The organism is Pseudomonas sp. McL0111 (genome assembly GCF_052567255.1).
On the sequence record NZ_CP199585.1, the window covers coordinates 4,633,069 to 4,748,411 of the forward strand.

General features: G+C 58.5%; 97 protein-coding genes, 1 tRNA gene and 2 pseudogenes (2 of these 100 only partly in view). 24 read left to right on the plus strand and 76 right to left on the minus strand.

The features are described from left to right. From ACTWLJ_RS21145 to argH, 11 genes are all read right to left on the minus strand, one after another. On the minus strand, nucleotides 1-144 hold the beginning of the coding sequence (locus ACTWLJ_RS21145; protein WP_401207951.1) for an acyl-CoA dehydrogenase family protein. Its footprint begins 1,008 nt before the window's first position; 144 of the gene's 1,152 nt are visible here — the first part of the coding sequence; its start codon is at nucleotides 142-144; its stop codon lies off the left edge, out of view. Nucleotides 145-147: 3 nt separating this feature from the next. Then, nucleotides 148-1,254 (minus strand): enoyl-CoA hydratase/isomerase family protein, encoded by a 1,107-nt coding sequence (locus ACTWLJ_RS21150; RefSeq protein WP_445178300.1) that lies wholly within the window; start codon nucleotides 1,252-1,254, stop codon nucleotides 148-150. A 223-nt stretch (nucleotides 1,255-1,477) separates the two neighbouring features. Further along, nucleotides 1,478-2,167 (minus strand): HPP family protein, encoded by a 690-nt coding sequence (locus tag ACTWLJ_RS21155; RefSeq protein ID WP_445178301.1) that lies wholly within the window; start codon nucleotides 2,165-2,167, stop codon nucleotides 1,478-1,480. A gap of 166 nt (nucleotides 2,168-2,333) precedes the next feature. Continuing rightward, a complete protein-coding gene (locus ACTWLJ_RS21160; protein WP_445178302.1) occupies nucleotides 2,334-3,512 on the minus strand; it encodes an MFS transporter in 1,179 nt (392 codons plus the stop codon). 161 nt (nucleotides 3,513-3,673) lie between these two features. Further along, nucleotides 3,674-5,029, minus strand: a complete 1,356-nt coding sequence (locus ACTWLJ_RS21165; protein WP_445178303.1) for an MmgE/PrpD family protein — start codon at nucleotides 5,027-5,029, stop codon at nucleotides 3,674-3,676. Further along, entirely contained in the window at nucleotides 5,026-5,913 is an 888-nt protein-coding gene (locus tag ACTWLJ_RS21170; protein WP_445178304.1) for a polysaccharide deacetylase family protein, read from the minus strand. The genes ACTWLJ_RS21165 and ACTWLJ_RS21170 overlap by 4 nt, the downstream gene beginning before the upstream one ends. Next, nucleotides 5,906-6,754, minus strand: coding sequence for a polysaccharide deacetylase family protein (locus tag ACTWLJ_RS21175; RefSeq protein WP_445178305.1), 849 nt, complete (start codon nucleotides 6,752-6,754; stop codon nucleotides 5,906-5,908). Before ACTWLJ_RS21175 ends, ACTWLJ_RS21170 begins: the two co-directional genes overlap by 8 nt. Before the next feature lie 146 nt (nucleotides 6,755-6,900). Continuing rightward, on the minus strand, nucleotides 6,901-7,725 hold the full coding sequence (locus ACTWLJ_RS21180) for an ABC transporter substrate-binding protein (protein WP_445178306.1): 825 nt from the start codon (nucleotides 7,723-7,725) through the stop codon (nucleotides 6,901-6,903). Between the two features lie 38 nt (nucleotides 7,726-7,763). Then, nucleotides 7,764-8,528 (minus strand): amino acid ABC transporter ATP-binding protein, encoded by a 765-nt coding sequence (locus ACTWLJ_RS21185; RefSeq protein ID WP_401207974.1) that lies wholly within the window; start codon nucleotides 8,526-8,528, stop codon nucleotides 7,764-7,766. 20 nt (nucleotides 8,529-8,548) lie between these two features. Beyond that, the gene (locus tag ACTWLJ_RS21190; protein WP_401207977.1) at nucleotides 8,549-9,427 is read right to left on the minus strand and encodes an amino acid ABC transporter permease; all 879 of its coding nucleotides are present in this window, start codon (nucleotides 9,425-9,427) and stop codon (nucleotides 8,549-8,551) included. A 144-nt stretch (nucleotides 9,428-9,571) separates the two neighbouring features. Then, on the minus strand, nucleotides 9,572-10,999 hold the full coding sequence (argH, locus tag ACTWLJ_RS21195) for an argininosuccinate lyase (RefSeq protein ID WP_445178307.1): 1,428 nt from the start codon (nucleotides 10,997-10,999) through the stop codon (nucleotides 9,572-9,574). Between the two features lie 297 nt (nucleotides 11,000-11,296). Between argH and ACTWLJ_RS21200 the strand changes: the two genes are divergently transcribed. Further along, the gene (locus ACTWLJ_RS21200; protein ID WP_445178308.1) at nucleotides 11,297-12,262 is read left to right on the plus strand and encodes a LysR family transcriptional regulator; all 966 of its coding nucleotides are present in this window, start codon (nucleotides 11,297-11,299) and stop codon (nucleotides 12,260-12,262) included. An 84-nt stretch (nucleotides 12,263-12,346) separates the two neighbouring features. On the opposite strand, the gene ACTWLJ_RS21205 is transcribed toward ACTWLJ_RS21200, so the two are convergent. From ACTWLJ_RS21205 to arnB, 9 genes are read right to left on the minus strand one after another with little or no spacing between them, the layout of a single operon-like run. Continuing rightward, entirely contained in the window at nucleotides 12,347-13,945 is a 1,599-nt protein-coding gene (locus ACTWLJ_RS21205; protein ID WP_445178309.1) for an ArnT family glycosyltransferase, read from the minus strand. Next, nucleotides 13,942-15,321, minus strand: a complete 1,380-nt coding sequence (locus tag ACTWLJ_RS21210; RefSeq protein ID WP_445178310.1) for a UDP-glucose dehydrogenase family protein — start codon at nucleotides 15,319-15,321, stop codon at nucleotides 13,942-13,944. Before ACTWLJ_RS21210 ends, ACTWLJ_RS21205 begins: the two co-directional genes overlap by 4 nt. Beyond that, a complete protein-coding gene (gene arnF / locus ACTWLJ_RS21215; RefSeq protein WP_401207989.1) occupies nucleotides 15,318-15,731 on the minus strand; it encodes a 4-amino-4-deoxy-L-arabinose-phosphoundecaprenol flippase subunit ArnF in 414 nt (137 codons plus the stop codon). Before arnF ends, ACTWLJ_RS21210 begins: the two co-directional genes overlap by 4 nt. Next, a complete protein-coding gene (gene arnE / locus ACTWLJ_RS21220) occupies nucleotides 15,728-16,072 on the minus strand; it encodes a 4-amino-4-deoxy-L-arabinose-phosphoundecaprenol flippase subunit ArnE (RefSeq protein WP_401207991.1) in 345 nt (114 codons plus the stop codon). The genes arnF and arnE overlap by 4 nt, the downstream gene beginning before the upstream one ends. Then, nucleotides 16,069-17,718, minus strand: coding sequence for a lipid IV(A) 4-amino-4-deoxy-L-arabinosyltransferase (gene arnT / locus ACTWLJ_RS21225; protein ID WP_445178311.1), 1,650 nt, complete (start codon nucleotides 17,716-17,718; stop codon nucleotides 16,069-16,071). Before arnT (ACTWLJ_RS21225) ends, arnE begins: the two co-directional genes overlap by 4 nt. Further along, complete coding sequence (gene arnD, locus ACTWLJ_RS21230; RefSeq protein ID WP_445178312.1) at nucleotides 17,715-18,599, minus strand: 4-deoxy-4-formamido-L-arabinose-phosphoundecaprenol deformylase; 885 nt, start codon at nucleotides 18,597-18,599, stop codon at nucleotides 17,715-17,717. The genes arnT (ACTWLJ_RS21225) and arnD overlap by 4 nt, the downstream gene beginning before the upstream one ends. Then, nucleotides 18,599-20,590, minus strand: a complete 1,992-nt coding sequence (arnA, locus tag ACTWLJ_RS21235) for a bifunctional UDP-4-amino-4-deoxy-L-arabinose formyltransferase/UDP-glucuronic acid oxidase ArnA (RefSeq protein WP_445178313.1) — start codon at nucleotides 20,588-20,590, stop codon at nucleotides 18,599-18,601. The genes arnD and arnA overlap by 1 nt, the downstream gene beginning before the upstream one ends. After that, on the minus strand, nucleotides 20,587-21,612 hold the full coding sequence (gene arnC, locus ACTWLJ_RS21240; RefSeq protein WP_445178314.1) for an undecaprenyl-phosphate 4-deoxy-4-formamido-L-arabinose transferase: 1,026 nt from the start codon (nucleotides 21,610-21,612) through the stop codon (nucleotides 20,587-20,589). The genes arnA and arnC overlap by 4 nt, the downstream gene beginning before the upstream one ends. Next, complete coding sequence (gene arnB, locus ACTWLJ_RS21245) at nucleotides 21,609-22,757, minus strand: UDP-4-amino-4-deoxy-L-arabinose aminotransferase (protein WP_445178315.1); 1,149 nt, start codon at nucleotides 22,755-22,757, stop codon at nucleotides 21,609-21,611. The genes arnC and arnB overlap by 4 nt, the downstream gene beginning before the upstream one ends. Before the next feature lie 430 nt (nucleotides 22,758-23,187). Here arnB and ACTWLJ_RS21250 point away from each other — a divergent pair, with 430 nt between their 5' ends. Continuing rightward, nucleotides 23,188-24,078, plus strand: coding sequence for a site-specific integrase (locus ACTWLJ_RS21250; protein WP_401208611.1), 891 nt, complete (start codon nucleotides 23,188-23,190; stop codon nucleotides 24,076-24,078). Here ACTWLJ_RS21250 and ACTWLJ_RS21255 read toward each other — a convergent pair whose 3' ends face one another. From ACTWLJ_RS21255 to ACTWLJ_RS21280, 6 genes are all read right to left on the minus strand, one after another. Beyond that, nucleotides 24,079-25,137 carry an ABC transporter ATP-binding protein gene (locus tag ACTWLJ_RS21255; RefSeq protein ID WP_445178316.1) on the minus strand — a complete coding sequence of 353 codons (1,059 nt, stop codon included), beginning with the start codon at nucleotides 25,135-25,137 and terminating at the stop codon, nucleotides 24,079-24,081. Further along, a complete protein-coding gene (locus ACTWLJ_RS21260) occupies nucleotides 25,134-26,729 on the minus strand; it encodes an ABC transporter permease (RefSeq protein ID WP_445181394.1) in 1,596 nt (531 codons plus the stop codon). Before ACTWLJ_RS21260 ends, ACTWLJ_RS21255 begins: the two co-directional genes overlap by 4 nt. 3 nt (nucleotides 26,730-26,732) lie before the next feature. Continuing rightward, nucleotides 26,733-27,746, minus strand: a complete 1,014-nt coding sequence (locus ACTWLJ_RS21265) for an iron ABC transporter substrate-binding protein (RefSeq protein WP_445178317.1) — start codon at nucleotides 27,744-27,746, stop codon at nucleotides 26,733-26,735. 202 nt (nucleotides 27,747-27,948) lie between these two features. Further along, nucleotides 27,949-29,496, minus strand: a complete 1,548-nt coding sequence (locus ACTWLJ_RS21270; protein ID WP_445178318.1) for an ArnT family glycosyltransferase — start codon at nucleotides 29,494-29,496, stop codon at nucleotides 27,949-27,951. Next, entirely contained in the window at nucleotides 29,493-31,214 is a 1,722-nt protein-coding gene (gene arnT, locus ACTWLJ_RS21275; protein WP_445178319.1) for a lipid IV(A) 4-amino-4-deoxy-L-arabinosyltransferase, read from the minus strand. The genes ACTWLJ_RS21270 and arnT (ACTWLJ_RS21275) overlap by 4 nt, the downstream gene beginning before the upstream one ends. Nucleotides 31,215-31,502: 288 nt before the next feature. Further along, a complete protein-coding gene (locus ACTWLJ_RS21280; protein ID WP_445178320.1) occupies nucleotides 31,503-32,108 on the minus strand; it encodes a histidine phosphatase family protein in 606 nt (201 codons plus the stop codon). 390 nt (nucleotides 32,109-32,498) lie between these two features. Between ACTWLJ_RS21280 and ACTWLJ_RS21285 the strand changes: the two genes are divergently transcribed. Then, nucleotides 32,499-33,812, plus strand: a complete 1,314-nt coding sequence (locus tag ACTWLJ_RS21285; protein ID WP_445178321.1) for a sensor histidine kinase — start codon at nucleotides 32,499-32,501, stop codon at nucleotides 33,810-33,812. Here the strand turns inward: ACTWLJ_RS21285 and ACTWLJ_RS21290 are convergent. The 5 genes from ACTWLJ_RS21290 to ACTWLJ_RS21310 form a co-directional block, all read right to left on the minus strand. Continuing rightward, complete coding sequence (locus ACTWLJ_RS21290; protein WP_445178322.1) at nucleotides 33,770-34,321, minus strand: PqiC family protein; 552 nt, start codon at nucleotides 34,319-34,321, stop codon at nucleotides 33,770-33,772. The two genes, ACTWLJ_RS21285 and ACTWLJ_RS21290, sit on opposite strands and share 43 nt — an antisense overlap. A 17-nt stretch (nucleotides 34,322-34,338) precedes the next feature. Beyond that, nucleotides 34,339-35,994, minus strand: a complete 1,656-nt coding sequence (locus tag ACTWLJ_RS21295; RefSeq protein ID WP_445178323.1) for a PqiB family protein — start codon at nucleotides 35,992-35,994, stop codon at nucleotides 34,339-34,341. A gap of 184 nt (nucleotides 35,995-36,178) precedes the next feature. Beyond that, nucleotides 36,179-37,480, minus strand: a complete 1,302-nt coding sequence (locus ACTWLJ_RS21300; protein ID WP_445178324.1) for an NAD(P)/FAD-dependent oxidoreductase — start codon at nucleotides 37,478-37,480, stop codon at nucleotides 36,179-36,181. Continuing rightward, nucleotides 37,477-38,565 carry a polyamine ABC transporter substrate-binding protein gene (locus ACTWLJ_RS21305; RefSeq protein WP_401208028.1) on the minus strand — a complete coding sequence of 363 codons (1,089 nt, stop codon included), beginning with the start codon at nucleotides 38,563-38,565 and terminating at the stop codon, nucleotides 37,477-37,479. Before ACTWLJ_RS21305 ends, ACTWLJ_RS21300 begins: the two co-directional genes overlap by 4 nt. A 155-nt stretch (nucleotides 38,566-38,720) precedes the next feature. Beyond that, entirely contained in the window at nucleotides 38,721-40,079 is a 1,359-nt protein-coding gene (locus ACTWLJ_RS21310) for a glutamine synthetase family protein (protein WP_445178325.1), read from the minus strand. A 162-nt stretch (nucleotides 40,080-40,241) separates the two neighbouring features. Here ACTWLJ_RS21310 and ACTWLJ_RS21315 point away from each other — a divergent pair, with 162 nt between their 5' ends. The 6 genes and pseudogenes from ACTWLJ_RS21315 (at nucleotide 40,242) to ACTWLJ_RS21340 (ending at nucleotide 47,747) form a co-directional block, all read left to right on the plus strand. Further along, complete coding sequence (locus tag ACTWLJ_RS21315) at nucleotides 40,242-41,147, plus strand: helix-turn-helix domain-containing protein (RefSeq protein WP_445178326.1); 906 nt, start codon at nucleotides 40,242-40,244, stop codon at nucleotides 41,145-41,147. A 270-nt stretch (nucleotides 41,148-41,417) separates the two neighbouring features. Next, nucleotides 41,418-42,617 carry an alpha-xenorhabdolysin family binary toxin subunit A gene (locus ACTWLJ_RS21320; RefSeq protein ID WP_445178327.1) on the plus strand — a complete coding sequence of 400 codons (1,200 nt, stop codon included), beginning with the start codon at nucleotides 41,418-41,420 and terminating at the stop codon, nucleotides 42,615-42,617. A gap of 28 nt (nucleotides 42,618-42,645) precedes the next feature. Further along, nucleotides 42,646-43,689 (plus strand): alpha-xenorhabdolysin family binary toxin subunit B, encoded by a 1,044-nt coding sequence (locus ACTWLJ_RS21325; protein WP_445178328.1) that lies wholly within the window; start codon nucleotides 42,646-42,648, stop codon nucleotides 43,687-43,689. Nucleotides 43,690-43,821: 132 nt separating this feature from the next. Next, nucleotides 43,822-44,330 (plus strand): annotated as a pseudogene (locus ACTWLJ_RS21330) (sigma-70 family RNA polymerase sigma factor). Then, nucleotides 44,330-45,277: a FecR domain-containing protein gene (locus tag ACTWLJ_RS21335; protein WP_445178329.1), complete on the plus strand. Its 948-nt coding sequence runs from the start codon at nucleotides 44,330-44,332 to the stop codon at nucleotides 45,275-45,277. The pseudogene ACTWLJ_RS21330 and the gene ACTWLJ_RS21335 overlap by 1 nt, the downstream one beginning before the upstream one ends. A gap of 67 nt (nucleotides 45,278-45,344) precedes the next feature. Then, entirely contained in the window at nucleotides 45,345-47,747 is a 2,403-nt protein-coding gene (locus ACTWLJ_RS21340; RefSeq protein WP_445178330.1) for a TonB-dependent siderophore receptor, read from the plus strand. Nucleotides 47,748-47,763: 16 nt separating this feature from the next. On the opposite strand, the gene ACTWLJ_RS21345 is transcribed toward ACTWLJ_RS21340, so the two are convergent. Next, nucleotides 47,764-48,909 carry an MFS transporter gene (locus ACTWLJ_RS21345; protein WP_445181395.1) on the minus strand — a complete coding sequence of 382 codons (1,146 nt, stop codon included), beginning with the start codon at nucleotides 48,907-48,909 and terminating at the stop codon, nucleotides 47,764-47,766. A 250-nt stretch (nucleotides 48,910-49,159) separates the two neighbouring features. Between ACTWLJ_RS21345 and ACTWLJ_RS21350 the strand changes: the two genes are divergently transcribed. Together ACTWLJ_RS21350 and ACTWLJ_RS21355 are read left to right on the plus strand one after the other, a co-directional pair. Continuing rightward, a complete protein-coding gene (locus ACTWLJ_RS21350) occupies nucleotides 49,160-50,023 on the plus strand; it encodes a helix-turn-helix transcriptional regulator (RefSeq protein WP_445178331.1) in 864 nt (287 codons plus the stop codon). Between the two features lie 122 nt (nucleotides 50,024-50,145). Further along, nucleotides 50,146-50,655 carry a cupin domain-containing protein gene (locus tag ACTWLJ_RS21355; protein ID WP_445178332.1) on the plus strand — a complete coding sequence of 170 codons (510 nt, stop codon included), beginning with the start codon at nucleotides 50,146-50,148 and terminating at the stop codon, nucleotides 50,653-50,655. A gap of 181 nt (nucleotides 50,656-50,836) precedes the next feature. Here the strand turns inward: ACTWLJ_RS21355 and ACTWLJ_RS21360 are convergent, their stop codons facing one another. The 7 genes from ACTWLJ_RS21360 to ACTWLJ_RS21390 all read right to left on the minus strand — a co-directional run bounded on the left by ACTWLJ_RS21360 (nucleotide 50,837) and on the right by ACTWLJ_RS21390 (nucleotide 58,867). Beyond that, nucleotides 50,837-53,128 (minus strand): hypothetical protein, encoded by a 2,292-nt coding sequence (locus ACTWLJ_RS21360; protein WP_445178333.1) that lies wholly within the window; start codon nucleotides 53,126-53,128, stop codon nucleotides 50,837-50,839. 55 nt (nucleotides 53,129-53,183) lie between these two features. Next, nucleotides 53,184-53,258, minus strand: a tRNA-Lys gene (locus tag ACTWLJ_RS21365). 89 nt (nucleotides 53,259-53,347) lie between these two features. Next, nucleotides 53,348-54,694 (minus strand): glutamine synthetase family protein, encoded by a 1,347-nt coding sequence (locus ACTWLJ_RS21370; protein ID WP_445178334.1) that lies wholly within the window; start codon nucleotides 54,692-54,694, stop codon nucleotides 53,348-53,350. 22 nt (nucleotides 54,695-54,716) lie between these two features. Next, nucleotides 54,717-55,274, minus strand: a complete 558-nt coding sequence (locus tag ACTWLJ_RS21375) for a helix-turn-helix domain-containing protein (RefSeq protein WP_445178335.1) — start codon at nucleotides 55,272-55,274, stop codon at nucleotides 54,717-54,719. 25 nt (nucleotides 55,275-55,299) lie between these two features. Further along, complete coding sequence (locus ACTWLJ_RS21380) at nucleotides 55,300-56,589, minus strand: NAD(P)/FAD-dependent oxidoreductase (protein ID WP_445178336.1); 1,290 nt, start codon at nucleotides 56,587-56,589, stop codon at nucleotides 55,300-55,302. Between the two features lie 113 nt (nucleotides 56,590-56,702). Beyond that, complete coding sequence (locus tag ACTWLJ_RS21385; RefSeq protein ID WP_445178337.1) at nucleotides 56,703-57,821, minus strand: aryl-sulfate sulfotransferase; 1,119 nt, start codon at nucleotides 57,819-57,821, stop codon at nucleotides 56,703-56,705. Between the two features lie 65 nt (nucleotides 57,822-57,886). Beyond that, nucleotides 57,887-58,867, minus strand: coding sequence for an ABC transporter substrate-binding protein (locus ACTWLJ_RS21390; protein WP_445178338.1), 981 nt, complete (start codon nucleotides 58,865-58,867; stop codon nucleotides 57,887-57,889). A gap of 122 nt (nucleotides 58,868-58,989) precedes the next feature. Here ACTWLJ_RS21390 and ACTWLJ_RS21395 point away from each other — a divergent pair, with 122 nt between their 5' ends. The 3 genes from ACTWLJ_RS21395 to ACTWLJ_RS21405 all read left to right on the plus strand — a co-directional run bounded on the left by ACTWLJ_RS21395 (nucleotide 58,990) and on the right by ACTWLJ_RS21405 (nucleotide 61,071). Continuing rightward, complete coding sequence (locus tag ACTWLJ_RS21395; RefSeq protein ID WP_445178339.1) at nucleotides 58,990-60,036, plus strand: GlxA family transcriptional regulator; 1,047 nt, start codon at nucleotides 58,990-58,992, stop codon at nucleotides 60,034-60,036. 98 nt (nucleotides 60,037-60,134) lie between these two features. Beyond that, nucleotides 60,135-60,590 (plus strand): glycine zipper 2TM domain-containing protein, encoded by a 456-nt coding sequence (locus ACTWLJ_RS21400; protein ID WP_445178340.1) that lies wholly within the window; start codon nucleotides 60,135-60,137, stop codon nucleotides 60,588-60,590. Nucleotides 60,591-60,732: 142 nt separating this feature from the next. After that, entirely contained in the window at nucleotides 60,733-61,071 is a 339-nt protein-coding gene (locus ACTWLJ_RS21405) for a hypothetical protein (RefSeq protein WP_401208106.1), read from the plus strand. 239 nt (nucleotides 61,072-61,310) lie between these two features. Here the strand turns inward: ACTWLJ_RS21405 and ACTWLJ_RS21410 are convergent, their stop codons facing one another. After that, a complete protein-coding gene (locus ACTWLJ_RS21410; RefSeq protein ID WP_401208109.1) occupies nucleotides 61,311-61,901 on the minus strand; it encodes a malonic semialdehyde reductase in 591 nt (196 codons plus the stop codon). Nucleotides 61,902-62,034: 133 nt separating this feature from the next. Continuing rightward, nucleotides 62,035-63,030, minus strand: a complete 996-nt coding sequence (locus ACTWLJ_RS21415; protein ID WP_445178341.1) for a LysR family transcriptional regulator — start codon at nucleotides 63,028-63,030, stop codon at nucleotides 62,035-62,037. 144 nt (nucleotides 63,031-63,174) lie between these two features. Between ACTWLJ_RS21415 and ACTWLJ_RS21420 the strand changes: the two genes are divergently transcribed. The 6 genes from ACTWLJ_RS21420 (at nucleotide 63,175) to ACTWLJ_RS21445 (ending at nucleotide 69,498) form a co-directional block, all read left to right on the plus strand. Further along, complete coding sequence (locus ACTWLJ_RS21420; RefSeq protein ID WP_445178342.1) at nucleotides 63,175-64,302, plus strand: FAD-dependent monooxygenase; 1,128 nt, start codon at nucleotides 63,175-63,177, stop codon at nucleotides 64,300-64,302. A gap of 69 nt (nucleotides 64,303-64,371) precedes the next feature. Continuing rightward, nucleotides 64,372-65,001, plus strand: a complete 630-nt coding sequence (locus ACTWLJ_RS21425; RefSeq protein ID WP_401208118.1) for a nuclear transport factor 2 family protein — start codon at nucleotides 64,372-64,374, stop codon at nucleotides 64,999-65,001. A 117-nt stretch (nucleotides 65,002-65,118) separates the two neighbouring features. Further along, complete coding sequence (locus ACTWLJ_RS21430; protein WP_445178343.1) at nucleotides 65,119-66,465, plus strand: MFS transporter; 1,347 nt, start codon at nucleotides 65,119-65,121, stop codon at nucleotides 66,463-66,465. A 57-nt stretch (nucleotides 66,466-66,522) separates the two neighbouring features. Beyond that, nucleotides 66,523-67,461 carry a fumarylacetoacetate hydrolase family protein gene (locus ACTWLJ_RS21435; RefSeq protein WP_445178344.1) on the plus strand — a complete coding sequence of 313 codons (939 nt, stop codon included), beginning with the start codon at nucleotides 66,523-66,525 and terminating at the stop codon, nucleotides 67,459-67,461. A gap of 23 nt (nucleotides 67,462-67,484) precedes the next feature. Next, nucleotides 67,485-68,450, plus strand: coding sequence for an MBL fold metallo-hydrolase (locus tag ACTWLJ_RS21440; protein WP_445178345.1), 966 nt, complete (start codon nucleotides 67,485-67,487; stop codon nucleotides 68,448-68,450). A 124-nt stretch (nucleotides 68,451-68,574) separates the two neighbouring features. After that, complete coding sequence (locus ACTWLJ_RS21445) at nucleotides 68,575-69,498, plus strand: LysR family transcriptional regulator (protein ID WP_401208129.1); 924 nt, start codon at nucleotides 68,575-68,577, stop codon at nucleotides 69,496-69,498. Between the two features lie 58 nt (nucleotides 69,499-69,556). On the opposite strand, the gene ACTWLJ_RS21450 is transcribed toward ACTWLJ_RS21445, so the two are convergent. The 6 genes from ACTWLJ_RS21450 to ACTWLJ_RS21475 form a co-directional block, all read right to left on the minus strand. Then, on the minus strand, nucleotides 69,557-70,861 hold the full coding sequence (locus ACTWLJ_RS21450) for a carbohydrate porin (protein ID WP_427632118.1): 1,305 nt from the start codon (nucleotides 70,859-70,861) through the stop codon (nucleotides 69,557-69,559). 293 nt (nucleotides 70,862-71,154) lie between these two features. Continuing rightward, nucleotides 71,155-71,787 carry a TetR/AcrR family transcriptional regulator gene (locus ACTWLJ_RS21455; RefSeq protein WP_401208134.1) on the minus strand — a complete coding sequence of 211 codons (633 nt, stop codon included), beginning with the start codon at nucleotides 71,785-71,787 and terminating at the stop codon, nucleotides 71,155-71,157. A 216-nt stretch (nucleotides 71,788-72,003) separates the two neighbouring features. Continuing rightward, complete coding sequence (locus ACTWLJ_RS21460) at nucleotides 72,004-72,939, minus strand: 3-keto-5-aminohexanoate cleavage protein (protein ID WP_401208137.1); 936 nt, start codon at nucleotides 72,937-72,939, stop codon at nucleotides 72,004-72,006. A gap of 39 nt (nucleotides 72,940-72,978) precedes the next feature. Beyond that, complete coding sequence (locus tag ACTWLJ_RS21465) at nucleotides 72,979-73,908, minus strand: VOC family protein (protein ID WP_401208140.1); 930 nt, start codon at nucleotides 73,906-73,908, stop codon at nucleotides 72,979-72,981. Nucleotides 73,909-73,947: 39 nt separating this feature from the next. Next, nucleotides 73,948-74,457 carry a flavin reductase family protein gene (locus tag ACTWLJ_RS21470; protein ID WP_445178346.1) on the minus strand — a complete coding sequence of 170 codons (510 nt, stop codon included), beginning with the start codon at nucleotides 74,455-74,457 and terminating at the stop codon, nucleotides 73,948-73,950. 34 nt (nucleotides 74,458-74,491) lie between these two features. Next, nucleotides 74,492-75,721 (minus strand): acyl-CoA dehydrogenase family protein, encoded by a 1,230-nt coding sequence (locus ACTWLJ_RS21475; RefSeq protein ID WP_427632124.1) that lies wholly within the window; start codon nucleotides 75,719-75,721, stop codon nucleotides 74,492-74,494. Nucleotides 75,722-75,943: 222 nt separating this feature from the next. On the opposite strand from ACTWLJ_RS21475, the gene ACTWLJ_RS21480 reads away from it, so the two are divergent. Next, complete coding sequence (locus ACTWLJ_RS21480; protein WP_445178347.1) at nucleotides 75,944-77,716, plus strand: acyl-CoA dehydrogenase C-terminal domain-containing protein; 1,773 nt, start codon at nucleotides 75,944-75,946, stop codon at nucleotides 77,714-77,716. Nucleotides 77,717-77,771: 55 nt separating this feature from the next. Here ACTWLJ_RS21480 and ACTWLJ_RS21485 read toward each other — a convergent pair whose 3' ends face one another. Continuing rightward, on the minus strand, nucleotides 77,772-78,212 hold the full coding sequence (locus tag ACTWLJ_RS21485; RefSeq protein WP_424485926.1) for a MarR family winged helix-turn-helix transcriptional regulator: 441 nt from the start codon (nucleotides 78,210-78,212) through the stop codon (nucleotides 77,772-77,774). A 63-nt stretch (nucleotides 78,213-78,275) separates the two neighbouring features. Next, nucleotides 78,276-78,881 (minus strand): TetR/AcrR family transcriptional regulator, encoded by a 606-nt coding sequence (locus ACTWLJ_RS21490; protein ID WP_401208154.1) that lies wholly within the window; start codon nucleotides 78,879-78,881, stop codon nucleotides 78,276-78,278. Between the two features lie 116 nt (nucleotides 78,882-78,997). On the opposite strand from ACTWLJ_RS21490, the gene ACTWLJ_RS21495 reads away from it, so the two are divergent. Next, a complete protein-coding gene (locus ACTWLJ_RS21495; protein ID WP_445178348.1) occupies nucleotides 78,998-81,259 on the plus strand; it encodes a CocE/NonD family hydrolase in 2,262 nt (753 codons plus the stop codon). Nucleotides 81,260-81,330: 71 nt separating this feature from the next. Here ACTWLJ_RS21495 and ACTWLJ_RS21500 read toward each other — a convergent pair whose 3' ends face one another. Then, nucleotides 81,331-81,975: a TetR/AcrR family transcriptional regulator gene (locus ACTWLJ_RS21500; RefSeq protein WP_445178349.1), complete on the minus strand. Its 645-nt coding sequence runs from the start codon at nucleotides 81,973-81,975 to the stop codon at nucleotides 81,331-81,333. Between the two features lie 164 nt (nucleotides 81,976-82,139). Here ACTWLJ_RS21500 and ACTWLJ_RS21505 point away from each other — a divergent pair, with 164 nt between their 5' ends. Together ACTWLJ_RS21505 and ACTWLJ_RS21510 are read left to right on the plus strand one after the other, a co-directional pair. Further along, the gene (locus ACTWLJ_RS21505) at nucleotides 82,140-84,494 is read left to right on the plus strand and encodes a CocE/NonD family hydrolase (RefSeq protein WP_445178350.1); all 2,355 of its coding nucleotides are present in this window, start codon (nucleotides 82,140-82,142) and stop codon (nucleotides 84,492-84,494) included. Between the two features lie 24 nt (nucleotides 84,495-84,518). After that, nucleotides 84,519-85,073, plus strand: coding sequence for a nuclear transport factor 2 family protein (locus ACTWLJ_RS21510; protein ID WP_427632136.1), 555 nt, complete (start codon nucleotides 84,519-84,521; stop codon nucleotides 85,071-85,073). A 57-nt stretch (nucleotides 85,074-85,130) separates the two neighbouring features. Here ACTWLJ_RS21510 and ACTWLJ_RS21515 read toward each other — a convergent pair whose 3' ends face one another. The 26 genes and pseudogenes from ACTWLJ_RS21515 to mdeB all read right to left on the minus strand — a co-directional run. Then, a complete protein-coding gene (locus tag ACTWLJ_RS21515; protein WP_445178351.1) occupies nucleotides 85,131-86,105 on the minus strand; it encodes a LysR substrate-binding domain-containing protein in 975 nt (324 codons plus the stop codon). After that, nucleotides 86,098-87,078 (minus strand): LysR family transcriptional regulator, encoded by a 981-nt coding sequence (locus tag ACTWLJ_RS21520; protein ID WP_445178352.1) that lies wholly within the window; start codon nucleotides 87,076-87,078, stop codon nucleotides 86,098-86,100. Before ACTWLJ_RS21520 ends, ACTWLJ_RS21515 begins: the two co-directional genes overlap by 8 nt. A 215-nt stretch (nucleotides 87,079-87,293) precedes the next feature. Then, nucleotides 87,294-88,037 (minus strand): SDR family NAD(P)-dependent oxidoreductase, encoded by a 744-nt coding sequence (locus tag ACTWLJ_RS21525; protein WP_445178353.1) that lies wholly within the window; start codon nucleotides 88,035-88,037, stop codon nucleotides 87,294-87,296. A gap of 75 nt (nucleotides 88,038-88,112) precedes the next feature. After that, a complete protein-coding gene (locus ACTWLJ_RS21530; protein WP_445178354.1) occupies nucleotides 88,113-88,988 on the minus strand; it encodes an SMP-30/gluconolactonase/LRE family protein in 876 nt (291 codons plus the stop codon). Between the two features lie 75 nt (nucleotides 88,989-89,063). Then, nucleotides 89,064-89,555 carry a VOC family protein gene (locus ACTWLJ_RS21535; protein WP_017337778.1) on the minus strand — a complete coding sequence of 164 codons (492 nt, stop codon included), beginning with the start codon at nucleotides 89,553-89,555 and terminating at the stop codon, nucleotides 89,064-89,066. A gap of 19 nt (nucleotides 89,556-89,574) precedes the next feature. Then, nucleotides 89,575-89,931, minus strand: a complete 357-nt coding sequence (locus ACTWLJ_RS21540) for a DUF4286 family protein (RefSeq protein ID WP_017337777.1) — start codon at nucleotides 89,929-89,931, stop codon at nucleotides 89,575-89,577. Nucleotides 89,932-90,054: 123 nt separating this feature from the next. After that, on the minus strand, nucleotides 90,055-90,579 hold the full coding sequence (locus ACTWLJ_RS21545; protein WP_424488168.1) for a nuclear transport factor 2 family protein: 525 nt from the start codon (nucleotides 90,577-90,579) through the stop codon (nucleotides 90,055-90,057). A gap of 45 nt (nucleotides 90,580-90,624) precedes the next feature. Next, on the minus strand, nucleotides 90,625-91,098 hold the full coding sequence (locus ACTWLJ_RS21550) for a VOC family protein (RefSeq protein ID WP_401208181.1): 474 nt from the start codon (nucleotides 91,096-91,098) through the stop codon (nucleotides 90,625-90,627). Between the two features lie 44 nt (nucleotides 91,099-91,142). Continuing rightward, nucleotides 91,143-93,630: pseudogene (locus tag ACTWLJ_RS21555) on the minus strand (efflux RND transporter permease subunit). A gap of 50 nt (nucleotides 93,631-93,680) precedes the next feature. Then, nucleotides 93,681-94,793 (minus strand): WD40/YVTN/BNR-like repeat-containing protein, encoded by a 1,113-nt coding sequence (locus ACTWLJ_RS21560; protein WP_427632147.1) that lies wholly within the window; start codon nucleotides 94,791-94,793, stop codon nucleotides 93,681-93,683. A gap of 44 nt (nucleotides 94,794-94,837) precedes the next feature. Continuing rightward, complete coding sequence (locus tag ACTWLJ_RS21565) at nucleotides 94,838-96,205, minus strand: DUF1329 domain-containing protein (RefSeq protein WP_401208190.1); 1,368 nt, start codon at nucleotides 96,203-96,205, stop codon at nucleotides 94,838-94,840. Between the two features lie 12 nt (nucleotides 96,206-96,217). Next, the gene (locus ACTWLJ_RS21570) at nucleotides 96,218-97,861 is read right to left on the minus strand and encodes a DUF1302 domain-containing protein (protein WP_401208193.1); all 1,644 of its coding nucleotides are present in this window, start codon (nucleotides 97,859-97,861) and stop codon (nucleotides 96,218-96,220) included. Between the two features lie 625 nt (nucleotides 97,862-98,486). After that, nucleotides 98,487-99,374: a LysR family transcriptional regulator gene (locus ACTWLJ_RS21575; RefSeq protein ID WP_445178355.1), complete on the minus strand. Its 888-nt coding sequence runs from the start codon at nucleotides 99,372-99,374 to the stop codon at nucleotides 98,487-98,489. Nucleotides 99,375-99,390: 16 nt separating this feature from the next. Next, nucleotides 99,391-100,005 carry a glutathione S-transferase family protein gene (locus ACTWLJ_RS21580; protein ID WP_445178356.1) on the minus strand — a complete coding sequence of 205 codons (615 nt, stop codon included), beginning with the start codon at nucleotides 100,003-100,005 and terminating at the stop codon, nucleotides 99,391-99,393. A gap of 41 nt (nucleotides 100,006-100,046) precedes the next feature. Continuing rightward, a complete protein-coding gene (locus tag ACTWLJ_RS21585) occupies nucleotides 100,047-100,979 on the minus strand; it encodes a fumarylacetoacetate hydrolase family protein (protein ID WP_445178357.1) in 933 nt (310 codons plus the stop codon). Further along, on the minus strand, nucleotides 100,976-101,947 hold the full coding sequence (locus ACTWLJ_RS21590; RefSeq protein ID WP_427632153.1) for a flavin reductase: 972 nt from the start codon (nucleotides 101,945-101,947) through the stop codon (nucleotides 100,976-100,978). The genes ACTWLJ_RS21585 and ACTWLJ_RS21590 overlap by 4 nt, the downstream gene beginning before the upstream one ends. A gap of 73 nt (nucleotides 101,948-102,020) precedes the next feature. Beyond that, on the minus strand, nucleotides 102,021-103,040 hold the full coding sequence (locus ACTWLJ_RS21595; protein WP_134421489.1) for a VOC family protein: 1,020 nt from the start codon (nucleotides 103,038-103,040) through the stop codon (nucleotides 102,021-102,023). Between the two features lie 21 nt (nucleotides 103,041-103,061). Next, nucleotides 103,062-103,598: a carboxymuconolactone decarboxylase family protein gene (locus ACTWLJ_RS21600; RefSeq protein WP_445178358.1), complete on the minus strand. Its 537-nt coding sequence runs from the start codon at nucleotides 103,596-103,598 to the stop codon at nucleotides 103,062-103,064. Between the two features lie 73 nt (nucleotides 103,599-103,671). Then, nucleotides 103,672-105,192, minus strand: a complete 1,521-nt coding sequence (locus ACTWLJ_RS21605; protein ID WP_445178359.1) for a 4-hydroxyphenylacetate 3-hydroxylase family protein — start codon at nucleotides 105,190-105,192, stop codon at nucleotides 103,672-103,674. Between the two features lie 162 nt (nucleotides 105,193-105,354). Then, on the minus strand, nucleotides 105,355-106,209 hold the full coding sequence (locus ACTWLJ_RS21610) for an HpcH/HpaI aldolase/citrate lyase family protein (protein WP_445178360.1): 855 nt from the start codon (nucleotides 106,207-106,209) through the stop codon (nucleotides 105,355-105,357). Then, nucleotides 106,209-107,402 (minus strand): CaiB/BaiF CoA transferase family protein, encoded by a 1,194-nt coding sequence (locus ACTWLJ_RS21615; protein ID WP_445178361.1) that lies wholly within the window; start codon nucleotides 107,400-107,402, stop codon nucleotides 106,209-106,211. Before ACTWLJ_RS21615 ends, ACTWLJ_RS21610 begins: the two co-directional genes overlap by 1 nt. Nucleotides 107,403-107,412: 10 nt before the next feature. Continuing rightward, complete coding sequence (locus tag ACTWLJ_RS21620; protein ID WP_033037529.1) at nucleotides 107,413-108,573, minus strand: acyl-CoA dehydrogenase family protein; 1,161 nt, start codon at nucleotides 108,571-108,573, stop codon at nucleotides 107,413-107,415. A 97-nt stretch (nucleotides 108,574-108,670) separates the two neighbouring features. Beyond that, nucleotides 108,671-109,528 carry an FAS1-like dehydratase domain-containing protein gene (locus ACTWLJ_RS21625; RefSeq protein WP_445178362.1) on the minus strand — a complete coding sequence of 286 codons (858 nt, stop codon included), beginning with the start codon at nucleotides 109,526-109,528 and terminating at the stop codon, nucleotides 108,671-108,673. A 14-nt stretch (nucleotides 109,529-109,542) separates the two neighbouring features. Further along, entirely contained in the window at nucleotides 109,543-111,309 is a 1,767-nt protein-coding gene (gene lpdA, locus ACTWLJ_RS21630) for a dihydrolipoyl dehydrogenase (RefSeq protein WP_445178363.1), read from the minus strand. Nucleotides 111,310-111,319: 10 nt separating this feature from the next. After that, nucleotides 111,320-112,606: a dihydrolipoyllysine-residue acetyltransferase gene (locus tag ACTWLJ_RS21635; RefSeq protein ID WP_445178364.1), complete on the minus strand. Its 1,287-nt coding sequence runs from the start codon at nucleotides 112,604-112,606 to the stop codon at nucleotides 111,320-111,322. Between the two features lie 85 nt (nucleotides 112,607-112,691). Continuing rightward, nucleotides 112,692-115,343, minus strand: partial view of an alpha-ketoglutarate dehydrogenase gene (mdeB, locus tag ACTWLJ_RS21640; protein ID WP_445178365.1) — the 3' portion only. The gene runs 39 nt beyond the window's last position; 2,652 of the gene's 2,691 nt are visible here — the last part of the coding sequence; its start codon lies off the right edge, out of view; the stop codon is at nucleotides 112,692-112,694.

Genomic DNA, 115,343 nt, shown 5'->3' on the forward strand with positions numbered 1-115,343 from the left:
CTCGCCCATTTTTGCCACCAGACCATCATCGATCCAGCCAGCCTTTTCCCAAGCTTGCGCGTGAGGCGCGATTTCGCCACGGGCAAAGTCCCGGGCCATGTCGCGAATCATGATTTGTTCTTCAGTCAATTCGAGATCGTGCATGGCTCAGCTCCCGCTCTCATCGATACCGGCAAAGAAACTCGCTACGTGCGCCGCGTCCAGCGCAGCGAGGGTCGGCGGGTTCCAGCGTGGCGTCTTGTCTTTGTCGATCAGCAAGGCTCGCACGCCTTCGATCAGGTCGCCGCGCTCGAAACACTGGCGATCCAGATGCAGTTCGAGGGCGAAACATTGTTCGAGGCTCAGGTGCCGGCCGCGACGCAGCATCTCCAGAGTCACCGCTATCGCCAGTGGCGAACGGCTCTCCAGCAGATCAGCGGTGGTGGTTGCCCACTCGTGTGTATCGGCGACGGTCACTGCGCGCAGTTGCTCGACGATACTCGGTACATCCGGCAGGGCGAAGAAGTGGTCGATGGCCGGACGCAAGGTTTCCAACGGCGCGTCAGGCAGGGTTTGCACCGCGTGTCTGGCCAGCAGGTTTTGCAAGTCCTTGAGCGGCATGTCGTGCCACTCCAGGTGATCGAGTTGTTGATCGAGGCTGGCCAGTTTGCTGCTGTCCAGATACCAGTCGGCGAGGCCGCAATACAGCGCATCGGCGGCACGGATCTGCACACCGCTGACGCCCAGATAAATTCCCAGTTCGCCGGGAATACGTGGCAGGAAGTAGCTGCCGCCGACATCCGGGAAATACCCGATCGCCACTTCCGGCATCGCCAGACGGCTCTTCTCGGTGACCACGCGCAGATCGGCGCCTTGCACCAGACCCATGCCGCCGCCGAGGACAAAACCGTCCATCAAGGCCAGCACCGGTTTGCGGTAATGGTGGATCGTCAGGTCGAGGGCGTATTCCTCGACAAAGAAATCTTCGTGCAGCGTGTCGCCGCTTTTGAAGCTGTCGTACAGCGAACGAATATCGCCGCCGGCGCAGAAGGCTTTTTCACCGGCACCGCGCAGGACAATTGCACGCACGTTGCTGTCACTGGCCCAGGCATCGAGCTGCTGCTGCAACTGGCGAACCATGTCGAGGGTGATGGCGTTGAGGCCGGCGGGGCGGTTGAGGGTCAGGTGACCGATGTGATTGCGAACCTCGGCCAGCACTTCGTTTTGCATGGCATCCATGGACGGCGTCCGCGGGGATGAAACCTGAGCAGTCATCACTAACTCCCTGCTTTTATTGTCTTTATTCGAGAAGCTCGCGCGCGAGCGTTACCGGATCGTAACAGTGCAAATTTGCCGTGTACAACCGGGATATCTGCAGGTGCTGTCTGCGTTTTTACCTTAGCTAAAAATCAAAAGATCGCAGCGTGCCGCAGCTCCAACAGGAACACCGTGTTCATGTAGGAGCTGCGGCACGCTGCGATCTTTTGATCTTCCAGGCTTAGCGGGAAAACACTTCGCCAATGCTGCGCCGCTTGGCGTGCAGTTCGCTGGCGTGGATCAACTGTTCAAGGTCTTCCGGGGTGACGTCGATGAACGCTTCCATGTCGGCCAGCGCCAGTTTCAAATCCTCGGCGGTGATTGCCTGGCTGTCGACGATAGCGCTCACGGGTGCAGGCTCAGCCGGGCGTTTCGGGTAGCGAATGCGTGTCAGGTTGTTGTAGGCGAGGGCGCTTATCAGCATGCACGCGGCGGCGAGCATTATCGGTTCGAGGGCTTTCCAGCCCATTGCGACGGTCGCCGGATCCGCCAGTACCAGCGTCAGCGCCAAGGCTCCGGCCGGCGGATGCAGGCAACGCAGCCAGCACATCAGAATCAACGCCATGCCCGCCGCGAGACAGGCGCTACCCAAGGTTCGGCCGAGTACGTGAGCTACCAGCAGCGAGACGATGCCGGCAGTCAGATACCCGCCGATGATCGACCATGGCTGGGCGAGCGCACCAGAGGAAACGGCGAATAGCAGCACCGCCGAGGCACCCAACGGGCCGATCAAGTGATAGGCGACTTCCACCCCGAACACCTGACTGCAGACCCAGACGCTGAACAGTGTCCCCAGCGCCATGCCAATAGCCGCGCGGCTCCATTCCGAGGGACGAGTATTGATAGCGGCAGGCAACCAGCGAGCGAGCATGTGAATCTGAACCTCACGACAAAATCCGGGCAAAAAAAAGGACTTGTCCGTTTCGGAAAGCCCTCGAAGTGTTCCAACTATTGGGGGAGGAACGTGCGCAGTGTGCCGTTCAAACTCGATGCTGACAAATTCATATTAATGCAGGTTGAGTGCAATATTTTTGAGGTTAAAGGTTTTTCTGCATTGCCACGCGCCGACCGCTCATGAAACACAGGAATCCACCCATCGCGGTCAACGCGCTCAAGGCATAAAACATGGTGGGTGCCGGGGTGTGCATCAACAGGAATCCGCAAATCACCGGGCTCAATGCGCCGCCCAGCGCCGCCAGGTTCTGAGCGCCGTAGTAGCTGCCGCGCAGTTCTTCCGGGGCCAGGGTGTCGACGAAGAGAAATTCTGATGGATAGATGATCATCTCGCCCAAAGTGAAGATGAACATCGCCACGCACCAACTGAGCAGACTGTCGGCAATGCTGAAACCGATCAGGCCGAGGATGAACAAACTCGTGCCCCCGGCGATCCAGAAACGCAACTTCTCACGGTTGAGAAAACGCCCGATCTGGTATTGCAGGAGGATCACGCTGATCGCATTGCAGGCGAGCAGGGCGGCCATGGTTTGCAGCGCTCGTTTCGAGTCTTCGACCACCAGCAGGTATTGCGACAGATACAACGTGAAGCGCCCGTGCACCACGGTGCTGAGCAGGCAGCCGCCGGTGAACATGATCAGCGTGCGGTCGTTTTTCAGGGTGATCAGGGTTTTCAGGAAACTCTGCGGCTGGCCAATGGCGGCGACCGGGCCATCTTTCGGGATGCCGATCATCAGGAAAATGCTGCCGGCGGCGATGGCCGCCGCGATCAGGAACGGTGCAATCGGATAGACCCCGGCAATCACCACGCCGAGCATCGGGCCGGTGGCGTAACCGATATTGGTCAGGGTGTAGCGCAGGGAAAAGGCCTTGGCCCGCTGGCTGATTGGCAGGTTCTCGCTGAGGATCGCCTTGGAGCCGATCAGGAACAGCGCTGAAGCGGTTTCGGTGATCACCAGTGTTGCGGTGGTCAGGTACAGATTTTGGGCGAATGTGAGCAACACAAAGCCGATGGCGCTGGAAAGCATGGCGAGGATCAGCAGCCGGCGCTTTTCCAGACGATCGATGATGTAACCGCCGTACAGCGCGAGCAGGGTGGCGATGAACACCGCAATGCCCAGCAGCAGGCCGACGTCCTGTTGATTGAGCCCCAGTTTCTGGCTGAGGAACAAAGTCAGCAGCGGGCTGGTGATGGCGCGGCTGACGACGATGGTCAGCGAGACGATCATCAGGCGGCGGATAACGAGCGAGTAAGTGGCCACGGTGGTGCGAATGTCCTTATTTCAGTTGTTCTTGTGTTCGGCTATAGATTGCGCCGCCTTCATCGCTGGCAGGCCAGCTCCCACAGGGGTCGTCGGTACGACCGAAAAACCTGTGGGAGCTGGCCTGCCAGCGATGAAGGCCCGCACCAGCAACATATTCATCAAGTCAGACACCGATCCAGATCACCCACCGAATCCAGAGTCTCCAGCCGCCACAAATGCTCCAGCAGCGCCTCAGCCTTTTCCCGCGACAACACCCGCAACGCCAGGCTGAAAAACTTCGTCTCCAGCGCTACATCACTCAGCGGATTCCCCGGTGCGCCCAAGGGCACCTCGACGCACATACTCGCCTTGCGCCCATCCACCGTGCGCAGATGCACCCACGGCTCGCCATCCTCGGACAGTTGCGGGTCGACTTCAAGGCGAATGCGCGTCAGCCATTGGCCGATACGTGGATCAAGCCGTGCCGCTTCATCGTAGGCCTCAAGCCCGCAATGCCCATGCACCAATCTTGCGGCAAGTGCGTAGGGCAAGCTCATTTGCGCAGCCGCCAGACTGTCGATATCGCGACCGCCACACATGTCTTGCAGGAATCCGCACAAGCTCACTGCAACGTCCTCGACTTGCCCGGCATCCACCTGCAATTGCTGCAGCAACAGCCCCAACGCATCAATCGCCGAATGCGTCCCTCGGCAAGCCGCGTAAGGCTTGATCGAGCAGCGTGCGAGTTTCCACACCACGCCCAGATCAGCATCCAATGCTTGCGGCCGTGCTGTGGCCGACGCGAGGGTCTTGAGAAAACCGCCCCACACGTCATCAAACAGTTTCGCTGGCCCGCTGATACCTTCCCGGGCAAACCGCGCCGCGAGCAATCCACCCTCGGCGGCCCGGCCGCTGTGCAGTTTTTTACTTTGCGAACCGTCATGAATGAACGCCCACAGGCCACCGCTGAAACTGCCGGCGATGCCCAGTGCCGATACGGTTTGCGGTGCATCCAGACCGAAGATCCGCGCACAGGCTGCCGCTGCGCCAAACACGCCGCAAGTGGCGGTCGAGTGCCAGCCCGCGCCGTTATGCGCCGAGTAGCCGCCGCATGCCTCCAGCACTCGACGGCCGACTTCGTAGCCGATCACCAGGGCAGTTAGCAGTTCACGACCGCTGACCGGTTTGTCGACCATCGCGACCGCCGCCATCAGCGCCGGCAACACCACTGCGCCGGAGTGATCGCAACCGCCGGTATCGTCCAGCTCCAGCGCATGGGCCGCGATGCCATTGAGCAAAGCCGCCTGCCCGGCGCCGACGCGATTTGAAGTGCCCCAGACCAGCGCGGTGCCCGGTTCGCCCACCAAAACACGCCGCGCCTGAATGGCCACCGCGCTATCAGCACCGGCCAATGCCGCGCCGAAGGTATCGAGAATGTGCCGTTTGGCCTGTTCAACCAACGCTGGCGGCAATTGTTCGAACCGCGTCTCGACGCAGAACCCGGCCAGACGCTGCATCCGCCCCTGATCGGTCATACCGGATAATCCCGATAATGCCGCTCGTACACCGATGCCGGATGATCCGTGCCAACCTGTTTCCCCGATTGCGCCCACCACTGCGCCACTTCGGCACCCGTGGCGATCCAGACGTCGTCATGCTGTTGAATGCCTTGCAGCAATTCACGCAAAACACCGATTCGCCCCGGTGTGGCGATGACTTCCGGGTGCAGGCGCAGCACGTAGCACAAGCCGAAACGATGGAACCCGGCGAAGTCCATTTGCAGATTGCCCAGGGTGTGGCTGTATGAGGCGATTCGCGATTGTGCGGGCGGTACGGCAGGGCTGAGGTTGAAGGCGAAGTACGGCTCGTCCTCCAGTTCATAGTGCAGCGGCAGTTCGATTACCTCAGGCGCGGTCGGATGGGCGAACGGCAAGTCATCGCCGCGCCATGACGATGACCATTGCAGGCCTTGATCGCGCAGTGCCTCGATAAACCCCGGCGCGCCATTGCCGGCAGGAATGCGAAAACCGCTCGGGCGCTGACCGGTCAATGCGTGCAGCGCTGCGCAACCTTTGCCGATGTCGGCGCTTTGCGCGGCCAGATCCAGTTGGTCGTAATCCTGATGACGATATCCGGCGCAGGCAATTTCATGCCCGCCAGCCTGAATCGCGGCGATGTGCTGCGGGTTTTCCTCGGCAACGATACCGGGGACGAACCAACTGCTGCGCACGCCGAGTTCTGCGAACAAACCGAGCAGCCGCTCGACGCCGCGTTGCGTGCCATAGCGCCACACCGACAAGGATTTATCGCGCCCGGCAACTTCCGGAGCCTGAGTGAGAATGCCGTGGACGTCGTTGTAATCGACCGTCAGCACCACCGCGCAGCGCTTGCCGCTGGGCCAGAGAGAGGAATCAGCCATGGTGATGCTCCTTCAGCCACCAGTGGGCGACATCGCGGCAGGTGGCAAACCACACGTCATCGCGCTGACGCATGTGTTCGAACAGTTGCTCCAGCAACAGGATGCGCCCCGGTTTTCCGGTGATTTTCGGGTGGAACAGAGTAGTCAGGCACAGGCCTTCGTCCATCGCGCCGTCGTATTCGCGTTTCCAGTTATCGAGGGTCAAGTCGTAGCTGGCAGTGCGGTCGAGGCCGGACGGGAAATTCGGTGCGCGGGTATAGGCGAGGGAGGCGTAATCGTCCATTTCCCAACGACCGGGAATCTCCACCAGCGGTGTGCTGTGGCCGGGAACACTGACCAGATACGGACGATCATCGCCGCGCATGCTGCTGGAATAAATGACGCCGTTGTCGGCAAGCATCGCCGGAGTCTCCGCGCGCCAATCACCGGACGGGGTGCGAAAACCTTCAGCGCGGATGTGCAGGTGTTGCCAGAAAATCGCTTTGGATTTCTCCATCACGGCTTGCTGCTGTTCCAGGGTCAGGGCGTAGAAAGATTCGTGCTTGTAACCGTGATAGGCCACTTCATGGCCACGCTCGACGATTGCCTGGCACTGCTTCGGCCAGTTTTCCACGACCCACGCCGGGACGAAGAAAGTGGTGGGGATGTTGAATGCATCTAGCAGGTCGAGGATTCGCGGCAAGGCACGGTATGGACCGTAACCGCCGAAACCGAAGTATTCGGGCTTGTGCCAGATCGAGCCGTTGAGCATCGCATCGCCGGTCGGGCCGTCGAGGTCGAAGGCCAGGGCGAGGCAGGCTTTGTGCTGGTCGGGCCAGACAGGCTTGGTGGAGTCGAGCATCAGTTGCTCCATTCATTCGAATGCGGTTCCTGTGGGAGCGTGGCTTGCCCGCGATGAGGCCGGCACGTCCAGCATTGATATCGCCTGACACGCCGCCATCGCGGGCAAGCCACGCTCCCACAGGTTTCAAGTGTTCAGCTCTTGCGTTACTTGCCGGCGTTGATCGTCACTTCCTTGATCGCGCCCAACTCCAGATCCCATTTCTTCAGAATCGCGCCATAGCTGCCGTCATCAACCATGCTTTGCAGCGCAACCTTCACCGCTTCGCTCAGCTCAGGCTTTTTCTTGCTGACGCCGAGACCGCTGAACTGCACCGAGATCGGCTGGCCGACAGTCTTGTACATGTCCTTTTCCTGGGTCTTCAGATACGACAGGGTTTCGCTGCCCTGCATCGCCGCATCGATACGGCTCTGACGCAGTTGCGCACGGGCGTCTGCCGAGCCTTCGGTGCCGATCACGTTGATCGCAGGCTTGCCCGCCGCTTCACAATTGGCTTTGCTCCACGCCGCAATTTCGGTCGGGAACGTGGTGCGGCGGCTGGTGCCGACTTTCTTGCCGCACAGATCGATGATCTCGTTGGTCGTGGCATTTTTCTGCAAGGTGTAGAACTGTGGGCCACTGGTGAAGTAGTCAACGAAGGTCACGCTGGCCTGACGCTCGGCGGTGTCGGTCATGCCCGACAGCACCAGATCCACGCGGTCGGTGGTCAGGGCGTTGATCATTTGCTCGAAGCCGGTTTCCTGCCATTTGATCTTCACGCCCAGACGTTCGGCGAGGGCGTTGCCGAGGTCGTAATCCAGACCGGTCAGGGTGTTGGTGGCCGGGTCCTTGAAATCCATCGGCGGATAATTCGGCATGATCGCGACGACGATTTCACCTTTGGCCTTGATGCTGGCCGGCAATTCGGCGGCGAAGCTCACGCTGGAAGCCATCAGGCCTGCAAGTACTGCTGGAATTACGAAGTTCTTCATGGTCGTTCTCTTATGAGTGTTTTGGCGTCAACCGACGCTTAGGTTCGAACGGCAGAAATGAAGCTTTGGGTGCGCGGGTTTTGTGGACTTATTAGAATTTCTTCGGGGCTTCCAGCCTCCACGATCTGGCCGCCGTCCATGAACACCATGCGGTTGGAAACCTCACGGGCGAAGCCCAGTTCATGGGTGACAACGATCATGGTCATGCCGGTCTGCGCCAGATCGCGCATCACCGACAGCACCTCACCGACCAGTTCCGGGTCGAGTGCCGAAGTGGGTTCATCGAACAGCATCAGCTTGGGTCGCATCGCCAGGGCGCGGGCGATAGCCACCCGTTGCTGCTGCCCGCCGGACAGTTCAATCGGATAGCTGTTGCACTTGTCGGCGAGGCCGACGCGGGCGAGTAATTCCAGCGCTTCTTCGTGCGCCTCTTTGGGCGAACGCTTGAGTACCTGGCACGGGCCTTCGATGATGTTTTGCAGCACGGTCATGTGCGGGAACAGATTGAAACGCTGGAACACCATGCCGGTGGCCAGACGCTGACGAGCGATCTGCGCTTCGTTGAGTTCGTGCAGCTTGTGCCCGACGATGCGATAGCCGACCAGTTCGCCGTCGACCCAGAGGCCGCCCTTGTCGATCTTTTCCAACTGATTGACGCAACGCAGCAGGGTACTTTTACCCGAGCCGGACGGACCGATGATGCACAGCACTTCGCCTTGTTCGACCTCGATATTGATGTCCTTGAGGGCGTGGTACTGGTCGTAGTATTTGTTCAGGGCGACAGCCTTGACGATGTTTCTCATGTTCGATTCTCCTGCGCGGCTTACGAGCGCTTGCCGGCGCCGCGAGCGAAACGACGCTCCAGACGGCTTTGACCAAAGGACAGGACAGTGACGGTGGCCAGGTACCAGATACCGGCGACGATCAGCAGCTCCATGACTCGGGCGTTGGCGTAATAAATGTTCTGGGCGTTGTAGAGCAGTTCCGAGTACTGGATCACGCTCGCCAGCGAGGTCATTTTGACCATGCCGATGAATTCGTTGCCGACCGGCGGAATGATGATGCGCATGGCCTGCGGCAGGATGATCCGGCGCAGCGCTTGCAGGCGCGGCATGCCAATCGACTTGGCCGCTTCGTACTGGCCGGTGTCCACCGACAACAGGCCGGCGCGCACCACTTCGGCGGTGTACGCACCCTGATTGATGCTCAGGCCGAGCAGGGCAGCGACGAACGGGGTCATCAGGCTCACGGTGTCTAGTTCAAACACCCCGGGAATGCCGATGGTGGGAAAAATCAGCGCCAGGTTGAACCACAACAGCAGTTGCAGAATCAGTGGCGTGCCGCGAAACAGCCAGGTGTAGGTCAGTGCGACGTAGCGCAGGATCGGGTTGGCCGACATGCGCATGATCGCCGTGATCACTCCGAACACCACCCCGAGCGCCATCGCCAGCACCGCCATGATGATGGTGTTGAACAGGCCCCACATGATTGCCTGAGAGGTGAGGAACTGGCCGATGTACGACCATTCGATCTTGCCTTCGGCAAAGGCCCGCACCAGACCGAAAATGGCGATCACGATGATTGTGGCGAAGAAAATCCGCCCGTAATAACGCCGGGGAACGTGTTGGTACTGGGTGATATCGAACTGGTTTTCCGCCAGTTTACGCTCCGCCTGGAGTCGTTCTGCCTGGGTCTGGCTCATGGTGTTTCTCCGTACGCTGTTCTTGCAAATCCAACTAGACCTGTCTATAGGAAAGAGCCTGCTCGCGATTGCGGTCGCCATTCAGACATCAACGTTGGCTGACCTGGCGCTATCGCGAGCAGGCTCACTCCTACAAAGGAAACCTCAGAGGCGGAAGCCTTGATAGTTTTCGGTCCACTGTTGCTGGGCGGCGAGGGCGGTTTTCAGCCGGCCGATCTGCTCACGCACTTGTTGTGGCGCGGTGCCGCCCCAGCCGCTACGGGCAGCGATGGCGGCTTCGAGGGTCAGGCTGTCACGCACATCGGCGGTCAGGCGCGGGTCGATCTCGGCCAGCAGCGCCGGCGAGGCATCCCATAATTCGATGCCGTGTTTCTCGCAGGCCTGCACCAGTGCGCCGGTGATTTCGTGGGCTTCCTTGAACGGTACGCCGCGCATCGCCAGCCAGTCGGCAACCTCGGTGGCGAGGGTGAAGCCCAACGGTGCCTGGCGCCGCAGTTCTTCAACGTTGACGGTCATGGTTGCAACCATTCCGGCCATGGCCGGCAGGACCAACAGCAAGGTGTCGACGCTGTCGAGCACGCCGTGCTTGTCTTCGCTCAAGTCGCGGTTGTACGACAGCGGCAGTGATTTGAGCGTCGACAGCAGGCCGGTCAGGTTGCCGATCAGACGGCCAGCCTTGCCACGGGCGAGTTCGGCGATGTCGGGGTTTTTCTTCTGCGGCATGATCGAGCTGCCAGTGGCGTAGGCGTCATCCAGATCGACCCAGCGGAACTGACGTGACGACCACAGGCAAAACTCTTCGGCCAGACGCGAGATGTTGATCCCGAGCATGCTGGCGATAAACAGGAATTCGGCAACGTGGTCGCGGCTCGCCACGGCGTCGATGGAGTTCTCGCAAACCCCGACGTAACCCATTTCCTTGGCCGATTGCTGCGGTTGGCGAGCAATCGCAGAACCAGCCATGGCCGCTGCGCCCAGCGGTGAAAGCGAAGTGCGCGCGTCCCAATCCACTAGCCGTTGCACGTCACGCAGCATCGATTGCGCGTGGGCCAGCAAATGGTGGGCGAAGACGATCGGCTGCGCCTGCTGCAAGTGGGTGAAACCCGGGCAGATGCTTTGCACATGCTGCTCGGCCTGTTCCACCAGCGCCTGTTGCAGGGCCAGGACTTGCACCGCGAGGGTACGCACATGATCACGCAGAAACAGGCGCAGGTCGTTGGCGGTCTGATCATTGCGCGAACGGCCAGCGCGCAGCTTGCCGCCCAAGGCGCCGAGACGCTCGGTCAGCAGGCGCTCGATGAAGGTGTGAACGTCTTCGTCATCGAGCGTCGGGGCAATGCGCCCGGCGCTGAAATCGGCACCGATGGTGTCCAGCGCTTCGAGCATGGTGCGGGTTTCCTGCGCATCCAGCAGGCCGGCACGTTGCAGTTCTCCTGCGTGAGCCTTGGAGCCGGCGAGGTCGTACGGGGTCAGGCGGAAATAGCGCTCGGGGCAACGGGACAGAGCCGCCAGGGCTACGGAAGGGCCGCTCTTGAAACGGGCGCCCCAGAGACGGTCGGTGGTTTGCGACATTTGTTGTTTTCCTCGTCGGTAACGCGAACTGAAATCGATGTGCATGGCCCTGGAAACCGGCTGAACAATCAGCGGACGGATTCAAGCCAAAGCAGTTTTCAAAAGGGCAGTTGCAAAAGGGCGAGAGCTGATCGAAGTGTCAGCTTTTAATGTTTCGAGATCAGCGAGTTGGCACTGATGTTCGGGATATTTTGGCGGTTGCCAAGCCTGGTTTTCTGTGGTCATTATTATTAGCCGGCGATGTTTTTGTTGTTGGATACAGATTGTTGAACAGTGCGCCAGAGGTAAATAAGCATTATGGAAACCCCACTTTCCAATTCCGGAAACCCGCCACCGAAAACGGCTCACCGAGCACCGCTGACCTTGAGCGGACTGGACTTCAAACTGCTCAAGGTGTTCAAGGCTGTGGTTGAGGCGGGCGGCTTCAGTGCTGCGCAGAATGAGCTGAACGTGGGACTGGCAGCCATCAGCAAACAGATTTCCGACCTGGAAATCCGCATCGGCATGCGCTTGTGTACCCGGGGGCGGGAAGGGTTCCATCTGACCGAAGAGGGGCGTCTGGTGTATCAGGCGTCGATCGACTTATTTACCTCGGTCGATAACTTTCGTGATCGGCTTAGTTCTGCGCAGAACGAACTTGTCGGTGACCTTGGAGTGGGCGTGATCGATAACACGATCAGCGATCCTAATTCACCGTTAGTTGCAGCGCTTAAACGCTTGAATGAACAGTCACCGAAGGTACGATTTCAACTTCAGGCGGCGCAACTGGATGAAGTTGAGCGAGGCGTGGTGGAGGGGCGGTTAGTTGCCGGGATTGTTCCGGTTTATCAGCGTCGTGAAGAGTTTGATTATTACCCGTTGTATGAGGAACGCTCGCAGGTTTACTGCGCGGTCGGTCATCCGCTGTTCGACATGCCCGAGGCGCAAATGAGCGGCGATGTGTTGCAGGATTACGAGTGCATCAACCACCGCTATGCGATCCATCGGGACAAGCTGAATTACGCTCGCTACGACAGCTTTTCAGCTTCCGCAACGCAAGTCGAGGCTGTGGCTTTGTTGATCAGGACCGGGCGTTTCGTGGGTTTTCTGCCTGAGCATTATGCTGCCGCAATGGTGGCAGCGGGGAAGTTGCGGGCGGTGTTGCCGGAGCGAATCAACATCGTCACGCCGTTCAATCTGATCCTGCGCCACAACACCGTGCGCAGCCCGCTGGTCAAGGCATTCGCCCAGGCGTTGGGTGTGGATTTGAAGGCATTGGCCTGAGTCCATCAACGATGGGGCTGAGCACACGCTGCGATCTTTTGACTCTAAAAGAGCAGATCAAAAGATCGCAGCGTGCCGCAGCTTCTACATAGGATTGAGGTGTAGCAGGACGTAGTCGTTTTTGTCGAAACTGCCGATAACTACTGGTTTTAGTGTTTCCAGCGGAGTGCCTTTAAGTGCCTGGAAGTCCTTGTTATCCATCATTAACCACAATGGGCCTTTGAGGGCTTCAAGGTCCTGGATCGTTTCGCTGAACTGCGGCTGTAAATCCTGCTCGATGTTGACCATGAACTTGATCGCCTTGGCGTCTTTGCCCATGCCGTGCAACACCAGCGGTGCAGGGTCTTTCTGCACTTGAGCGAACGCTTCGCGGCTAAACGTCTGCGTGTCGTAGAGACGCCGTTCAACAGGCTCGAATACCAACACATACGCTGACCACAACGCCAACACCGAGCACAGGGCCAAGACTTCGGCACGCAACTTGGGAAGCAGCAAGCGCGACAAGGCCAGCAATTGCAGCACGCCCAATACGATCAACACCGGGAGGATGTCGGTCAGTTGTTCCGGAAAGCGGCGTTTGGCGAACAGCAAAGCCGCGATCAACAACGCAGGCGTCAACAACCACACACCTTGAATCAACCCGCGTAACGCGCGGAATATCCGCCCATGAGCCACTTGGAACGGATACGCAGCAATGATCGCCGCCATCGGCAACATCGGCAGCAGATAACGTGCTTTTTTCGCCTGCGGAATCGATAACCCGATCATCACGATCAATCCCGCCGCAGCGCAGTACTGCACCAGTTGCAACGCAGGGCCACGCTGATGAGGCCGGCTCAACCATGCCGCCGCCAGCGCGACTATCGCCAACGGATAAGCCAGCGCGTAGTTGCCCATGGAGCTGGTGAAGTAATACAGCGAACCACTGACGCCCTCGCTGCCGTCCATGCGCCCCATGAACTGCATGCGGATCACGTCTTGCAGGAACACTGGACCGCCACTGACCTGCGCCGCCCACAACAGCAGGCCGACACACGCCACCAGCATCACCGAGGCCAGCGCGCCGAACACCAGCAGACGCGCCCACTGCCAGTTGAGCAGGTAATAACTGCACAGCATGCCGGTCGGCACGACGAGGCCAATAGGGCCGCGAATACCGAAACCGAGCAACAGCAACACGAAAATCAGCGGCAACCGCCGACTGGCACCGAAGTGATCGTGTGCGTAGCCGAGGTAGAACACCGTGAACGCCACAGCGGCGAGCATCAAGTCCTGAGACACCGCACGCACTTCGGTGACGAAGGTCGCAGTGAGCAACAGCATGGCAATGCTGATCACAGCCCAGCGATGTGAGTACGGCGCCAGCAGGCGGTACATCAGCGTCACGATCAACGCGCCGGCGATTGCGCTGGGCAGCCACGCCGTCAGGCTGTTGACCGTGCCGAGCGGCAACGAAAACAGCCAGACGAACACCGTCGAGAGTGCCGAATAGTCAGCGTACGGTTGCCCGTAAGTGGTAGGAAACACTGTCGGTCCATGACGCAGCATTTCCTGGGCAAACAGTACAAAGCGTGAATCGAAACCTATGGGTGCCTGCCCGTAAACCCCGGCAATGAACAACAACAGTGCCAGCAGCCCTGCGATCAGGGACTGCCGGCGAATGGCAGGCGACAACGTAATCAAGCGACTTCCGTCGTGTTAGGCCATTGATGCAACGGGATCGGCAGTTTGCGCGAATCACCACGGCCAATCGGGAAGTACTTGAAGCCATTACGCGTCAGACGTTCGGCGTCGTACAGGTTGCGACCGTCGAAAATCACCGGGGCGTTAAGGCGTTGCTGGATCAGGTCGAAATCCGGTGCCTTGAACTGTTGCCATTCGGTGCAGATGATCAGTGCATCGGAACCTGCGAGTACCGATTCCGGCGTACCCATCAGCATCAGTTTGCTTTCGTCCGGATACAGATGCTGGGTTTCCTGCATGGCTTCCGGGTCGAATGCGCGAACGCTGGCGCCTGCGGCAAACAGCGAATCAAGCAACACACGGCTTGGTGCATCGCGCATGTCGTCGGTGTTCGGTTTGAACGCCAGGCCCCACAGAGCGAAGGTCTTGCCGCGCAACTCACCTTTGTAGAACGCCTTGATGCGCTCGAACAGCTTGTGTTTCTGCCGCTCGTTGATCGCTTCCACTGCTTGCAGCAGGTCGCTGGAGCAATGCGCTTCTTCGGCGCTGTGGATCAAGGCACGCATGTCTTTGGGGAAGCACGAACCGCCGTAACCGCAGCCAGGGTAGATGAAGTGGTAACCGATGCGCGTGTCGGCGCCAATGCCCTGACGTACGGACTCAATGTCCGCACCCAAGTGTTCGGCCAGTTCGGCGATCTGGTTGATGAAGCTGATCTTGGTCGCCAGCATGCAGTTGGCGGCGTACTTGGTCAGTTCAGCACTACGCAGATCCATGAACATAATGCGGTCATGGTTGCGGTTGAATGGCGAATACAGATCGCGCATCACGTCCTGCACTTCATCACCTTCGCAACCGATGACGATGCGGTCCGGGCGGCGACAGTCGGAAACGGCCGAGCCTTCCTTGAGGAATTCCGGGTTGGAGACGATATCGAACTGCAACGATCGACCGGCCTTGTCCAGCGCAGCCTGGATGTGTGCGCGCAAAGTGTCGCCGGTACCGACCGGGACGGTGGATTTTTCCACCAGAATCAGCGGCTGTTCGCGATTGCGTGCGACCGCATCGCCGACCGACAGCACGTATTTCAAGTCGGCAGAGCCGTCTTCGCTTGAAGGTGTACCCACTGCGATGAACGCTACGCGACCGTGTTGTACGGCGAGTTTTTCATCGGTGGTGAAGTGCAGACGCTTGGAATCCAGGCCTTCACGCACCAGGCTCGACAGACCCGGTTCGAAGATGCTGACGTGGCCTTGGGTGAGCAAGTCGACCTTCTTCTGATCGATATCCATGCAGACCACATCGTGGCCGACTTCAGCCAAAACCGCTGCTTGCACCAGACCGACGTAACCGCTTCCAAATACTGTGATTTTCATGGAGCACTCCTGAAATCGGGCGCACGTGCCGGACGAGTGTTAATAGTGATGACCCCGAGCATGACCAGTGCCACGCCAAGGGATTTTGAATAACTGAAAGATTCGTTGAACAGCGGCAGACTGGCCGCCAGCAGATACACCAGCGCATAGCTGATGCTCAGCAGTGAATAAGCCCGACCCAGCGGCAAGTCGCGCAATGCGGCGAGCCAGCAGAGCATCGACAGCGCGTAAGCCAGAATGGCCGCCAGCACCACCGCCAGCGCGGACAGATCAACGCTGCCGGCGCTCAGCGCCGACAACCACTGTTCCGGTTGCGGCAGGCGCGTCATGCTCCAGCGCATGCCCAGTTGGGCGCCGCTGACCAGCAGCACGCTGCCCAGGGCAAAGCTGATGCCTCGTGTCTGATTCATGACTGTTGCCCCAGCAGAACCACGCCGCCAATCACCAGTGCCACACCGATCCAGTGCTGGCGATCGATTGCCTCGTGAAAGACGAAGCGGGCGATCAGCGTGATCAGCACGAAGTTCAGGCTGAGCATCGGATAGGCGATACCGACTTCAAGGCGTTGCAGCACCAACAGCCAGACCAACAGGCCTGAACCCAGCGCGAGCAAGGCCAGCCACAGCCAGGGCGAACGCAGTTTGTCGGCCCAGGACGAGTCGACACCGCGCCAACTCTCCACAGCGAACTTTTGCGCGACCTGGCCCAGACACGTCAGCAGGCAAGCAGTCAGTAACAACAGCCAACTCATGATGGGTCCTTGGGCAGAACCATGATCACCAGATTGCCTTGCTCGTAACGTGTGCCGTCTTTCGGTAGCAGGTCGACTTCGTGCAACTCGTCGTCGCCCTTGACCCGCATCACTACGCCAACCGAACCGGTGCGGCGGGCATCGCGTACCCACTGCTGGACAGTGTCGGTGGTGATCCGTCGTTCGCTACCTTCAGGGAAGGAGAGACCGTACTTCAGTTCGCCGACGGTGTTGTACAGAGCGACATCCGGACGTTTCATGCGCCAGGCCAATGCCGACGCAGCGCCAAGATCATTGCTCAGCAAGTGCGTGGTGTCGGACAGTTCCCTGGCGTGGTGCAGGATGAACTGATCAGGGGTTTTGTTCGCCACCACCGACTTGGGCAGTGCCCCGGGCAGTATTCCGATCAGCAGCAGACTGCCGAGTACCGGCGCCGCCCAGCATTGCAGCGGCAGAAACGCTTGCGCCAGGTTGGCGATGATCCAGCCGATCAGCGCAATGAACACCAGCACCATGCTGTGCAGTTCGTGGTCGTACACCGGTTTTTTCAGTTGCAGATAAACCAGTGCAATCAGCAGGACCAGACCCAACAGCAGGTTAAGCACGCCGTTGATACTCAACGCGCGGCCTTGTTCCAGACGCAAGCGATCAGCCAGTGCATGGCCCAACAACAGCGCCAATGGCAACAGACACGGCAGGATGTAGGTCGGCAGCTTGCCTTTGCTCAGACTGAAAAACAGCAGCGGCATCAGCAGCCAGAGCAACAGGAACGCAATCCTGGGCTGGGTGCGGGTTTGCCATGCCTGTTTGAGAGCAGTCGGCAACATGCCAACCCACGGCAGGCTGAACGCTACCAGCAACGGCAGGTAGAACCACCAAGGCGCATCGTGCTGGGCATCTTCACCGGCAAAGCGGCGAATGTGCTCGTGCCAGAAGAAGAACCGCCAGTAGTCCGGTTCCTGCGAGTGCACCGCCAGTACCCATGGCAGGCTGATGAGAATTGCCACGGCAATCGCCACCGGCCCGTAGATCAGCAGTTCTCGCCAGCGTTTTTGCCAGAGCATCCACGGCAGGGCGATCAGTACCGGCAGCAGCCAGGCGAGAAACCCCTTGGTCATGAAGCCCATGCCGCAGGCCAGACCCAGCACGCCCCAACCGGCCATGCGTTGACCGCTGGTGCGGCTATCGACGGCAAACCACAGCGCAACCAGACTGAGATTGACCCAGAAAGTGAACTGCGGATCGAGGTTGGCGTAACCGGCCTGACCGGCAACCACCGTGAAACTCATGTAGAGCAGGGCGCAGATGAAGCTTTTACGCGGCTCGTTCCACATACGGCGGGCGATCAGGAAGCACAACAACCCGCTCAACAGGGTGCTCAGCGCTGACGCAAAGCGCACGCCGAACAGGTTCTGGCCGAACAATTCCTGGCCGAGGGCGATCATCCAATAACCGGCAATCGGTTTTTCGAAGTAACGCAGGCCCATGAAATGCGGGGACACCCAGTTGCCGCTCAGCAGCATGTCCTGGCTGATTTGTGCATAACGGGTTTCGTCGGGAATCCACAAGCCATGAGTGCCGAGTGGCAGCAAATAGGCGAGCAGAAAGAAACCCAACAGCAGTGGTAATGCCCAGCGTTTACTCATGCGCCTTGCACTCCCAGCCAGCCTTCGCGGCCTTCGAGAGCGCCGCGTTGAACGCGGCCAACGGGCAAGGTGTTGAAAAACTCGGGCAGCAAATCACCCAAAGGCTTGAAGTCGATGTTGCGCTGGCGTGCATCGGCCAGCAGTCGGCGAAAATCGTCAGCCATCAGAATCCCTTCTACTTCGGCATGAATCGTGTAGACGTTGAGTTGTTCCGGGCGGAACCGGTCGAGGATGAACGCGTTGAAGTCCTTGGCGGCCACGGTCGGGCCGACGACTTCGTCGAAGGTCGGCAAGTCCACCGGGATTTGCGGCGTCCCCAGCGTCCCATCAGCCAGCAGCGGACGGAACAGGCTTTGCCCTCGGCAATCGCTGTTATAGCTAAAGCCGAAGGCTTGCTTGGCCTCGATCACGCGCTCGTCCGCACGCCAACCCGCGGCAGCGGAGCAAACAACCTTTTCCCCGAGAATATCGCTGAGCGTGTCGACGCCCTGACGGATCTGCTCGATCAGTTGCTTGTCGCTCCAGGTTCCGGCGTTGGCCTGCCAGCCGTGGTGATCCCAGGCGTGCAGGCCGACCTCATGACCGGCATCCCGGGCCTGACGCATCAGGTGCCCGAGATCACGGCCAATTGGTTTGCCCGGCCAGGCAGTGCCGGCCAGCAGAATGTCCCAGCCATACAGGCCGGCAGCGTTGGAACGCAGCATCTTCCAGAGAAATTGCGGGCGGATCAGGCGCCACAGATGCCGGCCCATGTTGTCTGGGCCGACACTGAAGAAGAACGTTGCCTTGACCTGCGCTTCGTCGAGAATTTCCAGCAACCGGGGCACCCCCTCACGGGTGCCTCGATAGGTGTCGACATCGATACGAAGGCCTGCCTGCATTACTTCTTGTCCGCGATTTCGAGCATGGCTTCGCGCAGGAAGAAGTCCAGCGTGTTGCCAATGGTCTCGCGCATTTCAACGGTCGGCTCCCAGTTCAGCAGGCGCTTGGCGTTGGCGATGCTTGGCTTGCGGTGTTCCACGTCCTGGTAACCGGCACCGTAGAACGCCTTGCTTTCCACGTCGCGGAAACCGGCGAACGGAGGGAAGTTGGCGCGCAGCGGGTGAGCTTCGAACTGACGCAGCAGTTCTTCGCCCAGTTGACGGATGCTGGCTTCGTTTTCCGGGTTGCCGATGTTGATGATCTGGCCGTTGCAGACGTCGTTATCGTTGTCGATGATTCGTGCCAGCGCTTCTACGCCGTCAGCGATGTCGGTGAAGCAACGCTTCTGCTCACCACCGTCGAACAGACGGATTGGCGTACCTTCCACCAGGTTCAGGATCAGCTGGGTGATGGCGCGGGAGCTGCCGATACGTGCCGAGTCCAGACGGTCCAGACGCGGACCCATCCAGTTGAATGGACGGAACAGGGTGAAGTTCAGGCCTTTGGCGCCGTAAGCCCAGATCACGCGGTCCAGCAGTTGCTTGGAGACCGAGTAGATCCAGCGCTGCTTGTTGATCGGGCCAACGATCAGGTTCGAGCTGTCTTCGTCGAAGTTCTTGTCCTGGCACATGCCATAGACTTCGGAGGTCGACGGGAAGATCACGCGCTTGTTGTACTTGACGCAGTAGCGAACCAGTTTCAGGTTCTCTTCGAAGTCGAGTTCGAATACGCGCAGCGGGTTGCGGGTGTATTCGATCGGAGTGGCGATGGCCACCAGCGGCAGAACCACGTCGCACTTCTTGATGTGGTACTCGATCCACTCGGAGTGAATGCTGATGTCGCCTTCAACGAAGTGGAAGTTCGGGTGGCTGCGCAGACGGTCGATGGCGTCGGAACCGATGTCCAGGCCATAGACTTCGTAGCGGTCGTCACGCAGCAGGCGCTCGGACAAGTGGTTGCCGATGAAGCCGTTGACGCCAAGGATCAGCACGCGAGTGCGACGCGGGGCACGACCGGATTCAGCGCCACGCAGCAGCGAACCGTCAACCAGACCCAGTTCGTTGGCCAGTTGCGGGCCGCTCAGGTACAGACCGTTGTCGTTGCGTTGACCGGCGTTGATCACCAGCGAGTCTTGACCGCAGGCAATGCGCAGCGGATCGACGCTGATCACGCGGCCCGGAGCCTGACCGTCGTTGCCCTTGGCGACTTCGGCGCTCCAGACGATCAACTTGTGCTCGCCCACGGCGCAGAAAGCGCCCGGGTATGGACGGGTCACGGCGCGAACCAGGTTGAACAGCTCTTCTGCGGGTTTTGCCCAGACCAGTTTGCCGTCCGCCGGGGTGCGACGACCGAATACTGTGGCCTTGGATTCGTCCTGCGGGGTTTCAGTGATCTTGCCTTGCAGCATGTTTGGCAGGGTGTCACGCAGCAGGTCGCTGGCGGCAGTGCGCAGTTTGGCGTGCAGGGTCAGACCGGTGTCGCTGCGTTCGATGGCTACACGTTGTTGAGCAACGATGGCGCCAGCATCAGCACGCTTGACCATGCGGTGCAGGGTAACGCCGGTTTCGGTTTCGCCGTTGACCAGCACCCAGTTGGCTGGTGCGCGGCCACGGTAGCGCGGCAGCAGCGAACCGTGCAGGTTGAACGCGCCTTTTTTGGCCAGGGCCAGCAGCGGTTCGCTCAGCAGGTTGCGGTAGTAGAACGAGAAAATGTACTCAGGGTCGAGCTTGGCGATGCGCTCGATCCACAGTGGGTGGTTGGCGTCTTCCGGTGCGTGAACCGGGATGCCTTTGGTGGCACACAATTGCGCAACCGAGGCGTAGAAGGCGTTTTCCTTCGGGTCATCGGCGTGAGTGAACACCGCTGCAATGTCATAGCCGCTGTTGAGCAGGGCTTCAATGCCGGCGCAGCCAATATCGTGGTAAGCGAAGACAACAGTTTTTGCACTCATGAGAGAACCTGATCAGAAGAAGTGGAAGTAGAAGAAAGACCATCAACGGTGACGGCAGGCGCCGGGGAAGCCGGCTGGCTGCGCAACACCTTTTCAATGAAGAAGCGTGGGCGGGCGCGCACATCGCTGTACATGCGCCCCAGGTATTCACCCAGAAGGCCCATGCCGATGAACTGTCCGCCGGTAAACACGAAGAGTACGGCGAACAACACGAAAGTGCCGTCACCGGCCCAACCGGCACCGAAAGCCAGGCGCAGGACGATCAACGCAAAGGCAAACAGAGCGCCGAGTCCGGCCATGGCAAAACCGACGATGCTCAGCAGACGCAGCGGGGTGGTGGTCATGCAGGTGATCAAGTCGAACATCAGATTGATCAGGCGCATCGGGCTGTATTTCGAGTCGCCGTGTTCACGCTCGGCGTGGGCCACAACGATTTCGGTGGTGTGACGGGCAAAGCTGTTGGCCAGAATCGGAATGAACGTGCTGCGTTCGCGGCAGGCGAGCATCGCGTCGATGATCGTGCGGCGATAAGCGCGCAGCATGCAGCCGTAGTCGCTCATGGCAACGCCGGTGGAGCGTTGCACGGCAAGGTTGATCAGTTTCGACGGGTAACGGCGCAGGGCCGAGTCCTGACGATTGCCGCGCACGGTGCCGACGACGTCGTAACCTTTTTCAGCTTCAGCAACCAGGCGCGGGATTTCTTCCGGCGGGTTCTGCAGGTCGGCGTCGAGGGTGATGACCACATCGCCTTTGCACTGCTCGAAACCGGCCATGATTGCTGCGTGCTGGCCATAGTTACGGTTGAGGATGACTGCAACGAACGGACTGTTTTCGCGCCCGGCGGCTTCTTCAAGCATGTTCGCCGACTCATCGCGGCTGCCATCGTCGACCAGGACAATTTCGAAGTCATGGTTCAGCTTCTGGCAAGCCGCTTCAGTGCGGCGCAGCAGTTCCGGCAGGCTTTCCTCTTCGTTGTAGACCGGGATAACGATCGACACGCTACGGATTGGATAAGGTTTCACAGGCGTTTTTCCATAAGGTGTTCAATGGCACCGACGACGCGGTCAAGGTCTTGACCGGTCATGTCGGGAAACAGCGGAATCGAGCACAACCGCGCCGAGTTCCATTCGGTGTTGGGCAAGTACAAATCAGGGTCACGCTGGCGATACCAGGTGTGCAGGTGGGTGGCGATGAAGTGGATGCCGGTACCGATGCCCTGGTCCTGCAAGCCTTTCATGAACGTTTCGCGATCCATGCCGCAGCGCTCGCTGTCGATGCGCAGGATGAACAGGTGCCAGGCGTGCTGCTGCGGGTAATCCGGGATTGCCAGCGGCTGAACCGGCAGACCTTCCAGTCGCTGCCGGTAGGCATTGGCCAGTTCGGTGCGGCGGGCGTTGATGTCGTCCAGACGCTGCAGTTGTACCAGCGCGATGGCGGCGTTGATGTCGCTCAGGTTGTATTTGAACCCCGGCTCGATCACCTGCGCCTGCGGCTTGCGGCCACCGGTCAGGCGATCGTAGGCGTCAACGCCCAGACCGTGAAACTTGAGCATGCGCACGCGACTGGCCAGGGCTTCGTCGTCGGTGACGAACATCGCGCCTTCGGCACAGGTCATGTTCTTGATCGCATGGAACGAGAAGATCGCCGTGCCTTGGGAGCCAACGTGGCGGCCCTTGTAACGCGTGCCGGCAGCATGGGCGGCGTCTTCGATGACGGCGATACCATGCTTGTCGGCCAGTGCGTACAGCGGATCAAGATCGAACGCGGCGCCGGCGTAATGCACCGGGATGATCGCTTTGGTGCGCGGAGTGATCGCGGCCTCGATGCGTGCGGCATCGGTCATCAGGGTGTCGCGGTCGACGTCGACAAACACCGGCGTCGCCCCGAGCAGGGAAATCATGTTGGCGGTGGACACCCAGGTCTGCGACGGCGTGATGACTTCATCACCCGGGCCGATGCCCAGCGCCAGCAATGTTATGTGCATGCCACCGGTGGCCGACGACAACGCCACGGCATGACGGCAACCGACGTACTGCGCGAACTGTTCTTCGAGCGCCTGGTTCTTTGGCCCGGTGGTGATCCAGCCGGAGCGAAGTACTTGCTCGACGGCGGCTATTTCTTCATCACCAATGCTTGGGCGGGAAAAGGGGAGAAACGCCTGACTCATGGATACCTCATGGAAAAAAATACGGACGGATCAACCAAAGCGTTGGTTTCAACCTTAGCGTAGACGCAAAAAAATCCTTTGCATCAATAAGTTGCTTGAAAATCAGGTGTCGGGGTGTGGTTGACTTTTCAGGCGCTGCGCGGCAGGTTGGGTGCTGCCGATGCTTGATCTATCGAACTTAAGGTTATGCTCGATTTTGTGAAAGGAACATGAAAAACCGGTCGGCGAATCGTTTATCTGATGCCTATACAGCGACTGTTCAGGCTTCTACCGTTTATCAACGCTTTTTAGTGGAAAAGTCCTACAGCGTTGTTCTATTTATATTAAGTACATTGCATTTATAAGTTGTTGTGTTGAACAGTTTTTAATCAAGGTCCTAGGTTTGATCGATTTGAGTGCTGCACCTTCCGTAACCCCGAAAACCAACCCGATGACCGTGTATCTGGCGCGTTTGGCACCTTCAAGCCAATTGACAATGCGCTATGTCCTGCAAGATGCCGCCGACCGTTTGGGCTTCGAAGACATGAATGTCGAGGAAATCCCCTGGCACGCTTTGCAGCCGGAGGACGTTGTCGCGTTAGTTGCGGCGTTGCGCGAAGACAACTACGCGCCCAACACCTCATCGCTGTATGTCAACGCGGTGCGTGGCGTGATGAACGAAGCATGGCGCATGAGCCTGATCACTCAGGAGCATCTGTTGAAGATGCGTACGGTGAAAGGCATTGCCGGCACGCGGTTGTCGCAGGGACGCAATCTCAAGCGCACGCTGATTCACGAACTGATGGAAGTCTGCGCCGCCGACCCGCGCCCGCAAGGCCTGCGCGACGCGGCAATCATCGCCTTGCTGTACGGCACCGGCATGCGTAAGTCGGAATCAGTGGATCTGGACCTGAACCAGGTCGATTTCAGTGAGCGCAGTCTGTGCGTCATCGGCAAAGGCAACAAGCAACTGATCAAGTACGCCCCGGCGTGGGCGTTTGCCAAGCTTGATGCATGGCTCGAGTTGCGCCGTTCACAGCTCAAGGAAGGCGAGAGCGATGACATTTTTCTGTTCAATCGCATTCGTCGCGGTAGCCACATCACCCGCGAACGCATCACCAAGCATGCGATTTACTACATTGCCCGTCAGCGCGGCACACAGGTTGGCGTGAAGATCATGCCCCACGACTTCCGCCGCTCGTTCATTACCCGGGTGATCGAGGAGCACGACCTGTCGATTGCGCAAAAACTCGCCCATCACAGCAATATCCAGACAACCGCCGCCTACGATGTGCGTGACGACAACGAGCGGCGGCGGGCGGTGGATCGCTTCGATCTCTGATCAGGACAGGGCAAACACGTGGGCAGCGCCGAGAATCGACAGCTGCACCGCACTCCCGGCCGGAGGAGCGTGCATGCCGGTGCTGCGCACCAGAAATGAGCGGCGCGCAGCGTGATCAGCCTGTGAGTGCAGCTCGACGGTCAAGGTGCAGGTGTTGCCGGCAAAGTCGCGCTCAGTGACCACGGCGTGGCAGCCGCGACCTTCGGTGGATGCATCGGTCACCTGTAGCTGTTCGGGTCGTAGCATGATCTGCGCCTGACCTTTGAAACCGTTGCTGTTTACCGGGACGGCTCCCAAGTCGCAATTGGCCCAACCGGCTTCGATCTGCGCGGGCATCACCACGGCTTCGCCGAGAAAATGCGCGGTTTGCTCGTCCTCCGGATAGCGGTAGAGATCCATTGGATGCCCAGACTGCACCAGACGCCCGGCGCGCATCACCGCCAACTGATCGGCAAATGACAAGGCTTCGCCCTGATCGTGGGTCACCAGAATCGTGGTGACGCCAGCGTTCTCCAGCAGCCGCGCAACCATTTTGCGCATGGCGCTGCGCAGGCCGGTGTCGAGGGCCGAGAACGGCTCATCGAGCAGCATCAGACGTGGTTGTTGCGCCAAGGCCCGGGCGAGGGCGACTCGTTGTTGCTGGCCGCCAGACAATTCATGGGGCCAGCGCCCGGCCATGTTGGCGTCCAGAGACACGCTGTCCATCAATTGCAGGATGCGTTCGGTTCTGTTTGATCCGCTGTCCGCCAGCCCGAAGCCGATATTGGCGGCCACGGTCATGTGCGGGAACAGCGCGCCATCTTGCGGGACATAGCCGATCTGGCGCTGATACGCCGGCACCGCATGGGTGGCGTCGACCAGCGTCTGGCCATTCAGCGTCAGGCTGCCGGCATCGGGAAATTCAAAACCGGCGATCATCCGCAGCAACGTGGTTTTGCCGGAGCCTGACGGGCCGACAATCACCGTGCGGCTGCCGGTGGGGACGGACAGGCAAATGTTGTCCAGCGCCTTTTGCGTGCCGAAGGATTTGCTCAGGGATATCAGTTCAAGTGCGTTCATCGGCCAGCAGTACGCCTGGATTGGTGATAGAGAATGGCCGTCAACGGCAGCGAAAGCAGAACCATCAGCAGCGCGTAAGGCGCAGCGGCGGCGTAGTCGATTTCGCTGGTCATGGCCCAGAAACCGGTCGCCAGCGTGCGCGTGCCGTTAGGCGCGAGCAGCAGGGTGGCAGTCAACTCGTTGGTGATCGCCAGAAACACCAGTGCCGCGCCGGCTGCGGTGCCGGGTGCAGCCAATCGCAAAGTGATCAGCCACAAGGCGCGAAGCGGCGAGCGACCGAGGCTTTGTGCGATGTTTTCCAGCTCGACCGGCGCCTGCGCAAAACCGGCGCGCAGGCTGACCAGCGCACGTGGCAAAAACATCAGCAGATAGGCCAACAGCACGGTGATGGTGGTCTGGTAAATCGGCCTGGCGTAGTGAATGGTCACGGTCACCAGCGCCAGCGCCACAACAATCCCCGGCAACGAGCTGGTGATGTAATTGCAGCCTTCGAGCAAGCGCTGCAATTTGCCCGGCGCACGAATCGACAGCCAGGCAATCGGAATCGCCGCCAGAGTGGTCAACACCGCGCCGGCCACGCCGAACGACAAGGTCTGCAACAACGCAGGCAACAGTTCGCCGCCTTGCCAAACCTCGACGCCACCGGCAATCAACCAGCGACTGAGCGTCAGCAACGGCACGCCGAGCGCCAGCAGGCAGGTAAAGATTTGCAGGCCGAGACCCAGCGCCATTGCACCACGCTTCAAGCGTACGGTGCGCTGCTCGCGGGCGCTGCCGGAACCGACGCGCGCGTAACGCGCCTTGCCACGCGCGGCCGATTCCGCTGTAAGCATCGCCAGACAGCACAGCGCCAGAACACCTGCGAGCATGTTCGCAGCCGGGCCGTTGAAGGTCGATTTGAACTGATCGAAGATCGCCGTAGTGAAGGTGTCGAAGCGAATCATCGCGTAGAGGCCGTATTCGGCCAGCAGATGCAGGCCTACCAACAGCGCACCGCCACAAATCGCCAGCCGCAGTTGCGGCAGCACCACGCGAAAGAACACCGCCCATGGACGCAGGCCCAAAGACTCGGCGACGTCCTCAATGGCCGGATCGAGTCGACGCAGGGTGGCGGCAACCGGCAGATAAAGAAACGGGAAATAAGCGATCACCGACACCAGCACCCCCGCCGGCAATCCGTGAATCGAAGGAATAAGGCTGACCCACGCGTAACTGTGGACGAACGCCGGCACTGCCAATGGCGCCACGGCCAGCAATGACCACAGACGTCGTCCGGGCAGATTGCTGCGTTCGGTGAGCCACGCCAGCGCCGTGCCGAGCAAGATGCACAAGGGCAGGGTGATCAATACCAGCAACACGGTGTTAATCAGCAGTTCAGCCACTCGCGGACGAAACACCATGGCTTCAATAGTCGGCCAACCGGTGTACCAAGACACGCCGAGCACAAAGCCGATCGGCAGCAATGACAGCAATGAAACCACAACGGCGAGCACGACCACCCAGGAACCCCCGCGACCAGTGAGGGCGCGGGTCTTGAGTGAGTGGCTGGCGGAGGACGCCGCAGCGACCTCCGCCGGTAGCGTTTCAGGCATCATTTACAGCAGGCCAGCCTGAGTCATCAGCTCTACGGCTTTTTTGCTGTCGAGTTTCGAGGCATCGACCTTCGGTGCGTCGAGATCTTTCAGCGGCACCAGTTTCGGGTTGGACGTAGCGTCCTTGCCGACGGCGTACTCGAACGAGTTGCCGGTCTCGAGGATTTTCTGGCCTTCTTTGCCGGTGATGTACTTGAGCAGCGCCTGCGCCTGTTCCTGATGTTTGCTGGAGGCCAGCACGCCACCACCGGAGATGCTGACGAATGCGCCCGGGTCCTGATGCTTGAAGTAGTGCAGCTTGGTGTTTTTGCTGTTTTCGCCGGTCTTCGACTGATCGACGAAGCTGTAATAGTGATAGATCACGCCGCTGTCGACCTGCCCGGCATTCACCGCTTTGAGTACCGCACTGTTGCCGCGATAGATCGTCGCGTTGGTTTTCATGCCTTTGAGCCAGTCCAGCGTGGCGGCTTCACCTTTTTGCTCAAGCACTGCGGCGACAATCGCCTGGAAGTCGGCGCCGGCTGGCGACGCAGCCCAGCGGCTTTTCCATGCCGGAGAAGAGAGGTCGAGCAGGGATTTCGGCAGGTCTTTCTCCGCCAGTTTGCTCGGGTTGTAGACGAACACGGTGGAGCGCGCGGCAATTCCTACCCATTGCCCGCTGGCCGGACGGTAGGCCGAATCCACCTGAGCCAGCGTGGTCGGTGCTACCGGGGCAAACAGCTTGGCGTTGTCTACCAGCACCATGGCCGGGGAGTTTTCGGTGAGGAACACATCGGCTGGCGATGCGGCGCCTTCCTGAATGATCTGGTTGCCCATCTCGGTGTCATCGCCGTTGCGAATGGTCACCGGGATGCCGGTCTCTTCGGTGAACCCGGCAACCCACGACTTGGTCAGGCTTTCATGCTGAGCGTTATAGAGCACGAGGCCTACGCTGTCAGCGGCGAACGCCTGGCCGGCACCGAACAACGCGGTGGCCAGCAATGCCTGCTTCATAAACGACGGAAAGGGTGAATGCATCTGGGGCGCTCCTGATTTTTTAGACGTTATGTGCAGGCATTCGCGAATTCGTCAATGCGAATGATTTGCATGCTTTGAGTCGCAGGCAATGTAGAGAGGCAAATGAGAAAAAAACGTCAAACCAACCGTTAATACATGTCATTGCCATTCAGATTAGCTGCAACTCGCCACATGCACGCTTGCCGTGCGTCATACAACGTCGTTATTCAGGAGATTGAACGAGCATTTTTTGCATCTTTGGACGCGGCAGGTACGCCACGCTTTGATCCTCGCGACCATGGAAGACCTGTTCGCCACGGGTAGGCGTGGTGGTAATGGCGGTGTGATCTACACCCAGGTAGTTCAGCGGCATGGCGTCACCGTTACGGTACTGCGCAACAATAATTGTGCGTTGCGGGTCCCAATGCTGACCGCTGGTGCGTTCGAGCCAGGCGAACATCGCGGCGGAGTCGCCAGTGCGCGGGAAGTCCTCGGTTTCCGCCACGTAATAGAAGGGTGCACCGCCGGTTTGCAGGTACATCGGTACTTTGTTGTCCACTTCAATCATGACCATCCGCCATTGATTCAGCGGCGCCTGCTGGCTGGCCTGTTCGCGCACGGTTTCGCCGAAACGGATCGCGCCGCCACCGCTGTTGGTCCATGGATACAGAACACCCAATATGCCAACCAGAAAGACCGTTGCCACCGCGAAGCCGATTTTCCATCCGCGTCCCTGGCTATTGCGCGCTTCCATCCGCCGGGTGATCCACCATGCGCCGAGCAATTGCGCGAATGGCACCAGTGGCAGCACGTAGTAACTGCGTCGGCTGCCGCTGGCGGTGAAAAACAGCATCAGCAGGGCGAGGCCCTGAATCAGCCAGCGGGTGTCCGGTTCAATGTGCCGCCAGTTACGCACGGCAACCCACAACGCAATGATCCAGCACGGCGCCCACGGCAAGGTGTACACCGGCAGGTATAAAAGGTAGGTGTAGATCGGGCCGATGTTGTCGAACGGCTGGAAGAATCGCACTACGTTTTCACGCAAAACCAGCCCCAGGCCGCTTTGCTCGTAGTTTGGCGTGCCGTAGAGGTGAGACAGCAGGAACGGCACCATGTAAAACGCGCCGGCGATCAGTATCGCCGCACACAGTCGCAGGTTCAGATGTTGTTTCCAGCGGCCGCTGTTCAGCAGATGCGGCAGCAACACCAGTCCAGGGAGGATGAAACCGATCAGGCCTTTGAACAGCGAAGTCAGCGACATCAACCCGAAGAACACCACGTAACGCCATAACCGGGTGTCATCCGGCCCGCGCCAGTACCACCAGACCGCCGCCAGAACGCCGCACACGGTGAGGATGTCAGCGGTGGCGACCCTTGCCCAGAACACGAAGTAGAAGGTGGTTGCGAGCATCCACCCGGCGATCAGTCCAGTGCCTTTGCGGAACAGTTGTTCGCCAAGCAGATACACCAGCCACACGCTGAACCACGCAGCGATGACCGACGACAAGCGTAATGACCAGTGGCCCAGGCCTCCAGTCAGCCAGCTTGTCGCGGTGATCAGCCAGTAAGACAGCAATGGCTTGTCGTAGTAAGGCGCACCCTTGAGGTACGGATCGAAATAGTCGCCGCTTTGCAGCATCTGCAAAGCGATGTTGGCCCAGCGGGTTTCAGCGCCCCACAACTCGCGGCTGCCCAGCCCCAACAACAACATCAGGGCTGTGGCGGCGAGCAGAATCAGCAATGCCCGCCGATCACTTGCAGTCGAGGTCATGGCTGGCTCTGAGCAAAGATGAAGATTTCCAGGTTACCGCGTTGGTAATGCTTGCCATCGACCGGCAACAACTCGATCTCCTGCGCCTCTTGCACGCTGTTGACCCGCATCACGACACCTACCGAGCCTTTCTTGCGCGCTTCAGTCATCCATTGGCCGACACCATCCATGCTGACTTTGCGCGCGGCCATGGCCGGATCTTCGAGGCCATATTTCAGTTCGCCAACGGTGTTGAACAAGTCCACCTGTGGACGTTTCAAACGCCACGCCAGAGCCGACGCGGCGCCGAGATCGTTACTCAGCAACGACGAGGTCTCGCTCAAGGCCTGTTGATGCTCGGCAATAAACTGATCCGGCATTTTACTGTCGACGATCCGTGCCGGCATCGCCGCCGGCAGCAGCGCGATCAGCATGCCGATCCCCAGCGCGGGCGCGGCCCACAAGGTCAATGGTCGCAGCACTTGCAGTGCGTTGGCGATGATCCAGCTGATCAGCACGATGTAGCCAAGCGACAGGCTGAACATTTCGGTGTTTTCGTAGATTTCGCGGGTCGCTTGCAGGTAGAGCAGCGCGACCAGTGCGACAACCCCCACCACGGTGTTGATGATGCCATTGACGCGCAACACGCGAGCATTGCGGTTATCCAGCCAGTTCACCACGGTGTGCGCCATTAACAAGGCCACCGGCAGCAGGCACGGCATGATGTAAGTCGGCAGTTTGCCACTGCTCAGGCTGAAAAATACCAGGGGCAGCAGGAACCACAGGGCAAGGAACGCGGTTTTCGGCTCAAGCTTTTCGCGCCACGTACGAATCAGGGTCGATGGCAGCAGAGCGGCCCACGGCAGGGTGGAGGCAAACAGCAGCGGCAGATAGAACCACCACGGACGCGCGTGCTGTGCGGCATCACCAGCGGCGAAGCGACGGATGTGTTCGTGCCAGAAGAAGAAGCGCCAGAAGTCCGGTTCGCGCACGTGCACCGCCAGCGCCCAGGGTACGCTGACCAGTGCGGCGACCACGACGGCCACCGGGCCGTAACGCAGCAATTCGCCAAAACGCTTTTGCCAGATCATGTAGGGCAGGGCGATCAGCACGGGTAGCAACAGGGCGAGAAAGCCCTTGGTCATCAGGCCCATGCCACACGCCAGTCCCAACAGCGCCCAACTGCCCAAACGGGCACGCGGGGTACGACTGTCGATGGCAAACCACACCGCCACCAGGCTCAGGTTGACCCACAAGGTGAATTGCGGATCGAGGTTGGCGTAACCGGCCTGGCCGGCAATCAGGCCGAAGCTCATATAAAGCAGCGCAGCGGCCGCACTGATCCGTGGGTTGTTCCACAGTCGACCCGCCATCAGGTAGGCCAGCCAGACACTCACCCCGGTGGTCAACGCCGAAGCAATGCGCACGCCGAACAGGTTGTCACCAAAAATGGCCTGACCGATGGCAATCAACCAGTAACCGGCAATCGGTTTCTCAAAATAGCGAATGCCCATGAAATGCGGGGCAACCCAGTTACCGCTCAGGAGCATTTCCTGGCTGATCTGGCCGTAGCGGGTTTCATCGGGAATCCACAGGCCGTGGGACATCAGCGGCAGCAGATAAAACACCACGAACGCCAGTACCAGACCGGGTATCGCGAGGCGCTCGAATGCTGACGGTTGCTGCGTTCGGGGTAAATGATGGGCAGCGTGGCGCAGCGGATTGTTCTCAGACGTCATGACTGGACCTTGGTGCAGAGCAGAGTACTTGTTGCAATGACCGCTCGACGCAATCCTGCGCGAGGGTGTCACTGGGTTTAGTGAATGCATGTGCGAAATGTCTTACAGACTTTTTCCTGCATTCAGCGAACTAGCGCGCTTCCAGCTCGAAGTTCATCCTGCAAAGACAAGCTTGAAAGCGGGAAATGTCAATTAACCGACTGCATAAAACATCATTTATTACAAATTAGTGCGCAGTCGATTGAGTAACACTGGGTGCTGTTCGCATGTTTCTTTAAATCAATCTGTTTATTGCTTTTTAAATTGTGCCCAAGCGTCGGGATTCAGGATGCCCAGCACTTTCAGGTCGCCCTTTGCATCAATGCGCATCAGCAATGCGCTGCCGTACGCGGCAGGGATCGCGTGTGGGTAACCGGTCTGCTTTTCGAAGTCACTGATGCAACCGCTGTGCGTGACCAACACCAGATTGCGCTGGGCGGTCTTGTGCGCAGCAATGTCATTGCGAAAGGTCGGGCCGCAAATTTCCAGCCAGTCTTGAGCAACGGCCTCTTCACCGAACATGTATTGAGCGGTCTGCATCGTACGGGTGAGTGGGCTACTGAACACCTGCGCTTGCTGCATACCCAGATTCACGAAGCCACGGCCGATGCTCGCCGCCGAATCACTGCCCAATTTGGTGATGCCGTCGGCAGGTCCCAGGCAAGCATTGGTCGAGCGGTCACAGCGCTCTTCGTGGCGCACCAGCGCAACAATTTCGCCAGCCTTCCAGGCGCTCATCCACTGGGCGGTGTCGGAATGTCCCGCATGCCCCAGATCAGTCGGCGATCTCGTAATGATGAGAAAGCCGCTAACCAGAGCCGTTACCAGCGTCAGGCAGGCAACAAATACCAGCATTCGCAGGCGAGAAAAATGCCAGCGTTTAGATGGAACGTTTAGTTGTATTAACTCAACCAAGATGCTGCCCCTATGAATCGCGAAATTTTCACTCAGTGCAACGTAAGGTTGATGACGCGAGCAACTTTACGGAGGTGTACTTGAATGGTTGCTGAACACTACGTTCAGAGTCGTGTCGGGGCGGTGAAGAACATGTGAAAAATTTGCGAGGGTGCGGCACGTTTTAATTAAAAAGGCTATTTGATAAACAAACTCAAATAGCATTTTGTTCAAAGGCGGGACTTAACAAGCGCAGGTCGTCGAGGTAAAGCTGCCGTCCCTGGAGCCGAATCAACGCAATGGTCTGTGGTTAACCGAAAACTGACGATAGCAGAGGAGTCACCTGAGCGAATGGATCTCAAGCAAAACCTCACCAAACGGATCGTGATCGTATTTGCCCTGATGAGCGCGCTCGTCGCAGGGGTGTTTGCCTTGGGGATTGTCGCCACCGTTCACGTAGTGGAGCGCAAACTGACCAGCACCACCCTGAGCGGCGGGTTGCGCCGGCTATTGGCGATGGATGACATCAGTCGCTGGAGCCACAAACCGGAAAAGAGTGAGTTGTTCTTTTTCGAGGGTGGGCAAGGAACGATGGCGCTCACCGAGCAACTCGCGGCGCTGCCGTTCGGTTTTCAGGAGATACGCTTCGACGGCGATGATTTCTACGCAATGGTCATGGCTGTTGGCGGGCGCAAGTACGTGTTGCTGCGCGATCAGGAAAGTCTGGAGCAGCGTGAACGGTTGTTGTTCATCGTGGTGATCGTCGGTTTCATTCTCAGCATTCTGCTAGCCATCACACTCGGCAGGTTGCTGGCGCGGCGGGTGATGGCGCCGGTGATCCGGCTGGCGCAACAGGTCCGCCATCGTGATCAACTGATCGAGTTGGCGCCGCCATTGCACCCCGATTATGCGGCAGATGAAGTGGGCGCGCTGGCGCTGTCCTTCGACCAGACCCTGGGCCGGCTGCGCGACACATTGAGCCGGGAGAAACTCTTCACCAGCGACGTCAGCCATGAATTGCGCACGCCGTTGATGGTGCTCGCCAGTTCCTGTGAATTGCTGCTGGCCAACCCGTCGCTGGAGGCGCGCTCGACCGCGCAAGTCCAGCGCATCGCCCGGGCCAGCAATGAAATGCGCCAGTTGGTGGAAACCTTTTTGATGCTGGCGCGCAAACCGGAAGAGGTCGGTATTCAATCGGCATGCACGCTCAAGGATGTTGCCGATGCGCAAGTCGAGGTCTGGGGGCGGTTGATCCGCGAGAAAGGCCTTGAATTTATCTACGACGCGCAAACCTGCGGAAGCGGGCAATACAACCTGACGTTTTTGCAGTCAGTCATGGGCAACCTGTTGCGTAATGCCTGGCACTACACCGATAAGGGCTTCGTGCGGCTGACCCTGCGTGAAAACAGCTTCGTGGTCGAAGACAGCGGCATCGGTATCCCGGAAGAACAACGTCAGGCGATGTTCCAGCCGTTTGTTCGAGGTGACGAGCGTCGTGGCGAGGGGCTTGGCCTCGGGCTTTCGCTGGTACAGAGAATCTGTAATCAGCAGCAATGGCAGGTGCAACTCAGCACCCGGGAGCCCAACGGCTGCCGCTTTATCGTTGAGCTGAAGCCGGCAACTCAGGACGCAGGCGGGCAAACGCCGGGATTACCAGCGGCCTGACTGATCAACGCGGCCAAGCGTTTGACGTTGTTCTGCTGAGCGCTCACCAGATCGTCGATGCTCGGGCCGGATGGCGTTTGCAGGGTCGAGCGGCAGGTCAGCAAGCCGCTGTCAGTGGCGCCGACCGGCCGCAAGCGCCATTTGACGTCGATCAGTCCGTACTGGCCCGGAATCGAATCGAAGCGCTGTACGTCGAGGCGTACCGAGACGTTGCCGCGGCCGCCGGCATTGCTCAGTTGATCGGTCAGCGCACTGTGCAACTCATCCGCCAGACTCGCTCCCCACCATTGGGTTTCCAGAATCGCCAGGCCACTGTTGCCCTGGCGGATGACGATTTGTGGCCGGTCAACCTGCGGCGGCACCGTGATCGCCTCGATGGGGATTTGCGTGCCAGCGCGGGTATTGGGCAGTTGCACCGGGGTCAGGGTGTGAAAGCTGATCGGATCGCTGCGGCAGGCGCCGAGCAACAGACAAGCAGCGAGCACGGTGAACTTCAGCGGTAAAGCCATGAATAAAGCTCCTGTGCTCAATTGCGCGGCGGCCCTTGCAGATCGAGTGGCGCAGCGTTGTCGGGACGGCCACGGATCAACGATTCCGGGTGGCGTCCCAGGTAATCGGAAAGCTCACGCAAGGAGCGCGACATGCGCCCAAGTTCGTCGAGGGTCGAGTTGAGTTTTTCCCGTTGCGGCGAATCCTCGGCCAGGGTCGAGCTGGCCGACTGCAAGGTCTTGCTGACATCGGCGAGGGTGGACTGCACGCCCGGTAGGGTTTTCGCATTGAACTGTTGCAGGCCTTTACGCAGTTCGACCAGATTGCTGTCGAGGTTGCTGGCGATGCGATCCACCGGCAATTTGTTCAGCTTGTCGACCACCGCTTCGAGTTTTTCCTGCAACTGTTCGAGGCTGCCAGGTACGGTCGGCAGAACAACCGGGCGGGCAGCCGGATCGAAGGCGACTTTCTCGGCCTTCGGAAAGAAATCCAGCGCCACGTACAACTGGCCCGTCAGCAGGTTGCCGCTACGGGCCTGGGCACGCAAACCGTTGTCAACGAACGTGCCAAGCAGGCGAATACCGGCGGCTTCGTCGTTGGGATCATGCTTGAAGGTGGTCAGCATCTTCCCGTAAGCCTGACCCAGACGCTGCGGGTAAATCACGATGCCGACGTTAAGCGGGAAGCTGCGTTTTTTCGGGTCGAAATCCAGGTTGATCGCGACGACGCGGCCGATTTCCATGCCGAGAAACTCCACCGGCGCATCTACTTTGAGGCCGCGCAGGGACTGATCGAAACGCAAACTCAGGTATTGCGCCTTGCCGTTAGGTGGCGCGAGGGCGGTCGACTGGTCAGCGAACAGGTCGAAATCTTTGTCGTCGGCTGCCACGACGTCGTTGGGGCTGTAATCCGGAGCACGGAAGGCGATGCCGCCAACCAGCAATGTCGAGAGCGATTCAGTCTTCACCGCGAACCCGTTGGCGCCGACATTGATATCGATGCCGCTGGCGTTCCAGAACCGGGTGTTTTCGGTGACGAAGGCGTCGTTGGGCGAATGGATGAACACTTCGATATTCACGCCTTTGCCATCAGGATCGAGGGCGTAGGTCACGACTTGGCCGACCGGAATTTTGCGGTAGTAAACCGGAGAGCCGATATCCAGCGATCCCAGGTCCGGGGCGTGCAACATAAAACGTTTACCCGGCTCGCCATAGGTGATCGGCGGCGGATTCTCCAGGCCGTTGAAACGTTTGGCACGACCATTGGCCTGGCCGATGTCGGCGCCGATGTAGTCGCCGGACAGCAGGGTGTCGATACCGGACACGCCACCGGCACCGATTCGCGGGCGCACGACCCAGAACTGTGAGTCTTCGCGAGTGAAGGTCTCGGCCTGCTTGACCAGTTTGATCGTGGCATTGACGCTTTTCTGGTCATCACTCAGATCAACGTCCGAAACATGGCCGATCACCACGTTGCGGTATTTCACCTCGGTTTTGTTAGCGGTCAGACCGCTGCCGGTCTTGAAGGTCACGACGATGGTCGGTCCTTCCTGCATCAGGTTGTGCACTACCAGCGAAATGCCGACCAGCACCGCGACAATCGGCACGATCCACACCAGCGATACGCTGAAACGGCGGGTCTTGATCGGGGCCTGGCCTGGTGCTCGTGGCTCGTCGGTGGCTGACGACTTCATTCATGTCCTCCTCGGTGTGTTGGGCAAATGAGCGTCAGGAACGCAAAAGCACCTCATCAATATAGAAGTGCTTCGCGATAGAGCAAATAAACGTGTGGGCCGGAGCAAAAGCAGGATCAAAAGATCGCTGCCTCGTTTCACTCGTGAGCTCCTACAAGGGGCTGTGCGGGAGCTGTTGCGCAGGTTATCCGAGCATTTCGCGCAGGCGATACCAGAACATGCCCAGTGCCAGCAGCGGTGAGCGCAGCGCCGGGCCACCGGGGAAGGTCATGTGCGGAACACCGCTGAATACGTCCATGCCTTGGCTGTGACCGGCATGAATCGCCTCACCGAGCAGTTTCGCGCACCAGTGCGTGACGTTCAGCCCGTGACCGGAATAGCCTTGCGCATAGAACACGTTCGGATGCTGCGTAAGGCGTCCGACCTGCGGGAAGCGGTTGGCGGTGATGCCGATCTTGCCGCCCCACTGATAGTCGATGCGCACGTCCGCCAGTTGCGGGAACAGCTTGAGCATCTTCGGGCGCATGTAGGCGGCGATGTCCGCCGGGTCGCGTCCGGAATAGTGACAGGCACCACCGAACAGCAAACGCCGGTCCGCCGAGAGCCGGTAATAGTCCAGGCCGACTTTCTGATCACAGAGCGCCAGATTCTGCGGGATCAACTGTTCAGCGCGCTCCTGCGACAACGGCTCTGTGGCGATGATGTAGCTGCCGGCCGGCAGTACTTTGCCGCTGAGCTTCTGTTCGAGTTCGTCCAGATGCGCGTTGCAACCGAGCACCAGACTGCCCGCGCGCACCGTGCCACCGGCACAACGCACCTGCACGGTTTCGCCGTGAACCAGCTCGAGCACCGGGCTCTGCTCGAAAATCCGTACGCCGAGTGACGCCGCCAGCCGCGCTTCGCCCTGCACCAGATCGAGCGGATGCAGATGGCCGGAACCCATATCGATCAGGCCACCGGCATAAACGTCAGCCGCGACCACTTGCTGGCGAATCTGCCCACGCTCGACCAGTCGCGTCTGATGCTCATAACCGAGTTCAGCAAGGCTGACTTGTTCTTCCTTGAACGCATCGAATTGCGCTGCGGTGTTGGCCAGCTCGCAGAAGCCCCAGCGCAAGTCGCAATCGATGCCGTTGTCGGTGATGCGCCGGCGCACCAGATCCACCGAGTCGATCCCGGCCCGTTGCAGGTAGCGCACGCCTTCAGTGCCGACATAGCGCGAGAAACCTTCGACCTCATGGCCGATGCCGCGAATCAACTGCCCGCCGTTGCGCCCGCTGGCGCCCCAGCCAATGCGCCGGGCTTCGATCAACACCACCGACAACCCGCGCTGCGCGATTTCGATGGCGGTGTTGACCCCGGTGAAACCGCCGCCGATCACGCAGACATCAACGCTCAAATCACCGTCCAGCGCGGGGTAGGGCGTGCCCGCCCGTGCCGAAGCGGCGTAATAGGAGCGAGCGTGTTCTTGGGTGTACTGGTTCATTTGTTCGACTTCACTTTGCTCCAGGACCGGGTCATCAGACGCATGATCGCTTGAGGCGGGGTGGTGGAAATGTAGAGCTTGTCGAGCACTTCCTGAGGCGGATAAACCTCTGGATTACTCACCAGCGCTGCATCCATGTATTGCTTGGCGGCCGGGTTCGGGTTGGCGTAACCGACCGAGGCGCTGACCTTGGCGATCACTTGCGGATCGAGCAGGTAGTTGATGAAGGCGTGGGCTTCCTTGGCGTTAGAGGCGTCGGCCGGAATCGCCAGCAGGTCGAACCACAGGTTCGAGCCTTCCTTCGGGATCGCATAGGCGATATTCACGCCGTTCTTGGCTTCCTTGGCGCGGTTGGCGGCCTGGAACACGTCGCCGGAGTAACCGAAGGCTACGCAGATGTCACCGTTGGCGAGGTCCGAGACGTATTTGGAGGAATGGAAGTAGGTGATGTAAGGGCGGATGCTCAGCAGTTTCGCTTCAGCCTTTTTGAAGTCTTCCGGGTTCTCGCTGCGTGGGTCCATGCCCATGTAGTTGAGGACGGCCGGGAATACTTCATCGGCGGAGTCCATCATCGACACGCCGCACTGCGACAGCTTCTTGATGTTCTCCGGTTCGAACAACACGGCCCAGGAATCGATGTGATCGATGCCGAGCACTTGCTTGACCTTGTCGACGTTGTAGCCGATGCCGTTGGTGCCCCACAGGTACGGCACCGAGTGCGCGTTCTGCGGATCGTTTTTCTCAAGCAGCGCCAAGAGTTTCGGATCGAGGTTCTTCCAGTTCGGCAGTTGTTCGCGATCCAGTTTGAGGAACGCGCCGGCCTTCACCTGACGTGCGAGAAAGTGGTTGGACGGCACGACCACGTCGTAGCCGGTACGGCCAGCGAGGAGCTTGCCTTCGAGGGTTTCATTGGAGTCGAAAACGTCATAGATCACCTTGATCCCGGTCTTGGCCTGGAAGTCGGCGAGGGTGGTTTCACCGATGTAGTCGGTCCAGTTGTAGACACTGACTTGTGGCTGAGCCTGAGCTACAGCGCTGAACAGAACCGTCAGAGCAACCGGGAGCACGGATTTCAATAGACGCATATCGACACCTCTTCAAATTATTGGAGTTTTTCAGGTGGGTACTTTCCCCTGTGGGAGCTAGCCTGCTGGCGATAGCGGTGGGTCAGTCATAGAGATGCTGACTGTACCGACGCCATCGCGAGCAGGCTCACTCCTACAGGGGGTTTTGGTGTTGGTTAAACGCTCAGCAGCAGGAATTCACGCTCCCACGAGCTGATCACGCGTTTGAAGTTTTCATGCTCGGCGCGTTTCACCGCGACGTAACCACGGACGAATTTGTCTCCCAGGTAACGGGCGACGGTTTCGCATTCTTCCATTTGCGTCAGCGCGTCTTCGATGGTGATCGGCAGGCGCAGATTGCGCCGTTCATAAGCCCGACCCTCGACCGCAGCGCTAGGCTCAATGCCTTCAACCATGCCGATGTAGCCGCAGAGCAGACTCGCAGCAATCGCCAGATACGGGTTGGCGTCAGCGCCCGGCAGACGGTTTTCCACGCGCATGGCTTCCGGGCCGGAGGTCGGCACCCGCAGGCCGACGGTGCGGTTTTCTTCGCCCCATTCAACGTTGACCGGAGCCGAGGTGTCCGGCAGGAAGCGGCGGAACGAGTTCACGTTCGGCGCGAACATTGGCAGCATTTTCGGAATGTACTTCTGCAAGCCACCGATGTGATGCAGGAACAGTTGGCTCATCTTGCCGTCGGCGTCAGCGAACACCGGTTTGCCGGTGACGATGTCGACCACGCTCTGGTGCAGGTGCATGGCGCTGCCCGGTTCATCGCCAATCGGTTTGGCCATGAAGGTCGCGGTGACGTTGTGCTTGAGTGCCGCCTCACGCAGGGTGCGTTTGAACACGGTGATCTGATCGGCCAGATCCAGCGCGTCGCCGTGACGGAAGTTGATTTCCATCTGCGCCGGGCCGTCTTCGTGAATCAATGTATCGAGGTCCAGACCTTGCAGTTCGCACCAGTCATAGACGTCTTCGAACAGCGGATCGAATTCGTTGGCGGCATCGATGGAGAACGATTGACGACCACTTTCCGCACGACCGGAACGACCCAGCGGCGCCTTGAGTGGCAAGTCCGGATCTTCGCAGCGCTGGGTCAGGTAGAACTCCATTTCCGGCGCAACGATCGGCTTCCAGCCTTTATCGGTGTAGAGCTGCAAGACTTTCTTCAGCACGTTGCGCGGCGACAGTTCAATCGGGTTGCCGAACTTGTCGAAGGTGTCGTGGATGACGATCGCAGTCGGCTCGATGGCCCACGGAATGACATACACCGCATCGGCGACGGGCTTGCAGACCATGTCGATGTCGGCCGGGTCGAGCAGGTCGTAGTAGATGTCGTCGTCGACAAAATCCCCGGTTACCGTTTGCAGCAGCACACTTTCCGGCAGGCGCATGCCTCGCTCATGCAGGAATTTGTTGGTCGGTGCGATCTTGCCGCGGGCGATGCCGGTCAGGTCGCTGACCACACATTCGACTTCGGTAATCTTGTGATCTTTCAGCCAAGTGAACAGCTGATCGAAAGGGGCATTCATAAAGACCTCATTATTGGTTTTATAGACGCCGGGGAGGGCGGGTTTCATCTTCCGCCCCTTCCCCTGTGGCGCGTTGACGACTATCTTGGGCGAGCCTTGCAGTTCCATCTATCCACTTTAAGCAGCACCAAAGCGCACCAAAAGAGTGCGCAAGGTCACCCCATGACAACGTGCAATCCGCTACATGTTCAAGCGTTCAACACCGCCGATGTCGGCGAACAAGTCCGCGCCACGCCGGGCTGGGTCCAGCATTACCAGCAGATGTCACCGGGGCATTTCGCCGGGCAGATCCGCTATCTGGACCTGCAGGGTGTCGAGGTCTATGAAGAGCAGATGAACACCCGGGTCGAGCAGAATTTCAGCGCGCCATCGGGTGCCCTGGCGTTCTGTTTTGATCGCAGCGACAACGCGCTGTATCTGCTCAATGAGGACAGCCGCAACATCTGGATCACCCCGGAGAACTACCAGGAAATTGCCGTGGTGTTCGGTCCGGAATTCGTCCGCCAACATGGCCTGGACGTGGCGAAACTCGAAGGGCTGTTCATGGCGCCGCTCAATTGCGGACAGAACGCGTTGTTCAGCCGCTGGCTGAGTACGACGCTGACGCAGTTGGCGCAAACCTTCGATCCGCCCAGTCGCGAAGCACTGACTCAGCAGTTGCTTGAGGATTGTCTGTTTCTTCTCGATAACGCGCGTGCAGGTCTTGACCGTGGCGGTTTGCAGCGTCGCACCGAGGAACGCACGATCATGAAACGCGTGGGCGAATGGGCGGCGGATTCACCGGAAGACACCATCAATCTGCTCGAGCTTTCGCACGTTGCCGGCGTTTCGCTGCGCCAGTTGCAAGAGGCGTTCAAGGATTACACCGGCATGACGCCTAGCCATTGGTTGCGTTTGCGCCGGTTGAACAGCGCCCATCGTGAATTGCTCAAACGCGGGCCGATGGAAACCACGGTCGCCGAAGTGGCGATGCATTGGTCGTTCTGGCATTTGGGGCGGTTTTCCAGCAGTTATCGGGCGCTGTTCAACGAACTGCCGAGTGAAACGCTCAAGCGTACGAGTAAATAAAACGCACTATGCAACGTGCGTTTTATTTCGATGAGTGTTGCTTGTTGATTGTTTATTTTCTTGTTTGTAGGTCTTGTGTGTAGGACGTGTCTTGCATATGTGGCGCGATGTTTCCTGATGACTGTCATTTTATAAAATATGATTTTTAATCAACGGGTTATGTTGATACTTGGTTATTTATCCATTCTTTGAATTGCGTAAAAACGTCATCTAGCTTTCTGCGGGTCGGTACAGCGGGTGTATCGGCCTTCACGAAAAGAGGCAATCAAGATGGCTGTTCCATTGAAAGAAACAGAAAGCAGTAACAACCTTCCACAAGCAGTCGTTCATCTTATCTCCGGGCAATACCCAGGCGCTGCACGCGACGCCGGGTTATTGACCAAAGAAGATGTGATCAAGATCAAACAGTACGTGAAAAAGGGCTTGTCACTGCCGGGTGAACTGCCTGAAGTCGAGTCCTATCTCAAGTACAAAACCATCGACGTGGCCGGTCTGGAACCAGCGGACATTCAGGTTCTGTTCAAAAAAATCCGTATTCATGCCGCCAGTTGGGATGCGGTCGAGAGCAAGATTCTCCAGCAAAGTATCGATCTGGCATCTGCCGCCAAGAATATTGTCAGCAGCGGCGGCGAGATCATTTCCGTAATCAAGGAAATGCCGATCATGGATCGGGTCAGAACCACCCTCGGGCAAATGAGTGGCAATGATCTGGCCGGCATCACTTATACATCCGATGACGGTGAAGTTGCCTCGGCGGTGGCTGAAATCATCAAGTTGATGAAAGTCGATATTCAGCGACAACAAGGCGCGACCAAAGAGCTCAAGGATCGCATTTCAAACTTCAAGATCGAACTGGCTGGCGGTGATCTGTCGAGCGGCAAACGGGTATTCGGTTTGCAGTCTGAAGTGAAGGGCAAGTACGACTTGATGGAACGCAATAATCTGATCGAGTCGATTGCCACCAGCAAACAGGCGATCAAGGACAAGAAAGCCCAGATCATCCAACTGGACAAGGACTACGACTATTACGTCGGTATGTCTTTCTCTGGCGGGCTGCCGATTTTCTGGATCATTTCAGGCTCGATTTTCGGCCCCAAAGCCGAGAATGCGCGCAAGGAACGCAATGCACTCAAGGACGAAGTCGATGCTCTGGAAACTGCCGTCAGCGGCAAAGAAAGTTTGCAGAGCGCGATTGAAAGCTCAATGTCGAACTTCGGTGATATCGGTATACGCATGGCCGGCGCCGAGGCTGCGCTGAACATTCTCAATACGATGTGGCAAACGATGCTCAGCAAGATCGACTCTTCCTCGCAGCAGTTCGAGCGAATTAATGATGCTTTGCGCCTGACCACTTTTGTCGCCGAGTTTGCCTTGGTGATCGACCCTTGGCGCGACGTGAAAAACACCGCAGGCGAGTTGGTCGCGACGTTCAACGATGCATTGGAAGAATACAAAAAGACCTTCAACTGATTGCCCATTTGATTCGAGGATTATTGCCATGAACGGCGTAACACCTATCGTCACCGTGCACATTCAAGCCATCGATGCGAAGAAAATCGTGCAGACCATCCGCGATATTTCGAAACTCGCGCGCTTCAGAAACGAGCGCTCCGATGTCTTGCAAGAGCGGGCGCAACGCATCGCTGCTTACTTGAACAACACCGATCAAGCCCTGCGCGAGTCATTTCCGGTACTGCTGACCGCGTTGAACAATGCGAAGGGAGAAAGCTACTTCGCTGCACTCGACGAATTGCGCGAAGCATTGGGCAGGGGAGACCTTGGCCAGGAAGATCGCACATTGATCGGCGGCGAAATTCGCAACATCAAAGGCAACATCGAAGCGATGCTCGAACGGGTCGAAACCCGGTTTCGCGAGTGCGCGCAGCGTCTGGAATATGACGTGACCAGCGTCTACAAAGTTGAAATCGAAGAACGAGCCGACGAACCGTTGCGGGTCGCCAAAGAGCGCAAGGCGCGGATACTCGCGCAGCTCAATGAACACAGTTCCAACAAGGCAACGTGCGTTGAGCAGCGAGACATTCTGGTCAAGGCACAGGATGTGATTCGCGAGTTCAACCTGGCGGACATGTACAAAAACTACATTCCATCGGCTGATGCGCTGGACAAGATCGATATGGAAAACCCGAAAAAGGAAGCGGTGAAGCAGGGCATCGAACTGGTGCGCAAGGTACTGGGAGTGATTTCGGATGGCATCAAGTACAGCGAACTGGCGACGTCCCGCAACAATCTGGACAAGGAAATTCAGACCATCAGCCAGTTGATGGATGGACTCAACAGCAATCTGGATCTGGCTGAAGATGTGTTGTCGGATGCCAATGCGATCGCCGACATCAGCCGTCAACGGCGGGTGGCCGGTGAGGAAGTCATGGCGGTGGCCAATGTCTGGAAGGGCTTTGCTGTCGCGGTGGCACGGCTGAAGGACACTGAATATGCGCCGAGTGATTTGTCTTTACTGCTTGGTCGATATCGGGTTCATCTGGATACGCTGAGTGCCGACTACAACACGTTGATGATTAATTGAGGGGAGGGCGCGGTTGATCAAGCGATTGACCGCGCCTGTGTCAGCGATTGAGCAGAAAGACCTTTGTATCGCGATTCAAGTTAATTAGAATCAGTCTCATTTGAATTCTAACTTCGCGCAGGGTCTCTCGACATGATTGAAGCAGCGACGCCATCGCAGCACAGCCTGGACGAACTGTATCGTGATCATCGGGCTGGCTGGAAAGTTGGCTGCGGCGGCGCCTGGGCAATGCCTGGGATGCGGCCGATCTGAGTCAGGACACTTTCCTGCGTGTGCTGTGCAGCTCGCAATCGATTATCGAAATGCGCGAGCCGCGCGCGTATTTGCTGACCGTGGGCAAACGCCTGCTGAGCAATTTCTACACCCGCCGCAGTCTGGAACAAGCCTATCTGAGCGCCTTGGCGAACTTGCCTGAAGAGAGTGTGCCATCGCCGGAGCTGCGCTGGGCATTACTGGAAACCCTGCAAGCGCTGGATGAGTTGCTCGACGGTTTACCGCGCCCGGTACGTCGAGCGTTTTTGCTGAGTCAGCTTGATGGGCTTGGCTACCGCGAAATCGCCGAACGGCTGAAAGTCTCCGAACGCACGATCAAGCGTTACATGGCACAAGCCTACGAGCACTGCTTGCTGGTGAACTTGTAATGCGTGCTGCACCAACCAGCGAAGCACGCGAAGTTGCCCGTGCGGCGGCCGAGTGGTTGGCCTTGCTCGAAGCGGGCGAGGCCGATGCGGAAGATCACGCTCGTCTGCAGAGCTGGCGCAGCAGTGACAGCCGTCACGAGCAAGCCTGGCAAAAGGCGCAATTCTTGCGCCAGCGTTTTTCCCAGCTGCCATCGGCATTGGTCATGGCTACGCTGGATCGTCCGGACCCGGCTCGTCGGGCGGCACTCAAACGCGCACTCGGTGTGGCGGCGCTGGTGCCAGCGGCGTGGCTGATCAGTCGGCAACTGCCGCTGGATGTCTGGCGTGCGGATTTGCATACCGGCACCGGCGAACACAAGCGAATGCCGCTGGCGGATGGCAGCACGTTACAACTCAACACCGCCAGCGCGGTGAATGTCGATCTCGGGGCGCGTCAGTTAACGCTGGTGCGCGGTGAAATGGCTCTGAATGTCCCCGGCAGCGCGGCCCTGACTATTAATGCACCTTACGGCCGGATCATCGTCAGCCGCAGCGAGGTCTGTGTACGTCTTAACGAACGGGACTGCAATGTCTCGGTGGTCAGCGGTTCAGTAAGGTTGCAACCGCTGCACGGGCCGGTTCTGGTTCTGCGCGAAGGTCAACAGGTTAGTCTGCAAGCTTCTGGAGCTGGCTCGGTATCTGGCTTCGACGCGAATATGCCCGGTTGGCGCGACGGTGTGCTGACCGCACAAAACCAGCCGCTGGGGATTTTCCTTGCTGAGCTGAGCCGTTACCGCCCGGGGCTGTTGCGTTGGGAACCGGCACTGGATTCATTGCGTGTCACTGGCAGTTTCCGTCTCGACGACACCGATAAAGTGCTCGCGCTGCTGGCCGCCAGTCTGCCGCTGGAGGTGCATTCGCGCACTCGATTCTGGGTCACGCTGACTGCTCGAAAAAATATTGCCTGAAGCCTGTCCCTTTTTTTCGCGTCGCTGGTCATTCCAGGTAAGTGAACAAAATCGAGAGCTTCTTCCAATGCCCGCAGTATTCCCAAGTCGTTTGCGTCCGTTGTTGCAGTTGAGCCTCCTGTTGAGCTTGAGCACCAGCCCGTTATTGATTTCGTCCAGTTGGGCCGATGACGCACCGCGTCGCAGTTATCAAGTGCCGGCCGGCAGCCTGAGCGCTGCGCTGACGCGTTTCGCCGGCCTGTCCGGGGTCAACTTGTCGGTGGACCCGGCGCTGGTCAGTGGCCGCAACAGCAATGGGTTGTCCGGTGAGTTTGGTGTGGAGGAGGGCTTTGCCCGGTTGTTGATGGGCTCCGGCCTGCAACTGCAACCGGTGGGCGATCAGGCTTATATCCTGACGCCTGCTCCCGAGGGCAGCAGCCTGCAACTGGCACCGACCTCGATCCTCGGTGCCAACGACTCGCAAAGTGCCGAGACCTTCGCCGGCGGCCAGGTGGCACGGCGTGGTTCGCAAGGTCTGCTGGGATCGAAAGATTTCATGGACACACCGTTCAGCATGACCACCTACACCAGTGAGGCAATCGAAAACCTGCAGGCGCGAACCCTGGGGGATCTGGTCGCCAGCGATCCCTCTGTTCGTGCAACAAATCCGGCAGGCGGGCGTTATGAGCAATTCACCATTCGCGGTTTGAGCCTGTTCAATAGCGATGTTTCCTATAACGGTCTTTACGGCGTGCTGCCGACTTACACCATCGACATGGAAATGGCAGACCGCGTGGATATCCTCAAGGGCCCGAGCCAGTTGATCAACGGCATCTCGCCGCGAGGCAGTGTTGGCGGCGGGATCAACGTGGTGCCCAAACGCGCCACTGACAAGCCGATCACTTCATTGACCGCCGATTATGCCTCCAACAATCAACTGGGCGGAGCGGTGGATGTCGGGCGGCGTTTCGGCGAGGACAACAAGTTCGGTTTCCGTTTCAACGGGGTCAAACAGTCCGGCGATACGGAATGGGATCATCAGAGTGTTGATCGTGACATGGCCGTGCTGGGACTGGATTTTCGCGGTGAGCGTCTGCGCCTTTCTACGGATGTCGGCCACACCGAACGTGATACCGACGCGCCGCAAGAGAGGGTGCAGGTCGGCGCCAATGCGCGGGTTCCGAGCGCCAACGATGTGCGTCACAACTATGCGCAAGCGTGGAGCCAGGCACGCACCAAAGACACTTTCGGCACGTTCAACGGCGAGTTTGATGTCAGCGATTCGGTGATGTTGTACGGCGGCGTCGGTGCCCGCAAAAGCAACCACGACTTCCTTCGCCATGCGGTTTCGGTGACCAACGATGCCGGTGACTTCAGCGTGCAACCGCGTGATTTTACCCGCGATGAAAACGTTCGCACCGCCACGGCGGGTGTACGTAACTGGTTCCATACCGGGTCGGTAAGCCATGAGGTCAATCTGGCCGCCAGCTACTTTTACATGGACTTCGAAAACGGCGGCGCACGTTACGCTTCGGCGCCCAGCAACCTCTACAACCCGGTAGACACACCGACGCCGAATCGGCCGACGCGTCAGGACGCCAAGGTCTACACCGAGAATCGCTTCAGCGGCGTGGCACTCTCGGACACGTTGGGTTTCTTCGACGATCGATTGCTGTTGACCCTCGGCGCGCGCTGGCAGCGGGTGAAAGTTGATGACTGGAGCGATGACGTCAAAGGCGACACGGCTTACGACGAGGAAAAGGTTTCACCGTCCGGTGGCATCCTGTTCAAGGCCACCGACAAACTGTCGCTGTACGCCAACTATATGGAAGGCTTGAGCCAGGGCAAGATCGCGCCGTCGACGTCGGTGAACGAGGATGAAATCTTCCCGCCCTTCATCAGCCGTCAGGTCGAGGTTGGCGCGAAGTATGACGCCGGCGCCTACGCATTGACTGCCGCCGTGTTCAGAATCAAACAGCCGGCTTACGAAACCAATGCCACGACACGAGTGTTCGGGCCCAATGGCAAGCGACAGAACGACGGGATTGAATTGAGTGTGTTCGGCGAACCGCTCAAGGGTGTCCGGCTGCTGGGCGGGGTGATGTACATCGACAGCGAACTGACCAACACCACCAACGGCACGTTCGACGGCAACCGTGCACCGGCAACGCCCAAGTACAACGTCAACCTTGGCGCCGAATGGGACGTGCCGAGCGTGCAGGGCCTGACTCTGACCGGGCGCGGAATCTACTCCAGTTCGCAGTATCTGGATCAGTCCAACCAGAAGGAGATCGACTCGTGGGAACGCTTCGACGTCGGCAGTCGATATGCCTTCAAGGTCGATGACAAGAACATCACCTTGCGTGCCAACATCGAGAACGTATTGGACAAGCGCTACTGGAGTTCGGCCGGCGCCTCGGATGACAGCGAACCGGGCCTGACCCTGGCGACCCCGAGAACCTATCTGCTTTCTGCCACTGTCGATTTCTGAAGAGTTGTCGCCATCGTCAGGCACAGTTTTTTTCGCGCCTGACGATGGAATCGACAGGCACATTCCCGTGTATTAACCGCGAGATTTGCAACAGTGCAGCAATGACAGATACCGCACCCGCGCTGACAGCTAATACCCAGCCAGGCACTTGCAGGAGCAGGATAAATCCTCCCGCAGCCGCACCCAGAGCGCTGCCCAGGTAAAGTGCTGACTCATTCAGGGCTACAGCAAGGTTGCCATCACCCTTGTGACCGCGCGCAGCGATCAGCTCGTTGTTCTGCGGCACTTGCAGCGCCCAACCGACGGCACCCCAAATGGCAATCGGGATCATGGCAAGCCAAGGCGTGATTGCCGCGGCCGCCGGTAATGCAAACAACGAAACGCTGAGCGTCACCAGAATCAGGAACGTCAGCATAGGCCCCTTGATACGATCGACCAGCGGGCCGACGAGGAAACTGCCTGCAACACCACCCAATCCCCAGACCCAAAGATAGGGCGTGATATTGGTGACTCCGCCATATTCCGCAGCTGCCATCAACGGCACCATAAAGGTGTACATGCCGAGACTGGCGACGGCCGCCAGCAATGAAACCATCAAAATGGTCAGCACATTGTGATCGCCGAGCAAGGCGAGCTTGCGACTGAAGGGTATCGCTGGCTCCGCAGGAATTGCCGGTAACTTGACGACCAGACCCACCCAGGAGATGAAGCCAAGAAAGGCCACCAGCCACAGCGCCGTCTGCCAGCCGAATCGTTCGGCGAGCAGCAGACTGACTGGCACTCCAAGCACTGTTCCGCTGGCCATGCCACCCATGATCAAGGCAATCGCCTTGCCTCTCAGTTCGGGTGCCGAAACAGCTGCCGACGCCGCGATCCCGGTTGCCAGATAGACGCCCGCACCGACGCCGGCAATGGCACGCCAGATCATCAGAGAAACAAAGTCATCGACCAAGGCACTCGCCACGTTGGCTATAACGAACAAGGCCAGCGCGACCAGCAACCCAAAGCGCTGCCGCTGTGCCGGCAGCATGGCGACGAAGACCGGGGAGCCGATGCCATACGCGAGCGTGAATGCAGTCACCAGTTGTGCCGCGACGGCCACTTGCACATCGAAGGCCTGTTGGATCATCGGGATCAGGCCAGCCGTTACGTAGGACGCCATTCCCAAAGCGAAGGCGCCGGTGGCGATCAAGTAAACCGCCGCCGCCGCAGCCGAACGGCTTCCTTGTTGGCGATCGAGGTCTTCGTCAAGTTTCGGGTTCATACTGTGTACTCCTTGGTAGTATCGAATCTCGCGATAATCCTTCGCGGATGAACATCGACCCTGTGTTTGCGGGCCGAGCGGATTCTTTAGCAGCTTGACCGTTAGTACAATGGCCACTGTTTATGGTGTTACTGGGAGTAACTGGTTAATGGAAAGGAATCTGCAGCGCACTCGACAGGACCTGGCTGAGTTTCTACGCAGTCGTCGAGAGCGAATAACGTTGGCAGAGGTTGGTCTGCCGAATACCGGCAGGCGCAGAACACCCGGGTTACGACGCGAAGAGGTCGCTGCGCTGGCGGGTGTCGGGCTGTCTTGGTACACCTGGTTTGAGCAGGGACGCGACATCAGCGTATCGCCCGCGTTTCTGGACAGTCTCTGCCAAGTCCTCAAGCTTGACGCCATGGAGCGCAAGCATCTTTATCTACTCTCTCTTCAGCGCCCACCGGTGGAGCAGGGCAGAACATGGTGCGCCGTCCCCCAGATAATTCATCGCCTGATGACGGATCTACAACTGCGACCGGCGTATGTTCTGAATCTTCGCTGGGATGTTCTGGCCTGGAATTGCGCGGCTGACAAGATCTTCAAGTTCTCTGATAAAGCGCCAGAGCAGCGCAATATTTTGTGGATGCTGTTTAACGATGCACGCATGAAATCGCTGTTCAATCCTTGGGACGATCAGGCGATTCAGATGCTTTCCAGTTTCCGCAGAGATTATGTTCACGCGTCTAAAGAAAGTGATGTGTCGTCGTTGGTGCACGAACTGGAGGATTCGAGTCCGGAATTCAAGGGCTGGTGGTCAAGGCACGACATTCATGGACCTTGCCAGGGTATTCGGCATTTATCGATTGAATCGTTCGGCGATGTCACGCTAGAACATACGACGTTGACAGTTGATGTCGAAAAGCATCTGCGTCTTGTGTACTACGCGCCGGTGGAACAGGGAATTTTGCTGTTCGAATTTGAAAGATGGCTGGCAGATGAGAATGTAGAAGCGAAATTGGAAAGGAGCTGATTATCTGTGCAGAGCAGGGTAATCGGCTTCAGATATATTCATTATTGGTATAACTAAACTAAATGACCGTTTAGTTTAGTTATATTAAATTCATTAGAAATCAATCAGAAGGTTACGGATTCATGCATAAGCCCAACGCCCAGGCAGTGATCTCGGCGCTCGAGTTGGAACCTCACGTTGAAGGCGGATATTTCCGCAGAACCTTTCAGGCCGATCAACGCCCGATGCTGGAAACAGAACGCGGTGAACGTTACCTGATGACGTCGATTTATTACTTGTTGACCGAGCAATCGCCAATTGGGCGGTTTCATTTCAACGAGTCCGACATCCTGCATTTTTTCCACGCCGGCGACGCACTTGAGTACACGCTGATTTTTGCCGACGGATCATTGCAAACCTTGGTGATGGGCAGCGACATTCTGGCGGGACAGCTTTTACAGATGCATGTACCTGGCGGCATTTGGAAAGCTTCACGTTTACTGGATGGATCGAATGGGTTTGGTCTGATCAGCGAAGTGGTTTCGCCAGGGTTTGATTTCGGGGATATGCAAATGGGGGATCGTCAGAAACTGACAGCGCAATTTCCACAGCATCGAGCACTGATTGAAAAGCTGACGTTGGATGAAGATTGAGGGCTGTGCAGGAGATTGAATTGCTGCGTACAACCGGGGCTATCTGGTAATACTTTGTTACGTGTAATGTATATTATGTTAAATGATGTGTGTGGGCAGAACTCCCTATGATTGGGTCAATCTCCCTGCTTTCGATTTTGCGGACGTATGCCATGAAAGTTCTGATAGACCGCCGACCGCATCAACTGATGCCAGCCGTTTGCGGCGGCAACAGCCAGTGTCGTTCAGTGGTCCATCCAAGAAAAACCTGAGCCCCCGTACTTTTCTGGCGGCTCAGGGTCAATGGGAGCCCGGAAGCTGCCACACGCAATCCCGTAATTGCCGGTAGAAATCTCTCTCGGAATACTTTGGGTTGAGCCGCGAAATGAGCTTCTATGCTATCGATAACGCAACGCATCTTGGCGTCTTCCAGCATGGATAAATAAAACACCATCTGCCGCCAGGCATAAGCGGTATTTTTGAGCATCACCAAGCTTGAATGGTAGAACTTGATTTCCATCTGCTGCCGCATACATATCCATTGGAAACACTCCTGAGCAAGTGAATCCAAGCGATGATTTAGCAGCGTTTTTAAACCGAGCTCACCAAATAAAAGTGAAAGGTTTTGCGTCGTCAAAATCTGTTGTTGCTCGATTATTCTTCCGTTGGTTGCCGCGTGCCATGCACCCAGGGGTGCATCAGCCCGCTGTGCGCACAGGTTCGCCATTGCGTCGCTGGAATCCGAGCCCCGCTGGAAATAGTTTCTTCTCTTCGATTTTGGCTTATCGGGAAGGATCGCCAACTGGTTCGTGTCGATGTCGTAGTAATGGGCGTAAAGGGTGCCACCTATTACTGAGGCCGCTCGCCTGGCAGCTTCCGCGAATTTGTTCGAGAAGTTTCCCATGAAAATGTCCGCAGCGACCTCCTCCACAAACGGAAGATTCAGCTTCGCTGTGACAGCAAGCGAAGCAAACTCTTGAAGTAGCTTGTTCGGAAGGATTGCCTGAGGGAAAGCAGAGAGGGTCATCGCCGAGGCTTCGATCAAGGCCTGTCTGGCCCCCTCAACTGTGACAGCGTGTGTCTCACGTTCACCTTCGACGGCTGCCATCCAAGGCAACTCACCGATTTTTACTTGGCTCCGTAAATTGAGCAGCAGCAATGAGCGGCGTCGCCGAAAAGCACGGTACGTTGCGACAGACAACGTACGCAGTGTCTTATCGCGAAATCCGACACTGCAAATTTCGGCTGTCATCGCTGGCAGTACTCGCGCCACGGTATCCCCAGATGTGATCAATCCCTTGTCAATCAACTCAGTGATGGTTCCCTTTTGGCAGCGCTCGAGGCGTCGGCGAACTGCGGGAGGAATGGCAACACCTATTACCAGTGAATATGCCTTCGCTTCTTCACTGGTAATGGGTTCCAACAGGGAAGAAAAATCAGAGATGCCTTCCGATCTCGGATAACTGGTCAGACGCTTGGAAACCGCCTTGGCGATCAGATGATGCTCGGGCGCGGCCACCTGATGGAGCTGCATCGCTCGGTTCTGTAGATGATCTTCCGATTCGGGATGACCATGTTTGCACACAAAATCATTGACGATCCGCCGAATACGTCCGACTTGACGCCCTGTGAGCGAAGCTGGATCACGGGAGCAGAGTCTCAGCAAGGTGCACAACTCCCCTACCCGATCCCTGAAAGGTTCAATGTTGAGGGTCTCATTTCTGACGGTGGTATCGAACCGACTATTTAGCGCATTCGCCTGCTCAAGCCAGCCTTCAGGATATTGCCGACAAGGCCAATCATCCTGATATGTTAAGAGGAAGAGCGAAATGGCTGCGTCGTAGAGAGGTAACCGAGTCGTGACTACATGTTTTTGCGCCGCCAGGCGCTGCTGGGCTGGGAGTTTTGAAAGCAGCTTTACAATGTCGCCGACATCGAATATCTGCACTTCCGCCGACGCAATCGGCAGCCCGTCAGAAGCCATCGGAAAGAAACGCAGTTGCTCAAAAAAAGGCGCAATCGACTCTATCAGTCTGCGCGCTTCCTCCGTGCGCTGCTTGCCCAACAGCCAAGCCACAGACAGTAGCGCTGCCTCTTCTGGTACATCGATTCGATACTCACTGGTCTTCAGTTGTTTTTGCAGTGCTTCGATCCCCTCATCCGAAAGGTGCCAGATGTTGAGGTCAAGTCGTTCAAAGCCAGGGCGGATGCCAGGGATTGAGGCGGTAAGTTGTTGCTCGTAGTCGGTCAGTGCTCCACCGGCCAGATACTGTCCAGTGGCAAAACCACCCGTGACTACCTCCAGTGTGACCCATTCAGGCATATCCACGAATGGTGCGCGCGAGCCATAACGCGCAGTGCCCTGCACCATGTGCTCGACTACCCGCTGCCAGCGCTCAATCCGTTCGAGCGTTTTTGCGTCAGTTTCGAGACCCGATGCGGTCAATGCTCGAGACAACTGAAAGGCCGCATAACCGGCGTTAATGCCGACCATTGCATCCGATTCCCTATCGTACCTGGACATGCGCCCTTCTGACCCTGCAATGTAGTGGGTCCGGGGGCTGGATTCGAACCAGCGCCCACCCGGTTAAGAGCCGAGTGTTCTACCGCTGAACTACCCCGGAGCAGAGCGCGCATTGTCTAGCAGCATAGAATGGGTGTAAATATCGAAAACGTTGCCGCTCGTGACGGTTTTGGAGATTACTAACGCCCATCACAAATACCACCGATATTCCCGCGCACTGATCTCCTGCATAAACGCCAAATGATCCTGGCGTTTGTTCTCGCAATACACACCCACAAACTCGGCGCCCAAACCTTCCCGTAGCTGCGGCTGATGCTGCATCGCCCTCACCGCTTCAAACATTTCCGTCGGAAAACCAACCCCGCTGCCGCGATCCTCATTCAACGGTGCGATCGGCTCCTGGCCCGATTCCAGCCCATGTTCCAACCCCACCAAAATTGTCGCCAACACCAGATAGGGATTCGCATCAGCCCCTGCCAGTCGATATTCAATACGCAGGTTCTTCTCATCCGACTCAGGAATGCGCAAACACGCATCACGATCTTCATAACCCCAGCTCGCTTTCGTCGCCGTGTTCACCGTACCGCCCAAACGCCGCATGGCATTCTGGTTCGGTGCGAAGATCGGCATGCTGTGGGGCAACAGTTCCAGGCACCCGGCGATTGCATGGCGCAGCGGTTGTTGCTGATTGGCCGCGAGCAGATTATTGCCGGTCGCGTCATAGAGGCTGACATGCACATGCATGCCGCTGCCCGGATGCTGCAAATACGGCTTGGCCATGAAACTGGCGCGGTAGCCATGCTTGAGGGCGACGCCACGGGTGCTGCGGCAGAACAGAGCGGCCCAGTCGGCGGCGCGTAAACCGTCGTCGAGGTGGCCGAAGTTGATTTCGAACTGGCCGGGGCCCAGTTCAGCAGTGATCACGGTGGCGTCGATGCCTTGAGCGCGAGTGGCTTCGACCATTTCGTCAAGCACCGGCGCGAAGCGAGACAAACGCTCGATGTGCATGTTCGGTTGATCGTCGGCGTCGTCGGTCAGGTCGTCTCGGGGGAACTGCGGTAAGCCGTCACGCAGTTTTTTGTCGAACAGATAGAACTCGAGTTCGAAGGCAACGACGGGGCGAATGCCTTTGCACGCCAGTCGATTGAGCACCTGCGCCAGCACTTCGCGAGGTTCGAATTCGATCGGTTTTTCGGTGCCGTCCGAGGTGATCAGCATCTGGCCCAGTGGCTGGGCTTCCCAGGTTACCGGTTTGAGTGTGCCCGGCACCAATCGGCGCACTGCGTCCGGGTCGCCGTCGTTGAAGCAGTAGTCGCCAATCTTGAACAACCCGCCCTGCACGCCGAGCAATACGCAGTTTTGCGGCAGTTTGAGTGCGCTGCCGGCGGCGACTTTTTCGAGCATGTCTACAGGGTAGCGCTTGCCGTAAAAGTGCCCCGCAATGTCCAGGGAAATCAGGTCGACATAACGCACCTCGGGGTAGCGTTGGCGAAAAGCACGCACTTCAGCCAGCAAGTCAGCGCAGACAGCGTCCATCGTGTTGATCCTTTTATTGTTATCAGGTGTAGACCCACAGCACGCGGGTGAGCTGGTCGGTGAGGTTGCCGTAGCGGCAACGGGTGTGACTGTCGAATTGAAAGCTGTCGCCGGCCACTAAGGTGGCAGGCTCCTCGTCATCGCCCAGCCACAGGGTCAGTTCGCCTTCAAGCACGTAACCGCCCTGCTCCGAGCTGTCGCTCAAGTGCCGGTCGCCGCTGCTCGCGCCGGCTTCCAGATGACTTTCAAGCATCGAGAACGAGGCGCGCATCTGCGGTGAAACCAGAATGTCGGTGATGCCGTTGGCGTAATACAGCGTGCGGCGTTCGTCCGGCCGGGTTACCCACGGCAGTTCCTTGGCTTTGGGCAAACTGTAGAAATAGGTGGTCGGCACGCCAAAGGTTTCGCTGATCGCCGTCAGGTCCGCCACCGTCGGCCGCGACAAGCCGCGCTCGACCTGCGACAGAAATCCCACCGAACGGCCGATCTTGTCGGCCAGTTCCTTCAGGGTCCATTTCTTGTGCTTGCGCAGGTCGTGGATCAGGATCGCCAGCGCGGCGATTTCTTCTTGCTTATTCATGGCTGGAATTCCGGTAAATGACTCATCAGATGCTGTCCCGCAGTCGATACCAGGCCTTGCCGATGGCTTCCAGCGGCGCGGCGAGGTGTTTGCCGCCGGGAAAACTGCCATTGCTCAAGCCTTGATACAACGTCAATTCATCCGTGTGACCGAGAATCGCATCGGACACCGCGCGTGCCGCCGCCAATGTCGGCAACACGCCATGCCCGGAATAACCCTGTAGCCAATAACGATTGCCCGCGCCGCCGACATCCGGTGTGCGATTGATCGTCAGATCGATGTGGCCGCCCCAGGCAAATTCGACCTCGACACCTTTGAGCTGCGGGAACACTCGTTCGAGAAAAGGCCGGGTCGCCGCGGCGATGTCCTTGGGCATACCGCCTAAATAGGTGCAGCCACCGCCGAACAGCAAACGGTTGTCCGGCGTGCGCCGGAAATAGTCGAGGACGAACTGGTTGTCGGTGACACAAACATTACTAGGCAGCAATGCAGTGGCTTGCTCCGCCGTGAGCGGCGCGGTGGCGATTTGGTAGGTGCCCACCGGCAAGATGCGGCTGGCGAGCTTGGGATCGAGTTCATCGAGATAGGCATTGCAGGCGAGCACCAGCACATCCGCGCGCACTGAGCCGCGCTCGGTGATTACCCGAAACCCGGCACCCTCTTTCTGATAACTCAACGCTTTACTTTGCTCATGGATACGGCCGCCGGCCCGTTCGATGGCGGCGGCCAGGCCCAGTGCGAGTTTCAGCGGATTGAGATGTGCGCCCTCCGGGTCATAAAGCCCTGCCTGATAACGCTCGCTGGCCACCCATTGCGGCAGCTCTTCGCGGCTGATGAACTGCAACCCATCGTGGCCCCATTTATGACTGGCCTCGTGTTGCCATTCGGTCAACAGACTGACCCGACGCGGCATCACCGATGTCCATAGATGCCCGGTGCGATAGTCGCAGTCGAAGCCATGGCGGTCGGGCAACTCGCGCAGTTCCCGAGCGGCCCAGCGCATGCCGTCCCACAAGCGCCGTGCCCGTTCATACCCGAGCGCAGCTTCCAGTGGCGGCATATCGCACGACCAGCCAGGAATCGCTTGCCCGCCGTTGCGCCCCGAGGCGGCCCACGCCACTCGACTGGCCTCCAGCAGCGTCACGCGTTTGCCGGCCAACGCCAGGCGCAACGCCGTGTGCAGACCGCTGAACCCGGCACCAATGATCACCACATCGGTGTCATGTTGCCCTTCCAGCACGGGCCGAGTGCTCAGAATATCGGCGCAACTGTGGGCGTAGTAACTGTCGACATGGCGCTGGGATTGCTGAAACATTCGGAGCCTCATGAAATTATGCTTTTATAATTTCATGAAAAACTACAGGACAATTTTCATGTCGGCAACCGGCAAAGCAGTGTTTCAGTCACCAACACAGGGTCAGCGCGTGGTCAGTCACGCAGCCAAGGAAGGTCTTGGCGCTGATAGCGATGCGCACGGAAGATTGCATTGTTTTCCCCCGGCAAATAGCTGCGCGAAGGTGCATCGGGATAGCTGGCGAAGAACGGATTGACGTATTCCCAGACCACTTCACCGGCCTGGTTCACTTCGAACAAGCGGCCGAAGTTGGCCTCGGTCACCAGCGTGTTACCGTTGTGCAAGCGTTGTGCGCCACCCATGAACGGGGTGAAAAAGGCATAGCCCGGAGTGTCGGCGTATTGCCATTCGATGCATTGAGTCACTGGGTTGATTTCGACGATGCGCGAGTGCGGCATGCTGATGTGCGGACGGAAAATGCCGTTGTCGAATACCAGCACGTTGCCGTTTTCCAGTTCACTCGGGCAATGTTGCTGCGCGACCAGATCGTGACCCAGACGCCACAACACTTCACCGCTGCCACGTTGCACGGCGATCACCGAGGAGACACTGCGCAGGCTGAGAATCACCTTGCCGTCGCGCCCCGGCGTCACTGCGTTGGTCATTGGCCAGTGATGACGTTCGAAGCACTCGTGCAGCGGGTAGTCTTCAGGTCGCAGGTGTTCCCAGCTGCGCCACTCCCAAAGCACATTGCCCTGGCGATCGACTTCCTTGACCACATCGGCATAAATCACTCCGCCCGGCGCCTCGCTGCCGGGAATCCCGCCGACTACGCGACGCGCCAGCTCCGCGCTCAACGGCTCGGCGGTGGTGTACAGCAGATTGCCGTTGTCCAGCCATTGCGCGTCGTGGTGATGAAGCAGATCGGTGTGTTCCCAGACCACTTCACCTTCAGGAGTGACTTCGCTGAACGCACCGCCATGCCACACCGACCAGCCCGGAAACAGATCCGGCGAATCAGGGTGATTGCCGTTGTAGCCAAGGTTGCCGTTGCGCAGGATCACTGCGTCGCGGCCGGGGCGTTGCGGCAGTTTCCAGCGATGGACGATCTCGCCGTCAAGGTCGATCAAGTACACGTTGCCATCCGCGGTTTGCGGGGCGAACAAGGTGTAACCGCCGGCGCTGCGGGCATGATCGACAGCGATCAAACCGGTTTTCCGGCGTTTGAGGGTGGTGCGTTCCTGATTGGGCATAGCTTTTCTCCAGGCGTATAAATCCCGGCCGACAGCAAAGCGGCCAGGCGAAGTCGAAGGGGTTGTTAAGGCGTTGGTAGCAAGGTGTTGAAGCGGTCGTCGAATATCTGCTCGACCTGCAACGGGCGCGGGATCAGGCGCTCGGCGGCAAACATGTCCGCCAGCCGCTGTTGCGACGTGATGACCGAGGGCTGGATCGGCACGTAGCGAAGGTCTTGATGCGCGAGCATTTCTTGCACCAGCGCGACCGGTAGACGGGTAGTTTGCGCGAATACATCGGCCCAGTCTGCGGGGTGCGCGGTGGCCCAGGCTTGGGCGCGCGCCAGTCTGGCCAGCAGATCCCCGACCTGCCCCGCTCGCTCGGGGTCTTCCAGTGCGCGCTTGCTGGCGACCGTAAAGTTCAGACCGGTTTCCGGCCAGGCGCTGCCGTCCAGCAGAATCCGCGCTCCTCGGGAAGTGGCCTGACCAACAAACGGATACCACACCGACCAGGCTTCGAGTTTGCCGCTGGCAAAGGCATTCTGCGCATCCACCGGGCTGACGTAGGCAATGTTCACGTCGCGCGGCGTGAGACCTGCCTGATGCAACGCCGCCAACAACAAATAATGGCCGCTGCTGCCTTTGGCCACGGCGATTCGTTGCCCTTTGAGATCCGCCACCGTCCGGGCACTGGAACCGTCAGGCACCAGCAACGCGTTATTGTTTTGCGCGCCACTCGCGACGCCGATGATGCGAATGTCGAAACCGCCAGCCTGAGCGAACACTGGCGGCGCATTGCCTACCACGCCGGCATCGATCGCCCCGGCGCTGAGCGCTTCGAGCATGGTTGTGCCGGCCAGGAACGGGTGCCACGAAAGCGAGTACGCCAGATCCTTGTCCTCTCCCGCCGCATGCAGCAAGGCCTGAGTCAGGCCGCTTTGATCGCCCATCTTCAACGGCTCGCTCGCGGCGGACGCAGGATGGGCGAGCAACAACGCCGCGCAGCACAACAGGGCTTTAAGCCTTGCAGTCAGCGGGTGCTTGGCAGCAGGAGGTTTTAGCGGCATTGTCGTGCTCTCATTTATGCATTGATTTCAGTATGTCGAGGCCTGCCGTGCCGCTCCATGCCAAACACCCCTCCTTTGCTGCCATATCGGACATTCCGCCGCCGCTTCCGCGGACGGTTGTAGTGCTGGCGTTCGATGATCTGTTGCTGCTCAATGCGGCCGGACCACTTGAGGTGTTTGCCGCGATACCACGGGTTTTGGCGGGTTCCTTCAGCGCGAATCCGCCTTATCGCTTGCTGGTCGCCTCGCCGCAGGGTGGTCAGGTCATGTCGATCTCGGGCATCACCGTGACCACCTGTTCGCTTGAGCAGATCGACCAGATGGCACCCGTAATCGATACGCTGATTGTCGCGGGCGGACCGGGGATGGCAGCCCTCGAAGCCGATGAACACGCCTGTGACTGGTTGCGCAAACGCGCCGCGCAGATCCGCCGGCTTTGCTCGATTGGCACCGGCACGTTTGCTCTGGCCGCCGCCGGCCTGCTCGATGGTCGAAGAGTCGTGACTCACTGGAAGTTTGCCGAGGAATTACAGGCGCGCTACCCGGCGGTGTTATGCCAAACCGATACGCTCTATCTGCATGACGACAACCTCTGGACTTGCGGCGGTGCCACGGCAGGAATTGATCTGGCGCTTGGTCTGGTCGAGCAGGACCTCGGCGCCCACGCGGCGTTGGCACTGGCGCGTTACTTCACCGTGTTTCTGTGGCGCAGCGCCGAGCAACCGCAACTCAGTGCTTCGCTTAACGCCCAGTCCAAGTCCTTGCGCACTGATCCGGACGTGCGCATTGCGCGCCTGCATGCGTGGATTGCTGGCAATCTCAACGGTGATTTGCGAGTGGAACGGCTGGCCGAGCAATTCGGCATGAGCCCGCGTCACTTTGCTCGTGCGTATCTTGCCGCTACCGGTGAAACACCCGCGCAAGCCGTGGAGAACTTGCGCCTTGAAGCCGCCAGCCAACTACTGAAAACCACCCGAGAACCGATCAAGCGAATTGCCGAAACTGTCGGTTTTGGTCGTGAGGAACGCATGCGGCGGGTCTTTCAAAAGCGACTGGGCAGCAGTCCCCAGAGTTATCGCAGCCAGACTCAGCCGGTTTCGTCTGCGAGCCAAACCACCGGCCACCCCTCTTCGACGATAAGCATTGCCCTGGAAGGATTGGCCCAGTAGCGCTGCGGGATACGCTCAAACTCCGCTCCAGCCTTTTTCGACTAACGTGAATGGGTGCTTGTGCCTGATTTACTTCCCCTGAATGCTGGAGTCTGACCATGAAAACCATCGTTTCCTGGCTGTCGATTACGCTGTTGGGTCTGGCGCTTGGCGCCTGTGTTGCAGTCGGTGCCTCAAGCGGCGGAGCCGGTGAAATGGAAATTCGCTCGGGGAAAATCGAGCAGATCACCCAGACCCAGATGCAGACCAACCACGACAGCGGTGTCGGCGCGATATTGGGAGGTATCGGCGGGCTCGGGCTCGGCAGTCTGATCGGGCATGGCACCGGCCGCGATGTGGCAATGCTCGCTGGCGCACTCGCCGGTGCAGCAGGCGGCAATTACGCGGAAAAACGCAAATACGATCAGCCCCTCGATGCCCAACAGATCATCGTCAGAACCAACAGCGGTGTATTGGTCTCGGTGACTCAACCGATCAATCCATCGTTGGCAAAAGGCATGAGCGTGTATGTCGAAGGCGCCGGCAGCGAGGCACGGGTAGTCGCGCAGCACTAGATCGGGGGATGGACGAAAGGGATATTGAACGGCAAATCGTTACTGCGCAGACAGATGCATCGACTTGATTGATCAGTAATGGCCACAGGGACCGGCCACGTTGTTTTTTCGTCGGTTTCCAACCCCTGCGAGGGAAAATGCCATGAGCGAACCAAAAACCCCGGTCGGTTTAAATGAAGACATCTGCGTTCATATCTTTACCGCGTCAGCCGCCATGGTGGGCGTATGCATTACGGTTATCGGGATTTTTCAAGTCGTCACGACGTTACGAAAAGAGGGCACGATTGGCGATGACTTGCTCGCAATCAACGCCATCTTTTACTTGATTACCACCCTGCTTTCCTACTGGGCCTTGCGCACCCGACAGTTGAACCGCAATCACTTGTTGGAAAAGGTTATCGACGGTCTTTTCCTGTTCGCCCTGACCTGCACGACATTTATCGCCGGCTTTATCACGTGGGCCATCACCTTTACGACATGACGGGAAAACGTTTCGAGAGTGTCTCAGCCAAATGCGAGATGAAAATCCCGTTCCGAGGCGATTATCAAATGACCAATCTCGCTCATGCTACCGCGGCCCAATTCCTGGCACACGCGTTCGCCCCCGGCCAGCACTGCGCTGGCCGCCCCTCTTCCACGATGGGCATTGCCCTGGAAGGATTGGCCCAGTGGCGCCATGGGATATGCTCAAACTCCGCTCCAGCCTGAGGGCTATTTCAGCTAAACCAAAACGCAGCTTTGCTCAAAGCTCAAACGCGGCCCTTTAGGACGAACTTTCTCTCTGTCGCCATAGCCAAGACTGCAGAGAAAATTGCTTTTCCAGCGACCGTCCGGGAAGAATTCATGATCAAGCCTCGCGCTATCGAAACCGGACATGGGGCCGCAATCCAATCCTAGCGCCCGCGCGGCCAATATCAGGTAAGCGCCCTGCAAGCTGCCGTTACGAAAAGCTATCGTAGCGGCTGCTGCAGGATCATCGCGCAGCATGGCTGCCAGGTCGTACGCAGAGAACAACTGGGGAAGAAACTCAATAAATTGCGTATCGATGGCGATAATCACCGTCACTGGCGCCGCCAGAACTTTCTCGCCATTAGCACCCTTGAGTGCCGGAAGCATACGTTGCTTGCCCTCCTCCGACTGCACAAAGAGAAACCGCGCAGGGTTGCAGTTGTTGGCGGTCGGGCCTTGCCTGAGCACTTCGTAAAGACGCTTGAGCAACCCATCATCAACGGGCTTTTCCAGCCAGCCGTTGTGTGACCGAGCGGTTAAAAACAGTTGATCAATGGCTTGATCGCTAAGCGTTTCGTTCAAGATTTCATCCCTCTTAATGTTCGGGGTCTGTGAATTCAGGCTTGAACATTAAGGTCGGGCTGATTTCTTCGAAAGACGGCAAAATCTGCAGGGTGTTACCTAAAAGGTATACGCGCGCCTGCTGCCGCAGAATCTACAGTTTTTCGTTGTTATCCAGTGCTGCCTGCTCGGCCATGTCGTGCAGAAACTGTGCGGCCGGGGTCAAGGGCAACTCTGTGTGGTAAACCGAGCAAATGGGCGGTGCATCGGGGATGCCCGTCACCATAATTCGGCTCAGCAAATTGGTCGCATTGATAAACCCGAGCCATTGTTCCGGCAACGGCGCAAGCAGATCGGATGAGGAAACGATGCTGGTCACGCTCATGCTCGAGGTGGCCTGCATGACGATATTGGGCGATGGCAGCCCGGCGAGTTTGAAAACGCTGAGCACTTCATCGTCGATGTTTTCCGCAACCGGGGTGGTCAGCCATTCGGCGTCAATCAGCTCTTCCAGCGTGGTTGCATGCTGCAAGGGATGACCGCGCCGGCCGACGATGATTCGGCGGTTAATCATCAACGGTTTGATGCTCATGTTGGTGTGCTGCTGCGGTTTGGTCACGGGGCCGAAATAAAGATCGATCAAACCATCGCGGATATCGGCCTCCAGCATGGGATAGGTGCCTTCAATCACCTTTACGCGGACACCGGGAAAGCGCCGGCGAAAACGATCCAGGGTCAGGGGCAACAATCCCATCAACGCCGCGCCCGAGCAGGCGACAACGATAGAACCTTTATCAACGCCGCGATGTTGATCCAGCTCATCAAGGGTGCGCTGGTACTCGGCCTGTATCGCCTTGGCACGCCGCACGAACAATTCGCCCGCCTTGGTCGGCACCATTCCTAACCTGCCTCGCTCGAACAGGGTTACGCCCAACTCCTCTTCCAGTTCCTTAAGGCTTCGCGACACGACCGGCTGAGCGAGGCCCAGACTCCGTGCGGCGGCGCGCAGGCTGCCGCGTTCAACGACCGCTACGACGTTACGAAAGTGGTGCATTTTCATCGCGTGACAGCCTCCCGAGGCAAAAGAGAAAGGCTGCTGGGGTATATACCTTTCAGGTAACACCCTAAGTGTTTTGCCATCTTTCGACAAGATCAGCCGCGCTCTACAGTTTCCACCGTAGTGCCGGTTCTCGCGACTTTGCTTACCGGGCAGAAGACCACGCAGAACCGGCGCAACCTCAAGACAGAGGTGCTTCTTACAACAACAGTCTGACCCAGATGAGAATGTCGAAAAATGGCCTGTATTTCGAAAGCGCTAATTGTAGGTGGTGGAGTTGCGGGACTGTCGGTGGCGATCGCCTTGTCCCGCCTCGGTGTGCATTGCGAAGTGGTCGAACTCCACGGCAAGCCTGACGGCGCCTCGATGGCCTTGTCCGGTCGTGCGGCCGAAGCCCTGTTTGAACTTGGGGTGTACCAAGAGTGCTGCGACACCGGCAGAACTTTCGCTGCTGATTCGACTGCTGCCTCGCTCTACGCCGCTGACGGGCAACTGCTCCGCGCGGCACCTCGCAGACCAGAATGGCCAGGTTCGAAGGATGGCGTTGCCGTATTCCGTCCAGCGTTTGCGCAGATTCTGGAAAACACCGCGAACTCGCTGTGCAGCATTCGCAAAGGCCTGACGATCACTGCCATCGACGACAGTGGCGATTCAGCGCTGGTGACTTTTTCCGATGGTGAAACTCGCTCATTCGATCTGGTGATCGGAGCTGACGGTATCCACTCTCACACCCGCAAAATGGTTTTCCCCGAGATTGGCGAGCCTGAGTACTCCGGCCAGATCAGCATTCGCTGGATGGTTCCTGGCCCGGCCATCGAGGGCGAAGGCTGGTACACAAGCGATGTCGGCAAAGTAGGCTTCTACCATCTGCCGCATCAAAACCTGACGTATGTCCCTGCCGTGCTGACGATTCCCGAGCGCACATGGCTGAGCGACGCCGATGTGCTCGGGCTCTTTACACGCTTGCTGGATTCGATTTCAGCGGCACCGATCAAGCACCTTCAAGAGCGTCTCAAGTCAGACTCCGCACTGATCGGGCGCCCGTTCGACTGGATTCTCGTCCCGGATCAATGGCATCGCGGTCGCACCCTGTTGATCGGTGACGCCGCCCACGCAACCACCGCGCATTTGGGTATGGGCGCCGGCATGGCGCTCGAAGACGCAGTAGTGCTGGGCCAGTGCATTGCAACCGCCACCTCATTGCCAGAAGCACTCGATGCGTTCATGCAACGCCGTTTCGAACGGGTAAAAACCGTCGTCGACAGCAGCGTCAAGCTCTCGCAACTGGAACAACGGAAAGCGCCGCCCACCGAAAACGGCGCGGTGATGATGGCTGCCTTGACGGCCATTTCGCAACCTTACTGAGTAACCCCGCACAACCTGAGAAAGCGTCTTTCTCAACTCATTTTCCACCCGACCGGAAGCGTTTTTTCCATGACCAACAAGAACAAGGCAAACGCGCAGGACATCACCGAGATCAGCCAGTTGCTGTTGAACTGGGGGTTCTTTCGCGACCATAAAATGTGGGACGAATTGCGCTCGACGTTCGTCGATGACGGGACCATCCATCTAACCTGGTACATCGGTTCGATTCAGGGCTTTGTCGAAGGCTCGAAAGGCATGTCGAAGAGCCCGGTGAAAACCATGCACGTGATGAAACCTTCGATCATCGACGTCAGCGCTGACCGTGCCATCGCGATCACGCCGGCATCGATCATGGCCCGCTCGGAAGTCGCCAGCCCCGGTCTGGATCTGACGTCAGAGGCGCTGTTCTACGACTTCATCGTCAAGGACAACGGCAACTGGAAGATCTCCCGCCGCTACTGCATCTATCAGAAAGACCGCCTCGACAGCATCGAGCCATCGCTGGTGTTCTGGTTCAAAAGCCTGTGGATGGACACCAGCCAGTTCGACCCGGCATACAAATACCTGGGCTTCATGCTGAACAAAACCGGTTTCGCCGTTCAGCCCGGGCAATACGTCGACAACACCGAAGCGACCCATCAACTGTATGCCGAAGGCAAAGCCTGGCTTGCTGAGGCAAGGGCATTGCAACCCGCTTGATGCTGCACCCGCTAGCCGGCAATGACGCTGTTCGACACCAACAACAATAAACAGCCAGCCTTTCAGGCGTCCGGCATCGCCGAATCTGAAAGGCCCAGGCTCAACAGGAAGCGTGCGATGACAATCATAACCAAGGGGGCCGGTCTACTGCCCTCGATTGACGAAATGCCCATGAGCCGCGCCCAGATTCTGGTGCTGTGCCTATCCGTATTGCTGGCTGCACTCGACGGTTACGACGTATTGGCGACCGCGTTCACCGCGCCGGCGTTGAGCGTGGCCTGGAACATCGATAAAGCCACGCTGGGGATGCTGCTTTCCAGCGGCCTGGTCGGCATGGCAATCGGTGCTTTGGCGCTGTCGCCGCTGGCAGATGTATGGGGGCGTCGACCATTGGTGTTTGGTGGTCTCGCACTGATGATCGGCGGCTCACTGCTCTCGGCTTTTTGCGAAAATATTCAGACCCTGGCGGCGTGCCGGGTAATCACCGGAATGGGCATCGGCGTGATGGTGCCCCTGACGATGTCGATTTCCGCAGAGTTCTGTAACAGCCGTCGTCGGGCCTTCGCTGTCGCGATCACAACGGTCGGTTTTACTTTCGGCTCGATTCTGGGCGGCTTGATCGCGGCACCGCTGCTGACGCACTTTGGCTGGCACGCGGTGTACATCTCCGGCGCTGTCGCCGGCGCAATCGTGGTGCCGATTGTCATTTGGGTTTTGCCTGAATCCCCAGCGTATCTGCTCACCCGTCGTCCAGCCAACGCGCTGGCTCGCATCAACCGTGTGCTTGCGCATCTAAAGCACCCTCCGCTGAGCGAACTGCCTGAGAAACGAGAATCGCAACGGCCTTCCTACAAAGCGTTGTTTGGCCCGGAAATCATTGGTGTCACCGTGCGTCTGACGCTGATTTTCATGCTCGCGTCGACGACGATGTATTTCTTGCTCAACTGGATGCCTCAGTTCATCGCTGATGCCGGTTTTCCTCCGGCCACAGGCAGCCGTGTTTCGGCTGTCAGTCATGCCCTTGGGATGATCGGTGCGGTCGTACTCGGCGCGCTGGCAACTCGCGTAGGCGCCGGTCGGGTGGCTTCTTTCGGGATGATTGGCTTCGGTATCTTCGTCGGCGTGTTTGGCTTCACCCCGCCGGTGCTGACGACGTTGATTCTGGTGGCCGCCCTCGCCGGCTTCTGCATCTCCGGCGCTACCGGAGTGTTTTACGCGACCATGGCTTCGGCCTTCCCTCCCCACACCCGTGTGACTGGCATCGGCTTCATTCTTGGCGTCGGCCGCGTGTCCAGCGTTGTCGGTCCTGCGCTGGCTGGCTGGATGTTCGCTTCTGGGTTTTCTCGTGGCCAAGTGTCGCTGTTCTTCGCGGCTGCGCCGATTCTTGCCGGTTTGATCCTGCTGTCCATGCCCAAGTCAAAAGACAACGCAGCGCAGCCCGCCGTGGCACATCCGCGCGCGTGATGATGAACCCAATACCGAACAATTCAACACATCAAAATTCAATGCGTAGGAATCAACATGAAACTTGCTTCGTATCTCGTAGAAGGTCGTGAACGTTTTGGTCTGGTACGTGCCGATGGCATCGTCGATCTCAGCTCGCGACTTCCGGAAGTGGCTAGCCTGAAAGCGCTGTTAGAACATGGGCTGGCCTGCCTCGACAACCTTACCCTGCCGAGTCAGGTCGACTACACATTGAGTCAGGTCAGTCTGCTGCCGGTGATCACCAACCCGGGCGCAATTTTCTGCATGGGCATGAACACTCACTCGCATTGTGCGGAAGTAGCGCAGTTCAGTGGGCATGAGCATGTGCCGCCAAAGCCGTACGTATTCACTCGAACCGCCCGTTCGCACGTCGGCCATGCCACACCGATGGAAAAGCCTAACAACAGCCCGCTGTACGACTTCGAAGGCGAAATCGCAATTATCATCGGCAAACTTGGCCGGCACATCAGTGAGGCCGACGCCCTCAGTCATGTCGCCGGTTACGCCTGCTACAACGACGGTTCGTTGCGTGATTATCAATGCCACTCGCCAATGTTCACCGCAGGTAAAAACTTTCCTAAATCCGGTGCGTTCGGCCCGTGGATGGTCACTGCCGATGAAATCACCGACCCGACGACGTTGACGCTTACTACGCGCTTGAACGGCAACGTGGTGCAGGAAATGCCCTACGCGGACCTGATCTACAGCTTCCCGCAGATCATCAGCTACATTTCCGAATTTACCGAGCTGCAACCGGGTGATGTCATCGTTACCGGTTCTGCCGCAGGCGTGGGTTTGTTCCGTAAACCACAACTGTGGATGCAGGAAGGCGACGTCTGCGAAGTGGAAATAGCCGGTGTCGGCGTACTGCGTAACTCGATCATTGGCAGCCAGGGCATCAACCGCGCGCCGGTGAGCAAAACCGATCCGGTGGCAGCCTTCAAAGAAGCGCTGGAAATCTACAAAAGCCATTAAGCCAACAGGTCTGCACGAGGACAGTGGCGGTAATTTTATGTGGCGGAGTGAGTACGATGTTTCGTAAAACAGCAGTAGGCGTAGTTGTTGTAGTAGCCGTCCTGGCTGGTGTGGCCTTTTTCATGCCGAGGCCCTCTCCGCCCGTTCTTGCCAAGTTACTGACCATGTATGCGGCGGTAGCGCCCATCACGGTTCATCCCGTCAGTGAGGGCATTTATTACGTCAGCGGTGGCATGGCCAATAGCGGGATTATCGTGGCGAACTCGAGTGTCATCCTCGTCGATGCGCAGATGTTCGCTCCAGCAGCGAAGAAAGTCCTGAAGGCCATTGCGCAAATCACGCCCAAACCCGTGAGCACCATCATCCTCACCCACAGCGATCCAGACCACGTCAACGGCTTGCCGGCTTATCCGCGTGGCCTGGAGATCATCGCGCAGGAAAACACCGGGCCGGAAATGCAGGAAGCCCTGCAAAACCCGTTGATGAATACAACGACCACGCCGGCAGAGTTAAAGGACTACTTGCCCACAAAAACCGTTAAAGACAGCGAGACCATTGTCGTCGACGGCGTGACGCTGCAACTGATGCACTTGGCTCCCGCGCATACTGACAGTGATTTGATCATCTACCTGCCGGCGCAAGATGTTGTATTCACCGGCGATATCCTCGCCCCGGATTTCAGCCAATACCCTGGCATCCACCTCAACAAGCACGGTTCATCCCTCGGCTGGATCAAAACCATGCAAGCGCTGATTGCACTGAATGCGCAGGTTTATGTGTCGGGCCATGGTCAGCCGCTCAAGCGCGCGGATCTGCAAGAGCGCCTGCAAATCGCGATGTCGCGTCGAGCCGAGATCGAACAACTGGTGGCGCAACATAAAACCCTCGATGAAGTGAAAGCGGCGCTCAACGATCCGCCGCCAAGAGGACTGGCGAAAATGTTCCCGACGTTCACTGAAACGACGTACCAGGAATTGACGCAGCAATAAATCCCTACCTCGTCGCAGCCCCCCTCCGAAAACCCGAAACGCTCGCTATCGATTGGTTCGGGCCGCCTCACGGCTCAGCAACATCCAATAAAAATAATCGAACTCTGTAATGGCGGAACTTCACATGCAATTTCAACATTTCGATTTGAATCTCCTGCGCTCCCTCGATGCTTTTCTTACCGAACGCAACGTCACCCGGGCGGCCGAAAGGCTCTTCGTCACGCAGCAAGCGATGAGTGCTTCACTGCGCCGCTTGCGCGAACATTTCGATGATGAACTTTTGGTGCGTGTCGGTCGCAATTTCGAACTGACACCTCTGGCAACAGCGTTGATGGAACCGGTGAAAACCTCGTTATCGAGCATTCAAACGGCACTGCAAGTTCGACCGAAGTTCGACCCGAAAACCGAGCAACGACACTTCAAAGTGGCAATGACGGATTACGCGGCAATGGTGCTGATGCCGAGCGTGCTGCGTCTGCTGCTGCAATCCGCACCGCATACAGTGATCCATGTTGAGCGTCTGGATGCCGACAGTTACAACCGTCTGGAGCGTGGCGATCTGGACTTTTGCGTGGGTCTGATCGACTGGGACAACCACAAGGTCTACAAACCCAGCGAACACTTTCGGATCGAAGGCTTGTTCCGTGATGACTTTGTCTGTGTAGTCGACCCTGCGCATTTCGACGCGACCAATGACATCACGCTGGAACAGTACATTGGTGCGCCGCATGGCCAGGTGTCGTTTGGCAGCGATTGGCGCACTTTGATTGATCGCGGCTGGCTGCGTGCCGGCATCGAACCGCGCATCGTCACCAAGGCGCCAAGCTTTTCCAGCCTGATCATGATGCTGCCTGGCACACCGCTGGTTGCGACTATTCATCGCCGAATGGCACAAGCTATGGCCCACGCGCTGAATCTGAAAATCATGGAGTGCCCGATTGAAATCAGACCGCTGGAAGAGTCGCTGGTGTGGCTGGACCGCAATGACTCTGATCCCGGACATAGTTTTATCCGGGACCTGTTCAAGGATGCGGGTCGGAAAATCTGATATTCCAGCCAATGAAAAAGCCGTCTTTCGACGGCTTTTTTTGCGACTGTAATACGGCTTAGAAGTTGAACAACAATCCCAACTTGAACGTCAGCGCGTGGTTGATATCGGCAGTAAACGAAGGATCTTTGGTGTACCCCACGGCTGAAGACAGATAGACGCCGCGGGTAACGTGCATCGCATATGCCGCCGTAGCACTCAATTGCGTAGAGGCAGTGTCGATTTTGCGGGCGGCCAACGTATCCTGGGCTTCCTGACTGAACACGTTTTTGCCTACGACAAAGGAAACCTTGTCCAAAGGACGCGACTTGAACGGGCCATAGTAGTACATGCGCGCCTCATAGTTCTGGGTGTACAGGTTGACATCGGAAGGCGCGTACATCGCCGATGCACCTACATAGAGACCATGAACCGGAATGCTCTTGTCGGGCTGAGTGACTTGGTAGTCCGCCAATGCCCAGTAGGCTTTGTTGGACTCTTCGCCACCTTCAAAGGCTTTATATTTGGTCGGGTTCGAGACACCGCCCGCACGAACCCACAGCCGGTTACCGCCTGGTGTAGGTTTGCGATCTATACCCACTTCACTGACGTAAAGAACTTTGGCGTCTTCCATCGAAGCATCCAGACCGATGCCGTTGTTCTCGACTTCATACACCCGCCCATTCGGCGAAACGCTGCGCTGCACGCCACCGCGCGCATAGAAACCATCCTCGCCCTTATAGGCCAGGTTGACCATCGGCGGCGTGGTTACCGGATCACTCAAACCGGCCTCTACCGGGATCACCGAACCGAGGGTATTGGTCAGCGTCGCGTCACCACCGGTGAATAAACCGACATAGGTATACAAGTTCGGCTCGAAACCTGCTTTCAACTCAACTTTCTTGTCGAGAAAAGTTTGAAAGTAACTCAGGCAGGCGACCGCCGTATTGTTCGGTGGGTTACCCGCAACAGAAGAGTTGGTCGAGTTTACGCACGCCATGATCTTGGAGTTCGGCAGCCCCAAGTCGTCCAGACCATAAACAAAGTCAATAAAGTAGGTGCCGGCCATTAAATCGCCGCCCTGCCCGACATAACTGTCTTTGGGTTTATTGTTGTTCTGATTAAAGTCAGTGATGCCGTTAATCACAATACGTGGCTCGATGCCGATATTGTGTTTAGCCAACTCACTGCGCCAGCTACCGCTGTCCGCCAGGATAGAGTCCTGTAACGGCGGGAACCGGGTCGTCAAGCCTTGGGCTTGCCATGTCAGTGAGTTGATTTTCGCCCACTCGGCATCACTGGTTTGTCCATCTGCTGCCAGGCCCAGACCCGCATAGCACGTCAAGGCTGCACCGGCCGCGCAGCAATACGCCAAATTCTTCATACAACTCCCCTATTATTTTTGTGATAAGGATGTCTTCAAAGACAAACATTATTTTTTTGGATGTATTAATCAGAACTTGAAGCCATCCATGGGCCTCTGTCACTAAAACGGGAACTTCGCGTCCATATAACGAGCGCTTATCGAATAGTCTCGTTTCAGCCGGGACTTGGGAAATCACATGTGCTTGTTGATGGCATCAGCCTTACTTGTGACTGACCGGTGCTGGAATTATGGCGAATGAATAATGTGTGGTGAGAGAGCTTGCTCTCACACCACAGCTCGGCTTCACGGGATTAGAGAACGTTGCTCAGATCGAGCTGAACGATGCGCGCAGCTTCTTCGTGGCTCACACCCAGGCCTCGAAGCACGTATTGCACTGCGCTTTCAACGGCAGACACAGGACGAGTCCCGGTCAAAACCTGACGTAGTAGAAACAGCATGCCGCCAATAATGCAGTCCACTGTGGCATCGACATCCACAACGTCAAAGTCGTTGGATTCATTGCCGATCCTGATGTCACGCGCCAAGGGTTTACCCATGATCGCCAGCATGTCGTTGATGCTGTAAATCGAGTACACCAGAAACCAGCCCCAGATCGGGTCGCAAATTCCACGGTGTACGCAAAGACGGAAATTGGTGCCGACGATCTCGGCGATGCCGGTGGTCGGAGTGACAGCAGCTTCAAACGCTTCGACCAGCAACTGCGCGTCGTCGATAAACACCGCGCGGGCAATTTCTTCCTTGCTGGAGAAGTAGTTGTAGAACGAACCGAAGGACAGCTCGGCCTCTTCGGTGATGTCGTTGATCGTCGTTGCTTCGATGCCCTTGCCGGCCATGACGGTGCGCGCCGCACGCAAGAGTTTGTTGCGCGTGCGCAGTCGGGCTTTCTCATTGATGCGCGGCTTTTTGACTTCCGTCGTCGGCACAGCATCATCAGCGACTTTTTCTGGCGAGGGGGCAGCGGTTTTTGAGCGCTTTGGCGATCGCGGTGAAGGCGCTGCTATTTCATTCATTGGGGTGACCGAGAGGTGACTTTTTCAATGGGGCCAAGCATACCCGATTCAACTGTCACCAGACAGAAACCGGGCTTTAGAGCCCCGCCGCTGCGGCTGACGGGGTTTGTGACAGGCAATGACCCAGCGTTAAAACGCGACGTTGTCACGCCCTTTCAAGCCCATGATCTCACGCGCCTCATCCGGGGTAGCCACGCTGAAGCCCAGCGATTCGATCACCGATTTTATCGCTGCAACCTGCTCGGCATTGCTTTGCGCCAGTCGGCCTTTAGCGGCCCAGAGGTTGTCTTCGAGGCCCACACGTACGTGCCCGCCCATCAACAGAGACTGCGTGACAATGCGCGTTTGATGAGCGCCCGCGCCCAACACCGACCAGTTGTAAGTGTCACCAAACAGGCGGTCAGCGGTGCGCTTCATGTGCATGACATCTTCCGGGTGCGCACCGATGCCGCCACGGATACCGAACACCGACTGAATGAACAGCGGGTCTTTGACCAATTGGCGGTCACGAAAATGCGCTGCCGTGTAGAGGTGGCCGATGTCGTAGCATTCGATTTCGAAGCGCGTGTCGTTCTGCGCGCAGGTGCCGAGAATGTGCGCAATGTCCTTGAAGGTGTTGCGGAAGATGCGCTCGTCGCTGGCCTCCAGGAACGGCTGTTCCCAGTCATGTTTGAACTCTTTGAAGCGCTGCAGCAGTTCATAGGTGCCGAAGTTCATCGAGCCCATGTTCAACGAAGCGACTTCGGGCTTGAAACGCATGACCGGTTGCAGCCGTTCTTCGATGGTCATGGCCGGCGAGCCACCGGTCGTGAGGTTGATCACGACGTCGGACTCTTGTTTGATCTGTGGCAGAAACTGCTCGAAGAGATTCGGATCCTGGCTCGGAATTCCGGTCTCTGGGTCACGGGCATGCAGGTGGACAACCGATGCGCCCGCCTCTGCCGCTTCAATCGAGGCGCGGGCAATTTGATCGGGCGTAATCGGCAGGAACGGCGACATCGACGGCGTGTGAACAGAGCCAGTGATGGCGCAGGTGATGATAATTTTCGACGCTTTGGCAGCCATGGGGATTTCCTTGTAGGTTTTTTTGGAGAGGTCAGCGGGTCAGGCGAGGAATTCAGGCGACAGCGGCGGTGCCCATTGCGAGAGACCATCGAGGCTCAGCGGCTCATGGGTGACCGGGGTCGTGTCGTTGACCAGATCGCCGTCCGTCCAGTGCTCAATCTTGTTGCCGGCCGGATCCAGCCAGTAATCGAAGATCTGGCTGCCCTGCACATGCCGGCCAATGCCCCAAGAGTGGTTGTATTGTTTTTGCGTGAGGAACTGGCTGCCGCAAGCCACATCATCCCAATCCAGCACTTCGAATGCGCAGTGGTCGAACGCCGGTTCTTCGGCGCCCATGTTGATCAACGCAACGGTGTGGTGGTCGGTGAACTCGTCCCCCAGACCGCAATGCATAAAGGTTGCGACGGTGTTTTCCGGGGCTTCGGCGAAGTAGCTGTCGGACACACGGAAGCCCAACAGGTCCTGATAGAAACTGAACATCGCCGCGAAATTGACCGTCTTCAACACCACATGGCCAAGGCGCATGACGTGCGAAGGCTGGATGTCGATGCGATTGGTTTTGCCGAGGCGCGGGCGTTGTTCAGCGTTGTTCAGTAACAGCGGCGGCCGTGCAGTCTGTGGCGCAATCACGTCGCCGGCGTGGAGCAAGTCCACGCGCAGGCCATCTGGGTCTTGTAGTGTCAGTACCCAGCCAGTGCCGAGTTCAGTGTTTTCACAGATGTCGCTGTTGAAGTGAGTGGCAACGCGTTTCAAATCATCAAAACTGGCGATTTGAAAACCTATGCCCAGCGCTTTTTTCGGGCCGCGTTGTGCGATGTAGGCCGGGTAACCACCCTTATAAGTTGCCATCTGCAAAGTGTCGGCAGTTCGAACGTGCGGCAGCAGTCCGAAATCGCGCAAAAACTGTTCTTGAGCGTCGAGATCTTCGACCTGGTAGCGAACATAGGCAATATCACGTACAGCAATCATGGCGTGCTCCTTTTGTAATTGTTGAGATGGAGTTGTCAGCTAGCCGAGATCGAACCAGCAGGTCGCAGGGTCGAGAGCATGGAGTTGCTTGTAAGAGCCGGAATAGAAGAGCAACGGACGACCGTCCGACTCTTCCACGGCTTGTACATCGGCGGTATAGATCAGGTGATCGCCACCCTCGTGAACCGCGTTGGCGCGCACCGCGAGTTGCACCAAAGCACCGGCCAATACCGGGGCGTCGCCCAGTTGGCGATAGTCCACCGGCAGATCCGCCACAGGCCGACCGCCGAAGTGACTGCTCAGCGCTTCGTGTTCTTCCCGCAGAAAGCTGATGCCAAAAGCCTCGCCGGGTTTGATCGCGCCAGCGAATCGCGCCTGATTGCGCACAGCGATCAAAACCATCGGCGGATCGACCGACAGAGACATAAAGGCGTTGGCCGTCATGCCGCTGAATTGCCCTTCGTGGATGAAGGTGATCACGGTCACGCCGGTGGCGAATTTGCCCATCACGCGGCGAAAAACCCGCGCGTCTATTGCTTTGGCTTGCATGGTCGTCTCCCGGTGAATACGCAGCGTTGCGCGCTTAGATAAACGGCGTGCCGGCGGTATTGCCGCAAAGAAGCCGGCCGTAGGTTTCGAAATTCAGAGAGGGGTTGACGATGCCGTGCAAAGAGGCCACCCGCGCGTCTTGCCAGATTTTGGTCATCGGGTTATTGGCCGAGGCCAACGAGCCACCCGAGGCCGACGCGAGCATGTCGACGGCTTGCCAGATCAGGGTTTCGGCGTAGCCAACATCGCGGCGTACCTTGGCGCGTTCGAGGTAATCCATGTAGACGCCCGATGCGGCGCTGGCATCAATGGTGTCGGCGTGGCGCTCAAGAATGACCCGCGCCGCGTCGATTTTCGCCGAGGCTTCGCCGACCACCAGATGGGTGACGGGCGCGTCGGCCTGCTTGCTGTACCAGGAATACTGGATGCCGCGACGTGGCAGCGTTTCGAGGAATGTTTCCAGTGCCGCGACGCCGAGGCCCAATGCAGGGAAGGCCAGAATGATCGCCAGCATCGGCATGCACGCCGCGCGATACGCCGACTCGCCTTCCAGATGCGTCGACTGGTAATTGCCTTCGATGGCCTGGCTGACCGACGCAATGCGCGAGTCCGGCACAAACACATTGCTGACTGACACGCTGGAACTGCCGCTGCCACTGATACCAATGACGTTCCAGTCATTGAGGATCTGCACTTGCTCGATCGGAATCAGCGCCGCGCCTTGGTCCAGCACTTTACCGTGCTCATCGACCAAGGGAATACCGAGCATGTCCCACGTCGCGTGGTAGACGCCGGAATTGAAGCCCCACACGCCCTCTTCGATCAGATAACCGCCCTCGACTTTGCGTACGACGGCTTTACGTGGCGATAGAACACCGACAACCCGAGCCGGTTTGGCGCCGCAGAACACCTCTTTTGCGGCCTCCTCGCCAAAGAACGACGCGGCACACCAGTTGGTAATGTTGGTCAGCGCGGTGACCCACGCCACCGATGCGTCACCACGACCGATTTCAGCGACCACATCGAGAAACGTCCGCACCGAAACCTGACTGCCGCCGTAACGACGCGGAATGGTCATGCCCAGCAATCCACCTGCATCCAAGTCAGCGAGCGTTAGTTCCGGCAGGCGTCCGAGACCGGCAGTTTCTTTGCTGCGTTCTTTCAGTGCAGGTACCAGCGAGCGCGCATGAGCCAACAGGCTAGCGCTATTTCCAAAGGTGTCGGAGGCATTACCGGGTAGGTCGCTGCGTTGGAGCGAAGTCATGTTCTCACCTGTTTTTATCTTGTTTTGGGGTTCGCCACGTCCAGCGAAGAAGCGCCGTCAACGTGTTATTGATATCCTCTACAAAAATGAGACAGTATTCAATTGTTTTCTTTTGCAGCATTTTCAACGCCCGAATCACTACATTTCAAAACGCTGTAAAGCACGTTATCCAACCGTTCATGGCCGCCTTCAGCCATGACCAATAACAAAAGAGGTTGTGCAATGCCCCAATTCAACGCCCCGCTCACCGATATGCGTTTTTTGCTTCATGAGGTTTTCTCGGCGCCTGCGATATGGGCTCGCTTGCCTGCACTGGCGCAGCAGATCGACGCCGCTACCGCTGATGCAATTCTCGAAGAGGCCGCAAAAGTGACCGGCGGCCTGATCGCCCCGCTCAATCGCAGCGGCGATGAAGAAGGCGCGCAATGGCGCGAAGGCAAGGTGCAAACACCTGCTGGATTCAAAGAGGCCTACGCAACTTATGCCGAAGGTGGCTGGGTCGGGCTTAGCGGTAATCCAGCGTTCGGCGGCATGGGCATGCCAAAAATGCTCGCGGTGTGTTTCGAGGAGATGCTTTACGGCGCCAATTGCAGTTTCGCGCTCTATTCAGCGTTGAGCTCCGGCGCCTGCCTGGCGATCGATGCGCATGCCAGCGAAGAACTGAAAAACCAATACCTGCCGCCGATGTACGAGGGGCGCTGGGCCGGTTCGATGTGCCTGACCGAAGCGCACGCCGGTACAGACTTAGGGCTGATCCGCACGACTGCGCAGGTGCAAGCGGACGGCAGTTATCGCATCAGCGGCAGCAAGATTTTCATCACCGGTGGTGAGCAGGACCTGACTGAAAACATCGTTCATCTGGTACTGGCCAAAGTGCCGGGCGCGCCGTCAGGGGCAAAAGGGATCTCTCTGTTTTTGGTGCCCAAGCGGCTGGTCAACGATGACGGATCGCTAGGGGACCACAATGCCGTCAGCTGTGGCTCCATCGAGCACAAGATGGGAATCAAGGCGTCTGCAACGTGCGTGATGAACTTTGACGGTGCCGGTGGCTGGTTGATTGGCGAGGAAAACAAAGGTCTCGCCGCCATGTTCACCATGATGAATTACGAGCGATTATCCATTGGCATTCAGGGCCTCGGTTGCGCAGAAGCCTCGTACCAGAATGCCCGCGCCTATGCGCTTGATCGGCTGCAAAGTCGCGCACCCAGCGGACCAGTCGCGGCGGACAAGGCTGCCGATCCGATCATCGTTCACCCGGACGTGCGTCGAATGTTGCTCAGCATGAAAGCCATGACCGAGGGTGGACGCGCGTTTGCCTGCTACGTCGGTCAGCAACTTGATCTAGCGAAATTTGCCGAGGAAACCGAAGAACAACAACGCGCCGCTGCGCTGGTAGCCCTGCTGACACCCGTGGCCAAAGCGTTTTTTACCGACAGCGGATTAGAGAGCTGCGTGACCGGTCAGCAGGTATTTGGCGGCCACGGCTACATTCGCGAATGGGGGCAGGAGCAGCTGGTTCGAGACGTGCGCATCGCGCAGATTTACGAGGGTACCAATGGCATCCAGGCGCTGGATCTGTTGGGGCGCAAAGTCGTTGGCAACGGTGGCGTCAGCCTGCGCCTGTTCACTGATGAGATTGCACAGTTCACCCAGCAAAAAGACGGCCCATACCGCATCGAACTGGCCGCCGCCGCCGAACGGCTGAATAACCTCAGCCACTGGTTACTGGACAAAGCCAGCTTCGACGACAATCTGGTCGGCAGTGCTTGCGTGGAATATCTGCAAGTCTTTGGCTACGTGGCATACGCGTACATGTGGTCGCGTATGACCCAGGCGGCGCAGAGCAATCCCGACTGCAGCGCGGCGTTCTATCAAGCGAAACTGGCGACGGCGGAGTTCTTCTTCACACGCCTGCTGCCACGGATTGATAGCCTGGAACAGTGCATCCGTGCGGGTAGTGGCGCGTTGTTCAGGATGCCGGCGGAGCAGTTTTAAGCGTTTGAGCCAAGGCGTTACCTCGGTAGCGGATCACGTTGCGTTGGTGATCACGCTACTGCGGAACGTCTGAGAGCATTTTTCCCAACAGGCTCTCGAGGCACTTCAGCTCCTCAGTCGAGAGGCACTCCGTGAATTCATTCATCGCGGCGGCCTCCATCGGCGGGAACATTGATCTCAATGTTTCGCCTTTATCGGTCAACATCAGACGCACCTGACGTCGATCCTGCCCGTCCTGACTACGCGCGATGAGTCCTTTACGCTCTAGACGATCGAGCATTCGCGTCATCGAAGCACTGTGGATGGACAGGTGCCGGCATAGCGCGACCGCCGTGTCATCGCCGCGCCCCACAATCCTCAGCACTTTGAGTTGCGCGGCGGTGATGCCCAGCGGCATCAGGTGTCGATCCAGCAACCGATCTTTCAGCGTGGCCGTCAGCCCAAGCAATATTCCGAGGTGGACGGTTTTGAAGCTGGCGGCAGAAAATTTGGCCATATGTTCCCTCCTCTTCCAATGCATGGGCCGATCGTTGTGGCGCTTCCCGCCGTACTTAATCGATCAGATTTCGGGTACCAAAATCTTCTGAATGGCTGGACCGATAATCCTCACCAGTTCTTCATGTTCTACGGCCACCATCATCGGCACACCGATGATGCGTCGGCTGACCACCATGCCGACCAGCAACGACGCCGCGAGACCGGATCGCAGCTTTGCTTCAGGCTCCAGATGCTCGTGAGTACCACCGAGCAATCGCGATTGAATGAAAGCGCGTAGCTGATCGCGTGCCTGATCATTGACGAAGGCACCACGCAGCGTGGCCATCAACGGTTCCGACTCTTCCGGGATGCCCTCCCACGCGGTGAGAAACGCGCGTACTACTCGCTCGCCCAAGTGTTCGTCCGGGCCTTCATAGAGCGCGTCGAACCGCTCCAGAGCAGAAGCCGGGATTGCCATAACCGCCGCGAAGAGTTCGTCCTTGGAGCGGAAAAACTGCATCACTTGAGCCACATCGACCCCTGCGTCAGCCGCGATCAGACGGATAGTCGTGGCGGCAAAACCGTCGCTGGCGAAACGCGCACGTGCCGCTTCGAGCACCAGATGCCGCGTGCTGTTGGGGCCTGGTCGACGCCCACGACGCGGCGCAGGAGTGGTTTCTTTCTTCATAGTCATATCCAAATTATTACGAAACATCGTCCATATCAACGAGTGTTGAATTAATTTCTCGTCCGCCGTACCTTACTGGAATCGATCCCATAATCAAGAACAATAAGGAATCCAGCATGAGTCTGTCTCCTGCACCTGCGTTGAGCCCCGTGTTGACAGGTATTTTTGCCGGCCCTATCGTCGGACTCAAATACCAGACACCCACGCTATCCGGCGTGACCTCGGAGAATGGCGAATTTCACTACCGCGCCGGCGAGGCCATCAGCTTCCGGGTCGGCGGGATCGTGTTGGGCGCCATACCGGCCGCACCACGCCTGAATCTCGCGCAACTGGCCAATCGTGTCGACGGCAAGATCGACAAATTGCTCGATCCTTCGGTCACCAACCTCGCTCGTTTCGTGCATACCCTGGATCAGCAAGGCAGCATCGAGTCAGGCGTAAAAATTGCGCCGGTTGTGCATGAGCTGATTTGCGCCACACCGATCAATTTCAGTCCACCGGTGATGCCGATGGGCCAAGGCGGCGTGGTCGATTTTGCCAACGATCCGACGCTGCTGCAGATTCTCGAAACACTCAACGCCACGCCCGGTGTGTTCACCGACAAAACACCGCGCACACTGTGCGATGCAGCCACCAGCCGTAACGAATTACGCCGCAATATTCGCGGCATCATCAAGATGACCGATGTGCGCATTCCGTTGCGCGACGGCTCGTACGTTTGCGCCGACGTCTTCCGTCCTGCCGAGCCAGGCGAATACCCGATCGTCATGAGCAAGGGCTTTTACGGCAAGAGCTTTTACCACGACTGTATATGTAACGAGGCCGACGTCCTGCGCAAGGAACAAATGGAGGATCGTTATTTCTCCGGCAACCCGGACGGCGCCCAATACGAAAACCACGAAACCGTCGACACCTCGGTGTGGGTGCCGGAAGGCTATGTGTGCATCCGCGTCGACGCGCGTGGTGTGTGCAAAAGCCCAGGACTGCAAGCACCCTTCAGCGTTCAGGAAGCCGAAGATTATTACGACGCCATCGAATGGGCAGGCACTCAGCATTGGTCCAACGGCAACGTCGGGTTGTGGGGCATGTCGTACTTGGCGATGGCCCAGCACAGTGTCGCCAGCCTTCAACCTTCGCACCTCAAGGCCATGATCGCGCAAGGCACCGACGCGGATATCTATAACGAAGCCCTGTACGGCGGCGGCATCTTCGGCTCAGGCTTCTGGAACTGGTGGTGGAAGATCTGGTCAGGCAACAACCACTGTGGCGAGCGTCCGGAAACCGACTGGATGGCACGCGTACTGGCGACACCGTTCAACGACATCAACGCCTACGGCCCGCGCGGCAGCATCTTCATGCGGCCGGACATGAGCAAAGCCACCGCCCCGGTGTGGATCGTCGGCCCACAAGTCGGTGCGATCATTCACCAACTCGGCAGCAGTGAAACCTACATCCGTTCCACCGCTGCCAAAGCGCGCAAATTCGATTTCGCCGATGCCTGGTTCCCGGATTCCTACAGCAACAAATCGATCGCCGAACACATGCGTTACTTCGATTACTGGCTCAAGGGCATCGACAACGGAGTGATGGACGAAGCGCCGGTGCGGGTGCAGGTGCGAACCGGCAGCGGTGCCCATTTCGTCCTGCATGAAAACGAGTGGCCGATTGCGCGTACCGAATACCGTCGCTGGTACCTCGATGCTCGCCCTTCAGACTGGCAAAACGACGGTCGTCGTCCCAATGTGCTGCGCATCACTGAAACCGTGCCAACCGGGCAAAGCCGCGCCGAATACGACGCGCACCTTGATCTGGGCACGCCAACTCTCGCGCCGGCGGGCTCCAGTGACGGCACGCCACGCTGGTCGACAGGTGTCTCGTTTGTCAGCGAGCCGATGAGCGAAGACATGACTCTCGCTGGCTACATGAAGGTCGGTTTGTGGGTGGAGTCCACCGGCGAGGATATGGACGTGTTTGTGTCGCTTCGGGTTCTCGATGAGCAGGATCGCGAAATTCGCTACGAATCCGTGGTGCTGCCGGTGGATCCGGTGCACATCCACCCGGTTGGGCATGGCTTACTGAAAGTGTCCCGCCGAACGCTGGACACCGAACGCACTACCGAGTATTGGCCGGTGCACACTCACTTGGAGAAAGACTGCGCACCACTTCAGCAAGGAGACATTGTGCCGGTCGAAATCGGTCTCAACCCGAGCACCGCGATGATCCGCAAAGGCTGCCGTCTGCTGGTGGATATCCAGCCCTATGCGCCGGCCGGCGTACCGGTTCGCGCCTATGACAAAAGCTATCACGTCGATGCCGTGAACCGCATTTACACTGGGCCGGAGTACCCGAGCTTCCTGCAACTACCGATCGTTCCCTGACTGGTCAAGCGTTGTAGCCTTGAATGTGGGCATGGTCCATCTGCCGTAATGAGGTGAAACCATGCCCCCCATCAGTCAGTGGCGCTTGCGCACTTTGGGGGTGGCAGCAGCGTGTGCTGAATCGCCGGGGCGACCAACCCCACCAAGGTCTCCCGATCGGTAGCGGCAAGAATCGGCACGCCGATGATTTGTCGTCCGGTCACTATTCCCACCAGCATGGACAACGCCAGGCCTGCGCGCAGGCGCGCGTCTTGCCCAAGCGATTCGCCTGCGCCTGCGATCAACCGCGACTCAATGTAGTCGCGCAGTTGATGACGCGCCTGCTCGTTGACCATCGCATTTCTGAGCATCGCCATCAGCGGCTCCGACTCCTCGGGCGCGCCCTCCCACGCTTGTAGAAACGCTCGAACCACGCGCTCTCCAAGTTGCTCGTCGGTGCCGGCAAACACAGCACTGAGCTTCTCCAGAGCTGATTCCGGAATATTCATCACCGCCGCAAACAGCTCGTCCTTAGAGCGGAAAAACTGCATGACCATAGACACGTCAACGCCGGCATCGGCGGCCACGCGGCGCATCGTGGTCGCACCGAAACCGTCGCTGGCGAAACGCCCGCGTGCCGCTTCAAGCACCGCTTGGCGGCTGTTTCCCGAGCCAGGGCGCCGCCCGGTTTTGATTTCACGGGCATCAGCTGTGGTGGGTTCTTCTGTGGTTTTCATGGCGCCGATATTTCCCTGTGCGTGTTCATTTTTCTGTGTTCGGTATGTCGAGATACATGCTATACATAAAAACTCAACACGTGTTGAGTTAATCAGAAATCAGACTTACACTCGCGCCGCTGCACTGCGCAAAACCAAGATCTGCACTACAAGAGGACCTCTTCATGAGCGATACCCTGCAGACTTTTACTCACGCCACGGCGCTGCCTGCTGGCGATAGCGGACACAATGTCCGCAAGTTGCAAACCGGTGTGTTTTCCGGTCCGGTTGCCGGCCTCAGATATCAGACTTCTACCTTCAGCGGGCTGACGAACGAACACGGTGAATTCCACTACCGCAAGGGCGAGCGGGTTGCCTTTCTGGTGGGTAACACACCGATCGGTTCCGCACTCGGCGCCCCCCGCCTCAATCTGGCAGACATCGTCAGCCGCGTGGACGGCAACATCAACAAGTTGCTCGATGCCGGGCTGACAAACATTGCCCGCTTCCTCTGCTCGCTCGACCGCGAAGGAAATCTGGATAGCGGCATCTGCATCGACCCGGCAGCACACGAAATTATCGGCCAGTATCGCCTCAATTTCCGCCACGATATTTCCTTTGCCGGCCTCGCGTTGAACCCGGTGCTTGAGTTTGAACAGGACCCTTTGATCGCATCGGTGTTCGCCGAGCTTTCGGCCGCCGGCGTCTTTACCGATCGCACACCGCGCCAGCTCTGCCATGCGGCGACGGCACGCAATGAAGTCCGGCGAAACATTCTCGGTATTCTGCGTTTCAAGGACGTCAGAATCCCCCTGAAAAACGGCCTGCACGTGTACGCGGACGTGTTCCGTCCGGCCAAGCCAGGCCGCTTCCCGGTCATCATGAACTGCGGCCCTTATGGCCGGGCGTTCTACCATCACTCGATTACCGACGACGCCGACTTTGTCGCCCACGAGGACATGGAGGAGCGCTATTTCCACGGCAATCCCGAAGGGCAAGTGTTTGAGAATCACGAAACAGCCAACTCGGTGGATTGGGTGCCGCATGACTATGTACTGGTGCGTGTGGATGGCCCTGGCTCAGGCAAAAACCCAGGAACACTTGCGCCATTCGGCATAGAAACGGCCGAAGCCTTTCGCGATGCGATTGACTGGGCGGGAGTACAGCCCTGGTCAAACGGTAATGTCGGGCTGTGGGGTATGTCGTACTACGCGATGAGCCAGCACGCAGCGGCAAGCCTTGAGCCGCAGCATCTGAAAGCAATGATCGCCATCGGCACCGATGTTGATCTGTACGAGGAGGTTGCCTATACCGGTGGCATTCTCAACGAGGAGTTCTTCAGCCACTGGTACAAGGCCGGCGTACTGGCTGCGGTGTGTGGTGAGCCAAATGCAGTCGACTTTATCGGCATGCTCAAGGAGGCCACGTTCAAGGATTCGGATACCGCCAAGGCGTTCGGCCCACACTCGACGATTCTGATGAACCCGGACATGAGCAAAGTGAACGTGCCGCTGTGGTCCATTGCCTGCACAACGCACATGGCGCATTTCCATCAGCTCGGCAGCAGCGAGGCTTATCTGGCCACGAACACGGCGTCGAAGAAGATCGACTTCTGGGAAGACTGGTTCACCAAAGCCTATTCGCGAACCGCCATCGCCGATCATCGGGCGTTTTTTGACCATTGGTTGAAAGGCATCGACAACGGCATCATGGACACCCCTCCGGTGCGTCTTGAGATTCGAAGTGGCAATGGCGCCTCCTACATTCAGGAAGAGCACGAATGGCCCATCGCAAGAACGAACTATCCACAATGGTTCTTCGACGCCACACCATCAGACTGGCAAGGCGACGAGCACCGCGACGACTTTCTGCGTCTGGCGTTGACCCCTCCTGTCGTCAACGGGCAGGCCGACTACTCCGCGCAAATTCCCTTGGCGCTGCGCACGGGCATCCCGCCGTGCTTTCTTCCCGTCAAACCCCCTTCAGTACTGGAAATATGGAAAACCGGCATTTCGTTCATCAGTGATCCCGTGACGCAAGACATGGTGTTCGCGGGGTATGGCAAAGCGCGGCTGTGGGTGTCTTCCACCAGCGAGGACATGGATATCTTCGTGAGCCTGCGTGTACTCGATGAAAACGGCCTGGAAGTCGACTACGCCGGCCCGACCACAATGGGCATGAATGTGCCCAACTATCCCTTGGCCAAGGGCTGGTTGAAGGCGTCGCATCGCCAAGTGGATGCATCGCGTACCACCGAGTACACGGTCAAGCACACGCACCTTAAAGCCGACCATGCACCGCTCGAAAGCGATGAAGTGGTAATGGTTGAAATCGAGATCATTCCCAACACAGCGTTGATCCGCAAGGGTTACCGCCTGCGCGTGGATATCCAGCCTTTCGACGGTGTCGATCACGGCCCTCGGCACGGATATGACAGCGCCTGCCACGACGGAGCGCGAAACACGGTCTACAGCGGGCCGGATCGCCAGGGTTTTATTCAGCTTCCGATTGTTCCAGCGAAAGCACCGTTGCACCTCTAACAAAAATGAGTACAGGAGATAGCTATGACGCTCGAAGAACTTGCCGCGCGCACCGAAATTCACGATGTCCTGCTGCGCTATTGCCGTGGCCTCGACCGGATTGACATGTCACTGGTGCGTGGCGCTTTCCATAAAGACGCCTACATCCACTTTCCAGAAAGCCTTCATGTCGGCGGCGCCGAGGGGTTTTTTCAGTTCCTGACTGACGAAATGCCGCGGTTTAACCGTACTCAGCATTTCCTCGGAAATAGCCTGGTCGAATTCGATGGCCCCGAGATTGCGTTCGTGGAAACCTACCTACAGGCTGACCACGCCGCTTCAGAGCGTCATCACTGGAAAGGCGATACGGTTAAATTATGGGCGCGCTATTTTGATCGATTTGAACGTCGTGACGGTGTTTGGCTGATTGCCGAGCGGCGCCTTATGGTCGATTTGATGTACCGCTATCCGAAGGGAAACTGGTTCGACGATCATCCAGACGCTTCCGGCAGTCCGCGTGACGGCACTGATCGGGTATTGCGCAAGGTGGCCGGTTATTCGGGCACCCCGATCGGGCAAAAATCACTCGCAGACGCTTGATCGACGAACACCAGAGGGGCAATGCCCCTCTGCACCCTCCCCCGCAAAACGCCGCGATTATTGCAACCTGCGAACGGCCGGCTGGTTACCAAACCGGAAACGGCTGAGCAGTTGAATGTGCTCCTGGGTCACCTGTTGGATTGTACTGATCGCCGCCATCATCAGCGCTGAAGGCTTTGGCCCGGTCGGCTGCACCAACAGCAGCTCCAGCGTCAGGCCGGCACCGGCAAAGGGGTTGATCCTGAAGTCCCGCTCTGCAGGTTCAACACTGAAATCGTGAACGAATAGCAGGCCGGGAAGAATCGCCATCCACTCGCTCTGCCTGATCAGGTCGAGCGTGGCCAGCACCGCATCAAGCTGGTAACAGGGGCCAGGCCCCGAAAGAGCTTCCAGTTGTGATCCGATCCACTGCGCATACTCGCGACTGTCAGGGGCCAACAGCTTGAACCCCGTCAGCTCGTCGAGCTCAATCAGTTCGCCATGCTCGAAGCCACTGTCATGGGTGATTGACGAGACCAGAAACGCAGGTGTGGCGGCAAATACTGTTGTGGACAGATCCGCCGGTGGCTGCGAAATCGATGGGATGATCGCAAAGTCGAGTTCGCCGGCCCGCACCATGTCGATCAGCATGTTACTCGGGGCGTCGATCACTGCGATTGAGGCATTGGGATTCTGCGACATCAGACGCAAATAGGCCGGCGCGAGCTGATAGGTCGCCAGCGTCGGTGTTACCCCGAAGCGAACTTCGCCGGGCAGGCCCTGCTCGAATGTATCCAGCGACCGCAGTGCCCTGGAATTGGCCGCCACCACCTCCAGACAGTGCTGATAAAAGGAGGTGCCCGCAGCGGTAGGCTCTACACCTTTCAGTCGGTCAAACAGCTGCACGCCGAGCATTTCTTCGATCTGTTTGATGTGCTGGGAGATGCCCGACTGAGTGGCGAACTCACGTGCTGCCGCCGCCGTGAATGATCGCGTCTCGTACACCGCCACGAACATTTGCATTTCCCGCAAACCGGGCAGCGAGTCATTCATGGCGCGATATCTCATTGAAGTCTGCGTTTGACGGCTGCTCGCCATGGGCGATACGGATCGGTATCGCGTTGATGTCTTCGGTAGCCTTCTTCAAAAACTCGATGAAGTTCTGGGCAATCTTCGACAAGGGTTTGCGCGCCGGCTCTACCAGCAGCATTTCGTCCCAGAGAATCGGATCGGCCAGCGGGTTAAGCGTAAAACGCTTGCGCCGCAGATCGTCGGCGATAAACAGGCCAGAAATAATCGCCGCCCAGTGGCTGGAGCGCACCAGGTCCATGGCGCCCAGCATGGACTCGAACCAGTTGAGGCGCTGCACGACTTGCACCTTGTGATCGATCAGGTACTGCTCCAGCAGCGGTCGTCGTCCGATCGGCAGCACCAGATGCAAATCCTTGATGTCGCTCAGACGCACCGGTTCGCAGTGCGGCAAGCCTGAGTCAGGTGATGACACCAGAAACGCCGGTGTTCTCGTGAACAACGATGTACTCAGCCCGACCGCCCCGCCACCGCCGTCGTAAGACATACGTTGCGTGATGGCGAAATCCAGCATGCCACGACGCACTGCGGTCGCAATCACGCTGCCTGCGCCTTCGGTAAGGTGCACGGAAACGTTGGGATAAGCGGCTTCAAAAGCCAGCAGTGCGCGGCTGAATACCGAACGCGTCATGGTCGGGATCATGCCTATACGCAGCGAACCGTCCGACGGCTCTGCGCGATGACCGACTGCGTTGCAGGCGCTTTCGTGCTGACGCAGCAACTGCACACATTGCTGGTAATAGGCATGCCCGGCAGGCGTGGGAATAATCGTGCGGTCGCGGGCGAACAGCCGCACGCCCAATTGATTTTCCAACTGCCGAACATGCGCAGACACGCCGGACTGTCCTAGCCCTTCGCGGCTGGCAGCAACGGTGAAGGAGCCTTCCTCGTACACGGCAACAAACATGCGGATGTGCATCAGCTTGGGGAGCATCATGCGCGGAATCGTCTCTTATTATGCTTGCTGATCACCGCCAGCAATTTATAGGTGGCTCGTACTCTATCCATATCGGGAATGGCTTGCCAGCCCTGATCCAACCTCGATGAACAGGCACAAAATCACAGGCTCCGGACAGGGAAAAAAAGGGGTTAACGAGGGAGACGACGGCAAGACTATGCTTGCCGATCGTCCATGATCCGGAGGATGACGGTTCAGCAGGTTTTCATCATGCCGCCGTCGACAGCCAACACCTGTCCCGTCACGAACTGTGCGTCCTCGCTGGTCAAAAACAGCATTGGTCCGACAATATCGTTGGGCACCGCCATTCTCTTGAAGGCCTGTAAATTGACAATGCTATCGCGTACGACCTCGGGTATATGGCTGGTGCCGGGTGTCGCTGTCAGTGCGGGCGCGAGCGTATTGACGGTAATGAAGTCCTTGCCCAGATCATTCGCCAGTCCTCGGGTGAAGCCAATGATGCCCATCTTGCTTGCCATGTAATGGCTGACGCCGATGGCGTTGGTGACGATCGATGTCGAAGAGACGTTAACGATGCGCCCCCAGCCATTAGCGCGCATCATCGGCACGAAGACTTTTGCGCTCAAAAACATACTGTCGAGATTGATCTCAAAAGTGCGCCGCCAGGTTTTGAATTCCAATTCATCGAAGTGCACATTGGGGTAGATCCCGGCGTTGTTGACCAGAATGTCGCAGCGTCCGTAGTGGTTTTTGACGATTTCGCCGGCAGCGATCCAGTCGGCTTCCTGGCTGACATCACAATGAACGGCAATAGCTTGGCCGCCCGCCTCCTCAATCCGCTCGCGGGTTTGCGAAAGATCGGCGATGTCCAGCAGTGCCAGAGCGGCGCCACGTTGTGCCAGTTGAATCGCCAGTTCCTGGCCAATGCCCTTGGCAGCGCCCGAAACAACTGCGACGCGATTTTTATGGGTTTGCACGGCATCTACCCCAAAGGTTAAAGGTTGTCGTTGCCCCGCCGCGCGCCACTATCGAGTAGCGCGGCAAGGTCAGGGTTAGCCACCAAAGCGCGGCTCTGGCAGCCCTTGCACCCCCAAACCACGCACGGCGAAAAGACTCCCGCGCATCATGTTGTCACCTGGATAGCGTGGCAACGGCGGCTTGGCCATCGAAGTGACAAACAACGTGTCCATGTCAGGCCCGCCAAAGTTGACGCTGGTGACCTTCTTTACCGGCATTTCGATGACCCGATCGAGGCTGCCGTCCGGCGCAAAGCGGCATAACTTTCCGGCGTAGACCTGAGCATTCCAAAGGTAGCCTTCGGCATCGACAGTCGAGCCGTCAGTGGCTGTCGCCTCGGTAAAGCCTGCTTTGGTGAAGGTGCGGCGGTTGGCAATGCCGCCGGTTTCGAGGTCGTAGTCATACGCCCAGATTTCACCGGAAAAAGTATCGGAGAAATAGAACGTCGAACCGTCGGGGCTCCAGCATGGCCCGTTGGAAATCGCGAAACCTGAATCGAGCGTATGCACCGAAAGATCCGGGTCGATACGAAACAGCGTGCCATCGGCGAAGCCCTCGCGGGTGTCCATGCTGCCGACGATGAAACGCCCGCGCGCGTCAACCTTGCCATCGTTCAAGCGGTTATGCGGCTTGTCAGCCTCGGGATTGACGATCAGCTGTGTCTCGCCCGTGTCGAAGTCGAGGAAGTGAAACCCCGAACCCAGCGCCACAATGGCGCCGCCATTACGACGTAGCGCCATCGATCCGATGGTGTCGGGCATTTCCCACGTACGCACCTCGCGCCCGTCAGCGGTACAGCGATAAATGCGACCGCCGACCACGTCGATCCAGTACAGGCGCTGCTCCTGCACATCCCATACAGGGCCCTCACCGATGGTGGTTTTTACGTCCACCAGAACATCGATCTGCATGTTATCTCCTGGATTTTCCTGAACTGGAATGAGGCGATCCGACCCAAGCTGAACCGCGATGTTGAACGGGGCTGCTTAAGCTTTTGGTGGTTCGGCGATGGTGATGAACACGCCGTAAGGGTCTTTGAAGCTGAACCAGGTCATGGTCAGGTTTTGCCCCGGCTTACGGATGATGATGTCTTTGGGCTCGCAAACCACCTCGACACCTTCGTACGCGCTGATCTTTTCAAAGGCTTCGCGAGTGTTTTCAACCAGCAGTGCGAGACGGGTAATCCCGACCTGATTCATCAAGTCATACGGGCCATCGCCGATGATCGTTGCCGGTTTGGTGTACTCGATCAGGTTGATTTCGGTGGCGTGCTTGGCATCGGCGCCTGCTGTGAGGATGTGATGGGCGTAAATGCTGATCTCATCTTCGGCGAAACCCAGCAGCGGGCCATCCGCTTCATCGGTTCTGGTTTCAAAGGTCGAAACAAAACCCAGTACATCGCGGTAGAACTTGAGAGCCTGATCAACGTCCGGGACGGTGATGCAAACGTGAAGCAGTTTTTTAACCAGTGCGTTCATGACTTTTACCGCCCTTTAATTAGCCGTTCCAGGTGTTAGTGAGGTCGTAACGCGTTGCCCATTGGACGTCATACACCTTGTCGCCCCAGGTCTTTGTCTTGTCTTCACCAGCTTCAATGCGCGACGGGCTCTTCATCCAGTCTTCGAATTTTTCCTGGCTGTCGAATTCATAAATCGTCAGGTACGTCGGGCACGGCTGGGTGGTTACGCCGACGTGATAGGTCTCTTCGGCCAGTTTGAAGCGGCTGACTTTTCTCACGCAGTCGCCCTGCATCAACATCGGTACGTGCACGTCGTCGTACCAAACATTGAACTTGTCTTCGTCTTCCGCTGAGCAATTGATGCCCACTGTCCAGATAACGCTCTGGTCATTCATGATTAGTTCCCAATATAAAAAGTTGCTCTTCGCCAGAGCCCCACAATGGAATTTCGGGCAATAGAAACCCCAGACCACTTCCGTCAAACAATCGGAAGTGGATCCGTCGTTGCTATTAACTGATTACTTTTTGGCGATGGCTTCGAAGAACCGGACCTTGCCTTCTTCGCGATGACTGCGCAGCGTGTGGGTGGTCATCACCGGATGCTGTTCGTACGCGGGTTCAGGCACATTCGGGTTGCCTGTCCAGGAAATCAGCCGGCACACACGATTGCTGATGCGCCAGCCTTTGTCGGTGCGCACCAGAATATCGTCGTACCAGCCACGACCAACCCAGTCAGGGCCACCCACTGCCGAATCACGGGACAGCAGCCAGTCACCGTAGGTCAGCGCGTAGGCTGTGTCGCCATCAACGTGTACGCAGGAACCGGTCATGGTGTGCATGTGATTGGTCAGTGTTTCGTGAAAGTCCTTGAAGGCGAACTTCAGCGCACCGACCGACTTCCAGACGGCGCCGGCCGGCCCGAAATCAGCGTGGGCATCCTCGGTAAACACCTCGTCCAGCAAGTCCCAGGCGTGAGCGTCCAACGCGACGCCATACAGGTTGATGACATCAATAATTTCGGACTTGTCTTGTGTGACACTCATTTAAATTCTCCGATTTTTCCGAGTAATAAATTCTACAAACACGGGTTACTTGCAGTACTCAATCACTTCCAGAACGTTGTCGAACGGATCTTTGAACGTGAGGATCTTGAATTTACCGCCGGTTGGCGCGATCACCACTTGTGGCTCGCAGAGAAAAACGATGTCGCCGCGTGCCTTGAGCTTCTCATGAATGGCATCGGTGTCGTCTACACCAAACGCCATACGGTTGATGCCAGCGTGGTTCAGCGGCGCAGAAGTGTTTTTGTTGACCACGGTTTTTGGCTCGACGAACTCGATCAGGTCGATAACCGTGGCGTTGTCCTTGTCTTTGCCGACGAGGTGATCGGCATGGATTTCAATGATCTGGTTCGGGAAACCAAGGATTTCACCGGGCGCCCTTTCGTGGCGCAGTTTGCCGATGGACTCAAGGCCGAGCACGCCGCAGTAAAACTCAAGTGCAGCATCGATATCAGCAACGGTGATGCACACGTGAAACAGGCGATTGATATAGCGATCCATGGTGTTTCCTTATTGTTGGTGGTTTGAAAAGTCAGGTGGACGGGTTACGGCAGGCATCTTTCGAATACCGGCTTCTCGGGTTTGGTTGCGGAGAAGGGTGCTGAGATCGCTGGCGGCGGTGTTTGATCGGTGACCTCGACGACGGCGCCGACGCGTGCGCCGGGCAGCAGAAAGCGCGCCAGTGCCGGGATCAGTACCAGAGCGCCAAGCATGTTCCACAAGAACATGAACGCCAGCAGCAGGCCCATGTCCGCCTGGAACTTGATGCTGGAAAAATGCCAGGTCGCGACCGCTGCCGCCAGCGTGATACCGGTCAGCAATACCACCCGGCCAGTGAACTGCAGCGCCGTGGCGTAGGCTTGTTTCAACGTGGCTCCGGCACGCATTTGCGCAAGCGTCACGCTCAACACGTACAGCGCGTAATCCACGCCGATGCCGACGCCAAGGGCGATCACCGGCAAGGTTGCCACCTTGACGCCCATGCCCAGCGCGACCATCAACGCTTCGGCGAGAATCGAGGTGAGCATCAGCGGCAGCATCGCGACCAGCACCGCTCGCCATGAGCGGAACGTCACAAAGCACAGCAGCGCCACGGCCCCGTACACCATGAACAACATCTGGTACCAGGCCTTGTGAACCACGATGTTGGTGGTCGCGTCGATCCCGGCGGAACCGGCCGCCAACAGGAAGGTGGCGTCCTTGTCATTGTTTTTAGCGGCGAAGCTTTCGACCAGGTCGACCACTTGCTGCAGGGTCTCGGCGCGGTGATCACGCAGGTAGGCGTACACCGTCAGCAGGTTGCATTCTTCGTTGTACAGCTCACGCGGTGCCCGGGCGGTGATGGTGTTGAGCATGCTTTGATTGCTCGACAGGTCGTACCACAGCGGACTGCCCTCGTTCATGCCGACCATCAGGCGCCGTTGCAGACGCGCAATCGACTGGGTGGATTCGACACCAGGAAGATCCATCAACGCCCATTCCAGTTGGTCGACCCGACGCAACACGTCGTACTGGCTGCAGTTGCCTTCGGATGTCTTGACCATGATCGCGAAGAGATCATTGCTCGCGCCGTAGTTAGTGGTCAGGTAGCTGACGTCGCGGTTGTAGCGCGAATCGGCTTGCAGCTCAGGAGCGCCAGGGTCGAGATCGCCGACCTTCAGTTGCGTGCCGACGGCCACGCCGACCACCGCGAGCACCGCCGCCGTGACGATCGCTGCCGTTGCACGACGGCCTTCGGTAAAGCGCACCAGCCAGATAAAGAACGCACTGCTCTCCCCGGCGGCGGTCGCCGATTCCCGGCGCACGGCGCGTTCGGCGGCTTTACGGCTGACACCGACGTAGCTCAACAACACCGGCAGCAGGATCAGGTTGGAAATCACCAGGACCAGCACGCCGAGGCTGGCGGCGATGGCCAGTTCGCGGATTACCGGAATGTCGATCATCAGCAGCACCGCGAAGCCAACGGCGTCCGCCAACGGCGTCCGCCAACAGAGCAGTCAGGCCTGCAAGGAACAGGCGGCGAAAGGTGAAACGTGCCGCGACATAGCGGTGCGTGCCACGGCCGATGTCCTGCAGAATCCCGTTCATTTTCTGCGCGCCATGGCTGATGCCGATGGCGAAGATCAGAAACGGCACCAACATCGAGTACGGGTTCAGCGAGTAACCCAACAGCGGCAGCAATCCCAGTTGCCAGAGCACGCCGGTTAACGATGTGATCACCACCAGTGCGGTGCTGATCGCATCGCGGTTGTACAGGAACACCATTGCCGCGCAGATGATCAGTGCGATGAAGAAGAAGCCGATCACCTCCTGCATGCCATCCATGAGGTCGCCGGACAGCTTGGCAAACCCGGTGATGTGAATGGCCACCTCGTCACTGCTGTACTTGGCGCGCAATTGCTCCAGCTGCTTGGACAGCGCCGCGTAGTCCAGCGGTTTGCCGGCCGCGTCATGTTCCAGCAGCGGCACTTGAATCACCGTCGAGCCGCCGTTGACCGCGACCAACTGGCCGATTTCGCCCGAGCGCTGCACGTTCATGCGCAACTCTTCGATCTTCGCTGGCGAGCCGTCGTAGTGCGCAGGGATCACCTGACCACCGTCCAGACCGTCTTCGGTCACCGCGGTCCAGCGCACGTTCGGCGTCCACAGCGATTTCATGAACGCGCGATCCACGCCCTGCAGGATGAACACGTCATCGTTGACCTGACGCAGCGTTTCCAGATAGTGCGCGTTGTAGATGTCGCCCTTGCGAGCCTCCACCGCGATGCGCACCGAGTTACCCAGGCCCGTCAGCTCTTTTTTGTGCTCCAGATAATTGGTGATGTACGGGTGGCCGGTCGGAATGGTCTTTTCGAAGCTGGCATTGAGCTTCAGGCTCAGCGCGCTGAAGCCCAACAGGACGGTGACCAGCACGCACAAACACAGCACCAGGATGCGGTGGTTGAACACGGCGCGTTCGAGCGCATTGCCCGAGCGCGGATCAAAGTCTTCGAGCCGGCAAGCACCGGTCTCAGCAGGTTTCACTGTGGTCATGTCATTAGACTCTTATAAGGCGCGTCGAGTGAGCGTGCAGGTGGATGTCGTCAACCAAGCCGGGAGACTCCACCCATGCTGGTGGCCACCAGCCCACCGTCTGCGGCTTCGACCAGCGAGGTCAGCGGCAAGCGTCGCGGCAGTTGCTGTTCGGCAAAATGGACACCACCGTCGTGACTTCCAAGCACTCGCCCGCCCTGTGCCAACAGCATCACTCGGCCATCGCGCAGTTCAACGCTGGACAGAATCGTCAACGGCGCTGCCAGTTCGATAGCGTTCACGGTTGTACTCCCCGAGTCGATGCGGCACGCAGCCCCCAACAGCCCGGCGAAGACAAAACTCCCACCGCGCGTGGCCGTTGCGGTGAACAGGGTGCGTTCGGAAGGTGCCGCCAATGCCGTGAAGCTCGCGCCATCGTCGTCGCTACGCATCAGCACGCCCTGCTCGCCCGCCACCACCCAGGTCTTGGCGTGATGGGCAATCGTATACAGATGCATGCTCATGGGATTGGCCAGACGTTCGCGGCAAGGCGTCCAGGTTTTGCCGCCATCATCGGTGCTGGCGGCGAGGCCGAAGGCGCCCACCACCATCCCGTGCAACGCATCGGCAAAACAGATCGACAGCAGCGGTTTGTCTGCACCGTCATCCACCAGACGCTCGGCCTGCTGGACGCGGTGTTCGCGATCGGCATCGGTGTCGGGCAACGCCTGTGCCTGAACGAGACTGGCCTGTGCCAGGGCGATTCCATCGGTCTGAATGGACCAGTTCTCGCCACCGTCAGAGGTATGCAACACAACGCCACTGTGGCCAGCGATCCAGCCCTGACGGGCATCGACAAAACTCGCTGATGTCAGCGTCACACTCACCGGCACGCGGGCCTGGCGCCAATGTCGGCCGCCATCGTCGGACAGCACCACCATGCCACGTTCGCCCACCGCCACCAAGCGGTCACCGGCCACCACCACGCGAGTCAGCACAGCCTGTGCTGCCCGGGGGGTCATGGTCGCCGGTTGGCCGAGCAGACCAGGCATGGCTGCCGAAGCGAACGCTACCGTGGTAGAGGCCAGAGTCGGGGCCAACAACACTTGCAAACCCAGGCCCAACCCCACCAGCAACAGCCCGCGACGGGATACGTCGACGCCTTCATTGTTATTGTTATTCATACCGGTCATCTCATCAGGTTCATCGTTCAAGCCAGATACAGTCTTTAGCGCACGCCCTCTCCAGACAGGGACTCAGGCGTGAAGATGCGGTCTGGCAACGTGGCCTTCAGGTCGACTTGTTTGTCACGCGGAAAATAGGCCGAGGCGAAGTAGCCGCCGCCGATCAGGTCGTACGACATATAGCCGGCGACGATGGTGCCGGGACCTGCCGGGAACACGGTTGGCAAGTTGTACGTCACCTTCCACAGTTGCCCCTGGGCATCCCAACGTTCGCCGGCGACTGCGATCCAGGTGTCTTCATCCAGATACACGCGCAAGCGCGGAATCACATGGCGTTGACCGGCCTTGAGCGTGCCCTCCACCACCCACACCCGATGCTGCTCGAAACGCACGAAGTCCGGGTTGACGGTCTTTTCAGACATCAGCTTGTCGAGCGACGGCGCCTGGTGATAGCTGTTGGTGTTGTACGGCACGTACATTTCTTTCTTGCCGACCAGCTTCCAGTCGTAACGTCCGATGGACGAGGAATAGACCTCGACTTCGTCGAAATTGAGGATGCCACCCGCTACCGGGCTCGGTACGTCGCAGCAGGTCAGCGGCAGACGACGGACGCGACGCTGGCCGGTCAGGTAGACCCAGGTTTTCGACTCGATGTCGTTGATGTTGACGCGTTGCAGCAGGATCTCGCCGGCACGGATCGGTGGGCCGGACGTGTCAACCCGAACGACCTTGAAGTTGGAGCCTGCGGCGTGCCATTTGTCCAGGTTGCTGTTCGGGTCGTAGTAAGGGAACGAGCTCTTGGCGATGTTCTGCGAGACCGGAATCACTTTGCCTTCCGGGGTCACGCGAGCGAGGCTGGGCGCTGTCTGGTAGCCGGGAGTCGTCCATCGCAGCAAGTGGTTCCAGATCGCTTCTTCACCATTCTTCGGAATCGGGAACGGGATGCCGCCGTAGACACCTTTCGGGAAAGGACCGAGTTCGCCGGACGGATCCATCGTCGCCCGAGTGGCGTTGGCGAAGGTGTTGTCGTAAACCCACTGCGGTGCCGCTGCGGTGCGCCGGGTCGGGAACACCTGAACGTTGAAGCTCGGGAACTGCTTCAACAGGCCCAGGGTGCCCTCTGTCAGCTTGTCTTTGTACTGATCAGCATTCTGCGCGGTGATGGTCAGCAGCGGCTTATCCTTGGAAAACAGATCCGGAATCGCCGCTGAGTTGTACGCGTTGTCGACCGGATAGCCCCCTTCCCAAGGCGGAATCGTCCCGTCCTTATTGCCGGCACGCTCGGCGCCCAGCGGCGTCAGCGTGGTTTTCAGCTTGGCGGCTTCATCTGCCGAAACAGCGGCCTGGACAACCGGCGCCGTCAGCACGGCGCACGCCAGAGCCAGCAAGGTCATGCGATTGAAAATAGTCATTATTGTTTTCCCTTAGAAGGTGCGACGCAGCGAGACTGAGACGAAATCACGATCTTTCAAGGTTTGCGCGAAGGTGTACGTACCGTTGACGCTTGGGTCGGTCGAGGCATACGTGGCCGTGTTTTCGCCGCCGTAGTAATGGGTGTACGCCATCGTGAAATCCCACACCGTCAGGTAGTTGCCGGCCAGCGTGAAGGTCATGTCGCCGCCATTGTTCGGGCCCATGATCACCACGGGTGACTTGCCATGGTTGTAGCCAACCGTGAAGGATGGCGTGATATCCAGGCCGTCCAACACATTACGCTGAGGTATGGCATACAAGGCCCGCACCGCGGCTGCACGGCGATCCAGACCAGGATCCATCGCACTGCAATTGCTGGTGCAACTGGTCAGTTGGTTGTAGGCCACTTCCATGCTTAACGAGGGTTCGTCGGACATGAAGTTGCGAGGCATGCTCCAGATCATCGACACGTTCGCATGCGCCGAATTGCCGATGGCATAAAGCGCATGGTTGTTATTATCCGCCCCGGACGTACCCGCTTCCTGCGGCAGGCTGGTCAGCGGCGTGTCGCGACGCACGGAAAGCTCACCGGCAAAGTTAACCGTGTCCACGGTAGTGGTGGCACTGACACCGAACGCCTTGATGTCCTCGGGATACACCAATTGGTACGTCCCGAATCCCGCACCAGGAACGGCAGTGCGCTGAGTACGGGAATACACCACTGGGGTTTTTGCGTGGTAGCGGATCGCGTAGGCACCGAACTCCCAGTCGCCCAACTGTGTGCGCAAACCAAGACCGAACTGGCCGTTATCCTTGGCCTTGATGTCTTGACCACGCGACAAGCCAACGCCCGGTAAACCCGGCGCAAAACGAATACGCTCGCCACCATCACCGATGAAGTCGTTGCCCGAAAAATAACTGCCAGCCGCTGGCAAGCGGGTAGCCTCCCAATCGTATTGGTAGTAACCCATCAGGGTCAGCGCAGGCGAGAACTGGATCTGGCCCGAGAACTGGCCCACCGGCCGGATGATTTCTTTAGTGGTCGAACCGGGTACCGAGGAGGCCTTCACTGCATCCACCGGAGACTGGGTGCCGGCGATGGCGTTGGAGCCAAAGAACAGGCTCTCGCCCCACAGTACGGTGTGTTGGCCCAGTCGACCACTGACTCGCGCGTCGCCGACATCGGTGCCACCAAACACGAAGGCATCGAGAATCTCGGCCTGACGACCGTGCAGATCGCGGGTGTCGTGGGTGAAATGGTCACTCGGTACCGACAACGAGTTGTTGGTTGCAGGCGAGTTGTTATCGTTTTTCTGGTTATAAACGTCGTCGTACCAAGCCGCACCGCTCACACGCAGACCGTAATCGTCGTGAATGACCAGATCCATCTCGGACAACACATCGAGGCGGTTGGAAATCAGCCGGCCTTTCTTGAAGTTACGGTCACCATCGTCAGCGTTGAGCGCCGACGGTCCCTTGCCGCCACCAGGCGTGGCAGGAACGTTTTGAGTCAGCGTGTCGTCCTGATCCTTGAGACGCATCCCGGCAGAGTATTTGAATGTGTTGTCCCAGCGCAGTTTGATGTCAGGGTTACCCACATCAATCGGTGCGGCCAACGTCGAGCCTGCCGCCATCAGGCTGGTGGCAACCAGCATGGAGCGAAGACTCTGGCGATACAAAACGTCGTGCGGCACTGCAAATCTTATTTTTATTATTTGCATTTTTGCTACCTAGAGGGATTGTGTGACGCATGAACTCCGGTTGCTGATCTGCCCGATTACATGAACGTTGGCCAGTCACAGCGACCCACAAGAAAAACCTCCCATGAAGTTGTGGTACCGGTTGAATTCATGCACGGACAAATCATGTGCAGGCAACACAGAGTCTGGGTTTGAGATGGTTTTATTGTTCTCAGCCCTGACGGTGTTTCTGTGTTGGCCCGAGTATATGCAGGCCCTTTTCGGCCTGAACAATGATAAAACCCGCTACACCGCAGCCAGAAAACTGATGGTGCAATGAAGGCGCGGATTCGTTAGGGGAAGGCACAAAAAGGCACGGCCGCGAGCGCCGTAAAGGCGCGAATACAAGAGGGAAAGACGCAGGAAATCTGTTCGGAATCTGGCAGGGGTGGCAGAAATTGTGGCGAGGGGATTTATCCCCGTTCGGCTGCGAAGCAGTCGCGAAATCAGACCCCGGGATTTATTTGGGAAACCGCATCCGCAGGGTTTAGGTCTGCGTCGCAGACCAGCGGGGATAAATCCCCTCACCACAGGGTTCGCGTTAGATGTTGTCGGTAGTCAGGTGCAGCGCCATTTTGTCGAACAGCAGCTTCACCCTCGTCAGTTCCAGTCGCGCTGTCGGCACCATGATTTTCACCCAGCGCTCCACCAGAGGAAATTGCTCCAGCACCGGCACCAACTCTCCCGCTGTCAGAGCATCGGCAACAATCGGCAAGGCCAGTTGCACAATCCCCTGACCATCGCGGGCGGCGGCGCACAAATAGCCTTCATCATTGGTGATGAGCACCGGACGCACGTCCACTTCTATCCGGCCTTCCGGAGAATTGAACGCCCAAATCGAACCCGCAAGGGAAAACGACAGACAGGGGTGATCGATCAGGTCGCGAGGATGCAACAGCGCTTCACATCGCGCCAGGTACGCCGGCGCCGCACACATCACCCGGGGAAAGGGCCGGATAACCTGCTCGACCACATCCGAGTAGGCCATCTGATCCATGCCGACCGAGATATCGAAGCCCTCCTCCACCGGATTACCGCCCCGATCAGACGCAACAATCTCCAGTTGCACCATCGGATGCTCAGCACGGTAACGGGTAAACAGATCGCCAAGGCCCTGGCGGATCAGCACCGCCGGAGCTTTGATTCTGATCGGGCCTTCGATGGCGCCGGGGCTCAGGATCGCGCCACTGGCCATGTCGCTGTAAGCGCGCAGCAACTGCCGGGCGTGAGTCAGGTAGCTTTGCCCGGTGTCAGTCAGGGTCAAACGGCGGGTCGAGCGATCGAAGAAGGTGGTTTTGAAATCCCATTCGAGCTCGTCAACCCGCTTCATGATGACCGAGGGTGAGGTGTACAAGGTGCGCGCAGCGGCTGAGAAGTTACCGGTGTCGGCGGTGACGACGAAAGCCTTCAGCTTCAACAGCATGTCCATGGTCAAGCGCTCAATATCAAGTAATGAGTTCGGACTCGATCGCACGACGGATTTCAACGTTCGCCCACAGACGATCGTGGTGCGCCTGACAACTTTGCCCCAACTTTCCGATGCCGTTGACCACGCACCAATGCTCCAGATAGAAGAGCGCGAAATCGGCGATGGTCATTTTTTCGAAGAGCCAGTCTTTGCCGTTGATCTGTCGTTCTGCCCGGTCGAGCCCGGCCTGGAATATCTTCAGACCTTGCGCTTTCACGGCCGCATGATCTGCTTCACTCGGCGCAAACTTCTCTGGCCGGCGAGCGCGAGTGTAGCCTTGCATGTGCACGGTAGATACCAAATATTCAGTCATTTCCAGCACACGAATCTCGCCTTCGATGTCCGTCGGGATCAGCTCTCGCTCGGGGTTCATCCGGGCGAGATAGAGTGCGATCACCGGGAATTCGGTGAGCAGCGAACCATCGTCGCGAATCAGCGCGGGGACTTTGCCCTTGGGGTTGATCTGCGTATACGCCTCGAACTCTGGCGTGCCCGCGCGCGCTGCTTTTTCGATCTCGAACGGCTTGCCGATTTCAGCAAGCAAGGCATGGATGCCGATCTGGCAGGCGCCGGGCAAAAAAAACAGCTTCATAAAATATTCCTTATTGTGAGGTCGGCGTGGCAACGCGGTGACTAGACGATGAACGTTTCGAGGACGCCGATACCGTCGACGCCCGCCTCCACCCGGTCACCCGGTTTGAGGTACCACTCACGCGGATCGGGCTTGTGGTGCAAGGCCACGCCTTCTGGCGTACCGGTGCTGATCAAATCGCCGGGTACCAGACCGAAACGGGACCAGAACGCGACCATTTCGGCGAAACCGAAAATCAAATCGCGACAGTCGGAGTGCTGGCGCAACTCGCCATTGACCTTCAGCCACAGCACCAGGGCTTTGGGGTCCGGGACTTCGTCGGCGGTCAGAATGTAGGGGCCGATCGGGCCAAACCCCGGAAAGTTCTTGCCGAGCATGATCATGCCGTTCTGCATCTCGCGCAGTTGCCATTCCCGTGCCGACAGGTCATTGAAAATCGTGTAGCCGAAAATGGCGCTGGCCGGATCGATGTCGCGTCGCGCGTCGATCGCCTTGCCGATGACCAGCGCGATCTCGACTTCGTAGTCGAAATCGAGCACATCGTCGGGTCGCTTCACCTGACTTTTATGCGGCACCAGTGTGCGCCCGAGTTTGATGAAACCGGTCGGGAAATCGCTGTGCAGTTTGCTCGCGTTGTCGGCATTGCCCTTCATCGACTCCAGCTTGTGCCGGCCAAAATTACGCCCGGCGCAGAAGATCGATTTCTCTGGCACCGGCGTCAGCCACCCTACGGTATTGGGGTCATCCATCCACCGCGGGTCCTGACGATCCGCCGCCCAGCGGAGCAACTCTCGGCTGGCGTCCATCGCCGCTGCGCCACCCTCGATCAGGGCCATCACCGATGTTGGCGTGGCGGGACCACCCCGGACAGCAGCCGCTTTGGCGACATCTACAAGGTATTCTCGACCCGAAGCGACAGTGACGATGCCGAGCCGTTCGGGTCCTGCGGCTGATTGGTAGCGTGCGATCTTCATGCGTCGAGCCTGGCCAGAAGGTGCTTGAGTAATTGCACCTCACTCGGGTCGAGCTTGCCCTGCACATCGGCTTCGCTCGACTTGCGGATGGCGATCAGCTCCAGCACCGCGTGACGGCCATCGGCAGTCAACCTGACGGCAATACGGCCGTCACTGGCGTCCACCTCCTCCAACAAGCCACGTGCGATGAGCTGTTGCACGATCGCAGCGGAAATGCCCTGCCCGCGAACCTTCTCGCTGCGCGCAACGATTTCCGGCATGCACAAGCCGTCTTCACGACCGATGATGCTCAACACCGCATACTCCTCGGCCGTCCACTGCCGCGATTCAAGCTTTTCAATCACGCTCTGGCGCGTGCGCAAGTAAGCATTGGAAACCTGATACAGCAGATCATCGGAAGAAAGGTTGCTGAATTCGTCTGCCGATTCAACGGAGGCGACGGCTTGCTTTGGCAGCAACATGCCGTAGCGGCCGCCATGGAACACCAGTGGCTTGCGCGCCGAGTGACCGAAATCGACAATCTCGCCGACAAAAATGACGTGATCGCCGCCCTCGTACTGATAGGCGAGTTTGCAGGTGAAACGCGCCATGCAGTCCGGCAACAACGGCACGCCGTCCGGGCCGCGATCCAGCGTAAGTCCTTCGAAACGGTCAATGCCTTTACTCGCAAAGCGCGAAGACAACGCTTCCTGGTCTGCGGAGAGGATATGCACGGCGAAATGCCCGTTGTTGCGGAAGGCATCCATGTTCAACGAGGTGCGCGCCAGGCTCCAAAGCACCATCGGCGGATCCAGCGACACCGAAGAAAAACTGTTCGCGGTCAAACCGATGTCGACGCCGTCAGGCCCGGCCGTGGTGACAATCGTCACGCCCGTGGCAAACGAGCCAAAAGCGTCACGCAGCGCACGGCTGTCGAAGCTCGGCCCGGCTTTGGAAGGATCTGTTTGAGTTGCTGTGTGTGTCGTCATGGTGAATGCCTCCAGTCTTCTTGTTATCGAAACCGCCACGCTGCGAAGGGCCACCGAAGTCGCCCCTGCTGCGCTATTTGGCGGCTCTGACGCGGGCCTTGTCCGCCAGATACGTCTCAAGGGTGACCAACGGGCCGCGCTCGTGATCGAGCTGTTTGGTCGCAATGCCGCTGAACGCGGTGGTCTCGTTAAACCAGCATTCCTGCGGCGGCATGCCCCAACGCAGCGCCAGGCCGGGCTTGCGCACGTCCCACGCGACAGGCTCGACCTCGATATCGATCAACAGGTAGTGATCACAGAACAACTCGACCCGATGGCCATCGGGATCGCGCAAGTACACGAACAACACGCCGGCCGGGCCGTGTCGGCCGGGGCCGCGCTCAACGACATCGCCCATGCCCAGATTGCCGGCGATATCGCAGGCTCGCAGGATGCTGTGGGAGTCAGATACGGTGTAAGCAAAGTGGTGCAGACGCGGCCCCGGGTTTTCCAGAAACACGATGTCCTGGGTGCCCGGTTTACGGAACATGAAAGTCGCAATCAACTTCTCGTCCAGCGCCATGTATTCGGAGATGCGAAAACCCATCTCTGCGTAGAAATCGGTCTGCTCCTGCACGTTCGGCACTTGAATCTGGTAGTGGTCGAAGCGCATCGCCGCGCCACCCTTGAAGTCCTGAAATTGCGTGTACACGCGAGGGGTCGTGGTCATCGTGGCGCAGAGCTGCACCGGGGTGCCGGCCGGGTCATTGACCAGCAGCGTGCGGCCCTGATGCGGCACTTCGATCCAACGGGCCGGCAGGCCTTTGGATTTATAGAAATGCGCGGCCTTGTCCAGCTCTTCTTCGGTGTACACCCGGAAGCCGATGGCTTCGGCAGAGTGCTCGCCGTCGTGGCGCTTGATCACCAGACTGTGGTGACAAACCTCTTCCAGGCCACGGAAATACAGGGTGTCGGCATCGCGTTCGGTCAGCACCAGGCCGATGACCTGTTCGTAAAAATCGCGACTGGCTTCCAGGTCACGCGAAGTGATGACGGCGTGACTTGAGCGGGTGATATTGAACGGTGGGTAATAGACCGGTGTTGGCAATGGCATGTCAATTCTCCTGATGTCTTTTCAGAGCCGAGTGAAATCGGCTTCGTTGCTCAACTCGAGGGGGCCAGTCAACCGACCGGTCATGTTGTACCAACCAATATTGAACAGCAGCGCCACGCTCTGCTTTTGCCCCAGGCCCAGGTAAACGTCTTCCCAGACCTTGTCGCTGACCTGCGCCGGCGCGCGGGTTGCGTCCCGGGCCAGGCGCAGCACGGCCTTCTCCAGATCGGAGAACAGCGCGCTCGTTTCAAAGTCCCACAGCGCTTGCATCTGTTCCTTTGGCACGCCTTCCTTGAGGGCCCGATTCCAATGCGGATCGTGTTCGTAATGGGTGCCCATGGTCTGGCACGCCATGACGATGGCCATCTCACGCAGTTTCGGATCGATGCCACAGCCGTTGCGCACCGCGTCGGCCATGGGAATGAAAACCTCGAGAATCTCCGGGCAAGTCGCCAGGGTGCGAAAGATCTGCGCATTCGGCGCGTGGCCACGCTTGGCGCGCAGCAGCGCAAAGGCTTCGGGTTCTTCGTCGGGGGTGGGCAGCTGGATACGAGGCATACAAAACTCCGCACATTATTATTTTGCTGGCTTGCCGCAGCATCGTTATCGCCGAAGCTACGGCAGGTTTCGCTTATTGGCCGTTGATGCGCTGATCCCATTCGCTATTGCGATCAAGGAACGCCCACACGCGGTCTTGCGCCTCACGAGCACCGGGATAGCGTTCGCCACGCATTTGCGCGTTGCGCCATGGATCGCCCGAGAAAAACTTTTCGTACAGGTTCTGGCGCCCCGCGAACGACGAACAGGACGCGTCCCAGGCCAGCCGCAACAGCTGCATTTTGCGTTCGGCGGGGATATCCGCCCCGGCGCAATAACGTTCGATGGCCGGGCCGTTTTCGCTGTAGAGATCCTCGACCGTTGGCGCCACCACCACGTTGCCAGCGCCGAGCAACTGGAGGATTTCCAGCGCCCGCGCATGCATCGCCGGGTATTGCGCGCGCACCACATTCAGCGGTTGCTCGTACGGCACAACGGTGCCGCCCGGGCCAGGCACGCAGTCGATTTCAGCGACACGAATCATCGCGCGCAGGGTTTCGACGTAAGCGACCAATTCCGACAGTTGCACCATGACGTTGGGGAAACGGCTGTGGTTCACTTCGGTCAGGTTGTAGGCGATGCCCAGCAGGAACTCCATCTTCGCCAGCGACCGCGTGGCGGACTGGTGCGAACCGTGCGGGCCGGATGGCGACTTCATCGCCGATTCAACCGCTTTGATGCTGCGGTACATGAACACCCGTTCCCACGGGATAAACGCCTCTTCGAACCACAGCACGGCGTCCATTTCGTCCATGCGTCCGGTCAGCGGGTCGTTGGCGAACCGGCCCTTCGCTGGCAACGAAGGACGGCAAATCATCTTCATCCCGGGGGTATCGATAGGTGCCGCGAAACCCACCGCGTAGGCTTCGGCATCTGCCACCAGCGGGAATTTCGCCGCCGCCGGCATGATCAGCACTTCGTTGGCCAACGGGCCGAGGGTGGCCACCGAACGCGCGCCGGACACGAAGATGCCGGCATCGGATTCGCGTACCACACGCATGACCATGTCGCCCGGCTGCTCGAACATTTGCAGGCGCTTGTCGATGTCCGGCGACACCAGCGAGTGAGTCAGCGCAAGGTCGTTTTCGCGGATGAACTCATGGTATTTGAGAATGTTCTGACCGAATTGCTCACCGCCGGCAGCGAACAGTTCGTGCGCAGAGGCGTGCGCGCTGACCATGACGTTAAGGAAGTCCGGCGTGCGGCCCATCATGCCGCCGACTGCGTCCATCCAGGTCTTCATCATTTCTCGGCGCAGACGCAGATCGTCAGCCGAACGCGGCAACATGAACGAGCGACCGACGCGCGCACCGGAGGTCGGTGATTCGAAGGTCATCTTGTCCTGCAGGGCGGGATCGCACTGGATGTCATACAGATCAGCGATGGATTGAATCGCGCCACGGAAACGGCGATCCACCGTCACGTCCTTGATGCGCTCGCCATCAATCCACACGGAGCGACCGTCTTGCAGCGAGGCGATGTAATCGGCCCCGTTGCGTACTCCGTTGCGGGCTCCACTCATGGCCATCGGTTTTTTGTTTGCGTTATTTTCCATGGGTCATGCTCCTGCATTTGAAACATTTGGCCTGCGGCGGGGCTACCCGGTGCAAGGCGAATTCGGCTGCGGTTGCCACACCTCGATAGTATTGAGATGGGCCACTTTTAAGAATTTGTGAATGGGCCGAAGTGTTGTTCTGAAATAGAAAAGAACGACGCTTCAGGTAGCGAGACCAAACTCCGCCGCCAAGGCAAGAATGTTCCGCGCCCGCGCCATCACCGGCGCATCGATCATCCGGCCGTAGAGCACCACCACCCCGCCGCCGGCCGCGTCACCGAGCTGGCAAACGGCTTGCGCCCATTCAATGTCCTGCGCCGAGGGCGTGAAGCCCGCTGCGGCTTCCGTGACCTGACTGGGATGAATCAACAGCTGGCCACTGAACCCGTGCCGCCGCGCACGAGCGGCGTACCGGGCCAACCCTGGTTGATCACCGATGGCGGTGAACACGCCATCGACCGGCGCCGGCAATCGCGCCCGTTTGCTCGCGAGTACGAGCATGGCGCGCCAAGGCAGAAACACCAGTTCTTCGGGGTCTGATTCGTCGGGGATCAGATCGAGTTCGACGGCCAGATCCAGCTTGCCGAACATCAACCGCGCGCAACCCGGCGCACTGGCGATATGCGCCAGGGCGTCAATGCCTTGCACGGTCTCGATGATGCACAACTGCGGTTTGCCGGTGACATGGTGGGCGTGATGCACCTGCGCCGCATTGTCGGCTTTTGGCAGCATCACGGCAGCGATGCCGGTGTGCCGGCAGGCTGCCAGATCATGCTCATGCCACAGCGTGTCGGCGGCATTGATGCGCACCGTCACACGCTCATCGGGATGCTCATCCAGCCAGGCCAACAAGGCCAGGCGCGCCGTCGGTTTGTCGACCGGTGCCACCGCGTCCTCAAGATCGACCACAACGACGTCGGTGCCGCTGGCCAGCGCTTTGCCAATGCGTTCCGGACGGTTCGCCGGTACGAACAGAAAGGTGCGCGCCCGCGCCAGATTCAATTGTCGAATCGCCATCACACTACCTTCCTGTCGCGCAGTTCATCGGCGCGGTCGGCATAACCCAGTTCACGAAGAATCGCCGCGGTATGTTCCCCGAGTGCCGGCACCGGCCCCATGCGCGCGGGATGCTCACCGCCCATGCCCGGTGGTTGCAGGGCGGGTATCGGGCCTGCGGGCGTGTTCACGGTGGTCCAGCGCTGACGCGCGGCGAGTTGCGGATGGTTCCAGATGTCGCTCATGGTGCTGACGTTGGCATTGGCGATGTCGGCGGCATCGAGGCGAGTCATCACTTCATCAGCGCTAAGGCTCGCGAAGTTCTGCTCGATCAATTTGCTCAAGACTTCGCGGTTGGCGGTGCGCAGCGCGTTGCTGGCAAACCGCGCATCCGTGGCGAGTGCTGCGTCGCCCAGTAACTTGTCACAGAACACCGCCCACTCGCGTTCGTTCTGCAGGCCGAGCATGACGGTACGGCCATCACCGGCGCAGAACGGCCCGTAGGGGTAAATCGTCGCGTGGGAAGCACCGGTACGGCGCGGCGGCTCCTGCCCTTCGTAGGCGTAGTACATCGGGAAGCCCATCCACTCGACCATCGCATCAATCATCGCGATCTCGATGCGCCGGCCACGACCGGTTTTGCCGCGTTGGATCAGCGCCGCGAGGATATTGGTGTAGGCGTACATGCCCGCCGCAATGTCGGCGATGGAAATGCCGGCCTTGACCTGTTCTTCCGGTGTACCTGTGATCGACAGAAAGCCGGCCTCGCTCTGAATCAGCAAGTCGTAAGCCTTTTTCTCGGTGTACGGTCCGCCCTCGCCATATCCCGAAATGTCACAGACGATCAGCTTCGGGTGTTTCGCAGACAGTGCTTCGTACGAAAGCCCCAATCGGGCAGCCGCGCCCGGCGCAAGGTTTTGCACCAGCACATCGGCTTCGGCCAGAAGCTTCATCAGAATCTCCTGTGCCTCGGGTTGTTTCAGGTCGAGCGCAAGGCTCTCTTTCGAGCGATTGACCCAGACAAAATGCGAGGCCAAACCATCGACGCGCGCGTCATAGGCACGGGCGAAATCGCCGCTGCCCGGACGCTCGACCTTGATCACCCGAGCGCCCTGATCAGCCAGATGACGCGTGGCCAGAGGTGCTGCGATGGCGTGTTCGAGCGAGACCACCGTGATCCCTTCTAGCGCAAGTACCGGTTGGGTAGAAGCCATAACGGAGTCCTCAGAAAGAACGCGGCAGCCCGAGCAAGTGCTCAGCGACGTAGGAATAGATCAGGTTGGTGGAGATCGGCGCGACCTGGTACAGCCGGGTCTCGCGGAACTTGCGCTCAATGTCGTATTCATTGGCGAAGCCGAACCCGCCGTGGGTTTGCAGGCAAACGTTGGCGGCTTCCCACGACGCTTTGGCGGCGAGGTACTTGGCCATGTTGGCCTGGGCGCCACAGGGTTGATGTGCGTCGAACAGCTGGCAGGCCTTGAAACGCATCAGGTTGGCGGCTTCGATCTCGATGAAGGCGTCGGCAATCGGGAATTGCACGCCTTGGTTTTGCCCGATGGGACGGTCGAACACCACGCGTTCGTTGGCGTATTTGACCGCGCGTTCCATGAACCAGTAACCGTCGCCGATGCATTCAGCGGCGATCAAGGTGCGCTCGGCATTAAGCCCGTCGAGGATGTATTTGAAACCCTTGCCCTCCTCGCCAATCAGGTTTTCCTCAGGGATCTCCAGGCTGTCGAAGAACAGCTCGTTGGTCTCGTGATTGACCATGTTGGGGATTGGCTGCACGGTCAGGCCCTTGCCGATGGCGTCTTTGAGGTCGACGATGAAAATCGACATGCCTTCAGACTTGCGCTTCACCTCGGTCAGCGGCGTGGTGCGTGCGAGCAGAATCATCAGGTCGGAGTGCTGCACCCGCGAGATCCACACCTTTTGCCCGTTGACCACGTAGCGGCCGTCTTTCTTCACGGCGTTGGTCTTGATCTTGGTGGTGTCGGTGCCCGTGGTTGGCTCGGTGACCGCCATCGACTGGATGCGCAACTCGCCGGCGGCAATCTTTGGCAGGTACTTTTCTTTCTGCGCGGTGCTGCCGTTACGCAGCAGCGTGCTCATGTTGTACATCTGGCCATGGACCGCGCCGGAGTTACCGCCAGAACGGTTGATCTCTTCCATGATCACCGACGCCTCAGTCAACCCCAGACCCGAGCCGCCGTATTCTTCCGGGATCATCGCCGAGAGCCAGCCCGCGCTGATCAGTGCATCGACAAAGGCCTCCGGGTAGGCCCGCTGTTCGTCGATCTTGCGGTGGTATTCGTCTGGAAACTCACTGCACAGAGCGCGGACGGCGTCGCGGATTTCCTGGTGTTCATCGGGGGCGTAGAGCATGGTCATGTCGGTTTCCTGTCTTGTTTGTAGGGATCGCGGCGCAGCAGTGCCCTTGGCGCTTCTGCACAGCGGCACCTTTTTTGAAAACGCTTGGGTGTCAGTCGAACGTGACTTCAGCTTTCATCGTCGAGCGCCTGTTGCAGTCGGTCCAAAGATCGGCGCTGCCCGGGCCGGTGAGCTGGCCGCACACTGCAAAGTCCGCCGTGTCGAACAGCGGGCCGATCGCGCGGAAAGCGAAGCGTCGTATGCGCTTGTCCGGGTGCGCCGCGCGAAACGCTTCGAGCAGCAATGTCGCGGCCAGCGGGCCCTGCACGACGAGGCCTGGATAGCCTTCTTCCCCAGTGGCGTAGGGCTTGTCGTAGTGAATGCGATGGCCGTTGAACGTCAGTGCCGAATAACGAAACAGCAATACCGGGTCGGGATGAATCAGCCGGCGGAATTCGCCAAGGCGCTCCGTCGCTTCGCCGGCAAGGGGCGCTCCTTGAGGCGCTGGCTGGCGGTAGACAATGTCCTGTTCCTCCACCACACACACACCACGCTCACCGGAAACCTTGTGTTCGACGGTGACAAACAGCAGCTCGCCATTACGGCCAGATTTGCGCTCGCAGCGCAGGATGCGCGAGACCCGGGTGACGGCTTCACCGACGCGCAGCGGCTGCTCGAAGCTCAAGCGCCCGCCGGCCCACATACGGTTGGGCAGGTTCACCGGCGGCAGGAAACCACCGCGTTGCGGATGCCCGTCGACGCCAATTTCGCTGTGTCGGGCATTTGGCGAGAAGTACACCCAGTGCCACAAGGGCGGTAACTCGGCGCCGACTTGAACTGAATCGGAATCAAGGTCCAGCGTCGCAGCCAGCGCCTGTGCCGTGCGTTGATCGATGCAGTCACTACGCAGCTCCTCGCGGCCCACCCAGTGGGTCAAGTCCGCCAGGTTTGCCTCATTGCAGGCATTCATGGTCATTCCCTCCTTCACGCGTCTTTGCGACGTGCCGCAGGCAAGTCGGTGCAAGTGCCATGGGCCACTTCTGCGGCCATCCCCACCGTTTCACCCAGTGTCGGATGGGGATGGATGGTCTTGCCGATGTCCTCTGCGTTGGCGCCCATTTCGATAGCCAGGCATACCTCGCTGATCAGGTCGCCCGCACCGGTGCCGACAATGCCTCCACCGACCACTCGATGCGTTTCGGCATCGAACAAAAGCTTGGTGAAACCTTCGTCGCGACCATTGGCAATCGCGCGTCCGGACGCGGCCCACGGGAAAACCGCGGCCTCGACTTTGATGCCTTTGTCTTTGGCTTCTTGCTGAGTCAGGCCGGCCCAGGCCACTTCCGGGTTGGTGTAGGCAACGCCGGGAATCTGCAACGCATCAAAACGGCTGCGCGCCAGTTCTGCGTTGTTCAGGGCTTCACCTGCCGCGACTTCAGCGGCGACATGACCTTCGTGAACGGCTTTGTGGGCCAGCATCGGTTGGCCGACGATGTCGCCAATCGCGAAGATGTGCTGCACGTTGGTGCGCAGTTGCTTATCGACGGGGATGAAACCGCGCTCATTGATATTGACACCGGCCTTCTCGGCATCGAGCTGGTTGCCATTGGGTTTACGACCGACCGCGACCAACACCAGGTCGTAGCACTGGGGTTCTGCGGGTGCTTTTTCACCCTCGAAAGTCACCCAGATGCCCTGCTCGCTGGCCTCGGCTTTCACCGTGCGGGTGTTCAACATCAGATGATCGAAGCGATGGCTGTTGTGCTTTTCCCAGACTTTGACCAGGTCGCGATCTGGGCCTTGCATCAAGCCGTCCAGCATCTCGACCACATCGATACGCGCACCCAGCGCCGAATAAACCGTGGCCATTTCCAAACCGATAATCCCGCCGCCCACCACCAGCATGCGTTTGGGCACAGCTCTGAGTTCCAGCGCACCGGTGGAATCAACGACGCGCGGATCCTGCGGCATAAACGGCAACGTGACGGCCTGACTGCCAGCGGCAATCACACATTGCTTGAAGCGAATCACCTGTTTCTCGCCCGTGTGCTCCTGGCCGGAACCGGAACACAAAGCGACCTCGATACGGTGCGAATCGAGGAACCGGCCAACACCGCGCACGACCTCGACACTGCGCCCCTTGGCCATGCCGGCGAGGCCACCCGTGAGCTTGTGGACCACCGATTCTTTGTGCGCGCGCAACTTGTCGATATCAACCTGTCGGGCACCGAAGTCAATGCCCAGTGACGCCAGATGCGGGACTTCCTCCATGACCGAGGCGATATGCAGCAGCGCTTTGGAAGGGATGCAACCGACGTTCAGGCACACACCGCCCAATGCGGCGTAGCGCTCGACAATCATGGTTTTGCGGCCCAGATCGGCCGAGCGGAATGCAGCGGAGTAACCACCGGGACCGCCGCCGAGCACCAGTACGTCGCACTGCAACTCAGCGCTGCCGCCGGTTGCAGCCGCTGCTGGCGTTGGCGTTGGCGTTGGTTGAATGGCCGACTCATTCGACTCCAGCGTCAACAACACCGCGCCTTCGCCGACCTTCTCGCCAACCTTGACCCTTATTTCCTTGACCACTCCGGCGGCAGACGACGGTACATCCATCGTCGCCTTGTCGGATTCCAGCGTGCAGATCGCGTCATTGACTGCTACCACATCGCCAACCTTGACCAGTATTTCAATCACCGGCATGGCGGCGGCATCGCCGATACCGGGCATCTTCACTTCGATAATTTGACTCATGGCCATTTCCTCACAGCGTAATTCGACGGAAATCTGCCAACAGAGCCGCCAGATGCTGGAGGAAGCGTGCTGCCGCCGCGCCATCGACAACGCGGTGATCCCATGACAACGCCATGGGCAGAATCAGTCGCGGCGCGAAGGCGTTGCCCTCCCACACCGGTCTGATTTGCGCGCGGGTGACACCGAGGATCGCCACTTCCGGCGCATTGATAATTGGCGTAAACCCGGTGCCGCCAATGCCGCCCAGGCTGGAAACGGTGAAGGTTCCGCCGCTCATGTCGGCGGGGCCCAACTTGCCGTCCCGGGCTTTGCGCGCCAGTTCGGCGCATTCCGTGGCGATCTGGCCAATGCCTTTCTGATCGGCATCGCGGATGACCGGCACCACCAGGCCGTTCGGCGTGTCAGCGGCAAAACCGATGTGGAAGTACTGCTTGAGAATCAGGATCGGCTCGCCGTCTTCGTTGCCCAGCGAACTGTTGAACGACGGGAAGGCTTTCAAGGTGGCGACCGCGGCCTTGATCAAAAACGCGAGCAGGGTGTACTTGATCGCGTCCTTGCCGCCTTCCAGATTGAGCTGCACGCGAAATGCTTCCAGCTCGGTAATGTCGGCTTCTTCGTTGTTGGTGACGTGGGGGATCATCACCCAGTTGCGGGCGAGATTTGCACCGGAGATCTTTTTAATACGCGACATCGCGACCTTCTCGACCGTGCCGAACTTGGCAAAGTCGATGTCCGGCCACGGCAGCAAATTGAGTCCACCGGTTTGATCGGCACGCGGCGCGCAACTGTCCGAACGCAGCAGAGCGTCCTTGACGAAACGCTCGATATCTTCACGAAGCAGTCGCCCGCCCTTGCCGGTGGCAATCGCACGGCTGACGTCCACGCCCAGCTTGCGCGCATAGCTGCGCACTGACGGACTGGCGTGGGGTTTTGGGCCGCAAATACTCACCGAAGGCGCAGGCGCTTTGGCGGCGGCCGGCTGCGGAGGAATGTCGACGATGGATTGGGCCACGACCGGGCTAATGACGGGCGTTTGCACAACCGGCGCTTCATCAATCGCCATCTGCAACGTGAGGATCGAACTGCCCATGGAAACGCGATCGCCTTCCTTGATCGTCACCGCCACAACGGTGCCGGCACCAGGGCTCGGCACGTCCATCGAGGCCTTGTCCGATTCCAGCGTCAGCAGTGGGTCATCAAACGCTACTTTATCGCCCGGTTTGACCAATACCTCGATCACCGGCAGGTCTTTGAAGTCCCCGATGTCAGGGACATGAATTTCTCTGATTTCACTCATGACGTACGGTCGCCCAGAAATAGATCCGTTGCGCGCTCACGCAACGGAGGGAGCGCTCATTGAGCGCGTGCGAAGAGAAAACCGCTTAGCGTGTCCACGGCGCCGGGCTATCACCTTTCAGGCCATAGCGTTCAACGGCCTCGGCCAGCACCTGACGCGGCAAGCAGCCGTCACGCACCAGACCGTCCAGTGCAGCCAGCACCACTTGATGCCGATCGACTTCGAAGAAGCTGCGCAACGCGGCACGGGTATCGCTGCGGCCAAATCCATCGGTGCCCAAGGCGATGAAGCGTGCTTCGACGTAACTGGCGATCAGTTGCGGCCAGGCGCGCACATAGTCGGAGGCAACAATCACCGGCGCGTTGCCAGTCAGCGAGGCGCAGAGATGGCTGATTTGCTCAGGCTCAGTGGGATTCAGACGATTACGTCGTTCCACTTCCCGCGCTTCACGAGCCAGTTCACTGAAACTGGTGACGCTGAACACCTCGCTGGACACCTGCCAGTCAGCTGCCAGCAGCTCAGATGCGGCGATCACTTCGCGCAAAATAGTGCCGGAGCCCAGCAACCGCACGGTTCCACGCGACGCCGGGGCATGCGTCACGGCATAGCGATACATGCCGCGAATGATTTGATCATCCACACCGGGCGGCAAAGAAGGCTGGGCATAGTTCTCGTTCATCACGGTGATGTAATAGAACTCATCGACATCGCGTTCCATCATCTGGCGCATGCCATGGTCGACAATCACCGCTAGCTCACCGGCGAAGGCCGGGTCATAGGCGCGGCAGTTGGGAACGGTCGCTGCCACCACATGGCTGCTGCCATCCTGGTGTTGCAGCCCTTCCCCGCCCAGCGTCGTGCGCCCGGCGGTGGCGCCGAGCAAAAAGCCACGAGCGCGTTGATCGGCCGCAGCCCAAATCAGATCGCCGACGCGCTGAAAACCGAACATCGAGTAATAGATGTAGAACGGCAGCATCGGTTTGCCGTGCGCGCTGTACGACGTCGCGGCAGCGACCCACGAAGACAATGCACCGGCTTCGGTGATGCCCTCCTCCAGTAGCTGGCCGTCACGGGCTTCACGGTAATAGAGCATCGAACCGGCATCTTCTGGCTCGTAAAGTTGCCCAAGCGGCGAGTAGATACCGATCTGGCGGAACAGGTTGGCCATGCCAAAGGTGCGCGCTTCATCGGCAACGATCGGTACGACGCGCGGCCCGAGTTCTTTGTCTTTGAGCAAACCGCCCAGCATGCGCACCACGGCCATGGTGGTAGACATTTCCTTGCCGTCGGCTTCGAAGGCGAAACGTGCGTAGTCAGCCAACGCCGGGATGGCGACGTGCTCGCTGCCCTTCTGCCGCGCCGGCATATAGCCGCCCAACGAAACTCGGCGTTCACGCAGATAACGCATTTCCTGACTGTCTTCGGCCGGGCGATAGAAGCGCAGTTGCGCGACATCATCGTCCGAAAGTGGCAGCGCGAAACGGTCACGAAACGCCTTCAGCGCATCGATATCGAGCTTCTTGGCCTGGTGCGAAGTCATCCGTGATTCGCCGGCGCCGCCCATGCCGTAACCTTTTTTGGTTTTGGCGAGGATCACGGTTGGCCGGCCCTTGTGCGCTTTGGCTGCGGCGAACGCTGCGTGCAGCTTGCGGAAATCGTGACCGCCGCGCTTCAGCGCATCGATTTCGGCATCGGACATGTGCGAGACCAATTCCTTGATCTCTGGATCCTGCTGGAAAAAGTGCAGCAAGTTGTAGGCGCCGTCCTTGGAACCGAGCGTCTGATATTGACCGTCGACGGTCTGGGCAAAGCGTTGCAACAAGGCGTTGTTGGTGTCCCGGGAAAACAACGGGTCCCAGTCCGAGCCCCAAATGACTTTGACTACATTCCAGCCGGCGCCCGTAAACAACGCTTCGAGTTCTTGAATGACCTGACCGTTGCCACGCACCGGTCCGTCCAGACGCTGCAAGTTGCAGTTGACTATAAAGGTCAGGTTGTCGAGTTTTTCCCGCGCCGCGAGCGTGAGCCCGGCAATCGATTCGGGCTCGTCCATCTCACCGTCACCAAACACACCCCACACATGACGGTCGGCGGTTTCGGCAAGATTGCGGTGTTCGAGATAGCGCATGTAGCGCGCTTGATAAACCGCACTGATCGGACCAATGCCCATCGACCCGGTCGGGAACTGCCAGAAGTCCGGCATCAACCAAGGATGTGGGTAGGAACTCAAGCCGTTGCCGCCGACTTCCTGTCGATAGTTGGCCAGTTGTTCCTCGGATAGCCTGCCTTCCAGGAACGCCCGGGCGTAGACCCCCGGTGCCGAGTGCGGCTGATAAAACACCAGATCGCCGCCGTGACTTTCGTCGCGGGCACGGAAGAAATGATTGAAACCGACCTCGAAGATTTCTGCGGCGGACGCATAACTTGCGATATGCCCACCCAGATCCCCGTAGGCCTGATTGGCGCGCACCACCATGGCCAATGCATTCCAGCGAATGATCGACGTGATCCGTTCCTCGACAGCAAGGTCCCCTGGGTAGGGACCCTGCCGTTCAATCGGAATTGTGTTCCGATACGCCGAGTACGGGTGCACATGCGAGGTGATGCCAAGTGCTCTTGCGTGTTGCTCTAACTGTTTGAGCAGAAACTGGCCGCGCTCGGAGCCGCCATCGCGCACGACGGCTTCCAGCGACTCAAGCCACTCCTGCGTTTCATCCCGGTCGCTATCCAGTGAAGC

Bases quoted from the DNA above. Each gene is read 5' to 3' on its own strand.
- ACTWLJ_RS21505 (WP_445178350.1), top strand. From the start codon at position 82,140: ATGAGCGATACCCTGCAGACTTTTACTCACGCCACGGCGCTGCCTGCT.
- ACTWLJ_RS21315 (WP_445178326.1), top strand. From the start codon at position 40,242: ATGACAACGTGCAATCCGCTACATGTTCAAGCGTTCAACACCGCCGAT.
- lpdA (WP_445178363.1), bottom strand. From the start codon at position 111,309: ATGAGTCAAATTATCGAAGTGAAGATGCCCGGTATCGGCGATGCCGCC.
- ACTWLJ_RS21605 (WP_445178359.1), bottom strand. From the start codon at position 105,192: ATGGAAAATAACGCAAACAAAAAACCGATGGCCATGAGTGGAGCCCGC.
- ACTWLJ_RS21570 (WP_401208193.1), bottom strand. From the start codon at position 97,861: ATGCTGGTTGCCACCAGCCTGATGGCGGCAGGCTCGACGTTGGCCGCA.
- ACTWLJ_RS21565 (WP_401208190.1), bottom strand. From the start codon at position 96,205: ATGACTATTTTCAATCGCATGACCTTGCTGGCTCTGGCGTGCGCCGTG.
- ACTWLJ_RS21335 (WP_445178329.1), top strand. From the start codon at position 44,330: ATGCGTGCTGCACCAACCAGCGAAGCACGCGAAGTTGCCCGTGCGGCG.
- ACTWLJ_RS21535 (WP_017337778.1), bottom strand. From the start codon at position 89,555: ATGAACGCACTGGTTAAAAAACTGCTTCACGTTTGCATCACCGTCCCG.
- ACTWLJ_RS21425 (WP_401208118.1), top strand. From the start codon at position 64,372: ATGACCAACAAGAACAAGGCAAACGCGCAGGACATCACCGAGATCAGC.
- ACTWLJ_RS21600 (WP_445178358.1), bottom strand. From the start codon at position 103,598: ATGCCTCGTATCCAGCTGCCCACCCCCGACGAAGAACCCGAAGCCTTT.
- ACTWLJ_RS21480 (WP_445178347.1), top strand. From the start codon at position 75,944: ATGCCCCAATTCAACGCCCCGCTCACCGATATGCGTTTTTTGCTTCAT.
- ACTWLJ_RS21200 (WP_445178308.1), top strand. From the start codon at position 11,297: ATGGAAACCCCACTTTCCAATTCCGGAAACCCGCCACCGAAAACGGCT.
- ACTWLJ_RS21310 (WP_445178325.1), bottom strand. From the start codon at position 40,079: ATGAATGCCCCTTTCGATCAGCTGTTCACTTGGCTGAAAGATCACAAG.
- ACTWLJ_RS21385 (WP_445178337.1), bottom strand. From the start codon at position 57,821: ATGCCCAATCAGGAACGCACCACCCTCAAACGCCGGAAAACCGGTTTG.
- arnB (WP_445178315.1), bottom strand. From the start codon at position 22,757: ATGAGTCAGGCGTTTCTCCCCTTTTCCCGCCCAAGCATTGGTGATGAA.
- ACTWLJ_RS21350 (WP_445178331.1), top strand. From the start codon at position 49,160: ATGGAAAGGAATCTGCAGCGCACTCGACAGGACCTGGCTGAGTTTCTA.
- ACTWLJ_RS21150 (WP_445178300.1), bottom strand. From the start codon at position 1,254: ATGACTGCTCAGGTTTCATCCCCGCGGACGCCGTCCATGGATGCCATG.
- ACTWLJ_RS21380 (WP_445178336.1), bottom strand. From the start codon at position 56,589: ATGTTTCAGCAATCCCAGCGCCATGTCGACAGTTACTACGCCCACAGT.
- ACTWLJ_RS21345 (WP_445181395.1), bottom strand. From the start codon at position 48,909: ATGGCGTCCTACGTAACGGCTGGCCTGATCCCGATGATCCAACAGGCC.
- ACTWLJ_RS21295 (WP_445178323.1), bottom strand. From the start codon at position 35,994: ATGAAGTCGTCAGCCACCGACGAGCCACGAGCACCAGGCCAGGCCCCG.
- argH (WP_445178307.1), bottom strand. From the start codon at position 10,999: ATGTCGCAAACCACCGACCGTCTCTGGGGCGCCCGTTTCAAGAGCGGC.
- ACTWLJ_RS21250 (WP_401208611.1), top strand. From the start codon at position 23,188: ATGACCGTGTATCTGGCGCGTTTGGCACCTTCAAGCCAATTGACAATG.
- ACTWLJ_RS21370 (WP_445178334.1), bottom strand. From the start codon at position 54,694: ATGGACGCTGTCTGCGCTGACTTGCTGGCTGAAGTGCGTGCTTTTCGC.
- ACTWLJ_RS21185 (WP_401207974.1), bottom strand. From the start codon at position 8,528: ATGAGAAACATCGTCAAGGCTGTCGCCCTGAACAAATACTACGACCAG.
- ACTWLJ_RS21475 (WP_427632124.1), bottom strand. From the start codon at position 75,721: ATGACTTCGCTCCAACGCAGCGACCTACCCGGTAATGCCTCCGACACC.
- ACTWLJ_RS21355 (WP_445178332.1), top strand. From the start codon at position 50,146: ATGCATAAGCCCAACGCCCAGGCAGTGATCTCGGCGCTCGAGTTGGAA.
- ACTWLJ_RS21175 (WP_445178305.1), bottom strand. From the start codon at position 6,754: ATGCTCGACTCCACCAAGCCTGTCTGGCCCGACCAGCACAAAGCCTGC.
- arnE (WP_401207991.1), bottom strand. From the start codon at position 16,072: ATGAGTTGGCTGTTGTTACTGACTGCTTGCCTGCTGACGTGTCTGGGC.
- ACTWLJ_RS21625 (WP_445178362.1), bottom strand. From the start codon at position 109,528: ATGAATGCCTGCAATGAGGCAAACCTGGCGGACTTGACCCACTGGGTG.
- ACTWLJ_RS21390 (WP_445178338.1), bottom strand. From the start codon at position 58,867: ATGCCGCTAAAACCTCCTGCTGCCAAGCACCCGCTGACTGCAAGGCTT.
- ACTWLJ_RS21360 (WP_445178333.1), bottom strand. From the start codon at position 53,128: ATGGTCGGCATTAACGCCGGTTATGCGGCCTTTCAGTTGTCTCGAGCA.
- ACTWLJ_RS21540 (WP_017337777.1), bottom strand. From the start codon at position 89,931: ATGAATGACCAGAGCGTTATCTGGACAGTGGGCATCAATTGCTCAGCG.
- ACTWLJ_RS21450 (WP_427632118.1), bottom strand. From the start codon at position 70,861: ATGAAGAATTTGGCGTATTGCTGCGCGGCCGGTGCAGCCTTGACGTGC.
- ACTWLJ_RS21490 (WP_401208154.1), bottom strand. From the start codon at position 78,881: ATGAAGAAAGAAACCACTCCTGCGCCGCGTCGTGGGCGTCGACCAGGC.
- ACTWLJ_RS21590 (WP_427632153.1), bottom strand. From the start codon at position 101,947: ATGACGACACACACAGCAACTCAAACAGATCCTTCCAAAGCCGGGCCG.
- ACTWLJ_RS21290 (WP_445178322.1), bottom strand. From the start codon at position 34,321: ATGGCTTTACCGCTGAAGTTCACCGTGCTCGCTGCTTGTCTGTTGCTC.
- ACTWLJ_RS21320 (WP_445178327.1), top strand. From the start codon at position 41,418: ATGGCTGTTCCATTGAAAGAAACAGAAAGCAGTAACAACCTTCCACAA.
- ACTWLJ_RS21170 (WP_445178304.1), bottom strand. From the start codon at position 5,913: ATGGCTGATTCCTCTCTCTGGCCCAGCGGCAAGCGCTGCGCGGTGGTG.
- ACTWLJ_RS21460 (WP_401208137.1), bottom strand. From the start codon at position 72,939: ATGGCTGCCAAAGCGTCGAAAATTATCATCACCTGCGCCATCACTGGC.
- ACTWLJ_RS21155 (WP_445178301.1), bottom strand. From the start codon at position 2,167: ATGCTCGCTCGCTGGTTGCCTGCCGCTATCAATACTCGTCCCTCGGAA.
- ACTWLJ_RS21265 (WP_445178317.1), bottom strand. From the start codon at position 27,746: ATGCATTCACCCTTTCCGTCGTTTATGAAGCAGGCATTGCTGGCCACC.
- ACTWLJ_RS21190 (WP_401207977.1), bottom strand. From the start codon at position 9,427: ATGAGCCAGACCCAGGCAGAACGACTCCAGGCGGAGCGTAAACTGGCG.
- ACTWLJ_RS21405 (WP_401208106.1), top strand. From the start codon at position 60,733: ATGAGCGAACCAAAAACCCCGGTCGGTTTAAATGAAGACATCTGCGTT.
- arnD (WP_445178312.1), bottom strand. From the start codon at position 18,599: ATGCAGGCAGGCCTTCGTATCGATGTCGACACCTATCGAGGCACCCGT.
- arnT (WP_445178311.1), bottom strand. From the start codon at position 17,718: ATGAGTAAACGCTGGGCATTACCACTGCTGTTGGGTTTCTTTCTGCTC.
- ACTWLJ_RS21635 (WP_445178364.1), bottom strand. From the start codon at position 112,606: ATGAGTGAAATCAGAGAAATTCATGTCCCTGACATCGGGGACTTCAAA.
- ACTWLJ_RS21260 (WP_445181394.1), bottom strand. From the start codon at position 26,729: ATGCCTGAAACGCTACCGGCGGAGGTCGCTGCGGCGTCCTCCGCCAGC.
- ACTWLJ_RS21560 (WP_427632147.1), bottom strand. From the start codon at position 94,793: ATGAATAACAATAACAATGAAGGCGTCGACGTATCCCGTCGCGGGCTG.
- ACTWLJ_RS21280 (WP_445178320.1), bottom strand. From the start codon at position 32,108: ATGCTGGTATTTGTTGCCTGCCTGACGCTGGTAACGGCTCTGGTTAGC.
- ACTWLJ_RS21575 (WP_445178355.1), bottom strand. From the start codon at position 99,374: ATGGACATGCTGTTGAAGCTGAAGGCTTTCGTCGTCACCGCCGACACC.
- ACTWLJ_RS21530 (WP_445178354.1), bottom strand. From the start codon at position 88,988: ATGCAGATCGATGTTCTGGTGGACGTAAAAACCACCATCGGTGAGGGC.
- ACTWLJ_RS21180 (WP_445178306.1), bottom strand. From the start codon at position 7,725: ATGAAGAACTTCGTAATTCCAGCAGTACTTGCAGGCCTGATGGCTTCC.
- ACTWLJ_RS21485 (WP_424485926.1), bottom strand. From the start codon at position 78,212: ATGGCCAAATTTTCTGCCGCCAGCTTCAAAACCGTCCACCTCGGAATA.
- ACTWLJ_RS21470 (WP_445178346.1), bottom strand. From the start codon at position 74,457: ATGCAAGCCAAAGCAATAGACGCGCGGGTTTTTCGCCGCGTGATGGGC.
- ACTWLJ_RS21520 (WP_445178352.1), bottom strand. From the start codon at position 87,078: ATGATGCTCCCCAAGCTGATGCACATCCGCATGTTTGTTGCCGTGTAC.
- ACTWLJ_RS21305 (WP_401208028.1), bottom strand. From the start codon at position 38,565: ATGCGTCTATTGAAATCCGTGCTCCCGGTTGCTCTGACGGTTCTGTTC.
- ACTWLJ_RS21500 (WP_445178349.1), bottom strand. From the start codon at position 81,975: ATGAAAACCACAGAAGAACCCACCACAGCTGATGCCCGTGAAATCAAA.
- ACTWLJ_RS21400 (WP_445178340.1), top strand. From the start codon at position 60,135: ATGAAAACCATCGTTTCCTGGCTGTCGATTACGCTGTTGGGTCTGGCG.
- ACTWLJ_RS21445 (WP_401208129.1), top strand. From the start codon at position 68,575: ATGCAATTTCAACATTTCGATTTGAATCTCCTGCGCTCCCTCGATGCT.
- ACTWLJ_RS21610 (WP_445178360.1), bottom strand. From the start codon at position 106,209: ATGGCGATTCGACAATTGAATCTGGCGCGGGCGCGCACCTTTCTGTTC.
- ACTWLJ_RS21545 (WP_424488168.1), bottom strand. From the start codon at position 90,579: ATGAGTGTCACACAAGACAAGTCCGAAATTATTGATGTCATCAACCTG.
- arnF (WP_401207989.1), bottom strand. From the start codon at position 15,731: ATGAATCAGACACGAGGCATCAGCTTTGCCCTGGGCAGCGTGCTGCTG.
- ACTWLJ_RS21165 (WP_445178303.1), bottom strand. From the start codon at position 5,029: ATGACCGATCAGGGGCGGATGCAGCGTCTGGCCGGGTTCTGCGTCGAG.
- ACTWLJ_RS21285 (WP_445178321.1), top strand. From the start codon at position 32,499: ATGGATCTCAAGCAAAACCTCACCAAACGGATCGTGATCGTATTTGCC.
- arnT (WP_445178319.1), bottom strand. From the start codon at position 31,214: ATGACGTCTGAGAACAATCCGCTGCGCCACGCTGCCCATCATTTACCC.
- ACTWLJ_RS21510 (WP_427632136.1), top strand. From the start codon at position 84,519: ATGACGCTCGAAGAACTTGCCGCGCGCACCGAAATTCACGATGTCCTG.
- ACTWLJ_RS21465 (WP_401208140.1), bottom strand. From the start codon at position 73,908: ATGATTGCTGTACGTGATATTGCCTATGTTCGCTACCAGGTCGAAGAT.
- ACTWLJ_RS21375 (WP_445178335.1), bottom strand. From the start codon at position 55,274: ATGAATAAGCAAGAAGAAATCGCCGCGCTGGCGATCCTGATCCACGAC.
- ACTWLJ_RS21495 (WP_445178348.1), top strand. From the start codon at position 78,998: ATGAGTCTGTCTCCTGCACCTGCGTTGAGCCCCGTGTTGACAGGTATT.
- ACTWLJ_RS21435 (WP_445178344.1), top strand. From the start codon at position 66,523: ATGAAACTTGCTTCGTATCTCGTAGAAGGTCGTGAACGTTTTGGTCTG.
- arnA (WP_445178313.1), bottom strand. From the start codon at position 20,590: ATGAGTGCAAAAACTGTTGTCTTCGCTTACCACGATATTGGCTGCGCC.
- ACTWLJ_RS21550 (WP_401208181.1), bottom strand. From the start codon at position 91,098: ATGGATCGCTATATCAATCGCCTGTTTCACGTGTGCATCACCGTTGCT.
- ACTWLJ_RS21340 (WP_445178330.1), top strand. From the start codon at position 45,345: ATGCCCGCAGTATTCCCAAGTCGTTTGCGTCCGTTGTTGCAGTTGAGC.
- ACTWLJ_RS21585 (WP_445178357.1), bottom strand. From the start codon at position 100,979: ATGAAGATCGCACGCTACCAATCAGCCGCAGGACCCGAACGGCTCGGC.
- ACTWLJ_RS21595 (WP_134421489.1), bottom strand. From the start codon at position 103,040: ATGCCATTGCCAACACCGGTCTATTACCCACCGTTCAATATCACCCGC.
- ACTWLJ_RS21210 (WP_445178310.1), bottom strand. From the start codon at position 15,321: ATGAAAATCACAGTATTTGGAAGCGGTTACGTCGGTCTGGTGCAAGCA.
- ACTWLJ_RS21620 (WP_033037529.1), bottom strand. From the start codon at position 108,573: ATGCTCTACGCCCCCGATGAACACCAGGAAATCCGCGACGCCGTCCGC.
- ACTWLJ_RS21255 (WP_445178316.1), bottom strand. From the start codon at position 25,137: ATGAACGCACTTGAACTGATATCCCTGAGCAAATCCTTCGGCACGCAA.
- ACTWLJ_RS21515 (WP_445178351.1), bottom strand. From the start codon at position 86,105: ATGAATGACTCGCTGCCCGGTTTGCGGGAAATGCAAATGTTCGTGGCG.
- ACTWLJ_RS21420 (WP_445178342.1), top strand. From the start codon at position 63,175: ATGGCCTGTATTTCGAAAGCGCTAATTGTAGGTGGTGGAGTTGCGGGA.
- ACTWLJ_RS21580 (WP_445178356.1), bottom strand. From the start codon at position 100,005: ATGAAGCTGTTTTTTTTGCCCGGCGCCTGCCAGATCGGCATCCATGCC.
- ACTWLJ_RS21270 (WP_445178318.1), bottom strand. From the start codon at position 29,496: ATGACCTCGACTGCAAGTGATCGGCGGGCATTGCTGATTCTGCTCGCC.
- ACTWLJ_RS21325 (WP_445178328.1), top strand. From the start codon at position 42,646: ATGAACGGCGTAACACCTATCGTCACCGTGCACATTCAAGCCATCGAT.
- ACTWLJ_RS21615 (WP_445178361.1), bottom strand. From the start codon at position 107,402: ATGGCTTCTACCCAACCGGTACTTGCGCTAGAAGGGATCACGGTGGTC.
- ACTWLJ_RS21430 (WP_445178343.1), top strand. From the start codon at position 65,119: ATGACAATCATAACCAAGGGGGCCGGTCTACTGCCCTCGATTGACGAA.
- ACTWLJ_RS21300 (WP_445178324.1), bottom strand. From the start codon at position 37,480: ATGAACCAGTACACCCAAGAACACGCTCGCTCCTATTACGCCGCTTCG.